The organism is Acinetobacter sp. AM, from assembly GCF_003105055.1.
Taxonomy (GTDB): Bacteria; Pseudomonadota; Gammaproteobacteria; order Pseudomonadales; family Moraxellaceae; genus Acinetobacter; species Acinetobacter tibetensis.
This window is the reverse complement of sequence record NZ_QETG01000010.1, coordinates 1-107279: the sequence shown is the minus strand read 5'-3', so window position 1 is coordinate 107279 and position 107279 is coordinate 1. Positions and strand designations below refer to the sequence as shown.

General features: G+C 40.1%; 92 protein-coding genes, 1 tRNA gene and 2 pseudogenes. 54 read left to right on the top strand and 41 right to left on the bottom strand.

What is annotated here, in order from left to right:
* Positions 1-195 precede the first annotated feature (195 nt).
* Positions 196-1788, top strand: coding sequence for a Na/Pi cotransporter family protein (locus tag DCO44_RS07430; protein WP_116760548.1), 1593 nt, complete (start codon positions 196-198; stop codon positions 1786-1788).
* On the opposite strand, the gene DCO44_RS07425 is transcribed toward DCO44_RS07430, so the two are convergent.
* Positions 1778-3160: a dihydrolipoyl dehydrogenase gene (locus DCO44_RS07425; protein ID WP_116760546.1), complete on the bottom strand. Its 1383-nt coding sequence runs from the start codon at positions 3158-3160 to the stop codon at positions 1778-1780. The two genes, DCO44_RS07430 and DCO44_RS07425, sit on opposite strands and share 11 nt — an antisense overlap.
* A 151-nt stretch (positions 3161-3311) precedes the next feature.
* Here DCO44_RS07425 and DCO44_RS07420 point away from each other — a divergent pair, with 151 nt between their 5' ends.
* Positions 3312-4784: an Ig-like domain-containing protein gene (locus tag DCO44_RS07420; RefSeq protein ID WP_171304946.1), complete on the top strand. Its 1473-nt coding sequence runs from the start codon at positions 3312-3314 to the stop codon at positions 4782-4784.
* A 151-nt stretch (positions 4785-4935) separates the two neighbouring features.
* Here the strand turns inward: DCO44_RS07420 and DCO44_RS07415 are convergent, their stop codons facing one another.
* Positions 4936-5361, bottom strand: a complete 426-nt coding sequence (locus DCO44_RS07415) for a beta-lactamase hydrolase domain-containing protein (protein WP_116760544.1) — start codon at positions 5359-5361, stop codon at positions 4936-4938.
* Entirely contained in the window at positions 5354-5689 is a 336-nt protein-coding gene (locus tag DCO44_RS07410) for a TIGR01244 family sulfur transferase (RefSeq protein ID WP_116760542.1), read from the bottom strand. The genes DCO44_RS07415 and DCO44_RS07410 overlap by 8 nt, the downstream gene beginning before the upstream one ends.
* Positions 5690-5813: 124 nt before the next feature.
* Here DCO44_RS07410 and DCO44_RS07405 point away from each other — a divergent pair, with 124 nt between their 5' ends.
* The 3 genes from DCO44_RS07405 (at position 5814) to DCO44_RS07395 (ending at position 7592) form a co-directional block, all read left to right on the top strand.
* Entirely contained in the window at positions 5814-6713 is a 900-nt protein-coding gene (locus DCO44_RS07405) for an alpha/beta hydrolase (protein ID WP_116760540.1), read from the top strand.
* Positions 6710-7135 (top strand): thioredoxin TrxC, encoded by a 426-nt coding sequence (trxC, locus tag DCO44_RS07400; RefSeq protein ID WP_116760538.1) that lies wholly within the window; start codon positions 6710-6712, stop codon positions 7133-7135. The genes DCO44_RS07405 and trxC overlap by 4 nt, the downstream gene beginning before the upstream one ends.
* A gap of 88 nt (positions 7136-7223) precedes the next feature.
* Positions 7224-7592: an acyl-CoA thioesterase gene (locus tag DCO44_RS07395; RefSeq protein WP_413773013.1), complete on the top strand. Its 369-nt coding sequence runs from the start codon at positions 7224-7226 to the stop codon at positions 7590-7592.
* Positions 7593-7640: 48 nt separating this feature from the next.
* Here DCO44_RS07395 and DCO44_RS07390 read toward each other — a convergent pair whose 3' ends face one another.
* Together DCO44_RS07390 and DCO44_RS07385 are read right to left on the bottom strand one after the other, a co-directional pair.
* Positions 7641-8138, bottom strand: a complete 498-nt coding sequence (locus DCO44_RS07390; RefSeq protein ID WP_116760533.1) for a DUF4442 domain-containing protein — start codon at positions 8136-8138, stop codon at positions 7641-7643.
* Positions 8139-8173: 35 nt separating this feature from the next.
* Entirely contained in the window at positions 8174-8662 is a 489-nt protein-coding gene (locus DCO44_RS07385; RefSeq protein WP_116760531.1) for a YajQ family cyclic di-GMP-binding protein, read from the bottom strand.
* 91 nt (positions 8663-8753) lie between these two features.
* Here DCO44_RS07385 and DCO44_RS07380 point away from each other — a divergent pair, with 91 nt between their 5' ends.
* Positions 8754-9068, top strand: coding sequence for a rhodanese-like domain-containing protein (locus tag DCO44_RS07380; RefSeq protein ID WP_116760529.1), 315 nt, complete (start codon positions 8754-8756; stop codon positions 9066-9068).
* Positions 9069-9134: 66 nt separating this feature from the next.
* Here the strand turns inward: DCO44_RS07380 and mnmC are convergent, their stop codons facing one another.
* The 4 genes from mnmC to DCO44_RS07360 are packed head-to-tail and all read right to left on the bottom strand — an operon-like array spanning position 9135 to position 12546.
* On the bottom strand, positions 9135-11051 hold the full coding sequence (mnmC, locus tag DCO44_RS07375) for an FAD-dependent 5-carboxymethylaminomethyl-2-thiouridine(34) oxidoreductase MnmC (protein ID WP_116760527.1): 1917 nt from the start codon (positions 11049-11051) through the stop codon (positions 9135-9137).
* Positions 11052-11083: 32 nt separating this feature from the next.
* Positions 11084-11596, bottom strand: a complete 513-nt coding sequence (locus DCO44_RS07370; RefSeq protein ID WP_116760525.1) for a hypothetical protein — start codon at positions 11594-11596, stop codon at positions 11084-11086.
* A 5-nt stretch (positions 11597-11601) separates the two neighbouring features.
* On the bottom strand, positions 11602-11904 hold the full coding sequence (locus tag DCO44_RS07365; protein ID WP_116760523.1) for a YciI family protein: 303 nt from the start codon (positions 11902-11904) through the stop codon (positions 11602-11604).
* A 27-nt stretch (positions 11905-11931) separates the two neighbouring features.
* A complete protein-coding gene (locus DCO44_RS07360; protein ID WP_116760521.1) occupies positions 11932-12546 on the bottom strand; it encodes a septation protein IspZ in 615 nt (204 codons plus the stop codon).
* A 45-nt stretch (positions 12547-12591) separates the two neighbouring features.
* Here DCO44_RS07360 and DCO44_RS07355 point away from each other — a divergent pair, with 45 nt between their 5' ends.
* Positions 12592-13443 (top strand): PHP domain-containing protein, encoded by an 852-nt coding sequence (locus DCO44_RS07355; RefSeq protein WP_116760519.1) that lies wholly within the window; start codon positions 12592-12594, stop codon positions 13441-13443.
* 35 nt (positions 13444-13478) lie between these two features.
* Here DCO44_RS07355 and DCO44_RS07350 read toward each other — a convergent pair whose 3' ends face one another.
* From DCO44_RS07350 to radC, 3 genes are all read right to left on the bottom strand, one after another.
* Positions 13479-14102, bottom strand: a complete 624-nt coding sequence (locus DCO44_RS07350) for a glutathione S-transferase family protein (RefSeq protein ID WP_116760517.1) — start codon at positions 14100-14102, stop codon at positions 13479-13481.
* 89 nt (positions 14103-14191) lie between these two features.
* The gene (locus DCO44_RS07345) at positions 14192-15103 is read right to left on the bottom strand and encodes a bestrophin family protein (protein ID WP_116760554.1); all 912 of its coding nucleotides are present in this window, start codon (positions 15101-15103) and stop codon (positions 14192-14194) included.
* A 75-nt stretch (positions 15104-15178) separates the two neighbouring features.
* Entirely contained in the window at positions 15179-15871 is a 693-nt protein-coding gene (gene radC, locus DCO44_RS07340; protein ID WP_116760515.1) for a RadC family protein, read from the bottom strand.
* Between the two features lie 112 nt (positions 15872-15983).
* On the opposite strand from radC, the gene coaBC reads away from it, so the two are divergent.
* The 4 genes from coaBC to DCO44_RS07320 all read left to right on the top strand — a co-directional run bounded on the left by coaBC (position 15984) and on the right by DCO44_RS07320 (position 19416).
* A complete protein-coding gene (gene coaBC / locus DCO44_RS07335; RefSeq protein WP_116760513.1) occupies positions 15984-17246 on the top strand; it encodes a bifunctional phosphopantothenoylcysteine decarboxylase/phosphopantothenate--cysteine ligase CoaBC in 1263 nt (420 codons plus the stop codon).
* 150 nt (positions 17247-17396) lie between these two features.
* Positions 17397-17777: a cytochrome b562 gene (locus DCO44_RS07330; RefSeq protein WP_116760511.1), complete on the top strand. Its 381-nt coding sequence runs from the start codon at positions 17397-17399 to the stop codon at positions 17775-17777.
* A 169-nt stretch (positions 17778-17946) separates the two neighbouring features.
* Entirely contained in the window at positions 17947-18801 is an 855-nt protein-coding gene (locus DCO44_RS07325; protein ID WP_116760509.1) for a bifunctional transcriptional activator/DNA repair enzyme AdaA, read from the top strand.
* Positions 18802-19416, top strand: coding sequence for an alpha-ketoglutarate-dependent dioxygenase AlkB family protein (locus DCO44_RS07320; RefSeq protein WP_116760507.1), 615 nt, complete (start codon positions 18802-18804; stop codon positions 19414-19416). It abuts the gene before it with no gap.
* 66 nt (positions 19417-19482) lie between these two features.
* Here the strand turns inward: DCO44_RS07320 and secB are convergent, their stop codons facing one another.
* The 4 genes from secB to rsgA all read right to left on the bottom strand — a co-directional run bounded on the left by secB (position 19483) and on the right by rsgA (position 21813).
* Positions 19483-19941 carry a protein-export chaperone SecB gene (secB, locus tag DCO44_RS07315; RefSeq protein WP_116760505.1) on the bottom strand — a complete coding sequence of 153 codons (459 nt, stop codon included), beginning with the start codon at positions 19939-19941 and terminating at the stop codon, positions 19483-19485.
* A gap of 39 nt (positions 19942-19980) precedes the next feature.
* Positions 19981-20235: a glutaredoxin 3 gene (gene grxC, locus DCO44_RS07310; protein WP_016166234.1), complete on the bottom strand. Its 255-nt coding sequence runs from the start codon at positions 20233-20235 to the stop codon at positions 19981-19983.
* 18 nt (positions 20236-20253) lie between these two features.
* A complete protein-coding gene (locus DCO44_RS07305) occupies positions 20254-20661 on the bottom strand; it encodes a rhodanese-like domain-containing protein (RefSeq protein ID WP_116760503.1) in 408 nt (135 codons plus the stop codon).
* Between the two features lie 93 nt (positions 20662-20754).
* On the bottom strand, positions 20755-21813 hold the full coding sequence (gene rsgA / locus DCO44_RS07300; protein ID WP_116760502.1) for a ribosome small subunit-dependent GTPase A: 1059 nt from the start codon (positions 21811-21813) through the stop codon (positions 20755-20757).
* 123 nt (positions 21814-21936) lie between these two features.
* Between rsgA and orn the strand changes: the two genes are divergently transcribed.
* The 3 genes from orn to DCO44_RS07285 all read left to right on the top strand — a co-directional run bounded on the left by orn (position 21937) and on the right by DCO44_RS07285 (position 24367).
* On the top strand, positions 21937-22494 hold the full coding sequence (orn, locus tag DCO44_RS07295; RefSeq protein WP_116760500.1) for an oligoribonuclease: 558 nt from the start codon (positions 21937-21939) through the stop codon (positions 22492-22494).
* A 169-nt stretch (positions 22495-22663) separates the two neighbouring features.
* Complete coding sequence (locus tag DCO44_RS07290; RefSeq protein WP_116760498.1) at positions 22664-23398, top strand: Bax inhibitor-1/YccA family membrane protein; 735 nt, start codon at positions 22664-22666, stop codon at positions 23396-23398.
* A gap of 165 nt (positions 23399-23563) precedes the next feature.
* Positions 23564-24367 carry an enoyl-ACP reductase FabI gene (locus DCO44_RS07285; RefSeq protein ID WP_116760496.1) on the top strand — a complete coding sequence of 268 codons (804 nt, stop codon included), beginning with the start codon at positions 23564-23566 and terminating at the stop codon, positions 24365-24367.
* Positions 24368-24427: 60 nt separating this feature from the next.
* Here the strand turns inward: DCO44_RS07285 and DCO44_RS07280 are convergent, their stop codons facing one another.
* The 7 genes from DCO44_RS07280 to DCO44_RS07250 all read right to left on the bottom strand — a co-directional run bounded on the left by DCO44_RS07280 (position 24428) and on the right by DCO44_RS07250 (position 34446).
* Positions 24428-25834 (bottom strand): efflux transporter outer membrane subunit, encoded by a 1407-nt coding sequence (locus DCO44_RS07280; protein ID WP_116760494.1) that lies wholly within the window; start codon positions 25832-25834, stop codon positions 24428-24430.
* Between the two features lie 9 nt (positions 25835-25843).
* Entirely contained in the window at positions 25844-27835 is a 1992-nt protein-coding gene (locus DCO44_RS07275; RefSeq protein WP_116760492.1) for a MacB family efflux pump subunit, read from the bottom strand.
* 2 nt (positions 27836-27837) lie between these two features.
* Positions 27838-29178: a MacA family efflux pump subunit gene (locus DCO44_RS07270; protein WP_116760490.1), complete on the bottom strand. Its 1341-nt coding sequence runs from the start codon at positions 29176-29178 to the stop codon at positions 27838-27840.
* Between the two features lie 201 nt (positions 29179-29379).
* A complete protein-coding gene (gene holA, locus DCO44_RS07265; protein WP_116760488.1) occupies positions 29380-30366 on the bottom strand; it encodes a DNA polymerase III subunit delta in 987 nt (328 codons plus the stop codon).
* A gap of 5 nt (positions 30367-30371) precedes the next feature.
* Positions 30372-30896, bottom strand: a complete 525-nt coding sequence (gene lptE / locus DCO44_RS07260; protein ID WP_116760486.1) for an LPS assembly lipoprotein LptE — start codon at positions 30894-30896, stop codon at positions 30372-30374.
* A 163-nt stretch (positions 30897-31059) separates the two neighbouring features.
* Positions 31060-33681: a leucine--tRNA ligase gene (leuS, locus tag DCO44_RS07255; protein ID WP_116760484.1), complete on the bottom strand. Its 2622-nt coding sequence runs from the start codon at positions 33679-33681 to the stop codon at positions 31060-31062.
* 384 nt (positions 33682-34065) lie between these two features.
* Entirely contained in the window at positions 34066-34446 is a 381-nt protein-coding gene (locus tag DCO44_RS07250; protein ID WP_116760482.1) for a DUF4124 domain-containing protein, read from the bottom strand.
* A 626-nt stretch (positions 34447-35072) separates the two neighbouring features.
* On the opposite strand from DCO44_RS07250, the gene DCO44_RS07245 reads away from it, so the two are divergent.
* The 21 genes from DCO44_RS07245 to DCO44_RS07140 all read left to right on the top strand — a co-directional run bounded on the left by DCO44_RS07245 (position 35073) and on the right by DCO44_RS07140 (position 56714).
* Positions 35073-36800 carry an acetolactate synthase 3 large subunit gene (locus DCO44_RS07245; protein WP_116760480.1) on the top strand — a complete coding sequence of 576 codons (1728 nt, stop codon included), beginning with the start codon at positions 35073-35075 and terminating at the stop codon, positions 36798-36800.
* Positions 36797-37288, top strand: coding sequence for an acetolactate synthase small subunit (gene ilvN / locus DCO44_RS07240; protein ID WP_116760478.1), 492 nt, complete (start codon positions 36797-36799; stop codon positions 37286-37288). The genes DCO44_RS07245 and ilvN overlap by 4 nt, the downstream gene beginning before the upstream one ends.
* Positions 37289-37393: 105 nt before the next feature.
* Positions 37394-38410: a ketol-acid reductoisomerase gene (gene ilvC, locus DCO44_RS07235; protein WP_116760476.1), complete on the top strand. Its 1017-nt coding sequence runs from the start codon at positions 37394-37396 to the stop codon at positions 38408-38410.
* 646 nt (positions 38411-39056) lie between these two features.
* A complete protein-coding gene (locus tag DCO44_RS16830) occupies positions 39057-39395 on the top strand; it encodes a hypothetical protein (protein ID WP_228157526.1) in 339 nt (112 codons plus the stop codon).
* A gap of 805 nt (positions 39396-40200) precedes the next feature.
* Entirely contained in the window at positions 40201-40719 is a 519-nt protein-coding gene (locus DCO44_RS07220; protein WP_116760474.1) for a hypothetical protein, read from the top strand.
* Between the two features lie 69 nt (positions 40720-40788).
* Positions 40789-41490: a molecular chaperone gene (locus DCO44_RS07215; RefSeq protein WP_171304945.1), complete on the top strand. Its 702-nt coding sequence runs from the start codon at positions 40789-40791 to the stop codon at positions 41488-41490.
* 18 nt (positions 41491-41508) lie between these two features.
* Positions 41509-43821, top strand: coding sequence for a fimbria/pilus outer membrane usher protein (locus DCO44_RS07210; RefSeq protein WP_116760470.1), 2313 nt, complete (start codon positions 41509-41511; stop codon positions 43819-43821).
* 12 nt (positions 43822-43833) lie between these two features.
* Positions 43834-44244 (top strand): hypothetical protein, encoded by a 411-nt coding sequence (locus DCO44_RS07205; protein WP_116760468.1) that lies wholly within the window; start codon positions 43834-43836, stop codon positions 44242-44244.
* A 152-nt stretch (positions 44245-44396) separates the two neighbouring features.
* Positions 44397-45680, top strand: coding sequence for a glycosyltransferase family 4 protein (locus DCO44_RS07200; RefSeq protein ID WP_116760466.1), 1284 nt, complete (start codon positions 44397-44399; stop codon positions 45678-45680).
* A 28-nt stretch (positions 45681-45708) separates the two neighbouring features.
* A complete protein-coding gene (locus DCO44_RS07195; protein ID WP_116760464.1) occupies positions 45709-46260 on the top strand; it encodes a phosphatase PAP2 family protein in 552 nt (183 codons plus the stop codon).
* An 80-nt stretch (positions 46261-46340) separates the two neighbouring features.
* Positions 46341-46541 carry a Fe-S cluster assembly protein IscX gene (gene iscX, locus DCO44_RS07190; protein WP_116760462.1) on the top strand — a complete coding sequence of 67 codons (201 nt, stop codon included), beginning with the start codon at positions 46341-46343 and terminating at the stop codon, positions 46539-46541.
* Between the two features lie 126 nt (positions 46542-46667).
* Positions 46668-47099, top strand: a complete 432-nt coding sequence (gene ndk, locus DCO44_RS07185) for a nucleoside-diphosphate kinase (protein ID WP_004983508.1) — start codon at positions 46668-46670, stop codon at positions 47097-47099.
* A 124-nt stretch (positions 47100-47223) separates the two neighbouring features.
* Complete coding sequence (gene rlmN / locus DCO44_RS07180) at positions 47224-48459, top strand: 23S rRNA (adenine(2503)-C(2))-methyltransferase RlmN (protein WP_116760460.1); 1236 nt, start codon at positions 47224-47226, stop codon at positions 48457-48459.
* A 15-nt stretch (positions 48460-48474) separates the two neighbouring features.
* Positions 48475-49290, top strand: a complete 816-nt coding sequence (pilW, locus tag DCO44_RS07175; protein ID WP_116760458.1) for a type IV pilus biogenesis/stability protein PilW — start codon at positions 48475-48477, stop codon at positions 49288-49290.
* Positions 49281-50075, top strand: a complete 795-nt coding sequence (locus tag DCO44_RS07170) for a helix-turn-helix domain-containing protein (RefSeq protein ID WP_116760456.1) — start codon at positions 49281-49283, stop codon at positions 50073-50075. Before pilW ends, DCO44_RS07170 begins: the two co-directional genes overlap by 10 nt.
* A gap of 20 nt (positions 50076-50095) precedes the next feature.
* The gene (gene ispG / locus DCO44_RS07165; RefSeq protein ID WP_116760454.1) at positions 50096-51211 is read left to right on the top strand and encodes a flavodoxin-dependent (E)-4-hydroxy-3-methylbut-2-enyl-diphosphate synthase; all 1116 of its coding nucleotides are present in this window, start codon (positions 50096-50098) and stop codon (positions 51209-51211) included.
* Positions 51208-52503 carry a histidine--tRNA ligase gene (gene hisS / locus DCO44_RS07160; protein ID WP_116760452.1) on the top strand — a complete coding sequence of 432 codons (1296 nt, stop codon included), beginning with the start codon at positions 51208-51210 and terminating at the stop codon, positions 52501-52503. The genes ispG and hisS overlap by 4 nt, the downstream gene beginning before the upstream one ends.
* Positions 52504-52536: 33 nt before the next feature.
* Entirely contained in the window at positions 52537-53241 is a 705-nt protein-coding gene (locus tag DCO44_RS07155) for a YfgM family protein (protein WP_116760450.1), read from the top strand.
* Positions 53241-54389, top strand: coding sequence for an outer membrane protein assembly factor BamB (gene bamB / locus DCO44_RS07150; RefSeq protein ID WP_116760448.1), 1149 nt, complete (start codon positions 53241-53243; stop codon positions 54387-54389). Before DCO44_RS07155 ends, bamB begins: the two co-directional genes overlap by 1 nt.
* A 165-nt stretch (positions 54390-54554) precedes the next feature.
* On the top strand, positions 54555-55964 hold the full coding sequence (gene der, locus DCO44_RS07145) for a ribosome biogenesis GTPase Der (protein ID WP_116760446.1): 1410 nt from the start codon (positions 54555-54557) through the stop codon (positions 55962-55964).
* A gap of 105 nt (positions 55965-56069) precedes the next feature.
* Positions 56070-56714, top strand: coding sequence for a 4'-phosphopantetheinyl transferase family protein (locus DCO44_RS07140; protein WP_165815694.1), 645 nt, complete (start codon positions 56070-56072; stop codon positions 56712-56714).
* Positions 56715-56762: 48 nt separating this feature from the next.
* Here DCO44_RS07140 and secF read toward each other — a convergent pair whose 3' ends face one another.
* From secF to tgt, 4 genes are all read right to left on the bottom strand, one after another.
* Complete coding sequence (gene secF, locus DCO44_RS07135; RefSeq protein WP_116760444.1) at positions 56763-57731, bottom strand: protein translocase subunit SecF; 969 nt, start codon at positions 57729-57731, stop codon at positions 56763-56765.
* An 8-nt stretch (positions 57732-57739) separates the two neighbouring features.
* Complete coding sequence (secD, locus tag DCO44_RS07130; protein ID WP_116760442.1) at positions 57740-59641, bottom strand: protein translocase subunit SecD; 1902 nt, start codon at positions 59639-59641, stop codon at positions 57740-57742.
* 51 nt (positions 59642-59692) lie between these two features.
* Positions 59693-60022: a preprotein translocase subunit YajC gene (gene yajC / locus DCO44_RS07125; RefSeq protein WP_016166200.1), complete on the bottom strand. Its 330-nt coding sequence runs from the start codon at positions 60020-60022 to the stop codon at positions 59693-59695.
* A 98-nt stretch (positions 60023-60120) separates the two neighbouring features.
* Positions 60121-61251, bottom strand: coding sequence for a tRNA guanosine(34) transglycosylase Tgt (gene tgt / locus DCO44_RS07120; RefSeq protein ID WP_116760440.1), 1131 nt, complete (start codon positions 61249-61251; stop codon positions 60121-60123).
* A 287-nt stretch (positions 61252-61538) separates the two neighbouring features.
* On the opposite strand from tgt, the gene DCO44_RS07115 reads away from it, so the two are divergent.
* The gene (locus DCO44_RS07115) at positions 61539-62465 is read left to right on the top strand and encodes a sensor domain-containing diguanylate cyclase (RefSeq protein ID WP_116760438.1); all 927 of its coding nucleotides are present in this window, start codon (positions 61539-61541) and stop codon (positions 62463-62465) included.
* Positions 62466-62523: 58 nt separating this feature from the next.
* Here the strand turns inward: DCO44_RS07115 and DCO44_RS07110 are convergent, their stop codons facing one another.
* Genes DCO44_RS07110 through queA form a run of 3 tightly spaced genes read right to left on the bottom strand, consistent with a single transcriptional unit; the run spans position 62524 to position 65235 of the window.
* Positions 62524-63090 (bottom strand): LemA family protein, encoded by a 567-nt coding sequence (locus tag DCO44_RS07110; protein WP_116760436.1) that lies wholly within the window; start codon positions 63088-63090, stop codon positions 62524-62526.
* Between the two features lie 38 nt (positions 63091-63128).
* Complete coding sequence (locus tag DCO44_RS07105) at positions 63129-64157, bottom strand: hypothetical protein (RefSeq protein ID WP_116760433.1); 1029 nt, start codon at positions 64155-64157, stop codon at positions 63129-63131.
* Positions 64158-64197: 40 nt separating this feature from the next.
* Positions 64198-65235: a tRNA preQ1(34) S-adenosylmethionine ribosyltransferase-isomerase QueA gene (queA, locus tag DCO44_RS07100; RefSeq protein WP_116760431.1), complete on the bottom strand. Its 1038-nt coding sequence runs from the start codon at positions 65233-65235 to the stop codon at positions 64198-64200.
* Positions 65236-65403: 168 nt separating this feature from the next.
* Between queA and DCO44_RS07095 the strand changes: the two genes are divergently transcribed.
* The 10 genes from DCO44_RS07095 (at position 65404) to DCO44_RS07050 (ending at position 87288) form a co-directional block, all read left to right on the top strand.
* A tRNA-Leu gene (locus DCO44_RS07095) sits at positions 65404-65490 on the top strand.
* Between the two features lie 164 nt (positions 65491-65654).
* Positions 65655-66185, top strand: coding sequence for a DUF2939 domain-containing protein (locus DCO44_RS07090; protein WP_116760429.1), 531 nt, complete (start codon positions 65655-65657; stop codon positions 66183-66185).
* 767 nt (positions 66186-66952) lie between these two features.
* On the top strand, positions 66953-67336 hold the full coding sequence (locus tag DCO44_RS07085; RefSeq protein ID WP_116760427.1) for a WYL domain-containing protein: 384 nt from the start codon (positions 66953-66955) through the stop codon (positions 67334-67336).
* A 433-nt stretch (positions 67337-67769) separates the two neighbouring features.
* Positions 67770-70415: an isopeptide-forming domain-containing fimbrial protein gene (locus DCO44_RS07080; protein ID WP_165815693.1), complete on the top strand. Its 2646-nt coding sequence runs from the start codon at positions 67770-67772 to the stop codon at positions 70413-70415.
* A gap of 15 nt (positions 70416-70430) precedes the next feature.
* Positions 70431-73088 (top strand): DUF11 domain-containing protein, encoded by a 2658-nt coding sequence (locus DCO44_RS07075; protein WP_116760423.1) that lies wholly within the window; start codon positions 70431-70433, stop codon positions 73086-73088.
* Positions 73075-76779: a DUF11 domain-containing protein gene (locus tag DCO44_RS07070; RefSeq protein WP_116760421.1), complete on the top strand. Its 3705-nt coding sequence runs from the start codon at positions 73075-73077 to the stop codon at positions 76777-76779. The genes DCO44_RS07075 and DCO44_RS07070 overlap by 14 nt, the downstream gene beginning before the upstream one ends.
* 480 nt (positions 76780-77259) lie before the next feature.
* Positions 77260-77751, top strand: coding sequence for a hypothetical protein (locus tag DCO44_RS07065; RefSeq protein ID WP_116760419.1), 492 nt, complete (start codon positions 77260-77262; stop codon positions 77749-77751).
* 46 nt (positions 77752-77797) lie between these two features.
* Positions 77798-80518: a DUF11 domain-containing protein gene (locus DCO44_RS07060; RefSeq protein ID WP_116760417.1), complete on the top strand. Its 2721-nt coding sequence runs from the start codon at positions 77798-77800 to the stop codon at positions 80516-80518.
* Between the two features lie 93 nt (positions 80519-80611).
* The gene (locus tag DCO44_RS07055) at positions 80612-86629 is read left to right on the top strand and encodes an SdrD B-like domain-containing protein (protein WP_228157525.1); all 6018 of its coding nucleotides are present in this window, start codon (positions 80612-80614) and stop codon (positions 86627-86629) included.
* Positions 86626-87288, top strand: a complete 663-nt coding sequence (locus DCO44_RS07050) for a hypothetical protein (protein WP_116760415.1) — start codon at positions 86626-86628, stop codon at positions 87286-87288. Before DCO44_RS07055 ends, DCO44_RS07050 begins: the two co-directional genes overlap by 4 nt.
* 83 nt (positions 87289-87371) lie before the next feature.
* Here the strand turns inward: DCO44_RS07050 and DCO44_RS07045 are convergent.
* The 3 genes and pseudogenes from DCO44_RS07045 to DCO44_RS07035 all read right to left on the bottom strand — a co-directional run.
* Positions 87372-87515: pseudogene (locus DCO44_RS07045) on the bottom strand (L(+)-tartrate dehydratase subunit beta); the annotation flags it as partial.
* 243 nt (positions 87516-87758) lie between these two features.
* Positions 87759-88973, bottom strand: coding sequence for an aromatic amino acid transaminase (locus DCO44_RS07040; RefSeq protein ID WP_116760413.1), 1215 nt, complete (start codon positions 88971-88973; stop codon positions 87759-87761).
* 166 nt (positions 88974-89139) lie between these two features.
* Positions 89140-90537 (bottom strand): amino acid permease, encoded by a 1398-nt coding sequence (locus DCO44_RS07035; protein WP_116760411.1) that lies wholly within the window; start codon positions 90535-90537, stop codon positions 89140-89142.
* Between the two features lie 493 nt (positions 90538-91030).
* Between DCO44_RS07035 and fahA the strand changes: the two genes are divergently transcribed.
* The 4 genes from fahA (at position 91031) to DCO44_RS07015 (ending at position 94539) form a co-directional block, all read left to right on the top strand.
* Complete coding sequence (fahA, locus tag DCO44_RS07030; protein WP_116760409.1) at positions 91031-92338, top strand: fumarylacetoacetase; 1308 nt, start codon at positions 91031-91033, stop codon at positions 92336-92338.
* Positions 92325-92963 (top strand): maleylacetoacetate isomerase, encoded by a 639-nt coding sequence (gene maiA / locus DCO44_RS07025; RefSeq protein ID WP_116760407.1) that lies wholly within the window; start codon positions 92325-92327, stop codon positions 92961-92963. Before fahA ends, maiA begins: the two co-directional genes overlap by 14 nt.
* Positions 92964-92984: 21 nt before the next feature.
* Entirely contained in the window at positions 92985-93533 is a 549-nt protein-coding gene (locus DCO44_RS07020) for a VOC family protein (RefSeq protein ID WP_044739012.1), read from the top strand.
* Between the two features lie 226 nt (positions 93534-93759).
* Entirely contained in the window at positions 93760-94539 is a 780-nt protein-coding gene (locus DCO44_RS07015) for an IclR family transcriptional regulator (RefSeq protein WP_116760405.1), read from the top strand.
* A 119-nt stretch (positions 94540-94658) separates the two neighbouring features.
* Here DCO44_RS07015 and hppD read toward each other — a convergent pair whose 3' ends face one another.
* Entirely contained in the window at positions 94659-95711 is a 1053-nt protein-coding gene (hppD, locus tag DCO44_RS07010) for a 4-hydroxyphenylpyruvate dioxygenase (RefSeq protein WP_116760403.1), read from the bottom strand.
* Between the two features lie 893 nt (positions 95712-96604).
* Between hppD and DCO44_RS07005 the strand changes: the two genes are divergently transcribed.
* The 3 genes from DCO44_RS07005 (at position 96605) to DCO44_RS06995 (ending at position 99518) form a co-directional block, all read left to right on the top strand.
* Positions 96605-97246: a YitT family protein gene (locus DCO44_RS07005; RefSeq protein WP_116760401.1), complete on the top strand. Its 642-nt coding sequence runs from the start codon at positions 96605-96607 to the stop codon at positions 97244-97246.
* Positions 97247-97371: 125 nt separating this feature from the next.
* Positions 97372-97863, top strand: a complete 492-nt coding sequence (locus DCO44_RS07000; protein ID WP_116760399.1) for an Lrp/AsnC family transcriptional regulator — start codon at positions 97372-97374, stop codon at positions 97861-97863.
* Between the two features lie 452 nt (positions 97864-98315).
* Positions 98316-99518 carry a tyrosine-type recombinase/integrase gene (locus tag DCO44_RS06995; protein WP_116760397.1) on the top strand — a complete coding sequence of 401 codons (1203 nt, stop codon included), beginning with the start codon at positions 98316-98318 and terminating at the stop codon, positions 99516-99518.
* Positions 99519-99732: 214 nt separating this feature from the next.
* Here the strand turns inward: DCO44_RS06995 and DCO44_RS06985 are convergent, their stop codons facing one another.
* Entirely contained in the window at positions 99733-100026 is a 294-nt protein-coding gene (locus tag DCO44_RS06985) for a pyocin activator PrtN family protein (RefSeq protein ID WP_228157527.1), read from the bottom strand.
* 95 nt (positions 100027-100121) lie between these two features.
* On the opposite strand from DCO44_RS06985, the gene DCO44_RS06980 reads away from it, so the two are divergent.
* Positions 100122-100904, top strand: a complete 783-nt coding sequence (locus DCO44_RS06980) for an IS5 family transposase (protein ID WP_116760391.1) — start codon at positions 100122-100124, stop codon at positions 100902-100904.
* Between the two features lie 53 nt (positions 100905-100957).
* On the opposite strand, the pseudogene DCO44_RS06975 reads toward DCO44_RS06980, so the two are convergent.
* The 6 genes and pseudogenes from DCO44_RS06975 to DCO44_RS06950 form a co-directional block, all read right to left on the bottom strand.
* Positions 100958-102153, bottom strand: a pseudogene (locus DCO44_RS06975) (hypothetical protein); the annotation flags it as partial.
* A gap of 2 nt (positions 102154-102155) precedes the next feature.
* Positions 102156-102776: a 4'-phosphopantetheinyl transferase superfamily protein gene (locus DCO44_RS06970; RefSeq protein ID WP_116760389.1), complete on the bottom strand. Its 621-nt coding sequence runs from the start codon at positions 102774-102776 to the stop codon at positions 102156-102158.
* A 118-nt stretch (positions 102777-102894) separates the two neighbouring features.
* On the bottom strand, positions 102895-103962 hold the full coding sequence (locus tag DCO44_RS06965) for an alkene reductase (RefSeq protein ID WP_116760387.1): 1068 nt from the start codon (positions 103960-103962) through the stop codon (positions 102895-102897).
* Positions 103959-104903, bottom strand: a complete 945-nt coding sequence (locus tag DCO44_RS06960; protein ID WP_116760385.1) for a pseudouridine-5'-phosphate glycosidase — start codon at positions 104901-104903, stop codon at positions 103959-103961. The genes DCO44_RS06965 and DCO44_RS06960 overlap by 4 nt, the downstream gene beginning before the upstream one ends.
* Positions 104890-105114: a hypothetical protein gene (locus DCO44_RS06955; RefSeq protein WP_116760382.1), complete on the bottom strand. Its 225-nt coding sequence runs from the start codon at positions 105112-105114 to the stop codon at positions 104890-104892. Before DCO44_RS06955 ends, DCO44_RS06960 begins: the two co-directional genes overlap by 14 nt.
* A 15-nt stretch (positions 105115-105129) precedes the next feature.
* On the bottom strand, positions 105130-107279 hold a 2150-nt coding region (locus DCO44_RS06950), incomplete at its 5' end, for a thioesterase domain-containing protein (protein WP_213066313.1).

Here is a 107279-nt window from a genome sequence, read left to right as displayed (position 1 = left end):
AACTCAGAAGTGAAACCTCTTAGCGCTGATGGTAGTGTGGGGTTACCCATGTGAGAGTAAGTCATCGCCAGCTCATTTATTCAAACACCCCCTAACCAACGTTAGGGGGTGTTTTTTATTATAAGATCAAATTTTATTTAGATCTATTCTATGATAAACCTGTGAAATGATAAGAACTATAAGTTGAGCTTGATCATGTTGAATACCATATTGCAACTGTCTGGTGGGATTGGCTTATTTCTTTTGGGAATGAGTTTGATGACTGATAGCCTCAAAGCTCTCGCAGGAGAAGCTTTAAGACAATGGTTAGTCCGTTTTACAGACTCTTCTTTAAAAGCAATGTTTTCAGGTATAACTATCACTGTCGCTGTGCAATCATCTACGGCAACTACTTTAGCGACTATTGGATTTGTGAGTGCAGGAGTTCTGACCTTTAGTAATGCAATTGGTATAATTATTGGTGCCAATATTGGTACCACTAGTACGGGTTGGATGGTTGCACTACTGGGTTTAAAGTTTTCAATTTCGCAATTAGCCTTACCTTTAATTGCTTTTGGGGCTATCTTAAAATTACTTGCCAAGGATCGACTAGCTTTAATTGGAATGACCATTGCTGGATTTGGTTTATTATTTTTTGGAATTGATGTTTTACAGCAAGCTATGACCGGTATCGCTGCCTTTGTCGATTTAAGTCGTTGGTCTACAGAAAATCTTTTAAGTAAATTGCTTTTAGTATTGATTGGTTTTGTGATGACGATCCTATTGCAATCATCTAGTGCTGCGATTACTGCAACTTTAGCAGCTTTGGCGAGTCAAGCGATTAATTTAGAGCAAACTTTAGTTTTGGTCATAGGTCAGAATGTTGGGACTGTTGTTACAGCAGTTTTGGCCGCAGTAGGAGCGACCACCAGTGCAAAACGAACCGCTGCTGTACATGTCATTTTTAATATTGTGACTGCAATTTTTGCTTTTTTATTTTTATTCCCTGGATTTGTTTGGGCTTATCAATATATTACTTTTGTACATAAGATGGATCCGGTTCTTATTGTTGCTGTATTTCATACTTGTTTTAGCTTGCTCGGTGCTTTAATTTTTATGCCTTTTATCGGTAAATTTGAGCAAGTGTTGCTGAAGTTATTGCCAGAGCAAGAAAGTTCATTAACACGCTACTTAGATGATAGTTTATATAGTGTGCCTGCACTAGCTATAGCCGCGACAGAACGCGTATTGCTGCAAACATTAACAGATATTTATCGTTTATTTATTAAATTTATTCGTGGTGAAATTATTACCACAATGATTAATACCAATGAGTTGGATGCAACCATCAAAAAAGTGGAATCTTACTTAGAGCATATGTCGGTTCCACAATCTCTAAGTGATCAACAACGTTTAATTCTCTTATTAAGATTGGCGGTGTATATCAGAGTTTTAAGAAATGATTTACAAGAAGTCGCACAAGTTGAATTACTGAAAAAGCAACAAATATTACAAGAATTACCTCTAGCACTGGCTACACATTTGGAAAAGCAGATTGAATATTTACAGATGCAACCATTTTCAAAATTTCCGATAGATTTTGTGAATGATTTAATTCAATTAGAACAAGTTAGCAGTGAGCAACAGGAGTTTCTACGTCAGAAAATTATTCATGCATCAGTAAATCATCAACTTACTGCTTCTCAAACTTTAGAGTTATTGGCTGCACAACGCTGGATTGTTCATCTCATTGCACATACTCAGAAAGTAGCAGTCTTATTGCAACAAGATCAAGAGGTTATTGAATAGTATTTAATTGACGCCGAGCATGCTTAAGGGCGGTACGCAATCCTTCTTCTAAGGTTGGATGATAAAAAGGTTTGGCAAGGAGATGATCAAGCGTTAAATCCTCCGCGATCATCCAACACAATAAATGCGCTAAATGTTCAGCCGAAGTCATGAGCAATTCTGCACCTAAAATTTTTCGACTGTCTGCATGAATATAGACTTCCAACGCACCATAATTTTTTCCTAAAACTTGCGCACGTCCTTGTTGGGCATAAGAAACATAGCCTGTTACAAAAGGAATTTTATCACTTTCAAGTTGCTTAAAACTTAATCCGACAATGGCCATTTCTGGCTCACAGAATACAATGCCTATTGGGGTTAGATTTCGAATGTTTTTGATTTGTTTTAAATTTAAGCAATTTAAAACTGCACTGCGACCTTCATGTGCTGCTTCGTGCTGAATAGGTGTCTTGGTATGAGCATCACCAACGATAAAAATAGGATAGTGTGCAAGCTGTTTGGTTTCTGGATGGACAGGTAAGTTTTTAAGATCTGTAAATTGAGCATCTATATTTTCTAATCTTAAAGTATTTAATAAAGTACGACGCCCTGTTGCGACCAATAAATAATCTGCTACTAAATTGTGTTCTTGTCCATGCTCTTGGTAGACAATCTGTACACCATCTTTTGAATTTCGAAATTGCGTGGGTAAAACTTCGAACTTAATGTCAATTTCTTGACTTAAAAGTTCTTGCGCCATTTTCTGTAGTAAGGGACTGGTTAATGTTCCGACTTTTCGACTACGTGCAAATATCGTGGTTTTAACACCTAAGCGTTGTAATGCTTGAGCAAGTTCAAGTGCAATGACACCACTTCCAATGACTGCAATCGATTGCGGTAATTGCTCTAACTCAAATACCTCATCTGAGGTAATTAGTTTTTGACCTAATTCTTGCTTCCATTGCTGGTCAAAACTCGGCGTTGATCCTACAGCCAGAATAAAACTTCGGGCTTGATAGCGTTGTTGATTAATTTCAACGGTCTGAACATCAATAAAGTGAGCTTGACCTGATATTTTATGAGCCGAATCCCAACGAGCGACATCTTTTAAAGCAGCTTGTGTAAATTTGTTTCTTAATTTTTGTACGTGTAACATGATTTTTTTGGAATCAAGATGTAGATGGGTTGTTATGCCAATTTGATCTAATGATTGAGCATCATGCAGTTGATTTGCTACAGAAATAAGCACTTTACTCGGCATACAACCAACGCGTGCACAGGTGGTATCCCACGGACCATGATTCACAATTAAAATATTTGATGTGTGTTTGATTGCTTCTTTGTAAGCAGCTTGTCCAGCTGTTCCCGCACCAATAATAATGATGTCGTACATAGTAGATATTATTTGAATAATTGCTCTTTAGCTTAACATAGTAAAACATTTGATTTGGCTTTGTTTACATAAAGCTACTTCTATGGTTTCATACTGCAAATTAACAATTTTAACGACGACTTTTGAACAAAATAATGTTCGGGGAATTTTGATGAATAATAAACAGATTGGGTTAAAACTATCTACTATTACGCTTTGTGTTTTGCTAGCAAGTTGTGGTGGAGGGGGAAGTGATGGGTATTTTGAAAATAATAATTCAGGAGGGACTTCGAATGGAGGTAGTACTGGAGGTGGGACCACAACAGCTAGTTCTGTAACTGCTTTAAAAATTGAATTAGATAAATTATCGATGGCCGCTACAAATGGCCAGCTAACTGTTACGGTTCGTGCTTTAGATGAAAATAAAGGAGGAGTTGCGAATGCGGAAGTTACTCTGGCAATTGTAGATTCTACGAATAATGTAAGTAATACGAGCATTGCAAAACAGACGACTGATCAATCAGGAAATGTGGTATATGTACTTACTACGCCTGCGACCTCTTCTTCACTTACTGACTTAATCAAAAATGGTTTTAAAATCATAGCAAAGGCAAATAATGGCGCTTTAAGTCAAGAACAAACCGTCACTGTAACAGGCGCTGATACAGATAATGGGGCAGATACAACAAGTATTGTTTTATTTGATGCAACTAAAACAACACTAAATGTTCGCGGTGATCAGACGACTATTACCTTAACAGCAGTAGATGCCAATGGTGCAACTTTAGCAAATCAGGCTATTTCATTAAAGGTTAAAAATTCAGCGCTAAATGGAGTGAGATTCACTCCAAATGCATCTCAAACTGATGTAAATGGCCAAATTAGTTATACATTATCATTTGCTGAGTCTCAACGAGCTTCTACGTATACGTCTACGCAATTCGTAGCGGATGATTTAGTATTGGAGGCTAATTTTGGTCAATCTACACAAGTTTACACTTACAAATTAGACATAGTGAATTCTACGGTTCCGACACCTGTGGGGGCTATTTCAGTATCATATAATCCTACTAAAATTGAAGATTCTGCATCAGGCGTATATTATTATAAAAATATCTCAGTTCAAGTGACAGATGTTGATGGAAAACCAATTTCTAATCAAGACGTCACAATGGGAGTCAATGCTTTAACATACAATAAAGGCTATTATGACTTCTTTGATACTGATACACCTCCAGATGGTAATGTGGATAAATATTTGCCAGCATTGATTACACAATGTGTTTCACCAACAGTAAAAGTAAATAGCGGTGGGAAAGAGATAGATCAGTTGGCACCAGTTAAATCAGGAACTTCTGTTCAAGTTGTATCATTTATTAATGCTGAGGGAGTACCTGCAACAAATAATAAATATACAACTGATTCAAACGGTCGATTTGATCTTAAGATTCAATATCCAAAAATTTATGCAGGCTATTTAAATATTCAGTTGTTAGCAGATTCAATTGTAAGTGGTAAAGCAATTAGTGGTTCAACCAGTCTTGGTTTGGGTTATTTGATTAGTGATGTTGATGTTGAAAATGGTATTGCTCCAAACTTAATCAGCCCATATGGAACCTCAATAAATTGTAATGATGGCTTATAATCTATCAGAATAAAAAAACAGCGCTTCGGCGCTGTTTTTTATTTGGGCGAAAATTTAAATTGAAGTTCCAACACTCACACCAACAGTAGGACGCACATTCATCGAGCTACAAGCGGGTAGGGCTAAAGCACAGAGTACAACGATCAATAATTTATTCATGTAATAAGCCTTGCTTACGTGCTTCATTAAATAATTCGCTAGAGCGATAGCCACTCTTACAAATCATCAAAATCGGTTTTGGAAGTTCGTGATAGTACTTTGAAAATTCAATGATATCTGTTTGCGTAATTTTACCATTTTCAATAGGTTGGTAAATGACACTTACATGCGATTGCTCCGCAATATTCCGTAACTGACTGACGGAAATATTGTTTCCCATTTCTTGATCAGGTCGATTCACAATAACAGACTTAAACCCCTGTTTTAACAGTAGTTGAAACGTTTTGTCATCAAGCTGACCAGAGACGGTCAGGTTTTCGCTCAGTGCTCGAGGTGTTTGAGTTTTCTGAGCGAAAAGAGATGCACTATTCATCAAAACACTACACAAAATACATGCAGTAAAGAGTTGCTTAATCATCCAGCAAATCCATTTGTTTTGCCAGTTGATATAGATTGTTTGAACGATTGCCCGTACGACAAAACATTAAAACGGGTTTTGGGAGTTCATTAAAATGATTGGCAAAAGTACGCACATCAAGTTCGGTAATTTGACCAGCAACCACGGGTTGATAGACATAGTCGAGTCCTGCAACACGCGCTGCTTCTTCAATTTGAGCACTAGTGGGTTGCTGTGGTCCACCTTCCATGTCTGGGCGGTTGTTGATAATAGATTTGAATCCTTTTTCGACAACTTGTTCTACATGCTCAGGGCCAATTTGACCTGCGAAGCCTACATTTTCGCTCATTGTGTCACTCCATCATCCAATTAAATAATATATGCTTTATGATAGCATTAAGCAGATTCGACAGTTGAATCTGTTGAAATTTTTATAAATGATTACAACCATAAAATAACGTACTGGAGCGCGTATGCACGCTTACACGGTCGAGCCTTTATATGTCAAAAGTGGTCAGGAAGTCCTTGCAGCAGATTTTTATCGGCCAAGAATGGAACACAAACCTGCTGTTATATTGATGGCACATGGCTTGGCAGGGTTACGCCAGTTTAAACTGGTGCAATATGCAAAACAATTTGCACAAGCGGGTTATGCGGTGGTGTTATTTGATTATCGCTACTGGGGCGGCAGTACGGGGCGACCACGTGAATTAGTCTCCATCAGTTCACAGTTAGAAGACTGGCGAACGATGATTGCGCATCTTCAGGAACGAAAGTCGATTGATTCACGACGGATTATTTTGTGGGGAACGGCACTCAGTGGCGGCTATGTTTTAAGTTTGGCCAGCGAGTTGAAAAATATTCAAGCGGTGATGGTTCAAGTTCCGATGGTTGATGGCAGTGAACTTGCCAAACTCTATCCTCTTCCTCAATTATCCAAAGCATTAAAAATTTCCAGTCAGGATTATATGGGGGCCAAAGTGGGGATGGCCTCTAAAACCTTGTCTGTTGTGAGTCCAGATGATCTCAGCTTTATGCCGACAGAAGATAGTTATTCAGGTTATATGTCGATTGTTCATCCGGACTACTTCTGGAGTGGTAAAATTCCAGCTCGGGTCTTTTTCAAGTTGATCCGTTATCGCCCAATTCAGGAAGTCCGTAAAATCAATATTCCAGTATTATTTATTGCGGCTAAAGAAGACAGTTTATTTCCAATCGCTTCCAGTCGTGAAGCAGCCACCAATATCGCACCATTCGTACAATATTATGAATGGGAGATGAAACATTTCGATATTTATCATCATCCATGGTTTGAAAAAGCCATTTCGACCCAATTAGAATTCTTACACCAACACATTGGAGTCAGCTCATGATTATTGTATGCCCCTCTTGTTTAGCGAAAAATCGTGTCCCTGAAGAAAAAATAGAAGCGCAGCCTAGCTGTGGTCAGTGCCATCAACCTTTGATTCCCTTAGCTCCTATTGATTTGAACGAACAAAATTTTAGTCAGTTTATCACACACAGTGATTTACCTATTTTGATTGATTTATGGGCAGAGTGGTGCGGACCGTGTAAAATGATGGCTCCTCATTTCTCAGCCGTGGCAAAACAGAACCCTCGTGTGATTTTTGCCAAGATTAATACTGAAGAGTCCCCTCGTCTAAGTAGTGCTTTTCATGTGCGCAGTATTCCAACCCTCGTGTTGATGAATAAAACCAATGAAATTGCTAGAATAAGCGGTGCGCTTAGATCGAGTGAACTACAACAGTGGCTGGATCAACATTTAAATGTCTAATGCCTAGTCAAAGCACAATAGGCTTGGAGAGAACGTGTCAGATATTCATGTGAAACCAGAAGGGACTTTATCTCTTCAAACCATTGCGATGCCAGCAGATACTAACTGGAGTGGCGATGTATTTGGTGGCTGGATTGTGTCACAAATGGACTTGGCGGGAGCAATCCACGCAGAACGCTTTAGTAAAGGGCGCTGTGCGACAATTTCAATTAATCAAATGACTTTTCTGGTGCCAGTAAAAGTTGGCGATGTGATTAGTTGCTATACCAAAATTTTAAAAGTCGGCAATACTTCAATTCAAATGCAAATTGAAGTCTGGGACAGCCATGACAGTTCTCGTGAAGCGAAACGTGTCACAGAAGGTGTATTCACTTTTGTGGCTGTGGATGTAAAAGGCAACAAACGTCAAATTCCTGAAGAAGTGAAGCAGAAGTTTATGAACACTCAATCTGCCTAAGCTTAAATAAAAAAACCAGCACATTGCTGGTTTTTTTATGCCTCTATTTTAAGCCGACTTGCGCTTAGGTAGCCAAGCCCACAGCATTTGGCATTGAATTGGTTCATTGCCTGCATCGTCAATGACCGTTACAGGAATCAGCAATTCACCTTTTTCCTGTTCAGCAATCAACTTCTGCTGTTCTGGGCTTAAGCTTGCGGTGGCTGTAAGCCCGCCTTGAGCGACTTTTAAATAATCGACATGTAGGGTTTTAATCAGCAAAATTCGATGATCTGGCACATGCAGGCCTGTTAAAAAACCTGTGGCAGTTTCTGCCAACAAGGCCATGGCTGCTGCATGTACGCCTTTAATGTGGTTTTGCATATTGCGTTGATTTTCTATACGCACCACCACATGGTGTTGATCGACTTCCAGATAACGAATCTTGGCTGTGCCTACCATCGGTACAATACGACCAAAGGCTTTGCTCCAAAGGGTACTTCGAATCCCCTGTGGGAATTTCGTTGTAGCTTTGACCAGTTTGGATAAACGATTACTTTGTGTCATATCATACCTTTAGAGCTTAGGTGGATAGCTTCACATTAGTCTTTAAAATTATTAAATTGCAATGGAAGCCCAAATTGTTGTTCACGCAAGAAATTCATGACTTGCTGTAAAGTATCGCGCTTTTTATCAGTCACGCGAATTTTGTCGCCTTGAATTGAAGATTGCGCTTTAATGCCGCTTTCTTTAATGGCTTTATTAATTTTTTTTGCAGTATCAGAGTCAAGACCATCTTTCAGTTTGATCACTTGAATCACATTTTTACCTGAAGCTGTGGCCTTTTGTGGATCTAGAGCTTGCACATCGACTTTGCGCTTATAAAAATGGTTTTCCAACATGTTATAAACTTGCTCACATTGGAAATCACTTTCGGTACTAATTTTAATTTCTTTAGACTTTTCATTCAGTTCAATAGAAACATCTTGTCCGCGGAAGTCAAAACGCGTTGCAATTTCTTTTTGCGTGTTCTGAACTGCATGATTTACTTCAAAAATCTCTAATTCTGAAACAATATCGAAAGATGGCATGGAATAGACCTTTACAAAGGGAAAGAATATCTGAGATGCTAGGGATGTTTTCTTCATTTGCCAAGTGTTGTTTACATCAAAGGAGTGCGCAATGATCCGTAAACAAGAAATTACAACATTTGAGTTCCCAGAGGATGCGATTATCTGGGATGTCCGTGACGCAAGTGCTTATGCTGAAGCCCATGTTAAAGGTGCGGTAAATCAGCCAATTACAGGCTTGTCAGCAGATTGTTTGACTCAGGTGTCGGCGGATCAGACCATTTACATTTTATGTGGTGGCGGAAGTAAGGCGCCACGTGCGGCTGAACTTCTTGATGGTTTAGATGATTCACGTGAGTATGTTGTGCTGATGGGAGGTACCCGAGCGGCACGTGATGCGGGCTTACCTTTAGAACAAGGAGCCTGATTCAAAAAAGCGCCTTATGGCGCTTTTTTATGGCATAAAGAAAACAACAGAGCATGACGCATCTGCTTACTGAGCTTGAGATGGCACTGTATTCGTAGCTTGATAATAAGCTTTCTTCACTTTCTGCTTTTTTACAAAACGTTTGATATCTAATTTGTGGATCAGGCTGCTAGGAACTGGGCTAGTTTCAGATAAAATCTGTGCGACCAGTAATTCACTACATAATGGTGCAAATAAAAAGCCTTTAGAACCTAATCCTGCCAAGCTATAAATTTCTTTGGTCTGATCCAAGCGACCTAGTACAGGGAAATAGTCATTGGTCTGTGCGCGGACGGAAGCGCGACCTTGCCAAGTTGAAGTTGGAGGCAAGGAATGTGCATAACTTGGAAACACATTGTGGATAAGATTAAAGTTATGCACATGGTCTTCTGCGAGAACTTCACAATCATCCCGATTAGGATAAAAGGATGCACCCAGAATTAAATGTTCAGCATCGAGTTGCATACAATAGCCACCATAGCTATAGGCTTGATCGGCAGCTAAAGGTTGAGTTTGATTTTGAACCCAACTGACCTGACCACGAATCGGTTTGAGGAGGGGATAATGTTCAAAAAAAGCTTGGCTGTCGCGCGCGCAGCACACAATCACATGATCAAAATCACCCAGACACTGATCTTGAGTATTAACGACTTCTACAGTTTGCTTGGAAATAAAGCTCTTGATGCTGGCTTGCTGAAACTGAATGAGAGGATGTTGCAGAATCTGATCGCGTAGTGCATGTGGAGAAACTACCCCTGCTTGCAGCAGATTTAAGCTCGGAAACTCTGTTGCAATGGCACTGTCTTGTGCTGCTGAGGTGGTCAGCACTTGTTCTGGATATTCAGCGGCTAAACCCAATAAATCTTCCGCATTTTTTAATGCCATCTGATTGACTTGAATCGGGCGAAATGCCTGAAATTGGGCATAGTGGCGCAGTGCGTGTTGCCATGCCAAGGTCATCAAGTGTTCATGGCTTTGCTCAATCGGGCACAATTTAGGATTGAGTAAAGCCAATGGATTTCCAGAACCGCCTGCCAATGGCGCACTTTGATCATATAGGGTGACTTGATGTCCGCGTTGAGCAAAGGCCCAAGCACAGCTTAAACCTGCAATGCCAGCACCGATAATGGCGATGTGACGTTGCTTTGGGGGCATCACGTCAACAGGATTGAGTGCTGTTGCATGAGCTGCATCATCTTCTGATGTGGATTCTGGTTTTATCCAACAGGCTTTCAGCATTTCTCGTTTATGGCCAAAGCCACGTGGACGAGTGATCTGAATACCATGCTGTTTTAGTCCACGTTTTAATACCCCTGCAACGCTAAATGAGGCAAAAGTCGTTCCGTAGTCGGACAGGCGCACGATATGATTCAACACCTGTTCCTGCCACATATCTGGATTACAGGACGGAGCGAAACCATCTAAGAACCACGCATTGACGGGATGATGTTTTTCCATTTGTGGGAAAACATCATGCGCATCGCCAAGCCAGAGATCAAGGCTAAAGCGTTCTTCAGGAAAACTCAGGCGATGACAACCTGCAAGCGGTAAAGGATATTGTTGAATCAGTTGATCGGCTAAAGGTTTGAGTTCAGGCCAAGCATTTAAGGCACGAATCAAATCGGCTTTGGTCAGTGGAAATTTTTCCACACTCATGGCATGTAAATGGCTATGGTTATCGGGGCGACATTGTTGCCACATTTGCCACAGCGCCAAAATATTTAGACCCGTACCAAAACCAGTTTCGCCGACAGAAAAATATTGGTAGTCGCTTAGGTTTGCCAAACGGAGATTGAGATCGTTGCCATGTAAAAAGACATGTCGAGTTTCTAATAAACCATTGTCTTTAGAAAAATAAACATCGCCAAATTGTTTAGAAACGGGCACCTCGATGCCATCAACGAGATGCCAATCGAGATCGGCCGTTTGTATTGCATGTGACACAAGCAGCAACCTTTATATTGAAGCGTAGAAAATTACCATTGGCGGCGGCGTTTAGATTGTGCATAACTGGCAATTAAGAAACCCAGTAGTACACCAACTGCTAGTGTGACAGCGCCATAAATAAACATCTGGGCACTACGTTCACTTTGTAGCACTTGAACTTGAACACCTAAACTATCATTTTTTAATTGTAATTCTTGATTTTGTGCCAATGCATCTAAATTGGCTTTTTCCAATTGTTGTAGGCGTACGGATTGGTCTTTGACCAAAGCTTTGATTTTTAAATCTTGTAAGGCTTTATTTTTGGCAATTTGTTCCGCCGTAAGGGGTTGAACCTCTTGCGGTTGTCCATTTGGATTCACAGTTGCTACTGTTGGAATCACGCGTGGTTTATCCGCAGAAAGGGTATGTGGCGCTGTCGGTGCTGTTGCCGTAGGGGCAGCAGGGGCTAGAGCAGGAGCTGGAGAAGTTGTTGCAGGTTCTACCGCCCAAGCCGTAGAACACAATAAAGAAAGACCCAGTAAACTAGGAACAACAGCGCGCATGAACTTTATCCTTTAGGAAACGCTTTGTTAAAAGGTTTAACTTCAATTTGAGCATAGACACCTTCTTTTAAGAAAGGCTCATCTTGTAGCCAAACATCGAGTGCTTCACGGCTGTCAAAATCAACAATGATGGTGCTGCCGTAAAAACCTGCTTGTGGATTGCTCGGATCTTTAGGCATTGCACCTGCAACAATTAAGCGACCTTCAGCATCTAATTGCTCTAAACGTGCGAGATGTTGAGGACGTACCGCAAGGCGTTTTTCTACTGTACCGTCTTGATCAGTACAAGTCACAACAAATAATGGCATGATGATTCTCTGCGAGCGAAACGAAGATTAATTTTCGGAAGACTTAAAATGTTTACGTAAAACAATAAACTGGATAATGATAAAGGAAAACATCACCAACATGTCACCAAAAGCGGTAAATTCGCCCCAATATTTTCCATTCATAAATAAGAAAGCAAAAAAGACGTGTAAGCCAGACATGACAGCAAACATGGCTGCCCAAGCATAATTGAGTCTTTTCCAGCCAACTTCACCCAAATTAAAAATGGGTGAAAATAAGCGTTTGATGAGCGGACTACGGTCTTTACTAAAATACGGAGAGAGCAGGAAAGCACCTGCGAAAACTATATTTAACAGGGCTGCCTTGAGACGAATATAGAAGTCATCACTGAGTATAAGGGTAATGCCACCAAAAATGACCGTCATAAACAACACAATCCACTGTTGTTTATCTAAACGGAATTTTTGCATGATGAACAATGCACCATAAACCACCAGCATAGAAAGAATTAAGCCAGTTGTTGCCACTAAAATATTATTATTGTCTACACCACCGGCAGAACCGATCAATTGCAGTAAAGGGTGCTCGGTATCTTTCGGATCTACAGTCTTATATAAATAAAAGAAAATAATGAGTGGCACAAAGTCTAAAAGTGCTTTCATGTTAGAGTATCTGAATCTGTTTAAATAAATGGCATAGTATAAGTGATGCTTGGCGTAGATTTACATACACATAGTAATATTTCTGATGGAACTTTGTCACCAGAGCAACTGATCCATGCCGCACATGAAAAAGGTATTCATACGCTGGCATTGACCGATCACGATACGATGGATGGTTTAGCATTGGCAGAACAAACTGCACATGCTTATGGTATGAAATTAATCTCTGGGGTGGAAATTTCCAGCCAATGGTCACGTCCAGCCACTCAGAAAAGTTATGGCGTACATATTGTTGCACTGAATATGCAGCATCCTGAGCCTTTATTGGCAGTCTTGGAACAGCAAAAACAGATTCGAGCTGAACGTGGTGCGCAGATTTGTAGTTTGCTGACGCCTTTGATTGGTCAGGATATTTACGCAGATGTACTGGCCAAAGTCGAGGGTGAAGCAGATCGAGTTACGCGTACCCATATTGCGAAAACCTTGGTGGAAAAGGGGATTGTAAGTCGTGTACAACAAGCTTTTGATAAATATATTAAAGAAGGCAAGAAGGCTTATGTAAAGTTTGATGGATTGGGACTTGCAGAAACCATTCAAGCGATTCATGCCAGCAGTGGCTTTGCAGTTTTGGCACATCCAACCCGATATGATTTATCGGCAACCAATGTCCGTTATTTAATCGAATTGTTTGCGCAGTCAGGTGGGGATGCCGTGGAATTGCCACCGCACATTGACCCACCTGCGACGCGTCAAATGGTGGATCGTATGATTGCGGAACAGGGTTTAAAAGTGTCTGTGGGCAGTGATTTCCATGGTGAAAATATGCCGTGGATTCAACTAGGACGTGTTCCTGTCATGAAAGCAGAACAAGTCGGGATTTGGGAGCAGTTTCAGTAATGCCCATGTTTTAATGAATAAGCAAACATGCTGAATTAGTTTTGACCATTATTGCCCCATTTTAAATAAGCCTCTCTTTGACTGAGACGGTCGTAATAGCGCTTTACATTAGGACAGTCAGGTTTCTCAAAAGGTGTTAAATACCAACGCTGTACAGAAAGCCCAATCGGAATGTCTGCCAATGAAAACTGCTGACCCGCGACATACGCCTGAGTGTTTGCGAGTTGGTTTTCTATAATCAGCATCATGCTGTTCCATGCTTGAATACTTTTTTCAACTTCCTTCACGTCTTGGTACTCAGGGGAGTTCCGAATAAGGTGCATTAGGGCGTAGACCCAACTGTTATTGAGTTCAATCCCTTGCCAGTCAATCCATTGATCAATAAGTGCACGTGTTTTCGGCTCTGTTGGATAAAGTGCTGAACCATCATAAGCATTGGCCAAGTAACGAATAATCGAATTAGATTGCCATAGCGTCAGCTCCTCATCGATGAGTACAGGAATCGTGGCATTTGGATTTAACTGTATAAATTCCTGTTCTTTCGGGGAGCGAAAGCCACGGCCCCAATCTTCACGCTGATAAGCTAAATCTAGCTCATCACATAACCAGAGTACTTTTCTGACATTGATAGAATCTGTTCGTCCTAAAAGTTTAATCACAGCCTGACTCCTGATCTTGATTTTTAAATATTTGTTTAATCTAATCTTTTTTTTCTAGAGAGATGACGTTTAATTTTGAATTGTTGGCTTTATAACAGATTATTATCCTGTGCTTGAATGGGTGGTGGAGTTGGCTTACCCAAGGTGCCGAGTAATTCAATTTCAATGGTACGTACCATTGCATCTAACGGTAAATCATTACTTTGAGTACCAAAAGGTTCTTCAATTTCTGAACTTAAGGCATCTAAACCCAAAAAGGTATAAGCCAAGATCCCGACCAATAAAGGGGTAGCCAGTCCTAACGTTGCGCCCAAACTAAACGGTAGCATGAAACAGAAGAAGTACACGGTACGGTTCAGCAATACAGAATAGGCAAAAGGTAAGGGGGTGGTGGCAATTCGGTCACAGCCTGTTTGTACCAAACTCATTTCCGCCACATGTTCATTCATTTGCGCATAAATAATGTCGGAAATCTCACCTTCTTTTAAGGCTTGCATCAGTTCCCATTGAATGAGACTGAGGGTGTATTGCGGAGCATTGACCTGTTGATACAGTTGCGCCAAAGCTTGCTGGCTTAAACCTGTGGTTTCAGTAAGTTCGGTTGGGTTTTCCGTTTGATGACGTAGTCGGTCACGCAATACATTAGCAAAGACAATCACATGCTGAATGACTCGCTCGCGCCGTGCCTGCGTAAGAATACGACAGTTACGGTCAAAGTGGCGCGCATTGGCAATCAACATGCCCCAAAGTTTACGCGCTTCCCACCAGCGGTCATAACAAGCGCTATTTTTAAACCCGAGGAAAATAGACAGTACAACGCCAATTAAGGTGAAGCCAACCAAGGGGAGTTCAGGAAAATGAAAATATCCCATGTGGGATACGCCACCCACGATGGTAGAAATGAGCATGACCACGCCTAAGGGTGGTAAAACTTTCGGAAGGATTGTACCGCGCCATGAAAATAATAGTTTAAAGACGTCGGGTTGTTCTCGCACAATCATGTGGTAGTTTTCATCATTTATTTTGGGTTGATCTTCATCTGTCATTTAGGTTTTGTCAATATTGCTTGAAAAGCTTTAAGTGGACTTGATCAAGCCCTGCTCAGCAAACGAAAAACTGCCTGTCGCAGCGATGACACAATGATCCAATAATTGTATTTCAAGTAGTTTACAAGCCTGTGTAATTTGTTGGGTTAAGGCAATATCTGCCGCCGAAGGCAGGGCATGCCCCAAAGGGTGATTATGTGCAATCACAATAGAGCTGGCTTGCTGTTGCAAGGCGTAACGTAGTAATTGATTCAAAGAGACGGTACAACTATTCAGTGAGCCAAAGAAGAGTTTTTTAAAATGCAGTTTGCGCAGTTGACTGTCTAGGCACAGAACGGCAAACACTTCCTGCGTTTCTCCCAAAAGTTCAAAGCGTAGATAGTCAAGTAATTGTGAGGAGTTTTGAATTTCTAAACTGTGTTGTTGTAATTGCTGAGCCACATAGCGTCGTCCCAGTTCTTTCACAGCCATCAGTTGTGAATATTTAGTGGCACCAATGCCATGAAATTGACTGAGTTGGGGGAGTTCAGCATTCAGAATAGGGGCTAGTCCACCAAAATGCTGAATCAGCAGTCGGGCTAATTCAACGGCTGAATGTTGTTTGGAGCCAGAGCGCAGAAAAATGGCCAATAATTCGGCATCTGAAAGGCTACCCGCCCCTTGTTGTAATAAGCGTTCACGTGGACGCTCTTGTTCGGGCCAATGTTTGATCGATAGATTCATTTTTGTTGAGCTTTTTCATGTTTATTATCAAGTTTTAACCCAGTCAATCACTTGGGTATGCGGATATTTAATGCTATTGTGAGCGCCACTGCAACAGAAAGGTATACTGTTTGTGAGCTTTGATTTAAGTGTAATTCCAAATAAAAACATCATTTTGGCTGTTACAGGCGGAATTGCAGCCTATAAAAGCGCCATCCTCGTTCGTCGACTTAAAGATCAGGGATTTAATGTCCGTGTGGTGATGACGCATGGTGCGCAGGCCTTTATTACGCCGCTGACCTTTCAGGCACTGTCTGGCAATCCCGTGCATACCGAATTACTCGATCCAGAAGCCGAAGCAGGCATGGGACATATCGAATTGGCCCGTTGGGCAGACTTATTGTTGGTGGCGCCTGCTAGCTGCGATACCTTGGCCAAGTTTGCGGCAGGTTTGGCAGATGATTTGCTCAGTACTTTATATCTTGCGACCAAAGCACCTGTTTGGGTTGCACCTGCCATGAATCAGCAGATGTGGGCAGCCAAAGCCACGCAACGTAATTTAAATACGCTGATTGAAGATGGCGTGCATGTCATTATGCCAGAAGCGGGTTCACAAGCGTGTGGTGATGTGGGTTTAGGCCGTATGCCTGAGCCAGAAGATTTGGCTTATCAAGTCACGCAATACTTCCATAAAGCACAACGTGCAATCGCTGAAAAATTTGGTCTATTGGCGAGTAAACATGTGGTGATTACTGCGGGTCCAACCCGTGAAGCAATAGACCCTGTGCGTTATATTTCTAATCACAGTACAGGAAAAATGGGCTTTGCGTTGGCGGCTGCCTGTTATGCGGCTGGGGCGAAAGTAACTTTAATTGCAGGTCCTGTCAGCTTAGATACTCCAAATGGGGTACGCCGTATTAACGTATCCTCTGCGATTCAAATGTTGAATACCAGCATGCAAATGTTGGAAGAAGGCTGTGATATTTTCATTGCCACAGCAGCAGTCGCTGATTATCGTGTTGCTGAAGTGGCAGAGCATAAAATTAAAAAATCAGGAGATGAGCTAAATGTCGCTTTAGTGAAAAATCCAGATATTGTGGCGACTATTGCACAGCAACAAAAGCGCCCATTCATGGTGGGTTTTGCCGCAGAAACGCGTAATGTGGAAGAATATGCAGCAGGCAAGTTAGTCGCTAAAAAGCTGGATATGATTGCTTGTAATGATGTGTCACGTGCAGATATTGGTTTTGCATCGGATGAAAATGCCATGACCGTGTTTTTTGCCAATCAATACCATATGGATAAGCGCGACTTAGAGAAAGCCTCAAAACAAGAGATTGCGCAACAGTTGGTAGAAGCCATGCACGATGCTTTACAGCATCATAAAGCCAAATAACTGTGTGAAATTTTTATCAAAATGCAACGAATTCGTTGCATTTTTTATGTATGCTAAACAGGCAATGCAAACCGCAGTACAGGATATGTAATTCTGTCTATTTGCCCAAGATAAATAAACCATAGCCACAGTTTTTGATAGGACATCCTCATGATTAAAAAAACGTTAGCCACCGTTGTAATGTTGTCATCTTTGCTATTAAGCAATACCGTAATGGCGGCAAGTTTAGACGATGATATGAAAACCCTTGGGAAAAATTATAAAGCCTTCAACCAAGCTTCAACCCCACAAGCTGCAACAAGTGCCTTGAACAATATGCGTGGTGCCGCAGTACATGCCAAGCAATATAAATTGACTGCACATATGGCTGAAAAAACACCAAGTTCGACGGCTTTGTTTGACCAGATTATTGTAGAAATTGACAAAACCAAAGCATTGGCACAAGCAGGCAAGTTAGACGAAGCGAAAAAGCAAGGGAAAAAAATTGGTGAGTTACGTGATCAAGGGCATAAGGCTTATATGCACCACTGATGTTGATTTAGAATCAGCACGTTTATTCGCTGTTAAAACTGTACCTTCATCGGTGCAGTTTTTTTATGTCTGATACATTAGGGTCGCTATTAGGATTGAGCATGATTCGGATTTTCAGCCACAGCAAGAATTGCTAAAGTGAAAAGGAAATCTGCAAGGATGAATGAGTATGTCCTCACAACAGCATTATCAGCGTGTGGCGCAAGCCATTGAATATATTCAGCGACATTTTCAGCATCAGCCGACGCTAGAAGATATAGCAGCACATGTACATTTAAGTCCTGCATATTTTCAGCGCCTATTCAGCGAATGGGCTGGCACCAGTCCTAAGAAGTTTCTGCAATACATCAGTGTGGAACATGCCAAGTCGATTTTAACCTCAACAGCATCTCATTCACTTTTAGATGCGACCTATGACACAGGATTATCCAGTGGTAGTCGCTTACATGATTTATTTATTCAAATTGAAGGCATGACCCCTGCTGAATATAAACAGGGTGGAGCTGGATTAAAGATTTTTTATAGTTTCGCTGAAACATTATTTGGACGCGTTTTGGTGGCTTCCACAGATAAAGGGATTTGTGCGTTGTCTTTTGTTGAACAGGAGGAGCAAGCCCTGAATGAATTACGTGCCAAGTTTCCTCATGCTGAATATGTTGAGCAGAGGGATGAAATGCAGCAACGCGCTATGGCTGTATTGACGATGCAACCCAACTCCATACAGTACATAAAACTGCATTTAAAAGGTTCAGCCTTTCAATTAAAAGTCTGGGAAAGTTTGCTCAAAATTCCTGCGGGACAACTGGCGAGTTACCGTGATGTGGCATTACAAATGGATCAACCCAAAGCAGCACGTGCGGTGGGGAGTGCGGTGGCACATAATCCTGTGGCTTTTTTAATTCCGTGCCATCGGGTCATTCAAGCGTCAGGTGTACTCGGTAATTATCATTGGGGAACAATCCGCAAGACGGCGATGATTGGTTGGGAAAGCGCCCAAATTCATGCCTATTCAGAAGAGCTTTAAATGTCACTATTTCCCGTCGAGTTTGATTCTGAGCAGAATTTATTGCCTTATCAGGGCTGTGTGCATTACTACGGTCAAATTATGGATAGTGTTTTGGCAGATCATTATTTACAGCGACTATTAGAGGATATCGCTTGGCAAAATGATCTGGCGGTGATTTTTGGCAAGACGATTATGACTAAGCGTAAAGTGGCTTGGTATGCCGATCAGGCTTTTTCTTATACCTATTCTAAAACCACCAAACAAGCGTTGCCGTGGACACCTGAGCTGTTGGCATTGAAAGCGTTGGTCGAAGCTAAAACGGGTGAGAAATTTAATGCCTGCTTATTAAACTTATATCATTCAGGGGAAGAAGGGATGGCATGGCATAGCGATGCCGAACGAGAACTGAAACAGTATGCTGCAATTGCTTCTTTAAGTTTGGGGGCAGAGCGAAAATTTGCTTTTAAGCATAAGCAGACCCAAGAAAAAGTGGAGTTGGTACTGGCACATGGTAGTTTACTGGTCATGAAAGATGAAACCCAAAGCTACTGGCTGCATCGGTTACCTCCGACCAAGAAGGTGTTTGATGTGAGGGTAAATCTAACCTTCAGAATGATGAATGAAGCGCAATAAAAAAGGCTGAATATAATCTATTCAGCCTTTTTTGAATCCATGATTTTGCAATGCAAAGGTCTGGAATTATGCTTGACCTTCAGCCATAGCTGTTTGAGCACGTTGCATATTTGCTTCGAACTCAGCATCAAAGTTGATTGGCGTTAACAGCAATTGAGGGAAGCTGCCTTTGGTAACCATATCGTTCACTGCTTCACGCAAGAATGGGAACAAAATGTTCGGGCAGTATGCACCTAAAATATATGGAAGACGCTCTTCTTCAACTGCATCAATCAGGAAGATACCTGCTTGAGTCACATCAACGATAAATGCTGTCTCACCTGCATTATTTGCTTGAACAACAACTTTTAAAGACACTTCGAAATGGGTTGGATCAATCTTTTCTGCAGAAGAAGAAAGGTTGATATTGAGTTCTGGCTGCCATTCTTTTGTGAAGACTTGTGCGCCAGGAACTTCGAAAGAAATGTCTTTAGTATAAATACGTTCGAGTGCCAATTGTGGTTGAACTTGTTGTTCTTCGCTCATTATTAAATCCTTAATATAAATTTGAACTATGCTTTATGGTTAAGCCAATAATCCGTCAAGTTTACCATCACGCTCTAAAGCATAAAGCTGGTCAAACCCACCAATAAATTGGTCACCAATAAAAATTTGTGGAACAGTACGGTGGTTCGTGCGTTGCATGAGTTCTACACGTACTTCAGGCGCTTCATTGGATAAATTAATTTCTTTATATTCAACGCCTTTACGCTCAAGAAGTTGTTTCGCACGAACGCAGTAAGGACATACAGTTGTAGAATAAATCGTTACTTCAGCCATTAGAGTCTCCTTAAGCCATTATTTTGCTTTTACCAAAGGTAAGCCTTGCGCTTTCCAGTTGCTAATACCACCGTCTAAACGATAGCTATCCACATGACCAACTTGTTGCAAAGCGGTACCTGCGATTTGACCAAGGTTACAAATAAACACCAATGGACGCTCCGCAGCTTTTAACTCTTCAACATGGCTTGTAATTTGGCTGTAGGGAATGTTACGGCTGCCACTGATATGACCTTCACGGAAGTCTTTTGCATCACGTAAATCAATCAACATGGCATTTTTCGCTTTCACTAAAATACCTAAAGATTGTGGAGAGATTTTGCGACCGTTGCGCTGACCTTCTAAAACGAAGAACAACACCACTAATGCCCCAAGTGTTCCAAATAAGAAGGGGTGATTCCCCATAAATTCCAACCAACGTTCCACAAATCACCTAATTACAATTCAAAATTGCCTAGAGTATAGCTCATAAATATGGTGATCAAAATCACCGCTTCAAGGGGAGGACAGACAGAAAGTCTAATTTTTTTGCTGGGCTTCAGCAATTTCATCCATTAAACGTAAAAAACTGTCTAAACGACGGGGTAAAATTTCACCATTACTGGCAGCTACACGCAGTGCACACTGTTTTTCATGTTTATGGGTACAGTTACGGAACTGACAATAGCCCAACTGATTTTGAATTTCAGGGAAGCCTTGTTGCACTTTTTCAGTGGTCAGATGCCATAAACCAAATTCACGAATGCCTGGCGAGTCGATCAGTGATGCACTTTGTCCAAAAGAAATTAAACGCGTTGAGGTGGTGGTGTGCTGACCTAAAGCCGAGTTTTCAGAAATAATATTGGTCTTTTGTGCGGCATTTGGCACCATGGTATTAATTAATGAACTTTTACCCACCCCAGACTGTCCAACAAAAGCCACCGTTTCACCTTCAAGGCGCTGTGCTAAAGCACTGAGATCACCTGTAGATTGGCATTGCATCACTTCATAACCCAAATCTTTATATTCCTTGAGTATATCTAGAATTGGATCATTTTCTTTGAGTAAGTCGGTTTTATTCAGGACCAATAAGGCTGGAATGTCGGCATCGGCACATGCCACCAAATAACGGTCAATTAATGTGGGTGCAGGTTCTGGTAAAGGGGAAAACACAATCACAATCAAACTGATATTGGCCGCGACAGGCTTCACTTTATGATAACGGTCAGGACGGGTCAGTAAGGAACGACGCGGATGGATGGCGGTAATAATACCTAAACCTGTATTCGGGTCAGCTTGCCATTTAACCCGATCACCCGTCACCAGTAATTCAAGATTGGTACGCGTATGACAACGCCAAATACTGTCCAATTCAATCGGTTTCCAAAACGGTTCTGGTTCACCATCTTGTACATTTGGTTTTTCAGGATGCATGTCTGGCACTGACAAGGCTTGCACCTCAAGTTGGCGACCGTAGTGTTGAACCACCAACCCTTCCAGATCATTTGAGGTGTCAATTTCTTCTTGACGTGTTTTCTGCTGTTTCTGAATACGACGCTGCTGCTGTTCAGTTAAGCGACGTTTACGAATTAAAGCCATTCATATCCTAAAAACCATGAATTCAAGATGGCAAAAATAGCATGAAGCGGGGGATGAATTACAGCATTCAGGGTATTAATTTGCTACTATAAATGTTTTTACAGCCAATAAGATTGCACATTTATGAGCAGCACGCCTGATACACGCCTCATCTGGATTGACCTTGAAATGACAGGTCTCGATACCGATAACGACCAAATTATTGAAGTTGCAACGATTGTGACCGATGATCATTTGAATATTTTGGCGGAAGGTCCAGTATTGGCTGTGCATCAATCGGATTTAATCCTGAATGCCATGGATGAGTGGAATACCCGTCAACATGGTCAGTCGGGTCTGATTGAACGCGTGCGTCGTAGTAAATTGACAGCGCGAGATGCTGAGCAGCAAACCATTGAGTTCTTAAAAAAATGGGTTAATCCAAAGAGCTCGCCAATGTGTGGTAACTCGATTTGTCAGGATCGCCGTTTCTTACATCGTTTAATGCCCGAAATGGAACAATACTTCCATTACCGTAACTTGGACGTATCTTCAGTGAAAGAATTGGCGAAACGCTGGCGTCCAGAAATTATGAGTGGGCTAAAGAAAAATGCCTCGCATTTGGCCATGGATGATATTCGTGATTCGATTGCAGAATTGAAATATTACCGTGAATACTTCTTTATCATGAATAAAGACTAAATCGATATTGGCTGAAAATGGGGTGTTTAACCCCATTTTTATTTTAGTCTGTCACATTTTTAGGTTATATTTTCTACATCAAACTAGAGGGTGTACGGCTTTAAGTTGATCTAAAGAAAAGTACAAATTTTTGTTTTTATTCATTTTAAATTATAAAAAGAGTTTAAATATGCAAAGTAATAATCCGATACTCAATCGCGTCGAAGTTTACGCGGATTACAGTCAGCCGATGACCGTTCAAGGTGCGATTCAAAAGTCTGTATTGTTGACTTTAATTGCCGCGGTACTGGGTTTAGGTATTTTCTTCTACAGCTTTATGACCTTAAATATTTCTATTGCCTATAGCGCTGCAATTGTCGGTGCGATTGGTGGATTGATTTTGGCGCTCATTACGACTTTTAAACCAGATACCGCGAAAATTCTCGCCATTCCTTATGCGTTTTTTGAAGGTGCCTTTTTAGGGGGGATTTCGGTTATTTTCCAATTGAAATTCCCAGGTGTACCGTTGCAGGCCTTATTGGCGACCTTTGTAACGACCTTGGTGATGTTTACTTTGTATCGTTTACAAATTGTGCGTGCCACAGAAAAATTTAAATCTGTTGTACTTTCTGCCAGCATTGCCATTGCAATCGTGTTTGTGGTGCAACTCATCATGCGTTTAGCCTTTGGTTCAAGTGTGCCGTATATCTTTGAAAGTAACTGGTTAGGTATTGGTTTTGCTGCTTTTGTGGCGGTGATTGCATCTTTAAATCTCATTCTCGATTTTGACTTGATTGAAAGCAGTGCAGCACAACATGCACCAAAGTCTATGGAATGGTTATCTGCGATTGCATTATTGGCGACTTTGGTTTGGATGTATTACTCATTCATGCGCTTATTGAGCTTGATTCAAGGGGATGACTGATTGATGTTTTTTAACATTTCTTCAGCATAATCCATATTCACCCTGCTTTTTGCAGGGTGAATTGTTATGAATCTGTGATTTGCTGAAAAAAAGGCGCATTTTGCAATTTTGTTCTGATGCCAGACTTGGCATTATTCATCCTAAATTATTTTAAGTGAGATTCACATGTCACAAGGACTACTAGCGGGAAAACGCTTTCTGATTGCAGGTATTGCAAGTAAGTTGTCGATCGCATTTGGTATTGCTCAAGCATTGCATCGTGAAGGTGCAGAATTGGCATTTACTTATCCGAATGAGAAACTTAAAAAGCGTGTTGATGAATTTGCTGCGCAATTTGGCTCAACATTGGTGTTTCCTTGTGATGTTGCTGTGGATGCAGAAATTGACCAAGCGTTCGTTGAATTGGCAAAACACTGGGATGGTCTAGATGGTGTAGTTCACTCTATCGGTTTTGCGCCAGCGCATACTTTAGATGGCGACTTTACCGATGTTACAGATCGTGAAGGTTTCCGTGTTGCACATGACATCAGTGCATATAGCTTTATTGCAATGGCGCGTGCAGCAAAACCATTGTTATTGGCTCGTCAAGGTTGTTTATTGACTTTGACTTACCAAGGTTCTGAGCGTGTTATGCCGAACTACAACGTGATGGGTATGGCAAAAGCATCTTTAGAAGCAGGCGTACGTTACTTGGCGTCTAGCTTGGGTGCTGAAGGTATTCGCGTTAACGCAATTTCAGCAGGTCCAATCCGTACTTTAGCGGCTTCAGGCATTAAATCATTCCGTAAGATGTTAGACGCGAATGAAAAAATTTCACCACTTAAACGCAATGTAACCATTGAAGATGTGGGTAATGCAGCGTTGTTCCTTTGCTCACCTTGGGCAAACGGGATTACTGGTGAAATCATGTATGTTGATGCAGGTTTCAATACAGTTGGTATGAGTCCTGATTTGATGGGCGATGACTGATTGCTTCGGCGATAAAAAACGGCACTTTAAGTGCCGTTTTTTTACGTCTTTAAATTTCATTTATTTAGGTAATCGCTGAATAGGACTACCACCAAGTGCTTGCATCAGCGTGACATAAGCGTTGTATTGATTTTGTTTGGTGTTAACCAAAGTCAAACGTGCACTACGCGTAGTTTCTTGTTGATCCAGTAGATTCTTTAAGGCCACTGCACCATAACGATAACGCACATCGGTTAAGCGTTCGGCTTTTTCTGCCAGTTCTAAATTACGCTGTTGTAGCTTGACTTGCTGATCCAGTTCACTGCGCGCAGACAAGGCATTTTCAACATCGCCAAAGGCCTGATATAAGCTCTGACGATATTGCACAATGGCTTTTTCATAGTCCAATTGGCTAATCGCGATATCTTTTTTCATATCGTTATATTGCAAAAACGGCAGACTTAAACTTGCCCCTAAAGTCAGGGCCGGATTACGCAAAAGTTGCGTTAAAGAGGTACTGCTGCTGCCTAAACTTCCAGTTAGGCTGATGGAAGGATAATAGCTCGCTGTGGTGGCATCTTTGGTGGCAAGACTTTCCCGTAGGCGTAATTCAGCAGCTTTTAAATCTGGACGACGTGACAGGATATCTGCGGGTAAGCCCGCAGCAATAGTAGGTAATACCAATTGCGGTAAACGCTGTGGTTCTTGAATATTCAACTGTTGGATAGGCATATGTAGCAGGATAGCTAGCGCAGTTCGTGTTTCGACTAAGTTTTGCTGAATTTGACTCAGGCTGGCTTTTTGGCTTTGTACTGATTGCTCGGCTTGAGTCAGCTCTAAGCCAGAAACAGAACCTGCTTGATACTGTGCTTTGACTAAATCATAAAGCTTTTGCGACGTCGCAAGGCTTTGCTGTGCGGTGCTGAGACTTTCATGATAATACGCCAATTGCCAATACAGTTTGGCTGTGGTGCCAACCAAGCTTTGTGCTGTGGCTTGCAAATCCTGTTCAGTCGCCAGTGCTTCCCATTTTTTAGCTTCGGTTTGACGTGCCAATTTACCAAATAAATCTAATTCATAACTGAGTCCAACTTTGGTAGAGAGTCCGCTTGATGCATCACTGCCATTATTAAGATCAAAACTATGTCCAGTAGATAGTGTGGAGCTAACACGCGGTTTTTGCTGATTCGCCGTTAAATCAGCTTGTAAGCGTGCTTGTTTTAAGGTGATACCCGCAACAGCCAAGTCGGTATTTTTTGCTAAGACTTCATCAATTAATTGATTCAGTTGTGTATCACCAAATAAGGTCCACCATTGATCGGCATAGATGGCTTGCTGTCGTTGTTGTGCAGCCGCATGACCATATTGGAACTGAGCAGGTGTCTGTACACTAGGTGCTTGATAAGGTGTTTTAACCACAGCCACACAACCCACTAAAGTACTACCGAGTAGCATTGCCGTACACAGACGTGTAAATGAAAACTGCATAATTTGTCCTTATTCTCTAGCAAGTGCTGCAACAGGGTCGAGTTTGGCTGCATTTTTCGCAGGTAAAAATCCAAATACCACACCAATTAACGTCGAGCACACAAATGCTGCAATAATTGAAGTTGTTGAGTAAGCAATGCCAAAATTTCCGCCGGCAAATTTCTGAATGATTTGACCTAAGCCAAGGGAAAGTAATACCCCCAAGACCCCACCAATTAAGCAGACTAAAATCGCTTCAATTAAAAACTGTTGTAAAATATCGCTTTGACGTGCACCCACCGCCATACGTACGCCAATCTCTTGCGTCCGTTCGGTGACCGAGACCAACATAATATTCATGACGCCAATGCCGCCAACCACCAATGAAATCACGGCAATTGCAGAGACCAACAAGGTCATGGTACTGGTAGTTTTTTCAATGGTTTGACGAATACTGTCACTGTTCATGGTAAAGATATCTTGTTGACCATGGCGCAAGGTCAATAAGTTCACAATTGCATTTTCAGCCGCACTGGTAGAGTATTGATCATTGATTTGCACAATGATATTACGCACATTCGTCTGACCCAGCATACGGCTCATGACCGTGGTGTAAGGCATATATACGTTCAGGGTGTCATCTGAACCCATGGCACTGGTTTGGGGTTCCACGACACCAATAATCCGCCCAGGCACACTGCCGAGTAAGATCACTTGTCCAATCGGATTGGTGCCATCACTAAAAAATTGCTTTTGGGTATTGGTGTCAATCACAACATCTTGGGTACGGTCACGCACACTCCGTTGATCAAAGGTTTGCCCATTTTTGAAAGTAAGACCTTTAACGGTGAAGTAATCACCCCCAACCCCGTTAATGGTGGCATTGGCTTCGTTTTGTTGATAGCGAATGGTTTTAGATGAACTCACCATGGGACTGACCGCACTGACATACGGCTGGGTGGCGAGCGCTTCGGCATCATTGGGCACCAGCGTCTTAAAGTTGGCAGTTTTTGAATTATCACCAAAACCCCGACCTTGGAACACGGTAATGGTGTTTGTTCCTAAGCTGCTAATATTACTAAGGATCTGCTGTTGTGAGCCATTGCCTAATGCCACCACGGTGACAACCGAGGCAATCCCGATAATAATCCCGAGCATGGTCAAAAAAGTGCGCATACGATGCGCATTCATGGACAGGATAGCCATACGAAAGGCTTCACCTAAGCGATCGAGTAGGGAACGCCATGCCGAAACACTTTTATTTTTTTCTTGCTGTGCTGAAATTGCAGTTTCTGCATCGGGGTCATGATGTAATTCAGTATCATATTCAGGCTGATTGACGCGATCAGCAATAATTTGTCCATCACTGATCTCAATAATGCGGCCGGCATTTTTAGCCACCTGCATGTCATGTGTGACCAGAATAATCGTGTGTCCAGCAGCATTTAATTCACGCAGAATTCGCATGACTTCAACACCGCTGTGTGAGTCCAAAGCACCTGTTGGTTCATCGGCAAGGATCACATCACCACCATTCATGAGTGCACGTGCAATAGACACCCGCTGTTGCTGTCCTCCTGAAAGTTGACTTGGACGGTTCTGGGTTTTATTGCCTAGTCCAAGTTCCGTGAGTAAGGCGGTTGCCCGTTGTTTACGTGCATAAGGTGTAATGCCTGCATAAATGGCAGGAACTTCAACATTGCCTTCAGCAGTTAAATCACCGAGTAAATGGTAGCGCTGAAAAATGAATCCGAAATACTCACGACGTAGTTCAGCCAATTGATCGGGTTCGAGTTGCCCAGTTTCTCTACCTTTGACCAGATAGCTGCCTGAGGTAGGACGATCTAGGCAACCGAGAATATTCATTAAAGTCGATTTACCCGAACCTGATTGACCGACAATCGCAACCAGTTCGCCTTCGTAAATGGTCAGATCAATCCCTTTGAGAATTTGGACAGTACTTTCACCAGCAGGGAATTCTCGTACCAAATTGCTGACTTCAAGCAATGCTTTTTTTGTCATGCTTACATTCCCATTGGTGGACCATTACGACGTTTATTGCTGCTGTTGGCTGAGGCCGCTGAGGTATCAGAACTGTCTGCAATCACCACTTGATCATTTTCTTTTAGACCTGCCAAAACTTGTGCATTCACACGGTTATTAATCCCGATCAGGACCTGTTTCGGTTGTGCTGAACCATCGGCTTGTAATACACGGACCACACTTAAGCTGGCTTTACCTTGTTTAATCAGTTGTTGCTGGGCAGGGGTTAAATTCAGACGTTCAAGCTTAGGCGCTTGTGTACGGTCTGAGTCAGGTTTGCTTTCAACAGCGGATGCTGCTTGTGCCTTGGCAGCACTATTTTGCTTATTGTTTGCAGGGCGATTAGAAATGGCTGAAGAAGGAAGCAGAAGTGCATTCTGTGCAGAATCGAGCACAATATAGACTTGTGCGGTCATATCAATACGCAGTTTGCCATCATGGTTTGGCACATCAAATAAAGCATTGTAGTAAATGGCTGTACTTGATGAGCTTGAGGTACTGGTACTGCTGTCACTACTAATCGAGTCGGGCGCAGGTTCAATCTGACGAAGGGTGGCATAACGTTTGCTGTCATCACCCAAAGTCGTGAAGTAAACCTGTTGGCCTTTTTCGACTTTCATAATGTCGGCTTCACTGACTTGTGCCTTAATGGTCATATTTTGTAATTTGGCAATTTTGACAATGGTCGGTGCACTTTGATTGGCATTTACGGTTTGACCTTCTTCGGTCACAATCGCAACCACTGTTCCATCAGTTGGTGCCAGAATACGGGTATAACCGATGTTGGTTTGCGCTGTAGATTTGGTGACTTTTGCAGATTCAATCTGTGCATCAATGGCTTTAATTTGTGCTTGTGCAGTTTTAAAGCTTGCTTCCGCAGACTCAAGTTCCGCTTTAGAGGTTGCATCTTGAGCAAACATTTGTTGTTGACGCTTATATGCCAGATGTGCCTCATTGAGATTGGCTTCTTGTTGTAAGCGTTGAGCTTCTAAATTTTTGATGTTGGCTTCAGCCGTTTTAAAGCTATTTTCTTGTGTGGTGGAATCAATTTGCGCAATCAGTTGCCCTTGTTTGACTTCATCGCCTAACTGTACATACATTTTTTGTACTTGCCCTGACACCTGCGCACCGACACTGACCAGTTTGGTCGCATCTAAAGTTCCTGTTGCCAATACAGTATTTTCAAGATCACCGCGTGTCACGCTTTCGGTAATATATTGTGGTTGTTCTTGTTTGGGTTTGAAATAGCTCCAAGCCAAATAAGCGAGTAAAGCAATACAGAGCAGTACGATAATAATTTTAAAAGATTTTATTTTTGGCATAGGAGTCAAGGAGTAAAAAACAATCATATATAGTATAAAAGTTAAATGCGGATAAATCGTGGATTTTTGATCATTTCATAAATGATAATTATTCTTTTATAGGTTTCAAATCACAATGAACCGACATTTCATCAGTATTATGTAAAACACCCCAATTTGCTGATGGTATTTCAACAGGTCGACATACTAAAAAGAGCGAGATTAGTGAAAAAGCTGCCGTCCGCAGAGCATCGCAATTGCTTGTAGAATCAGTTGTTCAGGGTTTTCCTGACCCAAACCTTTAATTGATGCATCTATTCTTAATAAAAGTGTAGGCCACGTGAGGAATTGTTTTGGATTGAGGCGGCGTAAGGCTTGTTGGTAAAGGCTGACTTTGGTTTTCCATATCCCGAGTTGCAAGGCATTTTGCGGTTGCTCAAAAAGCTGCATCAAAAGGCGCATCTCTTTGCTAATGCTCCATAGCAATAAACTCATCGGTTCGCCCGAAGCCAATAGATATTGGTAAATTTTCACGGCTTGAGCAAAGTTACCTTCGAGTAAGGCATCACTTAAATCAAAGGTGCTATACCGTGATTGGTCTTGTAAGCAGGCAAAAAGTTGTTCTATACCAATTTGTGCTAAATCAGGAAAAGTATCCCGTACCCGCATTAGGCTGTTCTTTGCTGCCAGTAAATTATGCTCGTGATGCTGTTCAAGCCATTGCCATGCATTATTGGCCAATTCAATTCCAAGTTTTTCCGCTTCAACCGCCAAAATCCGTTGTCGATCTTGTGGGTAATGGGCAGTTAAGTTGACATTTACTCCATTGGCATCAATCACTTTAAAGAAGCCAGATTTTAAACTGCTGCTGTCTTGCTTCGGCATCACAATCAACAATAAATTCTGTTCATTGTGTTGCAGATATTGGGTGAGTAATTTAATGCCATTGGCATCAGGTTTGATGTTGCCATGCACCTCAATTGCGAGTTGCGTAGAGAATAAAGACAAACTGTTCAAGGCATTGAAAACCGTTTTCCAATCGCTCACATTGGATATGTCATAGCGTTGACGTTCAATATTTTGTTCATGCCAGCTTTTACGAAAGGCATCGAGTAGATTCTGTTCGAGCAGCGGTTCTTGACCATGCAGCACCCATGCACCACGTGCTTCTGGAATGCGTTTAAGGGCCTGCAAATAGTCGAGTTTCATAACAATTAAGGTTGTGTTGTTGTAGTAGTAACTTTAGGTAACCGATTCGATGAAATTTGGCGCACAATTTGTTGTGCAACATCATCTACAAGCACATCTTTTAAGAATTTTTCTTCTTGGTCATCGGTGTTGACCGTTGCCAAATTATATTGGTAGCTACGTGATGCAGTCACGGTACGCATTTCAGTCACAGGATTGCCTTGAGCATCTTCAATACGGAAGGTGACATTCAAGCGCAGTAAGGTTTCAATCAGTTTACCACGTAGCTCTTGGCGAACAGGCGTATAACTATACACATGTAAACGGTAAGCATTGGGGCTGTTACTGAGTTGAACATTGGCAGCACCTAAATAAATAGATAATTTTTCTTCTAATTCTTCCGTGTCTTTAGGCAAAGATAAACTCATCTGTGCATATGCCACTGGATTCGCAGAAGGTTGGGTTCCTTTCAAATGAAAACCACAGCCGATTAAACCTGCACCTAGACCGCAAGTTAAAATAAGAGTTGCGAAACGTTTGCCTAAATGCATGTGTTTTCCTCTGTAAATGCTGACTCAGCAGGGTAATACAAATTGATTGGACTGATCTGATTTTAGTAGCAAAGCCCGTTAAATTAAAACGGGCTTTGTTTGGGTTTTGTTTATTCCTTTTCGTTTCCCCCTCTTTTTGAAAGAGGGGTTAGGGGAGATTAAGTTAAACCACCAAATTCACTAATTTATTTGGAACCACAATTTCTTTCTTGGTTGGACCTGTTAAGAATTGTTGTACTTCTGGTAAGGCTTTCGCAAGTGCCAATAATTCATCTTTTGATGTATCCACAGACACTTCTAATTTGCCACGCAATTTACCATTGATTTGTACCACAATCGTTTGCGTATTGCGCGTTAATGCAGATTCATCGACAACAGGGAATAGGCTTTGTGTCAATTCAATCCCAAACTGAGTCAATAAAGTTTGACTTAAATGTGGGGCAAATGGTGCAAGTAAAGTCAACAAGGTGATGATGGCTTCACGTGCTACCGCAACATCGTTATCATCTTTCGCTTCGAACTTGTTGCTGGCATTGAGTAATTCCATCAATGCTGCAATTGCCGTATTAAACGCATGACGACGTTCGATGTCATCACCCACTTTTTGAATGGTCTCATGCGTTTTACGACGTAAGTCTTGCGCATCTTTCGACAGCGTTGCTGTATCAATTGCAGTGGCTTGATGACCTTTTTCAAGGAAACCAGTCGTCAAACGCCAAACACGTTTCAAGAAACGGTTTGCACCTTCCACACCTGCATCCGACCATTCTAATGACTGATCTGGTGGTGCAGCAAACATCATGAATACACGTGCTGTATCAGCGCCGTACTGGTCAATAATCGCTTGCGGGTCAATCCCGTTGTTTTTCGACTTAGACATTTTTTCTTGTCCGCCGATGACAACTTCTTGACCATCACCTGAGTATTTCGCAGAAAGAATACGACCTTTTTCATCGCGTTCTAACTCAATATCAGCCGGGTTAAACCAAGTTTTCTTACCATTTTCTGCTTCACGGTAGAACGTATCTGCAAGCACCATGCCTTGAGTGAGCAAGTTGGTAAATGGCTCATTACCTTGTACAACGCCTTCGTCACGCATTAATTTGTGGAAGAAACGTGCATACAATAAATGCAGAATCGCGTGTTCAACACCACCAATGTATTGATTGACTGGTAACCAAGATTGCGCTGCTTCTGGTTTTACCAAGCCGCCAGTAAAGTCTGGAGAAGCATAACGTGCATAGTACCAAGATGACTCTACGAAAGTATCTAAAGTATCGGTTTCACGACGTGCATCGCCGCCACAACAAGGACATTTAGTTTCATAGAATTCAGGCATTTTATTAAGCGGGTTGCCTGAACCATCTGGCACCACGTCAGTTGGTAATACAACAGGAAGTTGATCTTCAGGCACTGTGACTTGACCACAAGTATCACAGTTAATCATTGGAATTGGACAACCCCAGTAACGTTGACGAGATACACCCCAGTCACGTAAACGGAATTGAACTTTTGAGTTTGCTAAAGCTTGTGGTTCTAATTTTGCAAGGAAAGCATCAAACGCAGCTTGGAATGCTAAACCGTCGAACTCGCCAGAGTTAACCAGTTTACCTTCTTTTGAGCCATACCATTCTTGCCACTGGGTTGCAGAGTAGTCTGCATCGTCAGCGCCTTTAGCATCAATCACTTGTTTGATTGATAAGTTGAACTTGTTAGCAAATTCAAAATCACGTTCGTCATGTGCAGGCACAGCCATAACAGCGCCAGAGCCATAAGACATTAATACGTAGTTTGCAATCCAGACAGGAAGCTCTTCACCAGTTACAGGGTGTTTTACAAACAAGCCTGTTGCCATGCCTTTTTTCTCGGCTGTTGCCAAGTCCGCTTCAGCCACTGAACCCATGCGACATTCTTCGATGAATGCAGCCAATTCAGGGTTATTTTCAGCAGCTTTAAGCGCAAGCGGGTGTTCTGCTGCAACAGCAACATAAGTCACACCCATAAGCGTGTCAGCACGTGTTGTATAAACAGTTAAGCCGTCAGCATAGATTTCAGTGTTCGCAGAAGGGAACGTAATTTCCATTCCTGTAGAACGACCAATCCAGTTACGTTGCATGGTCAAGACTTGTTGTGGCCAACCATCTTTTAAGGTATCTAAATCGTCTAACAATTCTTGCGCATAGTCGGTGATGCGGAAGTAGTACATTGGAATATCACGTTTTTCAACCAATGCACCTGAGCGCCAGCCACGACCATTTTCAACTTGTTCGTTTGCCAAAACTGTTTGGTCAACCGGATCCCAGTTTACGGTTGAAAGTTTACGGTAGATCAGGCCTTTTTTATAAAGCTGAACAAATAACCATTGTTCCCAATGGTAGTATTCTGGTGTGCAGGTTGCAAATTCACGATCCCAGTCTACAGACAAGCCCAATTTTTTTAATTGGTCACGCATATAAGCGATGTTTTCAAAAGTCCATTTTGCAGGTGCAACTTGGTGGGCAATCGCCGCATTTTCAGCAGGTAAACCAAACGCATCCCAACCCATTGGTTGTAATACAGTTTCGCCTTTTAAACGGTGGAAACGGCTAATGACGTCACCAATGGTATAGTTACGCACATGACCCATATGCAGCTTGCCACTTGGGTAAGGGAACATCGACAGAATGTAACGATGAGGACCTTCGACAGTGTCGGCAACTTTAAAGACTTTACGATTTTCCCAGTCTTGTTGGACAGAGGGTTCAATCGCACTAGCTTGATATTCAGGGTCAATATGAGTAGTCATAAACGTATTTAGGAACAACGGTTAAAAGTTTGCTGCACAGCATAGCGCAAAATTGGGTGCAATGTCAGTTTTTAGATGGGGTTTTATCTTGCAATATGCACAACCAAAATTTCTCAAATATCTATTTAATAGGATGAGTTTTTTGAATTGGTTAATTTCTCTTTCTTTTGTGAAAAGGCTGATTCAATGCAGGCCTTTAACCTTGTTTGGGTGAGAGCGCTAAATATATCGCTGTATAGATATGTTTGTTTTTCCTTTCTATATTCGTGCATTGTTTTTTGTACGTGTACGGCAATCATTCTATTGAATACATGCTTGAGCGAATCAGATGATGACTAAAGTTATCATCTGATTCGCTCATTTGAAGATCAGAAAAAATGGTAATTAGTCGTCTTTTAAAGGGGTTCTCTTGTTAGATTCAGGCACCATTGGTGGGGGAGTTGGAGTCGCTGCTGATGGAAGAGATGGCGTTGTTGAGACTGCTGGTGTAGTTTTTTCTGCAACAGCTTGTTGAGCGGTTTTAGCAGCTTCTTTTGCTATTGGCTCAGCTTCAGTTGTTGATTGAGATGATGATGAATTTGTCCAACCATAAGTTTGAATTTTCCCTTTTTTTTGCGCACTTTTCGGTGGGGGTGTAGTGGTGTAATGCGTTGAGCCATTCGCATCAACCCATTTGTAATAATCTTTAGCCCAAAGTGATGTACTCGAATATAACAAGGCACAAGTGAACGCTACACTGCTGATCAAATGAAATGGAAGTGACATAAGATTTTGTCCTGTTTTATTTCTCTGCGAAGATGTTTTGTCTGTAAAGTCGTCGTAAAAGTAAATTTATAGATTCCAGAACAGAAGATGACGTGTGCAAAATAGTATAGGTTGATTTTCTATATGAACAAGCAATTCTAGTGTTTAAACGTTTAAAAATATATACATTTAATGTCGATAAATTATAGAGATAGGTGGGATTTAGTGAAGATTCTACATAATTTATTGAATGCTTGATTGAGTGCACAAAAAACCACATTTTGTTTAAAAAATAAACGGTCTGTAAATAATCAAAAAAAAGCTGATTTTTCAACTTGACAATACGGGATTAAACAAGAAAAATGCTGTCTTTAGTTTTATGTGCCTTCTCTCGATCACCCTTCGAAGAAGTGTTACGTCATGCAATGGGCGTCATCTCTAGCCGAGATGGTGAACAAAGCAAATAAAAATATGTTTATCCCAACATGTTTTAGATCCCATATTGCTCAAACAGCAAACGGATCGGATTTTTTTCCTATTGCCATGAAAACTATGAAATATGTGTGCTATAACAGTGCAGACAATTAATGAATGAACACTGCTGATGTCTCCCATCAAGCGGTGATAAAAGATTAGGGTGAATCACGTTGGAACTTTTATCTGGTGGTGAAATGCTTGTTCGCGCATTAGCGGACGAAGGCGTTGAACATGTTTTTGGATACCCAGGCGGCGCAGTTTTACACATTTACGATGCGCTTTTTCAACAAGACAAAATCAATCATTATCTCGTACGTCATGAGCAAGCTGCTGGTCATATGGCAGATGCCTATTCGCGCGTTACGGGTAAAACGGGTGTAGTACTGGTCACTTCAGGCCCAGGCGCAACCAATACCGTTACTCCAATTGCAACTGCTTATATGGACTCAATCCCAATGGTGATTTTGTCTGGTCAGGTGGCTTCGCATTTAATTGGGGAAGATGCATTCCAAGAAACAGACATGGTCGGTATTTCACGTCCAATCGTGAAACACAGTTTCCAAGTGCGTCATGCGAGTGAAATTCCTGCAATTATCAAAAAAGCATTCTATATCGCAGCTTCTGGTCGTCCAGGCCCAGTTGTCGTTGATATTCCGAAAGATGCAACCAACCCAGCAGAAAAGTTTGCCTACGAATATCCAGAAAAAGTGAAGATGCGTTCTTATCAACCACCGCATCGTGGTCACTCTGGTCAAATTCGTAAAGCGATTGATGAACTGATTAATGCGAAACGTCCTGTCATTTATACAGGTGGTGGTGTCGTTCAAGGTAATGCATCAGCTTTATTAACTGAATTGGCACACTTACTGGGCTATCCAGTGACCAATACTTTAATGGGTCTAGGTGCTTTCCCGGGCAATGATGAGCAGTTCATCGGAATGTTGGGCATGCATGGTACGTATGAAGCGAATATGACCATGCACAATGCGGATGTGATTTTGTGTGTAGGCGCGCGCTTTGATGACCGCGTAACCAATAATCCTGCAAAATTCTGTCCAAATGCCAAAGTCATTCATATTGATATCGACCCAGCGACGATTTCAAAAACCATTATTGCGCATATTCCAATTGTGGGTGCGGTAGAGCCTGTTCTTCAGGAAATGTTGGCACAGCTAAAACAAATGAATGTGTCTAAGCCAAATCCTGAAGTGATTGCAGCTTGGTGGTCGCAAATCAATGAATGGCGCAAAGTACATGGTTTGAATTATGACAAACCAACCGATGGTTCAATGAAGCCACAGCAAGTAGTTGAAGCATTGGATAAAATTACCAATAGCCAAGCGATTATTACGTCGGATGTTGGTCAGCATCAGATGTTTGGTGCGCTTTACTATAAATACACACGTCCACGTCAATGGATTAACTCGGGTGGTTTAGGGACGATGGGTGTGGGCTTGCCTTATGCAATGGCAGCCAAATTAGCCTTCCCAGACCAGCAAGTGGTGTGTATTACGGGCGAAGCATCAATTCAGATGTGTATTCAAGAACTTTCTACCTGTAAGCAATATGGCTTAAATGTAAAAATTCTCTGCTTGAATAACCGCGCTTTGGGTATGGTAAAACAATGGCAAGACATGAACTATGAAGGGCGTCATTCAAGTTCTTATGTAGAGTCGCTGCCTGATTTTTCTAAGTTGATGGAAGCGTATGGTCACGTTGGTATCCAAATTGACCATGCGGATGAGTTAGAGTCGAAGCTTGCTGAAGCAATGGCGATTAACGATAAATGCGTATTTATTAATGTCATGGTTGACCGTACCGAGCATGTTTATCCAATGCTTATTGCGGGTCAGTCGATGAAAGATATGTGGTTAGGTAAAGGGGAGCGCACGTCATGAGACATATTATCTCTGTCCTTGTAGAAAACGAAGCTGGTGCGCTTTCTCGTTTGGTGGGTTTATTTTCTCAACGTAATTATAACATTGAGACCTTAAACGTTGCGCCAACTGAAGACCCGACCTTATCTCGTTTGACATTAACGACTTATGGTGATGACCATAAAATTGAACAAATCACCAAACAACTCAACAAATTGGTTGAAGTGGTGAAAGTGGTTGATTTGTCTGAAGGTGCGCACATTGAGCGTGAATTGATGTTGATTAAAGTCAAATCACTCGGTTCGGCGCGTGCTGAAATTAAACGAACTGCGGACATTTTCCGTGCGCAAATTGTTGATGTCACCCCAACGACTTATACCATTCAAATCGCGGGTACGACTGAAAAAATTGATGGTTTTATTGATGCTCTAGCAGAGAATACCATTCTTGAAGTTGTACGCTCTGGTGTTTCAGGCATCGCGCGTGGCGAAAAAGTTTTAACCATTTAATTATTTAACACGATTCAACCTCCTTTTGAGAAAAGAGGAGGATTTCATCAAAAACAAATCTCTTGATGGAATTACAGAATATCAAGCATTTTAGCGGAGACAGCAATGCAAATTTTTTACGATAAAGACTGCGACTTATCTATCATCCAATCTAAGAAAGTAGCGATCATTGGTTACGGTTCACAAGGTCACGCACACGCGCTTAATCTTAAAGATTCTGGTGTAGACGTAACTGTTGGTTTACGCGCAGGTTCTACTTCTTGGAAAAAAGCTGAAAATTCGGGTCTTAAAGTTGCTGAAGTTCCTGCTGCTGTAGCACAAGCTGACGTAGTCATGATCTTGACTCCAGATGAGTTCCAATCACAACTTTACCGTGACGTGATTGAGCCAAACATCAAACAAGGCGCGACATTAGCATTTGCTCATGGTTTCTCTGTACTTTATAACCAAGTTGTTCCACGTGCTGACCTTGATGTAATCATGGTTGCTCCAAAAGCACCAGGTCATACTGTACGTTCTGAATACCAACGTGGTTCAGGTGTTCCTGACTTAATCGCAATTCATCAAGATGCATCTGGTAATGCACGTAACCTAGCACTTTCTTATGCTTCAGGCGTAGGTGGTGGTCGTACGGGTATTATCGAGACTTCATTCCGTGAAGAAACTGAAACTGACTTATTCGGTGAGCAAGCAGTTCTTTGTGGTGGTGCAGTTGAATTGGTTAAAATGGGCTTCGAAACTTTGGTTGAAGCGGGTTATGCGCCTGAAATGGCTTACTTCGAATGCTTGCACGAACTTAAGTTAATCGTTGACTTGATGTTTGAAGGCGGTATCGCGGACATGAACTATTCAGTATCAAACAATGCTGAGTATGGCGAATATGTAACTGGTACTGAAGTAATTAACGAACAGTCTCGTGAAGCGATGCGTAATGCACTTAAACGTATCCAATCTGGTGAATACGCGAAGATGTTCATTAACGAAGGTGCGTTGAACTACCCATCAATGACTGCTCGTCGTCGTCAAAACGCAGCGCATGGCATTGAAGTAACAGGTGGTAAGTTACGTGCGATGATGCCTTGGATTCAAGCGAACAAGATCGTAGATAAAGAAAAGAACTAAGGTTCTGTACTTTACACAAAGAGGAAAGCAATGCTTTCCTCTTTTTTTATGCCTTAGATTTAGAGCGTAGATAAAGAAAAGGACCAAGTTTCTGATCTAGCTGATTTATATGCTGTAAAAATTATGCTTTCGCAGATTTATTATTTGGAAAAGAATCATGATTTTATATAAATATGTCAGTTTTGAAGTGGGTTTAAAAATTTTAGAAACTGGTGCTTTAGATTTTTTCATTTAGAGGATTTTAATGATCCATTCGAGGCTACTGCATTGGGTCTAACAGAAAGTGATATTTCTCAAACTGTTCGTTTTAGAGCATGCCGTAATCGCTTATCAAGAAAATAGCTGTTCTTTCACTTACTCGTGCACCATTAAACCTGCTGATGTGGTCATATTATAGAAATAGTTAGAAGGGGGTAATTGGAATTAATACTGAAAAGCAGGTTTTGAACATGCTGAACAATATATTATTCCAGCGCATCGAGGAGAGATCATTTATGTAAATACAGCACCTAAATCTACAAATGAGATTAGTCATGAGGGTTTAATGGCAATAGGTGACTCATCAATTATGAATTGACAAAAATACGAAAGGTTTTTAAAGCATGCATTTTTATATAAGTCTTTATGTTGGGCTTATGAGGAAGAGGTGCGTATTGTTAAAAATATCAGCAGTGCAAATTTTACATATCACTATTCGAGTAAAAAAGAACAAATAATAGATGGTCAGGCTTGGAAGAGATTGCAATTAGAAACAAGACCAATCTATTTACATGAAATACCCAAAGAGGCTTTTGTTGAAGTCTATATAGGTGAAAATTGCTATAGGGATCAACGAAAGAAACAGCAGAATAGAACACAAAGACCTGTTGACTCAGTGGATAGCATTGACGTATTAAAAGCACATTGTCGATCCAGTAAGGCTGTTTTACATCGTGTTGATGTGGATATTGAAAGTTGGTCACTGAGAAAGCATGAAATAATATGATGGATAAATGGAGCTAATAATTCTCTTGATAATACTGCACGCTGAATGTTAAAACCCTGCAAAATAGGGTTTATTTTTCACAGGAAAAAGTTGTTCATTTGAGTTTTGTGCTGAATTAAATTCGTTCTTATGATTTGAAAGAGGAGGATTATAAAAGTGTATAAATAATGAAAATTACAAGTGATAGGTAAACAAATTGCATCTTTAAGCTGATGTTTAGCTTTTTATCTGATATTGGTAAAAATATCGAACATAGTATGTGTAAATTCAATGTTAAAAACTAACAAGTTGATTTGTAAGATTAATTAAATAATTGGTGATTTTGCTTTATTAGCATAAATATTGGAATTTGTGTAATTTATCTTTTTGTTGGTATATTTTGCATCTTAATTATTGTTTTTTATAAAAAATGTGATTTGATTCATAAAAATGAATTATTTTGTAAGTAATAGGTAAGTTGTTGTAATATTATGTAAATTTAAAAATAATATAAAATTTTTATTAATCATGAACTTATTTTTTCATATCAGAAAAATGAACTTTTAATTAAAAGTTTAATAAGAAAAACTAATATCACCATTTTTTTATATTTAACTGAAAAACAGCCATGTTAATTTGTATTGGGAATTAGGTTTAAAATAATAATATTCACGTGATTTAACACGATATAAGTTGCTCCTTTTGAAATTGAATATGATAACTATGCACTTACGAAAAAGGCTCAAGAATAACAAGTGATCCTATGTAAGTTGCTGTTTTTAAATAATGTATTTTTTAAAGAATAAAGAAACTGGGAGATAGGGCCATGAAATTACAAGTGAAAACTGCATTGGCAGCATTAATTTTAGGTATGTGTTCGACAGTAGTTTTAGCGGATGGTGAGGAGGCTGCAAAAGGTGGTGATGGTGGATATCATCATCCAGGTCGTGACGGATGTGGAACCAAATGTGATGGTAAAATTGATATTGAATTATTTGTTGAAAAACATTGTGATTTAGATGTCGATAAATCAAAAATCGTAATGCAAAAAAATCTTATTGGTGGTAAATGGAGTGGACAATCTGGTTTCGATGTCCGTGCAAATGCGCCATATAGCCTCAACATCACTAAACCATCTACCTTAGATAATGAAATAGATGCTTCGCAAAAAATTCCAGTGAATGTTGATACTAAACTTGGTTTATTTAATTACACTGGGGCAGTACTTCCTTATACCTCATCAACAAGAACATTTACAGTGAAAGCAGAAACTGTAAGTGCAGTGTCTGACATGGCACATTGGGGTACCTATAAAGGAACCTATAAAGTAGCGGTTGCATTCTAAATAAAAATAGGGAATAGTGGTGTATGTGCATAACATGCACCACTATAATAATTTTAAAAGGGAATAAATATGAGAAAAATAATTTTATTCTTAATTTTAAGTAGCTTAAGTAATTTTTTATTTGCGGGAATTAAGTTTACACCAGTACAACTTTATTTAGGTGATAAAAATAAGCAACAGAGAAGTACCACAGTCATTGTGGAAAGTTCTGATTTTGATCGTTCTAAAATTTTTGAGTTGTCTGCTGTGAAATGGAGCCAAAATGAAAAAGGAGAGGATGTCCTTGAAGAAGAAAAGAACATTTTATTCAATCCTAAGATTTTTGAGTTAAAACCTGAAAGTAAACAAATTGTTCGTGTTGGGTTTAGTCAACCCTTTACAGGGAATGAGCTAGATCGTGAAAAAACTTGGCGCGTTATTTTTAATGAAGTTACCCCAGTAGCAGATGATGAGGCAATAAATTTTCAGTTTAACTTTTCATTACCTTTATTTGTAGGTAAACAAGATAAAACTAATCTTGATGTAAAACTTAAAACGATAAATAATAATATGATGGTCGATATTCAAAATATTGCAAAATCACATGTACAAATTACAGATATTCGATTGGTAGATAGCCAGAACAAGGAATTGTTGCAGAAAAGCTTTAATCGATATTTACTTGTTGGACAAAAATATACATTTGATTTGGGTAATTTATCTAAGAAACCAAATGATAAAATAAAAGTGAAAATTAAAACTGATAAAGATGGAGATTTATTAGAATATTAAATCTCTGAGGGTGATTCTATGAAATGTTTTAGAGTTGTTCTTGTTTTTTTTAGTGCAGTCGGGATAGCGCAAGCAAATGTTGATTCATTAGCAGAAAGGGATGCAGGGGCACTAATTGTAAATGTTTGGTTAAATGGCGTAGATCGGAATATTGAAACAGTACTATTAGTCACTAAGGATGGTGAATATATAGAATGTAAAACATTAAACGAATTAGGTGTTGATCCTTCCAAATTTGTAAAGAACCATGGTCAAGATGGTTTCTGTTTAATGCATGGTTCCGATATAAAATTTCAAAAAGATGATGCACTTCAGGTAATTAAAATTGACTTACCTGCATCTTATTTTAAAGATAATAATTATGAGAGTATAGTTGTTACCCCAGCAAGAGCAAATTTTGGGGGGTTCATTAATTATGATTTCTTTTATTCTAAAGATGACTTTTCGAATGATTTTAATGCCTATTCAGAAATTGGGGTATTTAAAGATTACTGGTTATTCAATAATGCAATTTTATATAAAGATTCACCAGATGTAGGGGAAAAGCAGTTTTTACGTGTCAGTTCATTGTTTGAACTTGAATTTCCTGAAAAATATTTAAAATTAAGAATTGGGGATAATACGAGTGTCTATAACTCGTTAACAAATTCATTCCGATATGGTGGGATCAGTTTCGGTACAAACTATACAGATCGTCCAGATTTTGTATATTGGAATATGCCAACTTTACAAGGAAGTGCTGCATTACCATCAACCGTAGATTTATATATTAATGGCGTAAACTTATATAAACAGTCGATAACACCAGGTAATTATTCTTTACAAAGTGGAGCAACGATTGACCAAGCAGGTGAGGCGAGGGTTGTTGTACAAGATATTCTGGGAAATCAGACCGTACAGAGTTTCCCTATTTATATTAGTAGTCAATTACTGCGTGTGGGTTTAAATGAATACGATATTTCTTTAGGTAAGTTAAGATATAACTATGATGAAGATGATAGTGATTATCGTGATTTCTTTTCAAAAGTATTTTTCCGTCGAGGGGTTGCTGCAAGTACAACCTTGGGATTTGATGCAACTTACTCAAAAGATGTGAGTAATATAAGCTTTATGTGGACTCAAGGTGTAAGTAAGTTTGTTTTACTTGATACTGCATATGCCGTGAGTGATTATAATGGAGATATTGGGCATGCAGCTTCTGCTTCAGTGAGCAGAAATTTTGGAACTTGGTCTTTTGGTTTAAATAGTCATTATTATACTGAAAAGTTTCAACAGTTAGGTTTTGATGAATATGATTTTAATACTAAAATATCTAATCTGGCTTATATAAACTTCTCTAATCTCAGATTTGTTGATGGTTTTAATTTGAGTTATGTTGATAATAAAAACTATAAAGTTGATGGTTTTGAATCGGTTGATAGTAAAATTATAAATATGGGTGTTCAGAAACTATTAACTAAAAATTTGTATACAAGTTTAAATTATTTTAAAAATTTTGAAGATGGTGATGATAGTTTTAATATTGTCTTTAGTTACAATTGGGGTGATAGAGGGAATATTGATTTAGAGCATAGTACGGATAATGGTGAAACTGTATTAAGTTATTCTGAAAATAGCTTGTTGCAAAACGGTTTAGATTATTCGGTTGCTGTTTCTAATGTTGATAGTGAATTTAATTATCATGGTTATGGGTTGTATAAAACTAATATTGGTGATTTTAGAGCATCTTATGATGAATATACGAATAATAAGGTAACTCAAGCTCAATATCGTGGAGCAACAGTTCTTTTGGGTAATAAGCTCTCAGCAACAAAATATGTAGATAATGCTTTTTCCTTAGTTAATATTGATGGTATGAAAGATGTCGATGTATTAAGGTCATTGTCAGTTGTTGGTAAGACGAATGATAAAGGGTATCTTTTTGTACATGATATTATTCCTTATATTAATTATGATATTTCTTATGATCAAAATCAGTTGCCTTTGGATTATACCTTTGATCAGCCTGTACAGAAATTAAGTGCATTAAATCAAAGAGGTTATATTCTAGATTTCAAAGTTGCAAAAACCAAAAAATTTGTAGTTAATCTAAAAGATTCAAATAATAATAATTTTCCTGTTGGGGCAGTTGTAAAACTTAATGGTAATGAGGATGAAAGTTACTTTATTGATAGTAATGGTTTAGTTTATTTGTATCTTTCAAAACCAGTAAAATATGATCTAAAACTAGCAATGCAGGAGGGAAAAACTTGTAATACATCTTTCAGTATTTCGCAGACTCAAATTGATAATAGCAATGATGCACAAGTCATCAATTTAGTTTGTAAGTAATAGGAGGTTGGTATGAAACCAATTTTTTTAGCTTGCTTAATCTCTATGAGTTGTAGTGCTGCTTATGCAGCAGGATGTTCAGTCAGCGGTTTTTCTGCCCCTGAAATGAAATTAGCCAACTACTATCATAGTCAGACAGCCACATCTTTCAACGTTTCTTGTGATCGCAGTTATTCGATTTCATTCCGAAGTCAGAATTTATTAAATGCGAGTGGTTCAAGTTATGTATCGAATGGACCCTATAAAGTTAAAACCCAAATGAATATTCGAGGTGCAAGTGAAAATTTATGGGGGGTTCAAATGAGACAAAAAGCAGGAACTAATCAAAAGTATATAATTTCAGCCCAACTCGAAGAGAATCCTTTATATAGTGTTCCTGCAGGAGTTTATCGTGACCGAATCTATGTCAATGTGGATTTTTAATTTCGTTGTAAAGCCTTTAGGTTTTGTAAATGATCAACAAAAGGGAGGTCAATGTTATCTCCCTTTTGTATTTCACGGGAATGTCAAACAACAATCATCAAACTGTAAACAAAGACCTCTAAGCTAAAAGAAAATCAAGCAATAGGTGTTATATGTCTTACATATCCACTGCGAGCCTGTTAAAACAACAAGATTTTCCAGACAGTTTTAAGTTTTATTTTAAATTACACCAAAACAAAAACAGCAAAGAAGAAGTAAATGTTTTACATGATCTGGTTCGCCCACGGTTAAAAATCGCAATTGTCACAGAAACATGGCCACCAGAAGTGAATGGAGTGGCTTTGTCATTGATGCATCTATGTAGAGGGCTGCAAAAGCAGGGACACAAAATCTTGCTGATTCGTCCAAATCAAACCGTGCAAAGTGTGGAGTTTTCCCCAAATAAAGAATGTTTGGTCACTGCGCAAAGTATTCCTAAATACCCAAGTTTACAATTTGGTTGGCCTCAGTTTCTAAAAGTAGCAAATGCCTTAGACGAGTTTATGCCGAATGTTGTACATATTGTGACGGAAGGGCCATTGGGGCTTACAGCCTTGCATGCTGCTAAAAGTCGTAATATTCCTGTATCTAGTGGTTTTCATTCACCTTTTCAGGATTTCAGTCGTTTCTTTGATTTGGCTTTTTTGGTGAAACCGATACAGCATTATTTACGTTGGTTTCATAATAATACCCAACTGACCTGTGTTCCGAGTAAAGATACGCAAAATGCCTTAAAACAATTTGGAATTACTTGCCCGTTGGTTGTAGTTGGACGAGGGGTAGATACTCAACAATTTTCTCCCGTACATCGTTCTGAAGCATATCGGTGCACTTGGGGGGCGGACTGTCATACCACAGTGATGCTTTATGTGGGACGCTTGTCACCCGAAAAAGAAATCGATGTACTGATTCGTAACTATATATGTATGCTGCAACGTGGCGAAAAATATTATAAATTGGTGATTACGGGCGATGGACCTGACCGTCAACGCCTAGAGACTTTAGGCGAATCACATGGCGTGATCTTTACTGGAAGTTTAACTGGTAAGAATCTTGCAAGTGTTTATGCAAGTGCAGATGTCTTTGTATTTGCCAGCCAAGTAGAAACCTTTGGTAACGTTGTTTTAGAAGCAATGGCGAGTGGTTTGCCTGTTGTGGCATATAATTACGCATGTGCTCATGCACATATTGAACAGGGCAAAACAGGATGGCTGAGTCCATTAAATGATGTCAATGCATTTTCGAGACACATGCAGAATTTACCAAGACGACAACAACTGAATAGTATGGGACAAAGTGCTCGTCTGAATGTAATGGAAATGGGCTGGCATCATCCCGTGACTCAACTAGAACAAGCCCTATATCAGGTGGCAAAGGAAACCCGAATGATCGCGTAAGCAAAACAAAAGCTTGAGGAGAGGAATTATGAATTTTAAGAATGCAAAAATAAAAATACTCGATCTCGACTTAAAAGGTTGTTTATATCTGAACCATTTTTCCCATTCAGAGCGAGTGGCACTTTTTTTCAAACTGATTAGCCGATTAGGTGATGGTTTTTTCTGGTACATCATGTTGATGAGCCTTTGGATATTGCAAGGTTTGTCCTATAGCTTGCAAATGCTGTATTTGATTTTGGGTTCTTTATTGGGTACGGCCATTTATAAAATTCTCAAAACTAAAACGGTGCGCCCACGACCTTATCAGGTGCATCAAGTGATTCGTCTTTGTGAGCGTCCTTTGGATCATTTTAGTTTTCCATCAGGACATACTTTGCATGCAGTGATGGCGAGTGTGGTGATTGGTTATGTTCAGCCCATCTTATTGGTCTTAATGTTGCCTTTTACTGTGTTAGTGGCCTTGTCCCGTATGGTGCTAGGCTTACATTATCCAAGTGATGTTGCTGTTGGTGCTGTGATAGGTGCGAGTGTTGCCGCAGTGATTATTGCCTGTGCACCTATGTTTAGCATGGTCTTGTAGATTAAATCATACTGAGCAGTTTTTCAGACATGATGAAATTTGTTAAAGTAGCCGATTCATAGCATAAATTAGGAACAGTCATGGGGTTACGTTGGACAGATACCATGGATATCGCGATTGAATTATATGAAGCACATCCAGATGTGGACCCGCAATGGATTCGTTTTACCGACTTACACGCGTGGGTGTGTGCTTTGCCTGACTTTAGTGATGATCCAACGAAGTCGACTGAAGGTTTACTTGAAGCAATTCAAATGGCGTGGATTGACGAAGCCAGCTAATCCAGCATTTTTCTAGCGGCACATCGAAAAAATCCAGTTTTTTTACATTACAAAAGCTGATAACTGCACATTATTCGGTATAATGCGGCAAAATTTTCACGTCTAATTTGACTTAAGGAGCCAATCATGGCTATTGAACGTACTTTATCTATCGTAAAACCAGACGCAGTTGCTAAAAATCACATCGGTGACATCTTTGCTCGTTTTGAAAAAGCTGGTCTTCAAATCGTTGCAACTAAAATGAAACACTTGACTCAAACTGAAGCTGAAGGTTTCTACGCAGAACACAAAGAACGCGGTTTCTTTGCTGACTTAGTTGCGTTCATGACTTCTGGTCCAGTTGTTGTTTCAGTTCTTGAAGGCGAAAACGCAGTTCTTGCTCACCGCGAAATCCTTGGCGCAACTAACCCTAAAGAAGCTGCTCCAGGTACAATCCGCGCTGACTTCGCTGTAAGCATCGACGAAAATGCTGCTCACGGTTCTGACTCTGTAGCGTCTGCTGATCGTGAAGTTAACTACTTCTTCGCTCAAACTGAGATTGCTCCGCGTACTCGTTAATTCGCAGTATTCGAACCAGATAAGTGTTATACTGCTTATCTGGTTTTTTTTATTCTCTTAAAATTTATTTGCTTGAATATTGAGCAATATCTTTCTATCTTCGACATGGTTTAGGTAATTACACATGAGTACTGAAGTGGTCGTTTCATCTGCAACGTCTGATGAATCGCAACAATCTTTGTCCACTCCAACACAGCAACCTTCTGTGGAAAAAGTGAATTTACTGGGCATGTCACGTCTTGAACTGGAACAATTCTTTGAAGCTATGGGCGAAAAGAAATTCCGTGCAGGACAGGTGATGAAGTGGATCCATCAATATTTCGTGACTGATTTTGCTGAAATGACCAACATTTCAGGCAAGTTGCGTGAAAAATTAGAGCGCGTATGTGAAATTAAAGCGCCAGAAGTCGTACACCGTAATTATTCTAAAGATGGCACGCGTAAATGGGTATTCCGTGTAGGTGGTGGTGCTGGTTCATTGGTTGAAACCGTACTTATTCCTGCCGAAGATAAAACAGGTGCGCGTAAAACTTTGTGTATTTCTTCACAAGTGGGTTGTGCCCTAGATTGTTCATTCTGTTCTACGGGTAAGCAAGGTTTCCAACGTGATTTAACACCTGCGGAAATTATTGGCCAATTGTGGATGGCAAACTATTCCTATATGGAAGAAGTACCTGTTGCTGAGCGTGAACGTACCGTAACCAATGTAGTCATGATGGGAATGGGCGAACCATTACTCAATTATGATGCGGTCTTAAGCGCTATGCGATTGATGCTGGACGATTTTGCTTATGGTATGTCGAAACGTCGCGTGACCCTATCAACGTCAGGTGTCGTGCCAAAAATCGATCAGTTGGCACAAGATATTGATGTGGCTTTAGCGATTTCGCTACATGCCCCAAATGATGAATTGCGTAATGAATTGGTACCAATTAATAAGAAATATCCGTTGGATCAGTTGATTGCAGCATGTCAGCGCTATTTGGCGAAAGATGGTAATGAAAGTGCACGCCGTCATGTCACCATTGAATATGTGATGTTGGATGGGGTGAATGATCAACCTGAACATGCACAACAACTATTGAAATTGTTAAAGAATTTACCAAGTAAAATTAATTTAATTCCCTTTAATCCGTTTCCACACGCACCATACGGGCGCTCAAGTCGTAACCGTATTATTTCTTTCCAAAAAACTTTGTCTGATGCTGGATTTGTGTGTACGATTCGTCAGACACGTGGTGATGATATTGATGCTGCATGTGGACAGTTGGTGGGTCAGGTGGCCGACCGTACACGTCGCGCAGAGCAGTGGAAGAAAAAAGTGGCTGAGCGGAATGAGATTTTGCGCTCAAACGGATAATAAAGGGGCTATTAATTGAGTAAACCCACCTACAAATTTGCATGTATAACAATGTTTTGTCTTTCAGCGTCATTAGTGGGTTGTATTACGACAACGACTTCGTCAGCATCGGGGTTTAAAAAAGACCCCGAGAAAGCAGTAGAAGTGCGAACTCAATTGGCAGCGGAATATATTCGTAAAGGCGACCTAGATGCGGCAAAACGCGCGCTCGATCAAGCATTAGAAATGGAACCACGAGATTCCACAGCGAATATGATGATGGGCGTGTTGTTACAGCAAGAAGGTAGCCCTGCGAATATGGAAAAAGCGGAGACACATTTTAAACGTGCAATTTCCGCAGATCCTAAAAATGCGCAAGCTCGTAACAACTATGGTACGTATTTATACGTCGTAGAGCGTTATAATGAAGCGATTGAACAATTAGCAATTGCTGGTTCAACCTTAGGTTATGATCAGCGATTCAAGGCATTGGAGAATTTAGGACGTATTTACTTAAAGTTGGGTGATATAGCAAATGCTGAAAAATCATTCAAGCAAGCATTACAAGTGAATCCGAATTCTTATGTTTCAATGTTAGAGTTGTCGGAAATATTTTATTTAAGACAACAAATTCCTGCTGCGACACAGTTATATGAACAGTTTGTTCGTCTGGTTGGGCAGAAAAATCAGAGTGCGCGTGCATTATGGATTGGTATTCGTATTGCGCGAGCCAATGGCGATCAGATGGGTATGCAAGTGTTAGTCAACCAACTGCGTGCATTGTTCCCAGATAGCCAAGAATACACACGTTATTTGCAATTACAGTACAGTACTGAGGCCGTATGGAAGTAAATCCTAATTCACCGCAATCGAATGGTTCAAGCGTAGTACCTAATGGATTAGGAAATGTCCAGCGTCCTGGAGAATACTTACGCCAAAAACGTATTGCTCAAAAACGTGAATTAAGTCAAGTTGCTGCAGATTTAAAAATTCCTGTAAAAACTTTAACTGCATTAGAGCAAGATGAATATAAGTCTTTGCCAGAAGCGACCTTTATTAAAGGTTACTATCGCACTTATGCAAAATATTTAAATGTCGATGCAACCTCACTGATTCAACGTTTTGATGAAATCTATGCCAATGATACAGGGATGGTGCCTAATCATGCCTTGGATAATTCTCCAATCAAGATTATGGGCAGATTGCCAGGTTCAAACAGTGAGCGTAACCGTAAGTGGTTAAAGCGATCTGTCATTATAGTCATCATCTTAGTGATCTTGGCTGCAATTGTTGGCACGATTCAAAACTGGGGTTCATCGGGTACAAACTCAGAAAGCAGCGCGGTAGATGCAAATAAATCTGAAGTTGAAGTGTTGTCAATGGGTGGTGCGACCGCAGTTTCTGGTGATCAATTGGTCTTGAATTTTAACCGTCCGACCTCAGTTCATATTGTGGATTCGGCGGGCAAAGTTTTAGCCACAGGTCGTCAAGCCAATACGTTAACCTTAAGTGGTGAGGCGCCATTCCAAATCCGTTTGGATGATGCAGCCGCAGTGTCATTAAGTTTGAACAATGAGCAGATTTCATTGTCACCATATACGGTAAATGGGAAAGCAGAATTCCGTTTATCTCGTTAATGGTGCCAGAGTAAATAATCATGATTGTAAACCCGATTCAACGCCGTACTACCCGCAAAATTCGTGTGGGTTCTGTTTACGTCGGAGGTGATGCTCCGATCAGCATTCAAAGCATGACCAATACTGAAACGTGTGATGTCGAAGCAACTGTTGCCCAGATTCAACGCTGTGCAGATGCCGGTGCTGATATTATGCGTGTTTCTGTACCATCGATGGAAGCAGCCGAAGCCTTTGGTGAAATTCGTAAACGCGTACAAGTCCCTTTAGTGGCAGATATTCACTTCGATTATAAAATCGCATTGAAAGTGGCGGATATGGGCGCGGATTGTTTGCGTATTAATCCGGGTAATATTGGCTCGGAAGCGAAAATTCGTGAAGTGGTCGCTGCGGCGCGTCATCATGATATTTCTATGCGTATTGGCGTGAATGCGGGTTCTTTGGAAAAAGACATTCAAAAGAAATATGGTGAGCCGACAGGTCAAGCACTACTTGAATCGGCAATGCGTCATATTGATATCTTAGACCGTTTGAATTTCCATGAGTTTAAGGTTTCTGTGAAAGCATCGAATGTGTTTTTGACCATGGATGCTTACCGTTTGCTGTCTCAACAAATTGATAATCCATTACATTTAGGTGTTACCGAAGCCGGTATTTATCGTACAGGTTCAGTAAAATCGGCCATTGCATTGGGTGGATTGCTGATGGAAGGCATTGGTGACACCATGCGTATTTCATTGGCAGCAGAACCAGAAGAAGAAGTTAAAATTGGTTTTGATATTTTAAAATCACTCAGCCTTCGTTCAAATGGCATTAACTTTATTGCTTGCCCAAGCTGCTCACGCCAAGAATTTAACGTGATTTCAGTGATGCAAGCCTTAGAAGAGCGTTTGGAAGACATTCGTACCCCAATGGACGTATCGGTCATTGGTTGTAAAGTGAATGGACCAGGCGAAGCCAAAGAGGCTGATATTGGCGTGGTGGGGGCAAGTCCACGTTCGCTTGTGTATCGTAATGGCGAGAAAAGCCATCTGATTGATACCAACCAGTTAGTTGATGAAATCGAAACAATGGTTCGTCAACGTGTTCTAGAGCTTGAAGAAGCTAAATCTAAAGAGATCATTCGTAGTTCATCATGAGTTCAATTGTCGCAATCAAAGGTTTTAATGACACTCTTCCAACGCAAACACCTGCATGGAGACGTCTAGAGCAACATTTAGCATCGTTAATGGATGCCTATGGTTATCAACAAATCCGTTTGCCTATTGTTGAACAAACCAATTTGTTCAAACGTTCGATTGGTGATGCAACGGATATCGTTGAAAAAGAAATGTATACGTTCTTAGACAAAGGCAATCCACCTGAGTCTTTGACGCTGCGTCCTGAAGGAACAGCAGGCTGTGTACGTGCCATGCTTGAGCATAATTTGCTCCGTGGCGCGACCCCGCGCGTGTGGTATATCGGACCAATGTTCCGTTATGAAAAACCACAAAAAGGGCGTTATCGTCAGTTCCACCAGTTTGGTGTGGAAACCTTTGGTGTAGCGACTCCAGATATGGATGCTGAGCTGATTTTAATGACGGCACGTCTATGGAAACGCATGGGGGTGGCGGATAAAGTTCAACTTGAATTGAATACGTTAGGTGAGTCTGATGAGCGTGCCGCTTATCGAGCAGCTTTGGTTGAGTTTTTGGAATCGCATAAAAATGATTTAGATGAAGATTCACAGCGCCGTTTGACCACCAATCCGCTGCGTATCCTTGATTCTAAAGATGCAAAAACCCAAGCCATTTTAGAAAATGCACCGAAATTGCATGACTTTATGGGTGAAGAAACTTTACAGCACTTTGCAACTTTGCAGCAGTATTTAAGCGATGCAGGCGTTGAGTTTGTGATTAATCAGAAACTGGTTCGTGGTTTAGATTATTACAACAAAACGGTATTTGAATGGACCACCACTCATTTAGGCTCACAAGGTACCGTGTGTGCAGGTGGTCGCTATGACGGTTTGGTTGGACAGTTAAAAGGAAAGGCTGACCAGTCTGTACCTGCGGTTGGTTTTGCTATGGGGATGGAGCGTTTATTACTGTTGCTTGAGCAAGTTGAAGAAGTGGCTCCAATTCGTGATTGCGAGATTTTCTTGGTGGCAGATCCTGCTTCTCAAGGTAAGGCATTGGTATTGGCAGAACAATTCCGTAATCAGTTAGACGCTGCGCAAAGCTCATTGCGTTTAAAAGTCGGCTCACAAGGTTCAATGAAAAGCCAAATGAAAAAGGCAGATCAGTCAGGTGCTCTGTATGCCTTGATTTTGGGTGAGCGCGAGTGGGAAGCACAGCAGCTATTGGTCAAAACTTTGGCGACAGCAGAGCAGTGTGAAGTCGCAATAGCTGATGTCGTACCATTCTTCATCGAAAAATTTTCTTCAAAATAAGAGTCAAATAACATTTAGGAAAAGGGTAATCAAATGAGCGCATCATTGAGTGAAGAAGAACAACTTGAGGGTTTAAAGTCTTTCACTAAGAAATATGGTTCGGCCATTATTAGTGGGATTTTAATTGCGTTGATTGCCTTTTTCGGTTGGGAATATTGGCAAAAGAAAAACCTTGCAGAATCGCAAATGCAAACTGCAAAAGTCCAGCAATTGATGGATGATGCGCGTAATGTGCAAGGAAATCCGAATGCGATGACTGAGTTGACTGAAGCTGCGGATAAAATTGTGAAAGATGATCCTGATTCAGCACAGGCAATTCAGACTCAATTTGTGATGGCGAAGTTGGCTTATGATCATGGTGACTACGCAGGTGCAGAGAAAGCCTTGAAAAAGGTGGAAAACTCTAAAGTCAAAGATAATGGTTTAACGCAAATCGTGAAACTACGTTTGGCTTATGCACAGTTGGCGCAAAATAAATATGATGATGCACTCAAATCTTTAGCTCTGGTTACCGATCCTGCATTCAAAGCAACGGCTGATGAAGTGCGTGGTGATGTATATGTCGCTAAGAATGATGTGGAAAATGCGAAAAAAGCGTATCGAAGTGCATGGGATACGTTAATTGAGCGTAAACAAGAGCGTCAAATTTTACAAATTAAACTCGAAAGTGTTGGCGTTTTAGTAGATGATCCTGAAATTGAACGCCCAATTTTAGAAACACAAGTGGATGAGTCTTAATGGATAGAAAATATAAAATACCGTTTGCACTAACAATTTTGACGCTGGCTTTAGTCGGTTGTTCGAGTAACAAAATTAAAGTTGAAGATGCCAAACCAAGTCCATTACCTAAGCTTGAACAATCGAAAAGTTTAGCACCTGTTTTTTCTGAAAGTGTTTCTTCGACTTCAGAGGCAGATCCACTACGGTTACAATTGGATATCGATAATGGGGTAATTTTTGTTGCCAGCCCCAAAGGTGAAGTCACGGCATATCGTGGTAAAGATAAAGTTTGGAGCAAAAAAGTCTCTAAACAAGGCTTAAGCTCAGGTGTAGAAGCCAAAGATGGTTTGGTTATTGTTGGAAACCAGAAAGGTCAATTGTTTGCATTAAACCAAGCAACAGGCGAACAAAAGTGGACTGCTCAATTAACAGGAGCCATTCTGGCACCTTCTTTGGTGCAATCTGGTCGTGTGGTGACTGTCAGCAATGATGGTACGGTTTACGCGCATGATTTAGAGTCTGGGCAGCAAGTCTGGAGTTATGATTTACCAAGCGTACAATTTAGCTTACGTGGCACTTCAACGCCTGTAGCGTTGGATGCACGTACTGTATTGGTATCTTCAGCAAATGCTTATGTTTATGCGTTAGATGTACTTAGTGGTGTACCTCGTATGCAGCGTCGTGTTGCAGTCAGCGATGGTCGTTCTGACATTCAGCGTTTAAATGATGTTGATGGTGACCCAGTGGTGGTCGGTCAGCTTTTAGTGACCACCAGTTTTCAGGGGCAAGTGACCGCAACAGACTTGGCTTCACAACAAGTGATTTGGAGTGAAGATGCCAGCAGTACCAAACGTCCAGAAGTTGCAGACAATAAAGTCTTTGTTGCCCAAGCCAATGGCAAGCTAGTCGCCTATGATCTGGCGACAGGTCAGCAATTGTGGCAAAATGAGCAACTTTTAAACCGAGAGCTGAGTAATCCAGTGCTCTTTGGTCAAGACTTGGTTGTTGGCGATTTAGACGGTGTGTTACATCTGATTGATCCGAATTCAGGTCAGTTAATTGGTCGCGCCAAAACCAGTGGTGCTGTACGTACATTGCGTGTAATTGAAGGTCAACTCACAGTCGCGACACGTAAGGGTACATTTAGCGTTTGGCAGAATCGTTAATTTTCGTCTGCCTTATGTTAAACTAAGCCAAATCCGTATTTTTAAACACGGGGTATTTGAGAAGTTTCAATGCCCCGTGTTTTATTTAGTATTATTCTTAAATATCTTCCATTTTTCTGATGTTCAGACCAGTCGAACTGGCTGATCTTGAATAAAGGTTAAACTATGAAACCCGTAATTGCGCTCATTGGTCGTCCGAACGTCGGAAAATCAACTCTATTTAACCAAATTACCAAAAGTCGTGATGCTTTGGTCGCTGACTTTGCGGGTCTGACACGCGACCGTAAATATGGTGATGCTGTTTATCAAAATAAATCTTTCATTGTGGTCGATACAGGCGGTATTGGCGAAAATGAAGGTGGCATTGACTCTTACATGGCAGAGCAGTCTAAAACTGCGATTCATGAAGCGGATATCATTGTATTTGTGGTAGATGCGCGTGCGGGTCTATTGGCTTCTGATGAACAAATTGCCCGTGAACTCCGTACGTTAGGTAAAAAAGTTTACCTTGTCGCAAATAAGGTCGATGGCGTACATGCTGAAGCCGCGCTCGTCGAATTTTATAAGCTCGGTATGGGTGAGCCACTACAAGTGGCGGCAAGTCATGGTCGTGGCGTACAGCAAATGCTGGAAGACGTGTTGAAGGATGTGCCTGAAGATGAGAATCCAGAAGAGCATGACAAAAACACGGGCTTGCGTTTAGCGATTATTGGTCGTCCGAACGTCGGTAAGTCAACGCTAGTGAACCGTTTATTGGGTGAAGAGCGCGTAGTCGCGTTTGACCAGCCAGGTACAACCCGTGACTCCATTTATATTCCCTTCGAGCGCGATGGTCGTCAATATACGCTGATTGATACTGCGGGTGTACGTCGTAAAGGTAAGGTCGATGAAATGATCGAGAAATTCTCGATTGTAAAAACTTTACAAGCCATGAAAGATGCACATGTGGTTGTCGTGGTGGTGGATGCTCGTGAAGGCATTGTAGAGCAAGACTTACACTTGATTGGTTATGCCTTAGAAGCTGGGCGTGCCATGGTAATTGCGATCAATAAATGGGACAACATGTCTGAGTATGATCGTAAGCAATGTAAGCTAGATGTTGAACGTCGTTTTGATTTTATTCCTTGGGCAAAAATTCACTTAATTTCTGCACTGCATGGTACGGGCGTAGGGGAAATGTACCCATCGATCCACCGTGCTTATGAATCTTCACATTTGAAAGTTTCACCAGCCAAAATCACGCAAATTTTGAGTGATGCTGTGGATGCACATCAACCCCCAATGGTGGGTGGTCGTCGTATTAAAATGCGTTATGCGCATATGGGTGGGCAAAATCCACCGACGATTGTGATTCATGGTAACAAAGTTGATAAGACCCCAGCAGATTACCGTCGTTACTTGGAAAATGTGTTCCGTCGTGTGTATAAACTGGAAGGTACGCCTGTGCGTATTGAGTTTAAAACCTCTGAAAACCCATTTGAAGGGCGTAAGTCACAAGTGGATGAGCGTACTGCTGCACGTAAACGCCGTTATGTTCAGAAGTTCAAAAAAGCTGAGAAAAAATTTAAACGTTAATTTTTAGTTCGTTTAAAAGATGAGAAAGCCCAAAGATGACTTTGGGCTTTTTCTTTTATGTACAGTTTCTTTTAGAATGAGGAGGTATATAAAAAGGAGATATGCGTGACGAAACTGATTCATATAGATGTCAGCCGCTTAGAGCAGATGATTCATTTGCCTGCGGATTTAGACCGTAAAGCCAAAATACAGCAACAAAAACAGGCGATCTATCAATTTCGGAATCAGTTGCTCTCGCAACATATGCAACGCGAGATTCAAAATACAGATCTTTCTAAGACTGAATATGGCAAGCCATATTTAGAACAATTTCCGCAAGTCACATTTAATCATAGTCATAGCCATAAACACTATGCTTTAGCCTACAGCGATACGGTTAAACAGGTCGGTATAGATATTGAGGATTTGGACCGGAAGGTTCGATTTGAAGCCTTGGCACAACATGCATTTCACCCTGATGAACTTCGGCATTGGGCTGAAATGGAATATTCAGAAGAATTTTGGTTTAGGGTTTGGACCACCAAAGAAGCGGTATTAAAAGCTTCGGGCTTGGGGATTCGGTTGAGTTTGAATGAGTTGAATACACGCGTGCATCCAATCCAGCATGGCGGGATGTGTCAGCACGAGATGCTAGGAAGCTTTGCTTATCAGAACTATCATTTAGGTCAAACGATGCTGACAGTGGCTTGGCAGGCAGAACCGTCGTGTCGAGGCTTCCAGTGGCCACAGATTCAACTGATTCAGCATTAAAAAAGCCCATCCGAGGATGAGCTTAGGTGTGAGTCTGTTGTTTAGGGATTAAGGAATTTCTTCCTCATCAAACTCAGGTTTGACTTGAACAATAAAGTCTTGACGGTTTAGACCACGCCATAGAGCAAATGCAGTACCAATATAAATTGAAGAATATGTCCCGACAAATACACCAATAAACATTGCTACCGAGAACCACTTCAGCCCATCACCACCTAAAATCATCATTGCGACGACGACCAGTAATAGAGTCATAGAGGTATGGATGGTACGACGTAAGGTTTCAGTCAAGGCAATATTGACGATTTCCAGTGGCTCTGCACCGCGAATCTTACGGAAGTTTTCACGAATACGGTCTGACACCACGATGTTATCGTTGAGTGAGAAACCGATAAGTGCCAATACAGCCGCCAACACGGTTAAGTCAAATGGCCACTGCATCATGGCGAAAATACCAATGGTCACCACTACATCATGGAACAAAGACAGTACCGCACCCATCGCCAGCTTGATCTCAAAGCGAATGGTGACGTAAATCAGCATCAGGATGAGAGCAAGTGCCACAGCACCCGCAGAACGCAGATACAGCTCGTTTCCGACCTGTCCACCCACCACATCGACCTTGTGTACCGTTACGGTATTATTCGGCAACTGAGCCGCTTTGGTGATTGCATTATTCAGGTCGTCTACCGCCAGTTCTTGCGGAGGCATACGCACCAGAAGGTCTTTGTTGCTGCCTAGCGTCTGCACAACAGCATCTTGGAAACCTGCTTGTTCCAAAGCTTGCACCACAGCAGCCTGATTGGCTGGCTGTGTATAGTTCAACTCGGCAGAAATACCACCTGTAAAGTCCAAACCTAAGTTCAGACCACGGGTCACAATAAAGAAAATACTGGCAATGGTCAGAATGATGGAGAAAATTGCCGCTGGTTTGGCAATTTTCATAAAGTGAATTACTTTTTCATCATCCGGGCGACCATATTGTTTTGAATTGGGTTGAGTCATGTCAGTCATCATCGATCTCCTTAAATGCTCAACTTTTTCAAGTCGCGTTTTTTGCCATAAATGAGCTGGACAATTGCACGAGTTACTGTAATGGCAGTAAACATCGAGCAGATAATACCGATCATCAAGGTCACAGCGAAGCCTTTAATTGGACCTGTACCGATAGCAAAGAGAATGAAAGCAACCAAGAAGGTGGTCAAGTTCGAGTCCAAAATGGTGTTATAGGCTCGGTCATAACCCGCAATAATGGCTTGCTTTGGAGAAGCCCCCCATTTGATTTCCTCTCGTATTCGCTCACAGATCAGAACGTTGGCATCGACTGCCATACCAATGGTGATTACGATACCCGCAATACCTGGCAAGGTCAGGGAAGCTCCAATCCAAGACATGACGGTTAAAATCATGGCTAAGTTGAATACTAGGGCAAAATTCGCGATTAAGCCGAACAGACGGAAGAACACCACCATCCAGATCGCTACCAGTAAGAAGCCGATTTGTGTGGATAACACGCCTTTATCAATATTTTCTTGACCAAGGCTAGGACCAACCACGCGTTCTTCAACAAAGTACATTGGCGCTGCTAATGCACCCGCACGTAACATGAGGGCAAGTTCAGACGCTTCTTGTGGTGAATCTAGGCCCGTGATACGGAACTGAGAACCCAACACGGCTTGAATGGTCGCCGCATTAATGACCACAGATTCTGTATAGGGTGTACGGACTTCCGTTTGAGCCCCAGTTTTAGGGTCTGCGACATAGCTGATCTTTTGTTTATTTTCAATAAACAACACCGCCATACGTTTGCCCACAGAATTACGCGTAGCGTCTGCCATGAGCTTACCACCCGCGCTGTCGAGGGTAATATTAACTTCTGCACCGCCAGTGTCCTGACTAAAGCCAGAAGAAGCATTTTGAACGCGTTCACCCGTCAAAATACGGTTGCGGTTAAGTAATAACTCACGACCACTATCAAGTGACTGATAAGCAAATACTTCTGTACCTGGAGGGAGTGGTTGATCATTATATTTACCCGTATATGGATCAATATATTGATCATTCTGGTCTGAAACCAGACGGAACTCTAAGTTCGCAGTACGGCCCAAAACACGTTTTGCTTCGGCTGTATCTTGTACACCTGGGAGTTCAACCACAATACGGTTGCTACCTTGGGTTTGTACCAGCGCTTCTGCAACCCCTAACTCATTAATACGGTTACGCAGGGTGGTTAAGTTCTGGTTGACCGCATAAGATTGAATTTCTTGCTTACGCGCATCGGTATAGGTCAAACGCAAGCTAGAGCCTGTATCTGAAGCAACGGCTTGCTGAGTAAATTCAGTATTATTGCTACGCAAGAAATCCATGACTGCATCACGATCAGTATTGTTCGCAAATTGCAAAGTAATGGTATTGTTATTCAATGAAAGACTATTGAATTTCAATTTATTGTCACGCAATTGGCGACGTAAATCGGTTGCAGAGGTTTCCATGCGTTGGCTGATGGCTTTGTCCATATCCACTTCAAGTAAGAAGTGAACACCACCACGCAAGTCCAAACCAAGCTTCATTGGTTTCGCACCAATTTTTTGCAACCATTCTGGTGTGGTTGGTGCAAGGTTCAGTGCAACAACGTAGTTATCTCCAAGACCACGGCGTAATGCATCTTTGGCTTTTAACTGGGCTTCAGATGAATCTAGACGGAGCAATGCAGCGTTATTGGTAAAGCTATTGTCATGCGTTGCAATATTTTCGCTTTTTAAAATTAGCTCTGCTTTTTGTATGATGCTTTGGTCAATTTGAGTACCAGCTTTGGCACCTGAAATTTGAACAGCAGGTTCATCAGGATACAAACTTGGCAGGGCATATAATGTACTGACCACGAGAACCACGAGAATCAGTAGATATTTCCATGCTGGGTAACGCATTTGTTTTCTTCTTAAAATGAAAAAGTCGTGCGGGTGCACGACTATTTTTGATTAAAGGTTATTTAATGTGCCTTCAGGAAGAACTGAAATCACACTTGCGCGTTGAATTTTTACTTCTACACCTCGGTTTAATTCAACCACTGCAAAATCACCTTCAATTTTGGTAATTTTACCCATCAAACCACCAGCAAAAACAACTTCACTTCCAACACCTAAGCTTTCGACTAAAGAACGGTGTTCTTTAGCACGCTTAGATTGCGGACGCCAAATCAAGAAATAGAAAATTGCGACAAAAACCGCAATCATAAGTAAGTTCGTTACGAGGCTTGGTTGCTGTGCAGCTTCACCTGCTGCGTGAGCAGTAGAAATAAAAAGGCTCATTTCAATTTCCTAAACAATAAACTGGTATCAATTTGATAATAAATAGACTTGCTCTGCAATTTACCTTGTCTTTTTCTTCAGCGCAAATGCTGAAAGAATTAATCTTGCGGACAAGGAGGTACTTCTAAACCACGACGTTGATAAAAGTCTTCAACAAAGGCATCAAATGTCCCGTTATCAAGTGCATCACGGATGTCTTGAGTGAAGCGTTGGTAATAACGTAAGTTGTGGATAGTCCCCAACATTGATCCGAGCATTTCGCCACATTTTTCTAAATGGAACAAATAAGCGCGGGTAAAGTTGGTACAGGTGTAGCAATCACAGTGTGGGTCAAGCGGTTGTTGGTCATGACGGTATTTACTGTTACGGATACGGACTAAACCATCCGTCACAAAGTAATGACCATTTCGTGCATTTCGGGTTGGCATTACGCAGTCAAACATATCTACGCCACGACGAATACCTTCAACAATGTCTTCTGGCTTACCCACGCCCATTAAATAACGAGGTTTATCCGCAGGCATTTTGTTTGGAAGATAATCCAAAACCTTGATCATTTCTTCTTTTGGTTCTCCGACAGAAAGACCACCAATGGCATAACCATCAAAACCAATCTCAAGTAAACCCGTTAAAGATTCTTCACGAAGGTCTTCATACATCCCCCCTTGAATAATGCCAAATAAAGCATTGCTATTGTTTAATTCATCGTGGTGATGGGTTTTACAACGCTTTGCCCAACGCAATGAAAGCTGCAATGACTTTTGCGCTTCTTCATGCGTCGCAGGATAAGGGGTGCATTCATCAAAAATCATGACAATGTCAGAATTTAAAGTTTTTTGAATTTCCATCGAAACTTCAGGAGACAAGAAAACTTTAGAACCATCAATCGGAGAACGGAAAGTCACACCTTCTTCTTTGATTTTACGCATTGCACCAAGACTAAAGACTTGGAAGCCACCTGAGTCGGTTAATATAGGTTTGTCCCATTTCATGAACTTGTGTAAGCCACCATGTGCTTCAATGACATCTAAGCCTGGACGTAAGTACAGGTGAAAAGTATTACCTAAAATAATTTGTGCTTGAATGTCTTCAATATCACGTGGCAACATACCTTTAACTGTGCCATAAGTACCAACAGGCATAAATACAGGTGTTTCAACAACACCATGTTCAAGCGTTAAGCGACCACGGCGGGCACGCCCTGATTGCGCAAGTTTTTCAAACTTCATACAAATTCCAAATCAAGGCGAAAAAACAGTTCGCTGATTGTTCGAGCTAAAAAGAGAGCTATTTTCCTCGATTCTGTACTTAAACACCAGTTTTGTGATGTGTTGAACTGTTAATTCTGATTCATGAATTACAAAAAATGAGAGAAAAGCATGTGGGATTGGAAGTTTGTATTATTTTTGCTTGTGTAATGATTTGTTTCTATTTTACCTAAAAATAGTGATTAAATTGTAAGTGAAATTGGTATCTACTAATTCTTTACGTTGACTGTGTGTTCCTGGGGTGGGTAATGAGTGAATTAAAAGAATGGGAATTTTATAAAACATTGCTAGAAACGACCAATGCGATTCCTTGGCAAATTAATTGGGATACCAAAGAGTTTAGTTATATTGGACCGCAAATTGAAAGCTTATTGGGGTGGCCACAAGACAGTTGGAAATCTGCGCAAGACTGGATTGACCGCATGCATCCAGATGACCGAGATAAGACGGTCGGTATGTGTATTCAACTCTCTGATGATGGTACCGATCATGAGGCAGATTATCGCGCGTTAACCCAAGATGGCGGATACGTCTGGATCCGTGATGTTGTGCATGTGATTCGTGAAAATGATAAAACCATTGCCATTATTGGCTTCATGTTTGATATTTCAGAACGCAAAAGTATGGAATTGGAACTTGAGGAGTTGAATAAAAAGAACCAAGCGTTATTACTGCAAGATCCTTTGACGCAGGTGGCAAATCGAAAAGCCTTGAATGAACGGATTGAGTTTGAGTTTAAGCGAGCAGAGCGCAATAAACGACCATTGTCGATACTGTTTATTGATATTGATCATTTTAAAAAATACAACGATGATTTTGGGCACTTGCAAGGCGATCAGTGTTTGATTGCAGTCGCACAGTTATTAAAAAATCAGTTTAGTCGAGCCTATGATTTTGTGGCGCGCTTTGGCGGGGAAGAGTTTGTGGTGATTTTGCCTGAAACCACACTTGAAGATGCAGTTTTATCGGCTGAACGTTTCCGTAAAGCGGTGGCTCATTTGGCTATACCGAGCCTGACGGCAAGTCAGCATGCGAATATCACAGTCAGCATTGGGGTAAATACGCATGGCTCAGGGCAAAACTATTTAAATGTGTCTAGCTTTTTACAATCGGCAGATCAATTGCTGTATCAGGCAAAAGCTGAAGGACGGAATCAGGTTCGTTTTCTGTCTTAATTTGAGTTTAAGCAGCATTGTGAAATTTATTCACCATGCTGTCTTTTTTGCTAAATCATTAGAAATTCGGACGATAATCAAAATTTTGCATAGCTGCCGTATCACGGAATGGTCGAATGGCTTTTTTGCCAATGGTCATGGTATTGATGACGTTGTTGGGAAAAATCTGAATTTGGTTGTTAAACAATTCAACATTGCGATTAAAAATCGTAATCGCAGCCCCTACATTTTCGTTTTGTTCTTCAATTTCATTCATCATTTTTAGATAAATTTCATTGGCTTTAAGCTCAGGGTAGTTTTCAACCACGACATTTAGGCTGTGCATGAGTTCTTTGTTTAAGTTCTCAATCCGTTGTAACTGAGATACATCGGCAGTGTTTGCATTCAAACTTAAAATGTTCTGACGCAATTCTGTCACTTTTTCTAAAGTGCCTTTTTCAAAACTTGAATATTGCTCTACCAAGGGTGCAAGCGCATCTAAAATTTTAATTTTTTGACGTTCATAGCTGGTAACATCTGACCAAGCACGAATAGTGGCATTATGATGGCGTACAATATTATTACGAATGAAAATAATGGCTACAATGGTGATAATAATTAGCAATAATAAAATAAAAAGTCCCATGTTGCCCCCTGTTTAATGGTTGTACAATTTTGTCGCTGTTATTTTAAAAGTTTCAATAAATCAGACTTTAAATGTTCTAGATAAGGTAGTTTAAATGTACGTAAGTGTCCACGTAAACTGGAAATATCTTGGATATTTTGAGCCTTGCTAGAAATTTTGAATAAATCATGTGGTCCTAGATAACACAGGACATCACTCTCGGGATGAAACAACAAATCTCCTGAACGGTACTCAAAAAAGTCCGATAGGCGAAGCACCATGGCGGGTGTCAGCATTTTTGCCATCTGCATTTCATCGGTGCCATAGAATTTGAGTCGCTGATTGGTCTGAATATCACTGGTATGCCATGCAAAAGAATAAGGATGACCAAACGATTTACTCGCAGTACTGATCGCTAAGCCTGGCAGGTCAACACCAAAGACAAATACGCCCCACAGATCACGATGTATTTCCTGAACCTTGACCTGATTGCCATCTTTATCAGTCATGCGGACTTCATTCACAAAGTGATATTGAAATACCAGTACTTGATGGTCCTTGTTTTCTTCATCTGTCCAAACAGTGCTTGCATATAATGGAAAATCATTAGAGACAGAGCCTTGCTCAAACACTGGAAACAGGCGTTTTAAGTGGGCAATAAATAAAACAGGATTGAGTGGAACGGAAATATGTTGTGGTTGGCGGTGGTAAGCCAACTGATATTTTTGTGCAATGGTTTGTTGTTCGAGATAATCAATTACTTCTTCAACGGGGTCGTCATCTTCATAACAAATATAGGCCCAAAATACCATCAACCCGCCACAGAACAGGCTAGCTTGCGCCCAAATACTACTGGGTTGAATCAAAATCGCAAGCATAAAAATACTGCCTGTAATTGCAAGCAACCACGGCAGAGTATTTTCAAACTTCAAGGTGACAGGAGCATTCCAAGGATGTAGACCATCTAAAATTTGTTGATGGCTTTGCGCCTGACGCCCAATGTCCCAAAGCCGAGCAATATTGTGGAAGACCACCTGATTCTTTTTACGGCGAATATGAATCGAATGTCGCACAGTATCAATCGGCATAAGAGCAGGAGGTCCTTGTTATTGTTATCTTGTAAAACAGTTATCCTGTAAAACGGTCAATCAGCATAGCATCGCCATAACTGAAGAAACGATATTCTGTAGCCACTGCATGTTGGTAGGCATTGAGAATATTGTCACGATTGGATAATGCAGAAACCAACATTAACAGCGTAGATTCAGGTAAGTGGAAATTGGTAATTAAACGATCTACCACTTTAAAATCATAGCCAGGGTAAATAAAAATTTGGGTATCACCGACCCAAGCATCGAGTGCACCGTTATGTGCTTGGGCAGCACTTTCCACAGCACGAGTTGCTGTTGTACCAACCGCAATGACTTTATTCCCTCGTGCTTTGGTTTCACGAATTAATTCAACAGTATGCGCTGGTACATCACACCATTCGCTGTGCATCACATGATTGGCAATATCATCGGTACGAACAGGCAGAAATGTTCCAGCACCCACATGTAAGGTCACGAAAGCTTTGTGAATTCCTTTGGCTTCGAGTTTTTCCAGTAAAGTTTGATCGAAGTGTAAACTTGCGGTGGGTGCGGCAACACTGGCTAATTTGCTTGGATCATTGAATACAGTTTGGTAGCGTTCAGTATCAATCGCTTCGGCTTCACGGTTGAAGTAGGGTGGAATGGGTAACTGACCGCAACGGTCCAAAACATCCAGAATCGGTTGTGAAAATTCGACAATAAATAAATTCTCATGGCGACCCTGTACCGTCACTTTAATCTCTTCTGCGCCGACAAACAGTTCTGCACCTGCTTTAGGTGAGTTACTGGCTTTAATGTGGCAATGTGCGATGTGTGCATCTTGCAAACGCTCGACCAAAACTTCCACGGCACCACCTGTTGCACGTTTACCTTTTAAACGAGCTTTCATCACTTTAGTGTCGTTTAAAATTAAGAGGTCGCCGTCATTCAGTAAATCCAGAATATCGGTAAACTGATGATCGTGATATTGACCTTGTGCATCTAAATGGAGCAAGCGTGATGAACTGCGGGTGTCTAATGGATATCGAGCAATAAGCTCATCAGGGAGATCAAAATTGAAGTCAGAAAGTTGCATGACACATTTCGCTAAAAAAACTGACGGTAGTATATGCTTTTTTTCATTTCTTAGTCGAAATTGGTTAAATAAGAGGCTAAAAAATCCATTCTGTTTTAAAATTAATCAATTGCAGTAATCTGGCGTTGACAAGTTTTTAAAACAGGTTAATATACGCATCAACACCTTCCCGAGGTGGTGAAATTGGTAGACGCGGCGGACTCAAAATCCGCTGTCAGAGATGACGTGTCGGTTCGAGTCCGACCCTCGGGACCATATATTGAAAAGCCCTCAAGCATATTAAGACTTGGGGGTTTTTTATTGCCTGAAATTTAGTGTTCTTCGCGGGAAAGTGCTTTTTAGATACATGTCTTCTGCTTTTGATTCTTTCAATAAGCCGCTATTTTATGATTATAGATAGCTTCATTTGGAAAAGAACAATGAATAAAAAAATCATTTGGACGGTGATTGGACTTATTTTTTGCACGTTAGCCTATTTCTATGTTTCTCCTTATATTGTGTTGAACAATATAAAAAACGCAGCGCAAGCAGGAGACAGTGAAAAAGTCTCTCAATATATTGATTATCCAAGCGTGCGACAAAGCCTGAAAGATCAGATCAATACAGATATGCTTCAAGACATGAGAGATGAGCAAGATCATTTCTCTGGTTGGGGACAAATGCTAGCTTCGACTTTGTTGGATAAAATCGTTGATGTCGTGGTGACACCAGAAGGAATGACGATGGTCTTGCAAGGGCAGGGCTTGAAAGAAGTTGATCAAGATAAAGTTAGTCAAGAAACTGCTGATGTCAAACGACAAGATAAGCCCGAATATAAAGCGGGCTATACCTCTTGGCAGAATTTTGAGGTACAAATTCAAGCTCCAGAGTCGTCTAAAGTGTTCAAAGTAATGATGGTGCGAGATGGTTTAAGTTGGAAAGTACACAAGATTATTGTTCCATTGCGGTGATCCAGTTTAGAGTCAGTCGGTCAATGTAAATACAGCAGGATTGTCATCATCTTGTAGAAATGATCTTGGCAATAGAGTTTGTGGTCGCGGCATGATTGGTAGGTCTAAGTGTATTTATTATTCAAGTTTCTTGCTCCAAAACTAGATTTGGAGTAACCAAAATTAAGTAAAGGTAAGCAACACTCAAGCAAAAATAATAGCAGATGGAATAGCAAAAACAGGCTTACCAAAATGGTATTAATGATGCTGATTCATGTCAGCAACTTGTCGAACAGAATTGGAATACAAGCGAAACAGGTCTATGTCAGTAAAATTCAAAATGTAATGTTTGAATAAAAATTATATAAAAATAAGTACTTGAATTTAAATTGTGTTCAAATTTAAGTGTTTTTTTATTTAATGGAATCAATTTGGTGAATGAGTAAAGTATTGGTTATGAGGTATTTATATTTTAAACTAGATAATTTTTAGGAAAGTTCATTTAATTTTAATATCTGTGTTTAAAAGAATAGTGATTTTTTCTAAGCTTTGTATTCAAAAAGTGAAATTTACTCTAATAATAATTTGATGAACATAATATAAATAAGCACTTATATGGGAGGCTTCCTCAATTTATCTTTATGTATAAATCTATTTTTGAAATTAACTAAAAATTAATGCGAAAATTGAATCAATAAAATGATATGGATTTGCTACAATCGCGCGGTCTTTGCGGTTGTTTAAAATAGATAAAGAATTTTAAAGAGATAACGAGGTGCGGTTTGAAGATGGAAATTGCGGGTGCTGTACTGGCGGCTATCTTCTTTGGTAGTTTTGTGTTGATAAGTAAAAGAATACGGAAGCAACCTTGTGGTGCGAATGAAAAAGCATGCCCAGTGAACGCATTAGAACCAGAATGTATTTGTGTACCCTGTAAAACGCTAGAAATTCTTTATCAAAATCAAAAAGGTCAAATGACCATTCGAGATATTGATGTTATTCGGGTATATCAAGAAAAACAGCATTGGTATGTGGAAGCATTTTGTCATTTGTTAAATGAACAGCGTATTTTTGAAGTCGAAAAAATTAAATGTCTAAAATGTCCTAAACATTGTTCACGTTTAATTAATTCAACTGAAATTCTAGAATATTTAACCAAACACCTTGAATGATCATTGGAATATTTTCTTATTTTTTATTCATTTCTTTGCTATGAGTAGTTTATTTCAAAGCAGACTTTTTCTTTATTTGGAAGGGTGAAAATAACTTCGTGTAATTTTTGGAATTAATATTCAAGAGAATACTTGTTTTTTTTAGATAGGTTTTTAATTAGTTATTGATAAATCTTGTTTATTTCTATTTTCTTTCGTTGTATTCAGCATTTGATATGCCCCCATCATGAGTAATCAGTAAATGTATCATTTCAATATTTTCTTGAGTGCTATGCCTAAGCGACACAAGTACATGACTTAATCATCAACGAATAATGATAAAAATTAGCTAAAAGCGTGTGCAAAATAATCAACAAATGATACATTTATGTATAATATTGTGACTTATTTATCATTTATTGTAAATTTTGTGAGTGTTTGCTTTATGCAGGGGATGACAACAAGAATACATCGCGCGTTATTGGGGGGTGCATCGCTATTATTGGTCGGTGTTTGTCATGCTTTTCCTCAGCCTGGAAGCTATATTTCCAACGTTGCATCTGGGGACTATACCGATGAGATGGGCAACCTCTTATTGGTTAATTCCAATCCTGTGGCATTAGAGGTGCAAAAAACATATTCCCTAACACTGGTACAAAATCAAAACCAATATGGTGCTATAGGCGGGGTGGTGAATCTTCCACACGTTCTCACCAATACAGGTAATACGGCTGATCGATATACATTAAGCCTAGTGCAAAGTAGTAATGATAATTTTGATTTAAGTCATGTAAAGGTCTATGCAGACCGCGATCAAAATGGTTTACCTGATAATACCGAAGACTTATTGGTCGGTTCAATTGAGCTGAATGCAGGGCAATCTTTAGCAGTTGTGATTGTGGGGAGTATTCCTACCACGGTGGCTTTTAATCAGCTTAGTAGTTTAGACCTTACAGCCATTAGTCAGCAAAATATTACACTTTCTGCACAAGTCACAGACACGATTCGCGTTGTGGATGATGCCGTGATTTCTCTGGTGAAGGCACAAAGTACAAGTGAAGGTAATATTGGTGATTTGATTACCTATACTTTGACCTATCGAAATACAGGGACAGCAACACGTCGCGTCGTATTGCAAGATGTATTGGATGATTCTTTAGACTATGTAACAGGCTCGGCACTTTGGAATCAGAATACCACCGCACTCACCGATACCAATGATACTGAAGCATCTGCCAATACAGGAATTGCTTATCAATTTAAACCTGATGGGAAGAGTTTGGAAGCCAGTATTGCCGCTGTTGCACCTCTAACATCAGGCACGCTGAGCTTTAAAGCCAAAGTGAAACAAGGTGCAGCGAATAAAATTCCAAATACGGCAGGTTTTGTACAATACGACACGGATAACACCACAGTAAAACTGAGCAGCTTTTCCAATACCGTGATCTATAACTTGGCCGCTGTCTATGGAGTGGTTTTAAATAATAAATCCAGTTCAGCAACGAATGGTGGGAATCCCAATAGCAGTCCTGATAACTTAGTCATTCAAGCCAGTTTAAAACCTGGGCAAGAAATATTTTTTAATAACTATGTGTGGAATATCGGCAATACCACAGATACGTATAATTTAAGTTACAGCTCAAGCAATCTACCGAGTTGCGCCAAAGTTAATTTTTACACGCAGGATGGGAAAACTTTACTCACGGATACCAATGGTGACGGTAAAGTTGATACAGGTTCGATTTCAAATGCTGCGGTAAAACAAATTCAGGTTGGGGTATCTGCATCTACAGGTTGTAGTAGCAGTGTCAGCCATATCAATATTGATGTGGTTGCAACCTCGATTGCTTCAAACTTAGTCTCGGACCCGATTCGTAACCAAATTACGACCTTAACGGTCGTGTCCAGCAGCAGTGATTTATATAACGCGGATCAGTCAGGTTTGGGCGTAGGTGTCTTGGATAACTTAGGTCAAGCTTTACGCACGGTTAAAGTGGTTTCGGGTAAAGCCGTTTTTCCTTTGGTCGCAAAGAATAATTCAAACCAAGCCAATAACTATAATTTGTATGCATCCTTTAGCCCTATCGATGTCGCCAATATTGTACCGACCAGCAAAACGGGCTTTAGCGTCAAATTTTATGAAGGTGATGCAAGCTGTCAAACAGTTGGTAAGCAAATTACCAATACGGGAACCTTAGCCGCAGGGACAAGCAAAGCATATTGTGCAGTGATTGATGTTGATGCCAGCCAACAGAATTTTACAGCTCCAATTTGGTTTGCGATTCAATCACCCATCAATCAACAGGCGGACTCCATTAAGGATCAAATTGAAAGTAATGTTGCGCGCTTACTTACTCTGATCAATGATCAGCAGGGACAGGTGGGTGTTGGTGGGACGATTGTTTATGTGCATACATTAAAGAATCTGGGCAATATGGCGGAAGGTGAGAATGCAGGTTCTCAAGTGAACCTTAACGTGGTTCCGCTGAAAAATGATGGTTTTGTCTACAGCCTTTATTACGATGTGAATAAAAATGGTCAAATTGATAGTGCAGATCAAATTATTAGTGCAACAACCAGTTTAAATCAGCTTTTGGGCAGTGCAGGTTTGCCACCTCAAACTGACATTCAACTCTTACTTAAAGTTCAGGCAGCACCTTCGGCAACAGAAGGGGTGGTGAGTCAGGCGGATATTTTAGTTGAGATTTCTGATTTTAATGGCATTCATTTAGACAACTTAAAAAACACAGATGTGACTACGGTAGCCACTGGGCATTTACAGTTATTGAAAACACAAGCAGTGAATAGTGGCTGTATAACCAGTGATCTAGCAGCTTTGAGCTATACCACCCAGTTGGTTTCAGTTAAGCCAAATCAGTGTGTGGCCTATAAACTCACACTCAAAAATGATGGTAGCTCTGTGGTGAAGAATGTGCAGTTTAATGATGTTGTTCCTGCCTATACCAGCCTTGTTGGGCCACCTGTGATTGTGCCGACAGGGGTGGACCTTTCTTCAGGTGAGAAAGTTTCAGCTTTGGTGAGTAGTTTAGATCCAAATCAAGAAGCCAATTTCTACTTTGTTATTCGTGTTAACCCTTAAGCGTAGGCTCGGAAAATGTTTGCAGAAAAGAAAATGATTCGAAATATGCGTATTGCCATGCTGAGCTTATTGGGGGCAACAGCATCGACTTGGGTTTTTGCTGATGCTTTGGTCATCAGTAACATGGCTGTGGGGGAATACAAAGAAGAAGGCTCTACTGTGGTTCAAGTGGCACGTTCCAACTTGGTTCAAACCACGGTGATTCCTGTGTATAACCTGAGTTTGAAAGATAACCGAACGGAATATGTACGTCCGGGGCAGGCGGTTTATTATCATCATGTTTTAACCAACACTGGGAACGAGCGTGATCTTTATAATTTGTTGGGCAGTCAAATTGCAGGGGGAAGTTTTACCCACAGTAATATTGAAATTTATTTAGATGCCGATCGAAATGGTGTTGCAGACAATAATACGCCGATTAGCCAATATAGCTTAAATGCTGGAGAGACAGTTGCACTGATTATTAAAGCAATGATCCCTTCATCAGCAGCCGTAAATAGCTTCAGTCAGATTCAACTCACAGCAACCTCTACACAACAACCCAGCCTGACTCAAAATAATATTGATACATCACGAATCACCGATCAGGCGGTGCTAAATTTAACCAAGAGTTTTGATAAAACAAGCGTCGTAAATGGTGATATTGCAACTGTCCGTTTAACCTATTTCAATAACGGTAATAACAGCGGTGTAGTGAATATCAGCGACCTGCTGGATACGACTCAGTTGACCTATGTGGCAGGTAATGAAAACTGGAATGGGCAGGCACTGAATTCTGCGACAGGCAGTAATGACCCGACAGGAATCAATTATTACCTCGATAGCGATGGTAAAACCATTCGTGCACAGATCAGCAATGTGCCTGCAAATGCGCAAGGCTATATTGAGTTCCGTGTTCGTGTGGTGCGTACAGCACCTGGCGAAATTCCAAACTTGGCCAATATGGACTACGACCATGACGGTCTTTCCACCACTGCAAATTTAACCACACAGTCGAACACTGCGGTATTAAGCATTAAGCCAATCTATGGGGTGGTGATTAATGCTGCCGAAAATAGTGTGAGTGGTAATGATTTACTAGAAAAATTAGGGATAAGTAGTGGTGGTACGGTTCTTTTTGAAAACTATGTTTGGAATACAGGAACGGTAGCAGATCGGTTCAATTTAACGTTTAACAGCCATAATTTACCGACAGGTAGTGTATTGGAATTCTATCGTGCAGATGGCGTGACCCCATTATTTGATACCAATAATGATGGCATTATTGATACTGGAGCGCTCGATGCGGGGGCTAAGCTTCCGATAATTGTGAAAGTCACTTTCCCCACAGACTATGTAGATACAGCCAATACCACATATAACATTGTACCTAAAGCACAGTCAATTTTAGACAGTACCAAAACAGATACGGTACAAGATCGGACTTCTCTCATTCAAAGTACTGCTTCTCGCCTAGTTGACCTGATCAATAGTCCAGAAGCTACGGCAAATGGTACGGGAAATGGCAATGTGTCCAATGGTGGTTCGCCTTGGAAAACCTTAGCAGGGGGAAATAACCAAACAGTAGTGTTCCCACTTACGGTGCGTCATACAGGTCAAGCGACCACATATAACTTTAGTGCCGATGCCGATAATAATTTTACGACAGTCGCATTGCCTCTTGAAATTAGTTCAGTCCGTTATTTCTCGACAGCAACGACAAACTGTTCAGTACTTGGGGCAGAAATCTCTTCAACTCGTTTGTTAGATAATGATGAATCGCAGCTTTATTGCGCCGTGGTGGAAATTCGTGCAGATGCTCAAAGCACAAGCCAGCCAATTCCGATTTATTTTAAAGTTGCTTCTTCAAATCTCGTTACGTCAGCACCAAGTAATGGTTATGACGTAATCCATAATGCCATCACGATTAACTCAAATGCGAGTCAAGGTGGAGTGAGTTTAGAGCCTGATTTGCGTGGGCAAATTGCGCCGGGCGGCAGTATTGTTTATAGCCATAGCCTAAAGCCGTGGGGAACTTCGGTATTGTCTGCAACGGACAGTTTAAGCATTGCCAATGATCGAACAGGTTTTACCACGACGCTTTACTACGATGCCAATAATGATGGGCAGTTAGATGCTTCTGATCCGATGATTCAGAATTTATCAGTTGTAAATAGTTCTATTTTAAGCAGCAAAGCGCCTATTCGTATCTTTAATAAAGTTGAAAATACCGCGTATAACACTGTTGGAGTCGTGAATACTTCCATCATTAGCCTAAAAAATAGTGCTGGGACGATATTAGATACGGCAACAGACATTACAACTATAACCACTGCGCCAGTCCGTTTGAGTAAGTTGCAAGCTAAAGATAATAATTGTGATGGCGTAGCGGATGGCGCGTATACCTCAAATGTATTGCCGATTACACGCAATGCAGATGGTTCAGGACAATGTGTTTTGTATCAATTAACCGTGAAGAATTTGGGCGCTTCTGCGATTGGTCGATTTAATTTTTATGATTACACGCCTGAAGCGATGGTCATGAGTAAAGCACCAAGTTGTAGTACATGTGAATCTGGTTCGCTTAGTGCGCCTGCTCTGGGGCAAATGGGTGCAATTAAAGCTTCTGTTGCAGCAATAAATAGTAATGAAAGCCATAGCTTAGAGTTTGGAGTGAAGTATGTGGGGAACTAAAATGAAATGCATTCAGAAAAAAGTTATGGCTTCTGTTGTGCTTTCAGCAGTAGGGATTTCCTTGACGCATGCCTTGACTCCACTCAGTGATAATCCAATCCCCATTGCTCGTTTTGAGGTTATTGGTGCAAACACGCCTACAATTGTACAAGGTGATGTGGGTACACAAACCATTACCATTAAAAATTTTGGACCATCCGCTGCGACAGCGACAAAAGTTGAAGTTAGGGCGGCTCTCACTACGGGTGTAAGCATCAGTCAGGTTCGGACAGCATCTAATACGTGTACATTGGCCAACTCAATTTATACTTGCAGTATTGGTAGCGTTGCAAATGCTGGCACATTTGATATTTATGTTGATTATTCTGTCGCTTCGACGGCCCCTATTTCAAGCGCGACGCAACAAACAACCATTGCGATTTCCAGTAATGAGGTAAACCCTGGCAGTGGGGTGGGTGAAAGTATTCATCGAGTTTGGGGGCAACCAGGAAGTACTCAAACAACTAATCCTCAAGCTTATGATGCTTTTTGGGCGGGTCGTAATACAAGCCAAACAATATGTAGTGGTTCTGGATGTGGAACTTATGCGGAGGAGACAAGTGCTATTTTAGGTGCATGGCCTGTAAGTAATAAAAATCCGATTGGTCAATATCTATCAGCCTCTATGCCTAGTAGTAATAGTGGAGATAGTTATTTTACCAATTTAGCTACATCCCCGAATCCAACATTTGTTGAAGCAGTCTCGAATTTAACGACTTATCAATATAGAAATGTTTTATTACCCACGGTGAGTGCAACGAATAGTCGTGTGAATAACTTGCGTGCGTGGGAATTTGAAACTTATGTTTATATTCCTGCATCCACCAGTAGTGTGAGTGCTTGTGTTGGAAATTCTGGGGCTGAAGTGGATGATGGGGCATATATTTCGATAACACCTCCATCAGGTTCAGCGACCGTGATTCAAGACCCAAGGGATAGCTTCCAATCGGGTGTTAGATATGAAGTCGCTACTACAATTTCAACAGGCGGTTATTATAAAGTTAACTATCGAATGCTTAACCAAAATACTTCAAATAAGTATTCGCAAGGACAGTATGGCCCCATTGGAATGTCCTTTTCAGGTGGAACATGTAGTAATACGGAATTGCAACGTCTAACAGAAACAGGTTTTGGGACAGCGATTACGGTGGCTAAACGTAGTGATGATTTGGCTATTAGTAAAACAGTAGATAAAACTGTTGCTCAGGTTGGAGATGTAATTACCTACACGTTAAAGGTCTGGAATCAGGGGGAGAAAGCGATTTCAAATATTACTGTAGCCGATTTAATTCCTGATAATTTGGCTGGTTTATATCGTTATTGCGTACCAAGTAGTGCCTCAGTGACTTGCCCGACCGTGTCTAATCCTGAAGATTCCAATCAACTGAGTGCTACAATCAATACATTGCCTGTAGATAAAACAGGGAATAGCAACTTCTTAAGTTTTATTATTTCAGGCTTGGTCTATAAAGAGCCTGTATCATCCAACCAAATTACCAATACGGCCACAGTTAACTCAGCAGAAGCGAAAGAAATTGATTTAACCAATAATACAAGTACAGTGAGTACAACGGTAAGTAAAAGTACGCCAATCACTAGTGGCAGTTCACAAAACCAATGCGTATCTGGTCAATCGGCTAATTTGGTTTCAGACACAACTTTTAAAGCATATTTGTCTGATAATGCGAGCAGTCCTTATGATAATGCTTTGAAAACAGCGGGGACTAACCCGACGATTGTGCCAAATTCAGTCATGTATGGTACGGGCGCAAATGGTGCATTGCAGTTAAAAGGGCGTTTAAATTGGTCAAATGGTAGTCCTAAAGCAAATACCAGTGGGGCAACTTTAAAAATTATGGTCGATGGCGTTGTTTATGCCGCTCTTGTCACGCCTGCGAAAAGTTCAAATACTCGAGCTTCATTTACAGCTTTTAATGGCGCACAAGTGGACACTGCGGATTATGCGATTGGCTCGTATGGCACTGACCCAGTGGCTATCAATTTTACGATTACTTTACCTACAACAGTAACAATGGCCAAAATAGTGCGGACCGAATTCCAAAATATTCGGCCAAATACCAGCACGTATGTGGGGGATGATATTGGAATTGGTTTTAATGAACTCAATGTTTGTCTTAAACCGACTTTCGAAATGAATAAAGTGTCTGAAAATGGCACAGACAGCTTCAACTTTAGTGCTTTTACAAACTTGAGCAATGCCAATGCTGAAACCATTACCAGTGGTGAAGTGGTCACAACAGTAGTTGGGGCTGCACAATCGGTTCGTTTAAAGAAAAGTACATCCCCCGTTGAGCAAGGTTCATTATTGGCTTATGCAACACCAAACACAGCCATCAGTTTTACTGAATCGACATCGACTTTATATTCACTTAAAAGTATTGAATGTACAGATACCAATGCAGCCATTTCAGGAAATAGTACTGCCAATTTGGGGGGCGTAAATGGTTTGACCCAAACCATACCGGCAGCGAATGTGAAATTTGCCGCTAAACTCGTTTGTCGCGTGACCAACAGTAAAAAAGCAGGTTATGTATTTTCGGGGCGGGTGTTTAACGATAATAGCGGTACAACTTCGGATGTTTCCAAGGCGTATAACGCGATTGTAGATGCAAGTGAAGTGGGAATTGCAGGGAGTTTTGTTGAACTGCAAGATTGTAGCAGTAAGGCCGTTTTGGCTTCTACAACCAGCAATGCCAATGGTGATTTTAAAATTCAAACCTTAGATGACGTATTTGCTGGGCGAAGTAATGTTTGTTTGGTACAGCGTAATTTGACAGGTTTTGATTCGGTGAGTTCTGCAAAAGCCAGTAGCGTGACAGCGACAGCCGACATCAGTAATGACTTCTTTACCATTCCTAAAGCTGCAAATGTGACCAGTTATGATGGTTTCTTGTTTGGTGATGCCGAGTTGCAGTTGGTCTTAACACAAAATGGGCAGAAAACCATTGTGGCCGGTGATGTGGTGGATTATCCACATGAACTCAGTGCGAAAAGTGTGATGAATGTGCTGAATTTAACTGAAACTAAAGAGCAACAGCCTGCAAACAATCAGCCTTGGCAGAGTTTGATTTACGTGGATAGCAACTGTAATGCACAGTTAGATCAAGGTGAGAATTTGTTCACCAGTCGCGTATTAAAAGCCAATGAAAAAATTTGTTTGATTCAGCGAGTAAATTCACCTACTACGGCACAAGGTGGTGATCGCTTTATTGCGAGCTTCAAGGTCAATGGCAAGGCGACTTATACCGCTGCGACGACCAAGGAAAGTAATAGTGTGAATGATATTACAACGATTGGCACAGCAGGTCTCAATATGAGCAAACTGGTGCGAAAAACATCTGCATGCCCTGCACCGAGCAATGATTCAACGCCGTTTACTGTAACGAACCAAGCTGCAAAAGGCGATTATTTGGAATATCAAATCACCTATACCAATAATTCAAATAAAAACTTGGTTGATATTGTCCTTAAAGACAGTGTTCCACTAGGAACAGTTTATGGAGCCATGTCTTGCAGTGTTTCAGGATGTCAAACTCAAGAAAGTTCAGGACAGTTAATCTGGACAATTCCGGGTGTATTGGCGCCTAAGCAAAAGGAGCAAGTCGGGTTCTGCGTGCGGATTCCAAACTAGTTTTGATTTTGGGTGAATACAATAAGGTCGGGTCATTTTATGGAGCCGACCTTATTTTTTCTGTTAGATTTGCTATGTAAAATATTCAATGCATTGCTTGAAGCGGTCAGATGAGTTGAAACTACCAGAGTTGTGCCAAAATTAATTTAAAATAAACAATAAAAACAAATGCTTAATTTTTGATAATACTTCAATTCCCCTCTGAAAATAATTGAATCATCACGATTAGTTTTACATTGTTTCTTTGTGTAAAGTCACTGTTTTTATGAAAATTGATGATAAACAGTCATTTATTTCCAATATTGTAAACTTATATAAATAAATTTAAAAATCAAGGGTGAACCAGTTAACATTTTTTTTATAAAATGTATGGTGATGCGTTTGTTTTTTGTTTAATATTGCTTTGAGCTTTGCAACATTAATTTACTTAAATGTGATTAATGTCGCAAATATGTGCATTGGGTTGCAGTGGATAAAATCATGTTAAACAAAAGAACTACGCTGAAAAAATTGATGATGGGTTTAATGCTTGCAGGGGGGGCTGCTCATGGAATGGCTGCCGCTACGACATCAAATGAGCCTGTATCAATTCAGTTAAAAGCATTCAAAAAAGTTGTAGACAGTAAAGGGAATGCACAGTTTCAAGCTGCAAACTCAATCAAGCCTCAAGATGTAATCGAGTATCGTGCGACTTATACCAACAACACGACACACAGCATTAAAAGTTTAAAAGCAACCTTACCAATTCCAGCAGATACTCAATATTTAGGCAACAGCCTGCCTTCAGGCGCACTTGCCAGTACAGATGGCGTTAACTTTGCTGCGATGCCATTAAAGAAAAAAGTAGATGGAAAACTCGTCAACGTTCCACTCAAGGAATATCGCGCTTTACAGTGGCAAATCATGGAATTACCTGCCAAGAAAACAGTAACTGTTAGTGCGCAAGCCAAAGTAAATGCATCAAACGATTAATTTCTAAATTTTATACACGTCATTTTGATGGGGTCGGGGGACTCTTATGCCTATGAATTTGAAGAACACAAAGCGAAATAGCCTTTATGTGTCAATTGCGACAATTTTAGGGGGCTTTGCTTTTTTCGCGACAGGTGCACATGCAGCAGCACCAGCCGCAGGAACAAACATTAGTAACATTGCAACAGCATCGTATGTAGATGGTACATCGACCACACGTACTGTGACGTCAAATGAAGTCAAAACGACTGTTTTACAAGTGGGTAGCTTTACACTCGAGCAAAACCGTACCGCAACTGCCAACCCGAATGGTGTCGTGACTTTATCGCACGTATTGACCAATACAGGTAACGGAACGGATGAATTCACGCTGAATTTAGCCAATGTGGCTGGAGATAATTTTGATTTCTCCAACATTGCGATTTATTTAGATGCAAATAAAGATGGTGTGCCAGATAACGGTACGAATTTGGCAGGTCAAAAAGTTACCTTAAATGCTGGTGAGTCTGTAGGCTTGGTCGTGGTGGGTACAACTGCCGCAACAGCATCAGCAGGTAATTCTGGTCAATTAGAACTGTCTGCCGCAAGTAGTTACATTACAGTCTTAGCGGACAAAACCAAACTGAATACTGATACCGTAACGATTGTTACTGGTGCGGTCATTCAAGTGACGAAGTCTGCCAATGTAACCGCCGTTGCACGTGGCGATACCGTGACTTATGAATTGACTTATAAAAATACGGGTAATTCCGATGCAGCCAATCTAACCATTGAAGATATTTTACCTTCAGGTGTGACCTATGTTGCAGGTTCAGCACGTTGGAGCGGTCAGACCGCGGCATTGACCGATGCGACTGGTGATGAAGCGGCAGCAGCAGCGAAGTACGAATTTACCAATAATAAAGTTCAGTTAGTTCTTGCTTCTGTAGCGCGTAACAGTACTGGCAAGTTAACCTTCCAAGTGACGGTTGATAGTGCTGCTCCTGCAGGAAAAATTACCAACATCGCGACATTTGACCCAGATGGTCCGGGTACTGAGACGTCTCAACCAACCAACCCATATGATGTAACTGTACAGTCTACCTATACGGGTACGATTAACGATAACGCAAGCGATACGTATTCGGATGCGCAAAAAACAAGTGATCCTACTAAGAATGACTTGATCGAAACAACAGCGGTTCAAGGTTCTCCAGTTTTATTTGGGGCATCAAGCGCTACAGAAGATATTTGGATTCACAACCTTGGTAATGTCGCTGAAACCTATAACATTACAGTTAATAAATCGGCACTGCCTGCGGGTTCTATTGTTGAGTTATTAAAGTCAGATGGTAATACACCGTTAACCGATACCAATGGTGATGCGAGTGTGGACAGTGGTCCATTGGCTTCAGGTGGTCACCTTGAAATCTCTGCACGTATTACGTTGCCAAATGGTTATACAGGTCCAATTACAGCACCTGGTTTGGATACAATCTTAACCATTACACCAGTGCACGCGCCTGCATCTTCAGATACTGTGACTTTAAGAATTAGCAACATCACAGCGTCAAAAGTTGATTTGAGCAATGGTAAAGGGAATAAAAACTATACGGAAGATGATACGGGCTTAACAGGTGAAGGGGCTTACGTTTCAAATAATGTGGTAACCACGGTAACAACTAAACCTGGCGTTGCGGCGACCTTCCCAATTGCGGTAACGAATTACGGTTCAACATCGGACAACTATAACTTTGGTACTGAACAAGCATTACCATCGGGTTGGACTGTTGAATACTTTGTTGCCGATGCCAATGGTGTTTGTTCAGCAACGAAAGTAACCAATACGGGTGCAATTCAGCCAAATACAACGGCATACTTCTGTGCCAAGGTGACTCCGTCTACGGATGCAACACCTGCCAATAGCCAAGATATCGTCTTCACCATTAATTCACCTGCAACAGGTTTAACAGACAAGATGAAAGATCACTTGACTGTAGAAGCAGTACGTGGACTTTCATTCTTGGCGGATCAACAAGGTCAGGTCGCACCGGGTGGTACGATTGTCTATAAACATACCTTAACCAACAACGGTAACGTTGTAGAGGGTATTGCTGATGGAACATTACCGATCAGCATTACACATGACCCTGCAACTAATGGTTTTGTGACTTCTGTTTATGTGGATAAAAACAACAACGGTATTGCAGACACGGATGAGTTGGTTACTGATATTCAGAACCTTAACAAGTGGTTAATTGCAACCAATGCTGCAGATGGTCTTTCTCCAAAAGAAAGTATCAATATCTTGGTGAAAGTTGAAGCGCCAAGTAATGCAACAGCGGGTCAAGCCGATTTGTCAATTGTGACGGTTACACCGACTGGCGCATTAAATGGTACGGCTGCTCCTGCTGCTGTCACTGTGACAGATAAAACCACAGTCAACATTGGTCAAGTCCGTCTGGAAAAAATGCAAGCACTAGATGCGGCATGTGACGGAACACCAGATGGTGGCTTTGGAACATCTACACTTCAGGCGAAACCAGGTGCTTGCATCATTTACCAAATTAAAGCGGTGAATGATGGTAATCAGGCAGTAACGAAAGTTGAGATTACCGATGCTGTACCAAGTTACACCACTCTAGGTTCGTCGCCTGCGGCTGCGCTAGAGCCAGTATCAAAAGGTACTGTGACCAATACGGCAAACAACTTGAAGTCATCTCAATTTGATTTGGCACCGTCTGAAACGGTGACGATGAAGTTCAGCGTTAAAGTTGATGCTCAATAATTAAGTCAAAACATTAATAACTATTTATGTGGATAGGCATCCTTCAGTGCCTATCCCTTTAAACCTGCTTTTGCTCGGTATTGGGGTATTTTCGTGATTAAACGAGTTCAGCCGCTACAGAATCATAAGATCAAGCTTATTTTTTCAAGCTTAGCTACGGCTATGGCATTGGTAAATCATGCTTATGCTGTGATGCCTGCTGCTGGGCAAAATATTACCAATACGGCATATGCAAGTTTTGTACAAACTGATGGTCAAGTTGGTCAATCGGTTTCAAATACCGTTCAAGTGACCATTACACCTAAATATGTGATTAGCCTCACTTCACCAACACGATTAGAAATTGATGCGGGTGCACGAGTGATTTGGCTGAATACGTTGACCAATCATAGTAATGCGCCTGCTGATATTGTGATTGATAAAAGCACTGTTCCCGAATTATCAAATATTAAAATTTATGTCGATAGTAATCAAAATGGTGAATTTGATCGTTCAGATTTGCTGGTTACAGGGCATTTAAGTTTACAGGCTGGGCAAAAAGTTGATTTATGGGTGGTTGCGGATTCTTCCATATCGTTGAATGACAGTCAGCAAGTAGATTTACCACTCCAAGCCTATGTTGTACAAGACCCGACTGCTATTGCAGATGCGGTTAATGCTTTAATTAGTTTCTTACCACAACTCACAGCGACTAAATCGGTCGATAAAACCAGTTTTGAACCACAAGCAGGTCAATCTTATGATTTAACCTATAGCTTGAGTGTGAAAAATAGTTCAACGCGTAATTCTGGTCTGCAAACCATTGACGTTGATGGTGAGGCCATGAAAGCTGTAGTTCTGTTGGATGAAATACCTGCCAACACCATCTTTAAATCGGCTAAACCGACCAATTCTAAAGCGCTGGTTTTATATCCGTTAGGACAAGATAAGTTTACCCGCCAGATTCCAGCAGATAAATCTTTAATCAATACATTGGTGGTGGCATACCCTCAAGCCTTGGCTGCGAATAGCACCGAAGCGGTTGAGTTAGTTGTAACCATGAATCCCAATGTGAGTCATGTATCAATTTCAAACGTGTTCAGTGTTGAGCATGGTTTGTTATCCAATCTGAAAAAAACTGTTTCTAATGAAGTGACGACAAGCGTTGGTGGTAGTGCATCAATTAGTAATAATAGTAAAAATTATTCCAATATTTTAGCCACAGGCAGTTTAAGTCAACCGCTGTACATTGCTGCAAATAGTGCCATGTGTAATGCCTCACGCAGCAATCTTGATAAAGTCAAAATTAAAGTTCAGTCGACGCTGACTGGAGACGTTGAATATGTACAGGGTGTTGAGACTGGAGCGAATACAGGTGTATTCCGTTTCACTTTAGCAACACAAGAAGCCAGTATCATTCATGTGAATGACCAGATTTTACAAACCATCAAGCGTGATCAAGTGATTGTTTCTTTGACGGATTGTTTAGATGAGAGCAGTAATTCGACCAACAGTATTACAGATATTCATACCACAGTATTGATTGATCCTTATGGTGTGGTTTTTGATGCCAAGACCAATTTGCCTGTTGCTGGTGCGAAGGTAACTTTGTTGGATGAGAAGGGTAATCCTGCTGAAAATGTGGCGTATAAATTGGATGAAACCACGGGCGAAAAAGTAGCGATTCCAGCGCAACAGATGACCAATAACAATGGTGAATTTGTATATCCATTTGTCGAAAATGGAACCTATCGACTTGATATTGATACTTCAACCATTGCAGGTTCGACCAATTATAAATTTACCAGTGACAAGACCATTTATAATAATTTTACTAATCGTATCGTTGATAGCTCTTGGTCTTATGGTGGTAACTTTACGTTAAAAACGGGTGATGCTGCACTCAATATTGATATTCCAATTGATCCTGTGGATATTTCTGTTCCCAGCAATGACAAATTGGTCATTAAAAAAGAAGTGGTCGGAACAAATACTGCTGAAATTGGTGATTTTAAAGATTACCAAATTACGGTGGCAAATATGGGGGATTCCACCCTCTATAACGTCAACATGAAAGATACTTTGCCTCGTGGTTTTATTTATGTTTCAGGCAGTACTCGTGTTAATGGGCAAAAAAATGCAGACCCTGAAGGTGGAAAAGGGCCTTATTTGACGCTTGGTTTGGGAACACTGACGCCAAAACAAGAAGCCAAAGTTCAATATCGTGTCTATGTCGGTCCTAATGCACTGAGTGGAGACGGTATTAACCGTGTTTATGCGCAGGACAATAAAAATACCGTTTCGAATGAAGCGCAGGCCGCAGTAAAAGTCACACCAGGTGTATTTAGCCCAGATGGCTTTATTGTCGGTAAAGTCTTTAGTGATTGTAACCGTAACGGCGTTCAAGATGCGGGAGAGCGGGGCGTACCTGGGGTCCGTATTTATATGGAAGATGGTAGCTTTGTGGTGACGGATCGTGAAGGTAAATACAACTTCTACGGCATTCGACCGATTACCCATGTGCTTAAAATCGATAATACGACTTTACCGAATAATGCAGAATTGGTGCTGATTAATAACCGTCAAGCAGGTGACCCAGCCAGCCGTTTCGTAGATTTAAAACGTGGCGAGTTACATCGTGCAGACTTCGCGATTACCGATTCTTCAGGTGAATGCACTCAAGCCTTGGCAGAACAAATTGAAGACCGCCGTAGTAAAATTGATGCACAACTGGATGCATTAGAGCAAACCTTACGTCAAGATTTAACCGTCGATCCACTGAGCAATTCAGTTTCAGATGTACAAGGTCAACCTGCAAGTGGATGTATTAGTGCAGCAGGTGCTTCAGCCAATTGTAATATTGAATATAAAAAAGATCAGATTAAAGACGTCAAAACAGTTCAAATTGAACCAGTAAAAGCTCCTGTTGTTTTAGATCTAGAGCAAGAGCTTGAGCGTTCTGAATCGAATCAACTGGCGATTTTAAATCTGAAAGAGCAACAGATTTTACCTACACCCCAAGCCACCATTCAGGTCAAAGGCAGTTTAGGCACAGACATTCGTTTATTTGTAAATGATGAGCAAGTGTCAGAAAAGCGCATTGGTAAAAAAGCAGTCTATCAAGAGCGTAGTGCTACAGGCTTAGACTTTATTGGTGTGCCGTTGGCGGCTGGCAAAAATAGCATTGCAGTTCGTCAGTACGATAGCTTTGGTAATTTACGTGATCAGCAACAAGTCACAGTGATTGCACCAGATGCGATGAACCAATTGACGACGCAGCCTGTTGAACAAGCCGTTTATGCCAATGGTAAAGATATTTATCAGGTGGTGGTTAAGGTACTGGATCAGCATGGGACACCTATTGCGACACGTACACCCATTACACTGGAATCATCTATAGGTACGATTCAACTCAAAGACCTTGATCCAGATAAACCTGGCGTACAAGTTTTTGCAGAAGGTGGATCCTTGGTGGTGCCCGTGTTGGCACCTTTGGAAGCTGGATCGGGTGTATTACGTGTCCGTAGTGGCATATACGAACAGACTGTGCCTGTGCGCTTTTTGGCAGAACTTCGCCCAATGTTGGTTGCGGGGATTATTGAAGGTTCTTTTGCGCTAAATAAGTTTGATCCTAAAAATCTGTCTCAAAGCTCGACTCAAGATGGTTTTGAAGAAGAACTGAATGATTTGTCCAGTTCAGCCGATGGTGAAACTGTCATTCGTGGTCGTGCGGCTTTATTCTTAAAAGGCAAAGTGCGTGGCGATTATTTACTGACTTTGGCATATGACTCAAGCAAAGAAAATAATCAGCGTCTATTCCGTGATATTCGTCCAGATGAATATTACCCAGTGTATGGCGATGCCTCTGCCAAAGGTTTTGACGCACAATCGACCAGTAAACTTTATGTACGTGTCGATAAAGGTCGTTCTTATGCCATGTATGGTGACTACGTTACACGCACCGAAAATGATGAAGGACTTTCTTTAGGTCAGTATAGCCGATCGTTAACGGGTTTAAAGTCAGTGGTTGAAGGGGATCGCTTTCAAGTCTCGAGCTTTGCTGCACGTACCAATACCACGCAAGTCGTAAATGAACTCCGTGCAATGGGGGTTTCAGGTCCTTATGCCTTGGGTATGGACAGCAATGACATGCTTCAAAATAGTGAAAAAGTTGAAGTGATTGTGCGTGACCGTAACAACCCTGGTTTAATTATTTCACAACGCACTTTAACTCGGTTTAGCGACTATGAAATTGATACCTATACTAACAGTATTTATTTAACTTCACCGTTAAGTAGCATTGATGAAAATCTAAACCCAGTCTATTTAAGAATCACCATTGAAACCGATCAAGGTGGCAAAGAATATACCGTGGCGGGGGTCAATGGTCGTTATAAATTGAATGATAAAGTGACCGTCGGCGGTTCTTATATTCAAAATGATGATCCGATTGATCAGGAAAAAATTGCCAGTGCCAATACGGTGATTCGCTGGAATGATCAAACCAAACTGATTGCAGAATATGCTTATTCTGATCATGATTTAATGACTTTGGATCAGCTAACCGATGTGAATGCCTCGACAGCTGCAAATACCTCGGGGGATGGTTCCGCAGCACGTGTAGAACTGGACTATAAAAAAGGTGATGTCGATGTGCGTGCTTATCATCAGCAGGCGGATGTTGGCTTCCGCAATGCAGCATCTTCGATCAGTTCAGGACGTAAAGAAACGGCTGTAAAACTGAATGCACGTTTAGATGAATTGGGTATATTACGTATTGAAGCCGTGCGTACAGAAGATATTGCCAATGCAGGGGTACGTAACGGGATCAGTGCTTCAATTGAAAAAGCCATTAACCGTATCGTCAGTTTGGAACTGGGTGTTCGTTATTATAATGAGTCATTGAATGCCGCCAGTAAATCTACGCAAAGCGTTGAAACACCTTATGATGGCACCACGGTTCGTGCCAAATTGAAAACAGCATTACCATTTGATGGTTCAAGTGCATTCATTGAATATGAACAAGATGTCGCTGATAGTGATCGCCGTGTCTTTGCAATCGGCGGTGATGCCCAAGTTTATAAAAATATTCATGCTTATGCACGGCATGAATTTATCTCAAGTATTGGCGGTTTATACGAACTGAATGACACGCAAAAACGCAACACCACGGTATTTGGCTTAGACAGTCAATATATGCGCGATGGTTCGGTATTCAGTGAATATCGTGTGCGCGATGGTTTAAGTGCGCGTGAAGCAGAAGCGGCAATGGGGGTGCGTAATCGTTGGCAATTAAAAGAAGGTTTATTCTTTAATACCAGCTTTGAGAAAGTGAAAGTTTTTGAAGGTGAAAACAAAGATTCATTAGAATCTACCGCTGCAACTTTAGGCTTTGAGCATTTATCTAACCCACGTTGGAAGAATGTAGCGCGTATTGAAGGGCGTTGGTCAAATCAAAGCGATAGCTATTTAAATACGTTGGGAACAGCCTATAAGTATTCAGATGAAGTCACTTTTTTGGCAAAAAACGTATTAAATTTAACGGATAATAAAGCTGCTGATTCAGGTGATCGTTTAATAAACCGCTTCCAGATTGGTGCAGCTTATCGTGATTTAGAAACCAACAAATTTGATTCACTCAGTAAAATTGAGTATCGCTACGAAAAGAATGAGACCACCTTAAGTGATCCGTACGAGCGTAATGCTTACATTATGTCGCATCATTTAAATTATCATCCAACGCGCGATGTGCATGTGTCGGGTCAGTATGCTGTGAAATATTTAGAAGAAACCTACGACCTATTGCAAAGCAGTGGTATGACGCAAATGCTGAATACGCGTTTCATGTATGACATTAATGAACGTTGGGATGCTGGGGTAAATGCTGGCGTCATGTGGAACAGTGTTTCAGATGGCACCAAGCTGATGGCAGGGGTTGAAGTGGGTTATCTTTTGGCGGCCAATCTTTGGGTTTCTGGTGGATATAACTTTGTTGGTTATGAAGATAAAGATTTAACCGATGGCGATACCACGATGGACGGTGCTTATTTCCGTTTCCGCTTTAAATTTGATGAGAACCTTTTTAATCAAAACAAGGCAAGCGTGAATAAAGCGTTGGAGCCTAAATTATGAAATTTTTAGGATTAAAAGCATTGCTGTTGGCTGGGTTGTTTAGCCCAGTACTTTATGCCAACACAGAGACCCATCAATTCACATATATCTCATCGCATCAACAGATTCAGTCGAAAATACGTGAGGTGCTTGAGCAAAGCACTGATGTAAAAGAAAAATATCAACTGGAAAAAGCGCAAACATGGCTCAGTTATGCAGACCAGTTATATAGTGAAAAGAGTAAGCCCAAAAACTTAGAAATGGTTTATCAGCAGGCGCTGAATATCACCAATACGGACAACAGAGTGCAGCTTGCGACTCAAACGCCAATTTTAGCTTTTGCTCAGGTTATGCGCCGAGATTTGTGGGCTCGTATAGAAAGTATTAAAGCTCATGCAGGTTTTCAGTGTGCTTATAAAGAGCTTGCTCAGGCAGAGGTTAAATTGGTTTGGGCCGCAGCCGAATATTGTCAATTGGGATGGCATCATTCGCGCGAGATTTTTGCTGCGGCAGAGCGCTTAGTTGATCAGGCGGGATATTTGGCACAGCATTGTGAAAATGACCACTATCTCGATCAGGCTTTTAGTCCTGTAAAAATTGCTACAGTGGAACAATTAAATGGTTCAACAGGCTGTCAGGGCGTCAATCTAGCGTATTGGCCTTTTACTCCGAATCAATAGTTTGAGCATCATTTGCTTTTATTCAGATTTTTAATAACCCTGAATGTGAATATTTCAGGGTTATTTTTATTGCTCATTTAAGTTTATTTAATAAAACTTAATTCCTTACTGATGCGATCCAACACAGGTTTTTTCTTGGCTTGAAACTGTATTTTATTTTGTTGAATTAAATTGTTGCCGTGGGTATCAATCGAGATGATCAAAGGGCCAAATACTTTGACGCGGTTATCGTACTCTACCAGCAGATGTTTAGCCCGCTTGCAAGATTCGCCACGCGTTGCGTATTTTTTAAATCACTTAAAAGAATATTTGGCGCAGCATGTCGATAATTTGGTACAGCATCGAACCTTGCATTAAGCCATGCTAGTCCATGCTTTTACAGCAGGAAAATAGGCTTCAGAGTATTGATGCTCAGGCATAAAAAAACCAAGACTGTTCGTTTGAACAATCTTGGTTTTTGGAACTAAAGATTAAGCTTGAGCAGGTGCTTTTGCTAAAACTTCAGCCATTGCTTTGGCAACGATATAAACATTGTTCATGTTTAAGCCCGCAACACAAATACGACCACTACGTACCAAGTAAATCGCATACTCTTCACGTAAGGTATCGACTTGTTCGCCTGTTAAGCCTGTGTAGCTGAACATGCCTTTTTGTTCAACCAAGTAGTTGAAGTCACGGTCTGGAAGCGCTTTGGTTAATTCGTCTTTCAAAATACGACGCATTTTAATAATACGTTCACGCATTTCTTTAACTTCATTTTGCCACTGTTGATTTAACGCTTGGTCATTCAAGACTTGGTCAACCAACCATGCACCTGTTGTAGGAGGGCTAGAGTAGATACGACGTACTGTTGCTTTCAATTGACCGAAGGTGCATTGAGCAGTCGCGGCATCGTCACACACGAATGTCAAACCACCCACACGCTCACCGTAGAGTGAGAAAATCTTAGAGAATGAATTGCTGACAATAAAGTTTAAGCCCGCTTGGTCAAGTGCGCGAATCGCATAAGCATCTTGTTCCATGCCTTCACCAAAACCTTGGTAAGCAATGTCCAAGAATGGAATAAGTTGACGTGCTTTTAGTACGGCAATGACTTGATCCCATTGCGCAGGAGTTAAATCTGCACCTGTCGGGTTGTGGCAGCAAGGATGAAGCAATACCACGCTTTGTTCTGGTAATTGTTGTAAGCAAGACAACATACCATCAAAGTCTACACCACGCGTTTCTGCATCGAAGTATGGGTAGAAATGGGTTTTTAAGCCCGCGCCATTAAAGATCGCAACGTGGTTGTCCCACGTTGGTTGGCTCACCCAAACTTCAGAGTTCGGGAAGTAATTTTTTAAGAAGTCAGCACCGACTTTCAGCGCACCAGAACCACCTAAAGTTTGAATCGTTACGGCACGACCACTTTGCACTGCTGGGCTGTTTTCACCAAATAACAAAGCTTGAATTGCATCGCGGTAAGGTTTGAAACCTTCCATTGGCAAATACAATTTGGTTTTGCTTTGCTGTGGCTCAAGACGCTTTTGCGCTTCCATGATTGTTTCAAGCTGAGGAACAATACTGTCTTCATTATAGTAAAGACCAATACTTAAATTGACTTTACCTTCACGAGGGTCGGTATTGAACTGTTCCATAAGCGACAAAATTGGGTCGCCCGCATAAGGAGGGATATGTTGAAACATTAAAAAATCCTTGTTTGTTGCAGCTAGGGTCAAACTGTTCGCGCTTCGCATCGTCCAGTTAAAGTTGGTGATAACTTAAGCCGATTCGCATGAGTTTTGCAAGACCAGTTTCATCCAATATGATTCTGGTCTTACATTGGGGAGGCATTGCCTTTATTCAATAGATTTATTTAAAAGAACTATCCGGGTTTAATATTAAATTTGCATTCACAGCTTTGTATTTTCGCTGCTTCATCCAATAGGCCAAACTTAAACAGCCGACCCAAGCAGGAATCATATACACCGCGATACGCATATCAGGGGTTAGGCTCATAATCACTAAAATACCCAACATAAATACAATGCACAGATAATTGGTGAATGGATAAGCCAAACTTGGGAACAACGAGGTTTTTTGCTGTTGTTGTAGGCTTTGACGGAATTTTAAATGCGTGATTGAAATGACCACCCAATTAATCACAATAGCAGCCACGACTAACATCATCAGCAAGCCAAAGGCTTTTTCAGGGAAGATGTAATTCAGTAAAACGCATAGTGCAGTAACTAATGCAGAAATGAGAACTGCATTGACAGGAATCCCACGAGAATTAATTTTTTTAAAGAATTCTGGTGCATTGCCTTGTTCTGCCAAACCAAGCAACATGCGGCTACTACAATAACTGGTGCCGTTATAGACAGAAACCGCAGCAGTTAAAATCACGAAGTTTAATGCGGTGGCAACGCCTTGGCTGTCGAGCGACGCAAATACCATAACAAATGGGCTGCCACCTTGTGCCATTTGATTCCAAGGGAACAAGGCTAAAAGTACAATCAAAGTTAAGATATAGAAAATCAAAATGCGGTAGATAATCTGATTGACCGCTTTAGGTAAGATTTTTTGCGGATCGTGCGCTTCTGCCGCGGTAATACCGAACAGTTCAATACCCCCAAAGGCAAAAATAATTGCTGCCATAGCCATGACTAAACCGCTGACACCATTCGGGAAGAAACCACCGAGTGCCCAAAGGTTGCTGATCGCAGCTTGTGAGCCTGCGCTACCCGTTGCCAGCAAGTAAGAGCCAAAACCAATCATAGCGACAATGGCGAGAATTTTGATAATCGAAAACCAGAACTCCATTTCGCCGAACAGTTTCACGTGGAGCAAGTTAATGACATTAATTAAAATAAAAAAGCCAAGTGCCGACATCCAGGTTGGAATTTCTGGCCACCAGTATTGGACATACAGTCCCACTGCACTCAGTTCTGCCATACAGACCAGAACATTCAGCACCCAATAGTTCCAGCCCGACATGAAGCCTGCAAAACGGCCCCAATATTTATTGGCAAAATAGCTGAAAGAGCCACTCACAGGCTCTTGCACCACCATTTCACCCAGTTGTCGCATCATAAAAAATGCAATGAGTCCAGCAATGGCATAACCCAGAATAACGGAAGGGCCTGCAAGTTTAATAGATTGAGAAATTCCAAGGAATAGACCTGTACCGATTGCACCGCCTAGGGCAATCAGCTGGATATGACGGTTGGATAAACCGTGCTTGAGCTGACCGTGATCATTGTGTGACATATGATTATTCTCATCCTTGTCGTGTAATTATTTCCTAATAAATTACGTATATCATAAATTGATTAAAAAATAATATACAAGTGAAACACCTAATTATTTTTTATTTCTCTTAAAAATAAGAAACTTAGGTGTCTATTTCTATCTGATGATCCCTATAAAACATCCTTGTTTTTATAGTAATGCACCAAATATGGGCATTTATTGTAGCGAGTTCGTCGGGGTTTTCTAGCCAAAAGTGTTGTTTAAAACAGCAGTTGAATGCGGTGTTTAAGTGAACGAGAGACAACAAGAAATAATAAAATTATGAATAAAGTAATTAAATTATATATTGCGTAATTTTATAAATTCAGTATGATGAAATGAAATTGATACAATTGTCGTAATGAATTGGAATTTTGCTTTTATTTAAATAATTGATTTTTATCAAAGTAATAAAATTTCATCAGTGCGATCAAGTGAAGAGTGTAGAGAAAATAACAAGGATGACATCATCATGAACTCACAATTGAGCTGTTTTATTCCTGTTTCAGCCCATTCAGATTTCACCATTCATAATTTGCCTTATGGCATTTTTAGTCGTTGCAAGGAAGGCGAACGACGTGTTGGTGTTGCGATTGGCGAGTGGATTTTAGATTTAGCTGCTTTAGAGCAGGCAGGCGTTCTGCGTTTGAGCGAGCATGAGTGCTATTTTAATCAGCCAAATTTGAATAAATTTATCGAATCAGGCTCAAGCAACTGGCACAAAGTCCGTCGTGAATTACAAGCATTACTGGCTCTGGATAATCCACGCTTACAGCATGATGTAGCATTACAGCAACAGGTACTCTATAAACAGCAAGACGCCATCATGCACTTGCCTGTACAGATTTCAGGTTATACCGATTTTTATTCTTCTAAAGAACATGCCACCAATGTGGGCTGTATGTTCCGTGATCCTAAAAATGCCTTATTACCCAACTGGAGTGAATTACCTGTTGGTTATAATGGGCGTGCCAGTTCGGTGGTAGTGAGTGGAACAGAGATTGTTCGTCCATCGGGGCAAATCAAATTACCTGAACAAGAGCGTCCAGTTTTTTCAGCGACACGTAAGCTGGATTTTGAATTAGAAACGGCTTTTATTGTGGGTAAACCGAGTCGTTTAGGTCAGCCGATTCATATTGAAGATGCTGAAGCCCATATCTTTGGTATGGTGCTCCTCAATGATTGGTCGGCACGAGATATCCAACAATGGGAGTATGTCCCTTTAGGCCCGTTCAATGCCAAAACCTTTGCCAGTGCTATTTCGCCGTGGGTTGTGACCATGCAAGCTTTACAGCCCTTTAAAATGCAGGGGCCTGTACAAGAACCACGTCCATTGGCCTATTTACAAGAAAATGTCGAAAGCAGTTATGACATTCAGCTTTCGGTAGAAATTCAAACACCTCAAAGTGACAGCGCGGATGTAATTTGCCAAACCAACTTTAAATATATGTACTGGTCAATGGCTCAGCAGTTAACGCATCACACCATTTCTGGTTGTAATGTCAATGTCGGCGATTTGATGGGCTCGGGCACGATTTCGGGTTCAACCAAAGACTCATACGGCAGTTTGTTGGAACTGACCTGGAACTCAACCGCACCCTTAAATTTAGCCAATGGCGAACAACGTAGTTTTTTACAGGATGGCGATACGGTCATCATGAAAGGGCATGCAGAAAAAGATGGCATACGCGTGGGCTTTGGTGAAGTGCGAAATACCATTTTACCTGCTTTAAGTTTTGACTTTGCTGAAGCAGTGCAGGTACAGCATGAAACTGTATAGCTATTTTCGCAGCTCAGCGGCGTTTCGTGTGCGGATTGCCTTAAATTTAAAAGGCTTGAGTTATGACACACAAGCGGTGCATTTGCTGAAACAGGGTGGCGAACAACACTCGGCAGAGTACGTGGCAATCAATCCGAGTGAGTTGGTGCCGACGTTATTGGATCAGCAGTATGTATTGACGCAATCACTGAGTATTCTTGAGTATCTGGAAGAAGCCTATCCAAAGACGGCTTTGCTGCCTCAGAATTTACAACAGCGCGCGCAGATTCGTGCTTTTGCCCAGCACATTGCTTGTGAAATTCATCCCCTGAATAACTTAAGAGTGTTGCAGTACTTAGAGCAGACGCTTGCAGTGAGTAATACTGAAAAGACTGCATGGTATCAACACTGGATTAAGCTCGGTTTTCATAGCCTAGAGCAACAATTACAGCAATCGAATGGTCAGTACTGTTTTGGTGAACAGGCGAGTTTTGCAGATTGTTGCCTAATTCCACAAGTGTATAACGCCAAACGTTTTCAAATTGATTTAACGGAATATCCAAAAATCCAGTCGATTTATACGCATTGTATGCAGTTGGCAGCTTTTCATCAGGCTGCACCAGAACAACAAGCCGATTGGGAATAAAACAGAAAAAGGAGTTTGATTATGAGTTTTGCAATTAAAAAAATTCACCACGTTGCTTACCGTTGTAAAGATGCTAAAGAAACAGTGCAGTGGTACAAGACCATGTTGAACATGGACTTTATTTTAGCCTTTGCTGAAGACCATGTGCCGTCCACCAAAGCGTTTGATCCCTATATGCATTTATTTTTAGATGCAGGTCAAGGCAATGTGTTGGCATTCTTTGAGTTGCCAACGCAACCAGAAATGGGACGTGATGAAAACACCCCAGCTTGGGTGCAGCACATTGCCTTTGAAGTCGAAGACTTAAATGCGTTATTGGCAGCCAAAGAACATTTAGAACAACAGGGTGTGAAAGTGCTTGGCATTACCAACCACGGTATTTTCCATTCGATTTATTTCTTTGATCCGAATGGTCACCGTTTAGAGCTGACTTATAACGATGTGCATGCCGATGAAAAAATCGCGCGGATCACTGAAGAAATGAAACTGGAAATGCTGGATGAATGGAGCAAGACCAAACGCGCACCGCATCATACCCACTTCTTACATGAAGAAGAATTAGGTGCTTAAACCAAGCTTTTGATTTTTTAGTTTTACCCTTGACTGCATTTTTGACCGAATGCAGTTTTTTTTGCTGTGAGTGATCGTCGGACGGGCTGTGAGATTCAATGTCATTCAAAAAGATGATTTCAGTTTTTTGTAAATCTCAGGCATGATGTCACGGACCAATGTGTCCTTGTGTAGTCACACAAAACTAAATAAATGATTGAAAAAATGACCTTTAAAGAGCGCGTCAATGGTTGAAGAAAAGTTATCGGGTGGAGTGCAATCGCTTGAAGTGGGTTTGGCCGTGTTAAATGCACTGGTCGAGCATAATCAACCGATTATTCTCAAAGATCTATCGCACAAGCTGAGTATGCATCCAGCCAAAGCTCACCGCTATTTGGTGAGTTTGATCCGCATGAATTACGCCAAACAACTGGACGATGGTCAATACGCACTGGGTGATCAGGCTTGGCGTTTAGGATTGAACTGTATTCAACATACTGATGCCTTACAACAAGTCCAATCGATGATTTATGCCTTGCAGGCCAAGATTGGTTGTAGCATTCAAATTAGCAAATGGTCACCGCGAGGGCCTTTGGTGGTGCAGTCGATAGAGTCGAATCATCCGATTGCGATTGTAACCAAAGTCGGCTCAATTATGCCATTGGTTAACTCGGCATCGGGGCGGGTCTTTGCTTCGTATTTGCCAGAAAGTGTTATTCGTCCTTTGATGCAGGAAGAATGGGACAAAGCGGCCGCTTTAGGCTTAGCACTCAAACCTGCCAATTGGGATGAATTTAACCAATTAAAACAGCAGATTTGCACAGAACAGATGGCTTTGGCGAAAGGGGATTTGCTGGTCGGCATTAATGCGGTGGGTTTACCTGTATTTAATGCACAAGGCCAGATTGAATTTTCTGTGGTGGCAATAGACAGTGAAACATTCCTACCGTTGCACATAGGCAGTGAAAAAGTTCAGTTATTGCAGCAAGAAGTGGCTGCGATTAATCGGTTTATTCAAGCCCGTTAAGATGGCTTATGCTACATGCTAAAAAAGGCGACTGAATTCAGTCGCCTTTTTTGTGAGTGAAACATGCTTAAATGGGTTCGCATGTTTCGCCCGCCTGTATTGAGGTTTAAACACATCGCTTAAACTTGGAGTACCCCACGACGGATTTGATCACGTTCAATCGATTCAAATAGCGCTTTAAAGTTTCCTTCACCAAAACCATCATCGGCTTTACGTTGAATAAACTCGAAGAATACGGGTCCAAGCATATTTTCTGAGAAAATTTGCAAGAGCAGTTTCTTCTCGCCATTTTGAGTTGATCCATCCAATAAAATACCACGTTGCTGTAGCTCATCTGTTGGCTCGCCATGATTTGGCAAACGCTCTGGTAGCATTTCATAATAAGTATTTGGTGGAGGGGTCATGAATTTCATGCCGAGGGCTTTCAGTTTGTCCCAAGTACCAATTAAATCATCGGTAATAAAGGCAATGTGTTGAATGCCTTCACCATTAAAGTCGGCAAGGAACTCAGCAATTTGACCATTGCCTTTATCTGAATCTTCATTCAATGGAATACGAATTTTGCCATCAGGTGCGGTGAGTGCTTTCGAGGTTAAACCTGTGTATTCACCTTTAATGTCGAAGTAGCGAATTTCTTGGAAATTAAAGATTTTTTCATAAAAGTTTGCCCAATATTCCATGCGGCCTTTGTAGACGTTATGGGTTAAATGGTCAATTTCATTGAGACCTGTACCAACTGGGTGCGGGTTAACACCTTCAATAAACTCAAAGTCATTTTCATAAATGTCACGGTCAATCAGGAAAATGGGCATACCGCCAATGCCTTTAATGGCAGGAATATTGAGTTCCATTGGACCTGCTTGGCTATAAATAGGTTCTGCACCTAATTCCAATGCTTTTTGAAAGGCCTTGGCTGCATCGCGTGTTTTAAACCCCATGGCACACGCTGAAGGACCATGCTCTTTATAAAAATAAGAAGCATAAGATTCAGGTTGATAGTTCAAAATAATATTGATATTTCCTTGACGCCATAAGTACGCATTTTTGGATTTATGCTTTGCGACTTTGCTAAAACCAATGGTTTCAAAAATTGGATCGAGATCATTTTCCTTTGATACAAATTCAATAAATGCAAATCCACATAATTCTAATGGGTTTTCTAAAATATCCATCTTATTTCCCTCTTGTCATGCAAGGACGAGTCCAATGTTCAGGCTGTTTGGGATGTGAGGAACGACATAGAAAAACCTGTAGGTTTCTCAATCTTCAGCAGGGTACATGCTGTGGCATGACCAAGTTCAAACGTTCAATGACACATCCTATGTGACTTTTATGATGGTGCTGTGGAATACCGCATCGTCATTCACTGTAGGGCTATTTTAGTTTTACAGTGGTTTTCTCTGATGGTTGTGATATTCCCTTCACCGATCATCTGTTTAACTGTGCTATTTGTGCATCAAAAAGGTGCACATTGGCTACTTTATGTTGAGAACAGCTTACTAAATCCAATTTAATTATGCAATACATAATTAAATTATGTTATTTGTAATTTTATCATGCAATATCTACGCTAAGCTCTTGCAGCATTCTAGATTTGGAAAAAACCTGTTATTGCACATAACAACAATTGAATTTGAATAAAATTTTTAAAAATCAAAAAACTACAAATTCATCTTTACGATAAGCTACTCAAAAAGATGGTTGGCTCATTGGGCTTCTTTTCAAATCTTGAATATTAAAGCCACAATTTCACTACTTCATTAAAGCATGCTTATAGGATCTGTATAATCCATAATCATCAAAGAATGCAACAAAATTGTGCATAAATGGATTAAATGCACCACAATGTGTATTAAAAATTAAATAATGCATGATTTGTGCTTATTGTATTTTGCTCAAAACGTGCGGATTTAATGCTAAATTTCAAAAAAATGTTTCAACCTGCGTATGTAAATCGTTGGATTTAATGAAATAAAAAATCTTATAAAGTTGAAATGTGCATATTTATTTTATTTTGGTACATAATTTGCATTAATTTTGCATATTGTATGTCTTGGATTTTCTTATGGACAACCAACCTTTATCAAATTCTGCCGTTTTGGCACCTCTCCCAGCAGCCATGACACATTCAAAAGTAGAAGATGTCGTAGCACTCTTTATTGGCACCTTCCTGTTGTCTTTTGCGATTAATATCATCCAACAGGGTGGCATTATGACAGGCGGTACAGCAGGTTTAGCCTTGTTGCTACATTACATCTTTAATGTGTCTTTCGGGACCTTGTTCTTCTGTATTAATATTCCATTTTTTTATTTAGCCTATCAAAAAATGGGACTGCAAGTGGTGCTTAGAACCATGGCGGCCATTGGCTTGGTTTCATGCTTTGCAGAAATTAATCCGAGTTTTTTTAGTCTAGAGAACATCAATCCGATCTATGCTTCCTTAATTGCCAACATTATTTTGGGTGTTAGTTTCCTCATTTTATTTCGCCATAAGTCGAGTATGGGAGGCATCAATTTATTGGCAATGTTCCTGAACGAGAAATACAATATTTCTATGGGTAAATTCCAAATGTTTGTGGATATCAGTATTTTGATTGCATCGGCATTTTTTGTTGATTTTACTTTACTCATGATCTCGATTATGGGAGCCGTGGTCTTGAATTTGATCATTGCAATGAACCATCGTAAAGATCGTTATGTCGCTTAATTAAGGTACTTAACAGAGGGAGCAGGGCAAATCGAATTTGTTTTTTTCGCCCTGTTTCTATAAAGTAGTTTGCAGACAAAAACGCGCTTTTTCAGCAGTTTGATAACAAAATTCTAGGATAGATGATGGGCGATGAACTGGACGATTACGATCGTAAAATTATTCAGCAATTACAGCAAAATGGTCGTTTAACCAATCAAGAGCTGGCAGAGTTGATTGGTCTTTCAGCGTCACAATGTTCGCGTCGTCGTGCCACATTGGAACAAAAAAAGATTATCACAGGCTACTATGCACAAATTGCGCTGAAAGCAGACCCATCACCGATTACAGGCATGATCGAGGTCAGTATTCGGAATCATTATGATGATGGTTTTGAAAAGTTTTTGGAATTTATTTTGGATGAGCCGCGCATCCGTGATGCCTATAAGCTCACAGGTACATCAGACTTCTTGCTTAAAGTGGCTGTCAAAAATCTGGATGAAATGTCGCAATTGATCAGTAAAATTTCTTCACATCAATTTCAGATCAATGATATTACGACCTCCATTGTGCTGGAAAAACTCAAAGAAAACTCGATTGTTTTATCTAATCCTGCATCCAATACCGAAGCGCTTTAAATAACTGGCAGGGTTTTGTCTGTTGAACGGCAAAACCTTTCAGCATGAAATGAATAGAAGAAAAACGATTCTTACGCTACAATTGAGCCTATTTTTGTCTCACCTGACAGTGGTATGCAGCGCGTAATTTGCGTGGGCATCGCTGTGTACAAATTGCAGATTTCCCTAATGTTCAAAGATCAATTATTGAAAGAAGTTCAGGCACGCCGAACCTTCGCGATTATTTCCCACTCAAATAACACATTATAATTTATCTTATTTCAACGCATTTCAAAAGCATCAAAAATAAATATAATAATATCATATTTTACAGTATCTTAATTAATTTTATATTTTTACCTATTGCATGGTATTCCAAGTTGTTTTAAGTTTTTTTATGAGCTTTGTGTACATGAATGTGTACATAAAATTGTTGATTTTATCTAAATTTAATATTTGTACACAGAGGTGTAATGGTGTTGACAGATACATGGCTTAAAAAAAATTTAGGTAAGATTAGAGCTGAACAACATGTTGAAGCCAATAGAGATGGATTGAGTGTACGTGTCTCTCCCAGAGGAAAAATCACCTTTCAAATGCGCTTCAGATATCAAGGCAAGCAAGCACGTCTTGATCTTGGGTCTTACCCACATATTACTTTGCATGAAGCCAGACTTGAGCTACAAAAGATGAAAGGTGTTTTGGAGGCAGGTCATGATCCAAGAGTGCATAAAAAATTAGAACTTCATAAGGTTGGTAATGCACTAACTTTTGAAGGACTCTATCGAGAGTGGCATGAAAAATACTGCTTGGTTAATAAGAAAAATGCACAACAGCAATTGAGGTCTTTTGAGTTGTATGTGTTTCCTAAATATGGATCGTTGCCAGCAGATCAAATCACACTACATATGTGGCTGGAGTTATTTGAAGCACATTTTGAAAAGTCCGCTTCAATTACAGATCGATTGCTGACAAATACCAAGCAGTGTTTAGATTGGGGGGTAAATCGAAAGCTTGTAGAACATAATCCGATACGTCATATTGTTGGTAAGCGTGACTTAAACATTAAGAAAAAGAAAGTGGATCGAGTTTTTGAAGACAAAGAGCTCGCTTTAATCTGGAAAATCTGCGACGAATCGAGAATGGCCTTGAAGAATGCGTTGTTTATAAAGATTTGTCTCTTTTATGCGAATCGGTACAGTGAGCTTAGAATGGCGAAAAAGTCAGATTTTGATTTAGAGCGTAAAGTCTGGATTGTACCTTCTGAGAACCATAAAACAGGGCAACATACTAACAGAGCTCTTGTAAGACCTATTTTGCCAGAGATAGAGCCTTTTATTAAACAAGCGATGGAGCTGAATGATTCGAGTTATATGTTTGTGAATAGTGGTACTAAAGAGATGTTTGGACAAAATGGACCGGGTAAGCTTCCCTATAATGTTATGCAATATGCACGGCGTCACTATGGCGTAGAAATGAAGCATTGGTCAATGCATGACTTGCGAAGAACTGCTCGTACGCATTTCAGTCGTTTCACCTCACGAGATGTTGCAGAGTTAATGATCGGCCATACTATGTCTGGGGAGCAGGGTACTTATGATTATCACGATTATCTTGAAGAAATGAGTAAGGCTTATAAGCAATGGTGGTATAAATTAGAAAGCCTAACTAAGTAGTTAGGCTTTCTTCTTTCTAAAGTATTTATTTTCCCAAATTTTAATTTGTCCTGAATCCCAGAGACTACTGGAACCTACAGAGAACTTTATAGGTGATGGAAATGGTTCCTCAAACAATGTTTGATTTGTCTGTTGCCATCTCCATAACGTTGTATAGGATTTGATTTTGAATCTATCGCGTATTTCTTGAGAAGTAATATAAGACATTGTTGATCTATTCCTTTGAATTATTTAAAGCATGATGAATATCTGTATCAATATATGGTGAGTCTTTTTGAAAGGCTTTATCTATAGCGATTGAAAGATCTTTTAAATCAATGAAATAGGGTGATTTTTGGCTTTTGTCTAATCTTACGCACTTAAAAGGAAAGTCCATTTTTCTTGCTTTTTCCAGAATATTTTCTTTACTCAGATGTGGGTAGAAAACCTTACAGACATCATCTAGCAGTGGCATTGGGTTGCCAAATTTAAGAAAAAGGTAGTTGTATGTGGAAATCGATATTTGCATTTTTAAGTGCTCAGTTGTTGTTGATAAGAGCATTGTGCAATGGCTTTGTTGCACAAACCTATCTCTAAAGGCTTATTCCACAATATAATTTTCAAATGAATAAGCCTATACCTAAAATTTATCGTACAACCAATTGGTCTTCATATAACCGAGCACTCATTAATCGTGGAAATATTGCCATTTGGTTTGATCCTACTACGCAATGGTATGCCCCATCAAAAGGCAAACAAGGTCGAAATCAAACTTACTCCGACGCAGCTATCCAATGCTGCCTAATGATTAAATCTCTCTTTCGATTGTCTTTACGTATGGTCACTGGCTTTGTTCAAAGTCTCATCCATCTTTGTGGGTTAAATTGGGTAGCGCCAGACTACACTACAATTTGTAGGCGACAACAGCATATTGATATTACGATTAGCTATCAAAAAAGTAGTGATGGACTACATCTACTTGTCGACTCTACTGGTTTAAAGTTTATAGGTGAAGGTGAATGGAAACGAAAGAAACATCAGCCTGAATATCGTCGACAATGGCGCAAACTTTATATTGGTATAGATGCTGAAACACTTCAAATACGGGCAGTTCAGCTCACAACCAACAATGTGAGTGATTCACAGGTGCTTGGTCATTTACTTGCTCAGATTCCAGAAGATGATAGAGTTGACTCCGTCTATACCGATGGAGCTTATGATACCAAACAGTGCCGGAAGGTCATTGTGGATAGGCAAGCACAAGCAGTGACTCCACCAAGAAAAAATGCGAAGCCATGGAAAGATAAAAAGATGGCCTCGCTAGAACGCAATGAGATTCATGCACGTGTGGCGGTATTAAATAAATTTACGGACTTAGGCAGACCACATACCCGAGTTGTCACTTAAATTTGAGTAGATATGAGAAATCTTAACTTTTAAATCTTTGTGCAACAAAGCCTTTGGGAATTAAGAACGTCTTTAGAGCTATCAGGTTCCCCTGTACCAATCGTATTTGTTTTTTTTTGTATTTTTCTTTCTCTGTGGTTGGGTGAAGGTTCTTTCATACTTCATTCTACTTTTTCCCTGATAGGACTTGAACCTAACCATGTAAATTCATGACCTAAAATAACCGATTGTGATAATGGTTTGCGCCCCCCTTAATCTTCAGATACGTTAATCTGACCAGGACCTAGTTACAACTGAGGAGGATTAGGTGAGTTGATATCTACAGATTTCTTAATGCAGCGAATTACCTTTGGAACACGTCTGATGTGTGTTTGATCCGGTAGTTCCATTTCAAGAATAGTCAAGGCTAAAAAGGCATTGGTGTCAGGAAGGCAGAAACCCTAATTTTTCTCATTTCCTCATGTCACGGCATTACTTTAGGGTATATATGGTTTCTTTAAGTAAAATCATCATGTTTTGCAATACTGCTAAATAAGATACTTATGGCATCCTGGGTATATTCGCTGTATTTATAGTAGGCAATAAATACATGATCATCTGATGTGAGGCTATCACCTATAAGGATCGTCCAGATATTTTCTTCTTCTGTATGAGGTGTGTAGAGCCGTTCATGTCTTTCGGCCTCATCATATGTTGTCAGAATTCTGGGAAGTTCTGTAGATAGACCATATCCTCTCACCAGAAACTCAAAATAAGGTACGAGTAGTTCCTTGTATTCCTGATTTTTTAAAGAGAAAGAAACACAATTCTCACGTTGGCTTGGATTAATATAAAATTTATTCCTGTCTGAGAAGAAATGATCTATTTTCCCTGTCTTTTCTTCTCGCTTATATGCTTGAACATAGGTATGTTTAAAATCTGTATGGTCAATATCAGACTCCTGTATATCCAAGGGAGGATAGTCAACCAATCGTTCATGGTGCCAAACTGTACCAATAAGCAAAGACACCAAATCTGTTATATTGGCATCAATAAAAATAAAATTATCTGTAGGGGTGTAATCTTCCAGAAGTTCCCTAAAAGCAACATGAACTTTAGGTTGTGCATTTCTACGATCAGCTTTTGCTAACGTCCCATAACCACCACACCATTAAGAACTTTTCAGCATTCGATTCAAGAACTTTGAATGCTGGTGATTTTTTTTATCTGGAGAATTATCAGTATTTTTTTCATTAGGATGATTGCTCATGATCAGCCTTTCAATTGAATAAAAGAAACAACACCTTTTGAAAAACAATAGTAATTAACAACAAAGAGTTTGCTGGAGAGCTCTAATCGATCAGTATTGATATAAACTTTATTAGATATAAGATTTACAATTTGAAAATCGTTGAAGTCTAATACAACACTAAAGTGATTACTGATTGCTTTGATCAAAGATTCTTTAGCAGAAAAAATTATTGTGAAATCCAAATGATTTTTTATAAGGTTGTTCTCTTTATCATTAACAACATTAAATTTAATTAATTCAAATTCTTCTTCCGAAATCCAATGTTGAACATCTGCACCTATTCCGCCAGTATCTTTATCTCTAGATAATGCAGCAAATACAATGTTCTTAGAATGGCTTAAGGAGCCTTGTAAACTAGGTGGGAAAACTGGGGCTCCCAATTGATTAGAAAAAAAATCCCATTTTTGAGGATGGTCACACAAAGTTTTAAGAGCAATTCTGCCAGCGAGATACTCACTAAGTCTGACATTTCCATAAGCATGGTAAGAACTTGGTAGTTCAATTTCGTTATCAATAAAATCTTTAAATATCATATTTTTTTGTTGAAAAACTAGAGAAATAAACTCTAAACCATCAAACATTAAGCTTGTTACAATTCTAAATCTAAATTTTTTGATAAATATGGCCTTTAAACTTAAATAATGAGATTTAATATTTAATGCCTCAAATAATAAGGCATTAAATATATAATTGAACAACCTACATTGTTGGATAATCAGTATAACCTAATGCACCACCAGTATAAAAATACTCATCTCTAGGATTATTTAATTCATATCCAGTTCTAATTCGATCAACTAAATCGGGATTTGAGATGAATAATGCCCCCATACTAACAGCATCAGCAATTTTACTGGAAAGAGTATCATCTAATATTTGGACAGTAGAAGGCCAGTGCCCAACAGATTCATGGGGGTTAAGAATCAACGTCCCATTCCATAAACCTCTAATCAACTTGGTCATTTCTCTATTATTTGACTCCATTATGTGAATATATGCTAGATCCTCAGGTAATAATGGAATAAATGTTTGATATAAAAGTTTGGAATCACCCTCGTAAATATCATTATAAGGATTTTCTGGTGAAATTCTTATACCAACTTTATCTGCGCCAATAGCCAATGCGCATTGATGAATTATTTCTAGAGCAAATTTCAAACGGCCCGTAATATCTTTTCCGTAATCATCACTTCTAAGATTTGTATTTTCAGCCATAAATTGATGGATCAGAAAACCATTTCCACAATGGATTTCAATGCCATCAAAACCAGCTAATATTGCATTCTTTGCAGCATTAACATGATCAGCTATCGCTTGAGTGATATCAGTACTATCCATCTCTTTGGGTAATTCGAATGATTTTAGACCTTCAGGTGTATAAATTTCACCTTGTGCACAAACTGCAGATGGTGCAATACATTGAAGCTGCTCAGTATAATTTAAATGATGTCCAATTCGACCAGAATGCATTAGTTGTGCAAAAATTTTTCCATTTTTATCATGAACAGAATTAGTTACTTTCGTCCAGGTTTCCACTTGCTCTTGTGAATGTAAACCAGGAGTATTCATAAAGCCTTTACCTACTAAGCAAGGTTGGATCCCTTCCGAAATAATTAGACCCGCAGAAGATCTTTGTGAGTAATATTCTTCCATAATTTTAGTAGCGCAACCATCATCAGAAGCACGACAGCGCGTCATAGGTGCCATTACTAATGAATTAGATGCAGTAGTACTACCATATCGAATTTCTGTTAAAAAGTTCTTCATTTAAATTTCTCCTTATATTGTTTTGCTAATTCAGCAGCAAAAATTGCATTGCTTACTAATACATCAGCATTTGCTTTTGATGTTTTGCCTAAAGTTTTCTGTTCTAAATCTCTCATAATGAATTTGGTTATATGTTTTCCAGAAACATTTTCAAATTTTGCACGGCTAATGGCATTGTCAATGAATTCTTTAAGTAGATCACTATCTAAAGCATCTTTTGATAAAGGTGGAACAGCAATAACCGTCCCGCCTTGAAGATTTAAATCTCTATGCGTTTTTAAAATGTCACATAAATAATTAATATCATTAATATTACAAGGACTCACAAAGCCACTGTTTTGACAGAAGAAAGCTGGGAAATACTCTGATTTATAGGTAAGTACAGGTATTGCTTGTGTCTCAAGAAATTCGAGTGTTAATCCAATATCAAGAATGTTTTTGACACCAGCACAAATAACATTTGTTTTAGAACGTGTTATTTGAATCAAATCAGATGAGATATCAAAAGTAGTACTAGCCTCACGGTGAACCCCTCCAAGGCCTGCTGAAGAGAAGAACTCAATACCTAATAAATCAGAACAGACTAAAGATGCTGAAACAGTAGTAGCTCCAGATTCTTTTTTTGCTAATAACGTTGAAATATCTCTGCTTGAAACTTTAACAATGGATTGATCATTTGAAAATTTATCAATAATTGAGTCATTTGAACCAACAATAATTTTTCCTTGATCAATATAAATTGTTGCTGGTACAACTCCCTTGTCTCGTACAGAGTTTTCAATTTTCGTAATTGTTTCGATATTCAGTGGATATTTCAGCCCATGTGTTAAGACATTAGACTCAAGTGAAACAATAGCTTTATTCTCATCTATTGCAGTTTGTACTTCTTCACTTATTTTAAAAAAATCAGAAATTAAAGAACTTCTATTATTTAAAAACATAACCTGGCTCCTTAATTAAATATTTTCTATTAGTGATTAATTTGCTTTTAACAACTGAAGAAAACCAATTTTCTTCAATAACTTCAATAAGTGATATTGAAACCGTGTCATCATTAACGTTAAAAATTTTTCTAGTTAATAATAATGTTTCATCAATTAACTTGATTTTATCTATTTCTTTGGGATAGTAGTGAATTTCGATATGTGGCATATTAAATTCTCAAAATTAAATTAAATTTACAAGTTTTTTTGCATTATTTTGGTTCAGAATATTGTAATGATCTGAATCAAAATCAATCATGCTAATATTATCTCGATAAGCATTATGGAGAGTGTTGATAAAAGTATAGTCATCACCCTTTGCTTTAATAATTTTGATTGGAAAACCAATATCACCTTTAGAAATGTTTTCAAACTTATAATCAAACTGATAAGTTTTTAAAATCAAATTGGTTATTCTTTCAATAACTGAAAGCTCTAATCCATCTAATTTTTCATAAACATAGTCATTAAATTCATTGATATTATTAACTTTGTCGATGCAATCTAGTGTCATATTAATATCAATCTTGCCAAAAAAGACAGATAATAAAACTGCTACAAACCGTTTGTTTTTAAAGTTAAATTCCAATAATTCATCTTCAAAATCATCAAGTAGGGGATTTCCTGGGCAAATTAATACTAATTCATTAATTTTTTTATTCTTTTTTTCAAGAATAGTAGCAACCTCAAAGGCAATTTTTGCTCCAAAAGAATAGCCCCATAACGAAAGTGGAGTATCAATTTCCAGTTTTTCTAATTCCATGATATCTGCTAATGCCATGTCATTAATTGTCTTATATGGTTTTTCATCAGCATTCAAACCATAACTTTGTATGGCGATAAATTTTTTATCTGAATACTTAGCAAGGTTTTTCATTTTTAAGGGGTAACCACCTAGGCCAGGCCAACAGATAACAGTATTAGTTAAATCTTTTGGAGAAGAATTCATGTAGATCACTCTGGAGCTAGAAATATCCTCTTTATTGTCCCTTTTTTCATCAATAAATTTAGCGAGAATATTTAATGATGAATACTGAAAAATATCTTGCGCTTTAATTTTAATTTGAAAATCATTATAAATATGTGTAATCATTTTAATTACATTTAATGAATTACCTCCAATTTGAAAGAAGTCGTCTAAAGCTGAAACATTTTCTATATTGAGTAACTTCGACCATAGATTGGATAAGTGAATCTCAGTCTCAGTTGAAGGCATCTTATAAGGTTTATTTAATGATATTTCACTATATTCATCGAGAGTATATAAATCTTTATAACTCACTTTACCACTAGGATTTAAAGGCAATTTTTTTACCACAATAATTTGATTAGGTATCATATATTTAGGTAAAAATTTTGAAATTTCATTTTTAATAATTTCCGCTGGACCATCTATGTGTACGGAATCTTCATTCATTCCTTCATGTTCAATTTGAGATTGTGAAATTTTTCCACCTACACAGAAATAAGTCGGTGCTGGATCAACCCCTATTTTTTTCAAAATTTCATAGAGTTTAAACGTACTTGGTAAGTTATTATCTGATTTAGAACTATAACCTGAAGACATAAATCCTAATTTCAAATCATTTCTTTGAATTACATCTAATCCAATCCCTAACGCAATATAAGCTAATACCGGATCTGTCTCTCGACTTATAATTGATATACCAAGCATTGACCTTTCATAAGTACTTTGATTGATAGCAATTACATCATTTTTTTCAATTTTTAAATCACATTTAAATTTTTTAATTTGTTTTTTTCTTATCCATGTTATTTTGGATGGCATACTTGCTGAATTATTCTCTTGAATTAAGAGTTCAATATTTGGTATCCATTTATCGTCTAAATCTACTAATTTGAAAGATCTGATATAATAATGATTTTCATTTAAATCGAATTTTTTAATTAGGTTCTCAAATAATGGTATTGGTTTTAAAGCATATTGACTTTTATTAACTAATGCATCAATAGATCCAACTAGGTGACCAGTTTCAATCTCCAAAACTTCTTTAACATTGTTCTGATAAACATTTTTGATAGCACTTTGATCGCCAATAAAGTGAAAATTTAGAAAAGTTTGAGATTTAGGTTCACAATCTGCTACTTTGTGTAAGGTTTTTTCAATTTGATTAAAATAATAATAACCATCTGAAAGACCTTGAATTTTATTAATTTCCAAATATATTTGAGTTGCATACAATGCACCAGGCGATGCATAAGAATATTTATAAAGTAATCTTTCTTCACTATTGAAAGCACTTAACCAGTATAAAATTTTATTTAAAAAAACTAAATTGAATATAGGTTTACTAGAAGAACTTGGATGATAAA

Bases quoted from the DNA above. Each gene is read 5' to 3' on its own strand.
- DCO44_RS07410 (WP_116760542.1), bottom strand. From the start codon at position 5,689: ATGAGCGAAAATGTAGGCTTCGCAGGTCAAATTGGCCCTGAGCATGTA.
- DCO44_RS07170 (WP_116760456.1), top strand. From the start codon at position 49,281: ATGGAAGTAAATCCTAATTCACCGCAATCGAATGGTTCAAGCGTAGTA.
- DCO44_RS07020 (WP_044739012.1), top strand. From the start codon at position 92,985: ATGAGTTTTGCAATTAAAAAAATTCACCACGTTGCTTACCGTTGTAAA.
- DCO44_RS07330 (WP_116760511.1), top strand. From the start codon at position 17,397: ATGATTAAAAAAACGTTAGCCACCGTTGTAATGTTGTCATCTTTGCTA.
- DCO44_RS07035 (WP_116760411.1), bottom strand. From the start codon at position 90,537: ATGTCACACAATGATCACGGTCAGCTCAAGCACGGTTTATCCAACCGT.
- holA (WP_116760488.1), bottom strand. From the start codon at position 30,366: ATGAAACTCGACTATTTGCAGGCCCTTAAACGCATTCCAGAAGCACGT.
- ispG (WP_116760454.1), top strand. From the start codon at position 50,096: ATGATTGTAAACCCGATTCAACGCCGTACTACCCGCAAAATTCGTGTG.
- DCO44_RS07420 (WP_171304946.1), top strand. From the start codon at position 3,312: ATGAATAATAAACAGATTGGGTTAAAACTATCTACTATTACGCTTTGT.
- DCO44_RS07000 (WP_116760399.1), top strand. From the start codon at position 97,372: ATGGGCGATGAACTGGACGATTACGATCGTAAAATTATTCAGCAATTA.
- DCO44_RS06995 (WP_116760397.1), top strand. From the start codon at position 98,316: ATGGTGTTGACAGATACATGGCTTAAAAAAAATTTAGGTAAGATTAGA.
- DCO44_RS07320 (WP_116760507.1), top strand. From the start codon at position 18,802: ATGTCACTATTTCCCGTCGAGTTTGATTCTGAGCAGAATTTATTGCCT.
- trxC (WP_116760538.1), top strand. From the start codon at position 6,710: ATGATTATTGTATGCCCCTCTTGTTTAGCGAAAAATCGTGTCCCTGAA.
- bamB (WP_116760448.1), top strand. From the start codon at position 53,241: ATGGATAGAAAATATAAAATACCGTTTGCACTAACAATTTTGACGCTG.
- ndk (WP_004983508.1), top strand. From the start codon at position 46,668: ATGGCTATTGAACGTACTTTATCTATCGTAAAACCAGACGCAGTTGCT.
- DCO44_RS07040 (WP_116760413.1), bottom strand. From the start codon at position 88,973: ATGTTTCAACATATCCCTCCTTATGCGGGCGACCCAATTTTGTCGCTT.
- DCO44_RS07355 (WP_116760519.1), top strand. From the start codon at position 12,592: ATGCTTGGCGTAGATTTACATACACATAGTAATATTTCTGATGGAACT.
- DCO44_RS07285 (WP_116760496.1), top strand. From the start codon at position 23,564: ATGTCACAAGGACTACTAGCGGGAAAACGCTTTCTGATTGCAGGTATT.
- DCO44_RS07290 (WP_116760498.1), top strand. From the start codon at position 22,664: ATGCAAAGTAATAATCCGATACTCAATCGCGTCGAAGTTTACGCGGAT.
- DCO44_RS07380 (WP_116760529.1), top strand. From the start codon at position 8,754: ATGATCCGTAAACAAGAAATTACAACATTTGAGTTCCCAGAGGATGCG.
- DCO44_RS07275 (WP_116760492.1), bottom strand. From the start codon at position 27,835: ATGACAAAAAAAGCATTGCTTGAAGTCAGCAATTTGGTACGAGAATTC.
- DCO44_RS07060 (WP_116760417.1), top strand. From the start codon at position 77,798: ATGCCTATGAATTTGAAGAACACAAAGCGAAATAGCCTTTATGTGTCA.
- DCO44_RS07250 (WP_116760482.1), bottom strand. From the start codon at position 34,446: ATGTCACTTCCATTTCATTTGATCAGCAGTGTAGCGTTCACTTGTGCC.
- DCO44_RS07205 (WP_116760468.1), top strand. From the start codon at position 43,834: ATGAAACCAATTTTTTTAGCTTGCTTAATCTCTATGAGTTGTAGTGCT.
- DCO44_RS06970 (WP_116760389.1), bottom strand. From the start codon at position 102,776: ATGTTTGATGGTTTAGAGTTTATTTCTCTAGTTTTTCAACAAAAAAAT.
- DCO44_RS07430 (WP_116760548.1), top strand. From the start codon at position 196: ATGTTGAATACCATATTGCAACTGTCTGGTGGGATTGGCTTATTTCTT.
- DCO44_RS07345 (WP_116760554.1), bottom strand. From the start codon at position 15,103: ATGATTGTGCGAGAACAACCCGACGTCTTTAAACTATTATTTTCATGG.
- DCO44_RS07110 (WP_116760436.1), bottom strand. From the start codon at position 63,090: ATGGGACTTTTTATTTTATTATTGCTAATTATTATCACCATTGTAGCC.
- DCO44_RS06960 (WP_116760385.1), bottom strand. From the start codon at position 104,903: ATGTTTTTAAATAATAGAAGTTCTTTAATTTCTGATTTTTTTAAAATA.
- DCO44_RS06955 (WP_116760382.1), bottom strand. From the start codon at position 105,114: ATGCCACATATCGAAATTCACTACTATCCCAAAGAAATAGATAAAATC.
- fahA (WP_116760409.1), top strand. From the start codon at position 91,031: ATGAACTCACAATTGAGCTGTTTTATTCCTGTTTCAGCCCATTCAGAT.
- DCO44_RS07210 (WP_116760470.1), top strand. From the start codon at position 41,509: ATGAAATGTTTTAGAGTTGTTCTTGTTTTTTTTAGTGCAGTCGGGATA.
- DCO44_RS07220 (WP_116760474.1), top strand. From the start codon at position 40,201: ATGAAATTACAAGTGAAAACTGCATTGGCAGCATTAATTTTAGGTATG.
- DCO44_RS07050 (WP_116760415.1), top strand. From the start codon at position 86,626: ATGAAATTTTTAGGATTAAAAGCATTGCTGTTGGCTGGGTTGTTTAGC.
- der (WP_116760446.1), top strand. From the start codon at position 54,555: ATGAAACCCGTAATTGCGCTCATTGGTCGTCCGAACGTCGGAAAATCA.
- secB (WP_116760505.1), bottom strand. From the start codon at position 19,941: ATGAGCGAAGAACAACAAGTTCAACCACAATTGGCACTCGAACGTATT.
- DCO44_RS07115 (WP_116760438.1), top strand. From the start codon at position 61,539: ATGAGTGAATTAAAAGAATGGGAATTTTATAAAACATTGCTAGAAACG.
- DCO44_RS07405 (WP_116760540.1), top strand. From the start codon at position 5,814: ATGCACGCTTACACGGTCGAGCCTTTATATGTCAAAAGTGGTCAGGAA.
- hppD (WP_116760403.1), bottom strand. From the start codon at position 95,711: ATGGATATTTTAGAAAACCCATTAGAATTATGTGGATTTGCATTTATT.
- leuS (WP_116760484.1), bottom strand. From the start codon at position 33,681: ATGACTACTCATATTGACCCTGAATATCAAGCTAGTGCGATTGAACCC.
- DCO44_RS07270 (WP_116760490.1), bottom strand. From the start codon at position 29,178: ATGCCAAAAATAAAATCTTTTAAAATTATTATCGTACTGCTCTGTATT.
- DCO44_RS07195 (WP_116760464.1), top strand. From the start codon at position 45,709: ATGAATTTTAAGAATGCAAAAATAAAAATACTCGATCTCGACTTAAAA.
- rsgA (WP_116760502.1), bottom strand. From the start codon at position 21,813: ATGGCTTTAATTCGTAAACGTCGCTTAACTGAACAGCAGCAGCGTCGT.
- ilvN (WP_116760478.1), top strand. From the start codon at position 36,797: ATGAGACATATTATCTCTGTCCTTGTAGAAAACGAAGCTGGTGCGCTT.
- DCO44_RS06965 (WP_116760387.1), bottom strand. From the start codon at position 103,962: ATGAAGAACTTTTTAACAGAAATTCGATATGGTAGTACTACTGCATCT.
- rlmN (WP_116760460.1), top strand. From the start codon at position 47,224: ATGAGTACTGAAGTGGTCGTTTCATCTGCAACGTCTGATGAATCGCAA.
- DCO44_RS07415 (WP_116760544.1), bottom strand. From the start codon at position 5,361: ATGATTAAGCAACTCTTTACTGCATGTATTTTGTGTAGTGTTTTGATG.
- DCO44_RS07065 (WP_116760419.1), top strand. From the start codon at position 77,260: ATGTTAAACAAAAGAACTACGCTGAAAAAATTGATGATGGGTTTAATG.
- maiA (WP_116760407.1), top strand. From the start codon at position 92,325: ATGAAACTGTATAGCTATTTTCGCAGCTCAGCGGCGTTTCGTGTGCGG.
- secD (WP_116760442.1), bottom strand. From the start codon at position 59,641: ATGCGTTACCCAGCATGGAAATATCTACTGATTCTCGTGGTTCTCGTG.
- hisS (WP_116760452.1), top strand. From the start codon at position 51,208: ATGAGTTCAATTGTCGCAATCAAAGGTTTTAATGACACTCTTCCAACG.
- DCO44_RS07070 (WP_116760421.1), top strand. From the start codon at position 73,075: ATGTGGGGAACTAAAATGAAATGCATTCAGAAAAAAGTTATGGCTTCT.
- queA (WP_116760431.1), bottom strand. From the start codon at position 65,235: ATGCAACTTTCTGACTTCAATTTTGATCTCCCTGATGAGCTTATTGCT.
- DCO44_RS06985 (WP_228157527.1), bottom strand. From the start codon at position 100,026: ATGCAAATATCGATTTCCACATACAACTACCTTTTTCTTAAATTTGGC.
- DCO44_RS07105 (WP_116760433.1), bottom strand. From the start codon at position 64,157: ATGCCGATTGATACTGTGCGACATTCGATTCATATTCGCCGTAAAAAG.
- yajC (WP_016166200.1), bottom strand. From the start codon at position 60,022: ATGAGCCTTTTTATTTCTACTGCTCACGCAGCAGGTGAAGCTGCACAG.
- DCO44_RS07085 (WP_116760427.1), top strand. From the start codon at position 66,953: ATGGAAATTGCGGGTGCTGTACTGGCGGCTATCTTCTTTGGTAGTTTT.
- DCO44_RS07015 (WP_116760405.1), top strand. From the start codon at position 93,760: ATGGTTGAAGAAAAGTTATCGGGTGGAGTGCAATCGCTTGAAGTGGGT.
- DCO44_RS07090 (WP_116760429.1), top strand. From the start codon at position 65,655: ATGAATAAAAAAATCATTTGGACGGTGATTGGACTTATTTTTTGCACG.
- DCO44_RS07200 (WP_116760466.1), top strand. From the start codon at position 44,397: ATGTCTTACATATCCACTGCGAGCCTGTTAAAACAACAAGATTTTCCA.
- DCO44_RS07390 (WP_116760533.1), bottom strand. From the start codon at position 8,138: ATGACACAAAGTAATCGTTTATCCAAACTGGTCAAAGCTACAACGAAA.
- orn (WP_116760500.1), top strand. From the start codon at position 21,937: ATGAGCAGCACGCCTGATACACGCCTCATCTGGATTGACCTTGAAATG.
- DCO44_RS07215 (WP_171304945.1), top strand. From the start codon at position 40,789: ATGAGAAAAATAATTTTATTCTTAATTTTAAGTAGCTTAAGTAATTTT.
- DCO44_RS07385 (WP_116760531.1), bottom strand. From the start codon at position 8,662: ATGCCATCTTTCGATATTGTTTCAGAATTAGAGATTTTTGAAGTAAAT.
- radC (WP_116760515.1), bottom strand. From the start codon at position 15,871: ATGAATCTATCGATCAAACATTGGCCCGAACAAGAGCGTCCACGTGAA.
- DCO44_RS07370 (WP_116760525.1), bottom strand. From the start codon at position 11,596: ATGCGCGCTGTTGTTCCTAGTTTACTGGGTCTTTCTTTATTGTGTTCT.
- DCO44_RS07005 (WP_116760401.1), top strand. From the start codon at position 96,605: ATGGACAACCAACCTTTATCAAATTCTGCCGTTTTGGCACCTCTCCCA.
- DCO44_RS07365 (WP_116760523.1), bottom strand. From the start codon at position 11,904: ATGCCATTATTTGTTGTGACTTGTACTGATCAAGACGGTACAGTAGAA.
- grxC (WP_016166234.1), bottom strand. From the start codon at position 20,235: ATGGCTGAAGTAACGATTTATTCTACAACTGTATGTCCTTACTGCGTT.
- DCO44_RS07360 (WP_116760521.1), bottom strand. From the start codon at position 12,546: ATGAAAGCACTTTTAGACTTTGTGCCACTCATTATTTTCTTTTATTTA.
- secF (WP_116760444.1), bottom strand. From the start codon at position 57,731: ATGATGACTGACATGACTCAACCCAATTCAAAACAATATGGTCGCCCG.
- tgt (WP_116760440.1), bottom strand. From the start codon at position 61,251: ATGAAGTTTGAAAAACTTGCGCAATCAGGGCGTGCCCGCCGTGGTCGC.
- lptE (WP_116760486.1), bottom strand. From the start codon at position 30,896: ATGCATTTAGGCAAACGTTTCGCAACTCTTATTTTAACTTGCGGTCTA.
- iscX (WP_116760462.1), top strand. From the start codon at position 46,341: ATGGGGTTACGTTGGACAGATACCATGGATATCGCGATTGAATTATAT.
- ilvC (WP_116760476.1), top strand. From the start codon at position 37,394: ATGCAAATTTTTTACGATAAAGACTGCGACTTATCTATCATCCAATCT.
- DCO44_RS07080 (WP_165815693.1), top strand. From the start codon at position 67,770: ATGACAACAAGAATACATCGCGCGTTATTGGGGGGTGCATCGCTATTA.
- DCO44_RS07155 (WP_116760450.1), top strand. From the start codon at position 52,537: ATGAGCGCATCATTGAGTGAAGAAGAACAACTTGAGGGTTTAAAGTCT.
- DCO44_RS07280 (WP_116760494.1), bottom strand. From the start codon at position 25,834: ATGCAGTTTTCATTTACACGTCTGTGTACGGCAATGCTACTCGGTAGT.
- DCO44_RS06980 (WP_116760391.1), top strand. From the start codon at position 100,122: ATGAATAAGCCTATACCTAAAATTTATCGTACAACCAATTGGTCTTCA.
- DCO44_RS07075 (WP_116760423.1), top strand. From the start codon at position 70,431: ATGTTTGCAGAAAAGAAAATGATTCGAAATATGCGTATTGCCATGCTG.
- DCO44_RS07395 (WP_413773013.1), top strand. From the start codon at position 7,224: ATGCCAGCAGATACTAACTGGAGTGGCGATGTATTTGGTGGCTGGATT.
- DCO44_RS07425 (WP_116760546.1), bottom strand. From the start codon at position 3,160: ATGTACGACATCATTATTATTGGTGCGGGAACAGCTGGACAAGCTGCT.
- DCO44_RS07325 (WP_116760509.1), top strand. From the start codon at position 17,947: ATGTCCTCACAACAGCATTATCAGCGTGTGGCGCAAGCCATTGAATAT.